We start from the raw sequence: 101,005 nt of genomic DNA, 5'->3' as shown, positions 1-101,005 counted from the left end.
GACGAGGTAGATAGGTTCGGGGTGGAAGCACAGTAATGTGTGGAGCTGACGAATACTAATCGGTCGAGGGCTTATCCTAATCATTCTAAGTAGAGCATGTACACTTCGCATTCAGTTTTCAAAGTGCAAGCTTTGATTTTCGGCTAAGAAGCACGTATAATACGGTGGACAAGCTTGAAGCGTTCGCCTAATGTTACGGGGAGATACCCAAGAGGCCGAAGGGGACGCTTTGCTAAAGCGTTAGGGTGTTACAGCCGCGAGGGTTCGAATCCCTCTCTCTCCGCCAGTGTTTTTCTTAACTGAAGAAGTTTTAATTTGATGTGGCGGTGTAGCTCAGCTGGCTAGAGCGTACGGTTCATACCCGTGAGGTCGGGGGTTCGATCCCCTTCGCCGCTACCATATCTTTTTTATCGCAACAAACCAGGACGCTTAGCTCAGCTGGGAGAGCATCTGCCTTACAAGCAGAGGGTCGGCGGTTCGATCCCGTCAGCGTCCACCATAATATGCCGGTGTAGCTCAGTTGGTAGAGCGGCTGACTTGTAATCAGTAGGTCGAGGGTTCGACTCCTTTCGCCGGCACCATTTTTACCAATGTGTGGAGCTGTGGTGTAGAGGCCTAACATGCCTGCCTGTCACGCAGGAGACCGCGGGTTCGAATCCCGTCAGCTCCGCCATTTTCTTTACAAAGAAGTTAAGGATGAATTTCCAATACTTATTTGTACTCATAACTGCATATAACATGGCTCGGTAGCTCAGTCGGTAGAGCAGAGGACTGAAAATCCTCGTGTCGGCGGTTCGATTCCGTCCCGAGCCACCATGTAAATTTGGAGGATTAGCGAAGTGGCCAAACGCATCAGACTGTAAATCTGCTCCCGTCCGGGTTCGGTGGTTCGAATCCATCATCCTCCACCATTTACGAGCCATTAGCTCAGTTGGTAGAGCACCTGACTTTTAATCAGGGTGTCGAAGGTTCGAGTCCTTCATGGCTCACCAGTTATGAACTTACAAGCTTCAAGGGAAACCTTGAGGCTTTTTTATTTTCTTCGACAACTTCTGAGATGGTACGCATATGGATTATGGATCATAGACAATTCAGATATGTATCTTATACACATTATTTATAGAATTAGATGTTCATATAAAACTGATTATGTTACGATACATATTGTATAGTTTACATTTTACACATAACATTCATCAAGATGCCTCTTTGCGATTACTCCTATCAAAATAACGATAAAGGAGAATTGACAATGACCACTTACTTCTCAAGCCGCTATGTAGCAATTACTACCTCAATATGTTTGCTTCTCACACTGTTATTTCCCCTCTTTAGTCTTGATGCTTACGCGGCATCAACAAGCAATTCTAGAAATGTGTTTGAATGGGTTCGAGACTTTTCATTTCAGGATTCCATAAAGTTTATTTCATCAGGTGACCTGAACCATCAGGGTGAACAGGACTATGCGGTTGTAACCAATAATTTTGCGATCATTCTGTATAAGAGTCAGGCCAATGGCACGCTTACTCGAGAACCTTTTACGGCCAAAGGTCCAGATCCTATGCTGGTGTCTGTACGGATAAAGGACCTGGATGGTGATGGTACCTCAGAGGTGATCGCGATAGGTAAGAAAGAGGTTCAGATATATCAGCTAACATCAGCAGGGACCTATACTTTTAAAAGTAAAATTTTGTTCCAGGATGTAACACACATAGAAGCAGGAGACTTTGACAACGATGGGATTCTAGATTTGGTTGTGGTAGCCCCAAAGCGTATAAACTATTATAAAGGCGCCTCTAACTTCACTTATACAGAAGTGGGTCATCAGGATTATAATGCGGCCGGTAATGCACCTATCACTAAATTGGTAAGTGGAGATTGGAACAAGGATGGCAAACGAGATATAGCTTATCAAGGATTGTCTGCTGGTGCAGTTGTATTACACGGTAACGCAAACCTCACCTTCACGCAAGTAAAGAGCTTTCCTGCTGCAGACAGCACTACATTTATGTTTGCTATTGGCGACGTTAATGCGGATGGTTACGCAGATGTTGTTGCTCCTAAGCCTAACAGCTCCTATCCCTATGAAAAGATGGCTATATATTATGGGGATGCAGCAGGGCAGTTTGGCCAATACATTGAACTTGATATTGGACAATTATTTAACTCGAGCTATTTACCCAAGCAAGTTGAGCTTGTGGACCTAAATGGCGATGCTTATCCCGAATTATTATATACTCCATTTGGCGGTGACTGGTATTATAGATGGAACCAAAAGGGAACTGGCTTGGATGTCAAGGGGTCCTTATATGTTTCCATTCCAACGGGCACACAACTTTTCGAAGATGTTAATCATGATGGAAAACCAGATATTATAGATTATAATTTGACTTCTAATAAGATCAGTATTTATGAGAATCAGTCCGCGGAAGGTAGTATTCATTTTATACAAGCGCAGCAGGACGTTTTTGAAAATGAAAAGTCGCTCTTGGTCAAAATATCGAGAAGTAACGGGAGTAATGGGTATGGCTATATAAATTATACAACTGTTGACGGTACAGCTAAAGCTGGGAAAGATTATACCCGATCGACCGGTATGCTTAAATTTGATCATGGTGAAACGGCGAAGTGGTTGACGGTCCCTATTCTTGATAATAACGCGGCAGACGTATCGCGGTCCTTTTCCATCAGACTCGGAAATCCAGACCGTGGTATTAAAATTGGCGACCCGGCAACGGCAACAATCCAGATTAAAGATGATGAATCTGTACCTGTGGGGGACATTCCTGTCTGGCCTCAAGATGCATTTCTTGGGATTGGGGATGTCAGTACAACTTCTATGACGTTGACCTGGCCTGCTATTAGCAATGGAAGCTCTGTACAAAGCTATGAAATTCATGAGCTCAATCAAAAACTTCTGCCTGTTACTGTGTCTGGTGACGTATACCAATATAAATGGAATACAGCACTTACCGTGGGGCAAACGTATCAGTTGGAGGTTACAGCGAACAGTGCTAACGGGAAGTCAAGCAAAGTGCTGAGGGGGAACGTAACCCTTTCAAATCCTTCTGAAATTCCGGCCAATGTTCCTCTTTATGAGAAAATGGACTATGTAGATCATATGATGGATACATACCTTTATAAAGGTGACTTTGACGGCAATCAGGTTGTGGATTTTCTGAGATCTGGAGACCAATACAACCCGATACGAATGTATAAGAACTTTGGCAAAGGTTTGTATACTCATCAAGATATTGATCTTCAAAATTTTGATCGTATCATCGATCTGGATAACGACCATAGGGACGAAATAATCAATAGTGGAACGAATAAACTCCTTGTAGGGGGCGAAGATAACGAAGGCAACTTTGTTATAGAAGCTAATATTTCAGTTCCTAACAAGCGCTCTTATGAGCTGGCCGATGTGACGAATGATGGAGTAGTCGATATCTTATATGTGGATAATACGAATCACATTATTCTGCTGCAGGGCAGTGCAAACTATGTCTACACAGAGGTAATGAGGGAGGCTCTAGTGTCTGATCCCATTGAGCATGCGTACGGTGGAGATTGGAATGGCGATGGAAAGATGGATTTAGCTCTCGTCACGCGTGATCCTCTAGGTAAACGATCGCTTGTTATCTTTAACAAACAAGCTGACGGTACATTCTCGTATGAAAAGCAAATCTTAGGTTGTGATGAAGCTTATGTTAATGACTACAACAAAGATGGATATGGTGATCTTCTCACGACCAGCAGTTCTCTTGGCTCAAGGCTTTATTATGGAAGCTCTGTAGGCATAAATGACATTTCGCCAGAACAGCTTTTTTTATTTGGATCTCTTTCTAACTTGGTTGATCTCAATCAGGATGGTTATTTAGATATAATAAATATTTCGGGTGATTATATAGTCGTAAAATACTTTATTCCTGGTGAAGGCTACGGTCCAGCAACGGCTATTATTGAAGACAATGCAGGCACAAAATTAAACTTATTGGCTGGGGACTTCACGGGAGACGGAAAGGTAGACATCAGTTTCTTTCCATTCTTCTTAGAGTCTAAACAAGCAATCTACGTTAATACGCAAACTAGTGGGATGTTCCAGTTCGCAGATTCAACAATAGTTTCCAATGAAGGTGCATATGTCGAGTTACGAGTTCAAAGGACTGGTGACCGTCAGGGGGTTACGAGCGTAGTCTATGGTACACAGGACGGAACTGCAGTTGCGGGGGTACACTATGCGGCTTCCTCAGGCGTGCTGAAGTTCGCCGACGGTGAAACGGAGAAGACGGTCAAGATTCCCATTATAACGCATTCACATAGCGGAGGAGATGGAGATCTACGATTCTCGGTCATATTAAGCGAGCCTACACGTGGTGCAAAGTTGGGTAGTGCAAGTGCGGCGGAGATCACACTGCGCACCAGTACGGTAAGGCTGCCGCAATGGCCGATGGCAGATTCGGTCTTGTCAGTAGAAGACCTGAATAGCAACAGATTGACGTTAACCCGGCTTTTGCAGACGGCCTCGATGGCATTGCCGCATCATACGAATTTAGCGAGGAAAGCGGTAGGTGTATCTTCCCATTAACGATGACAGGTATTGTATATATTTGTAGTAATGGTTTGGCCTAGAGTGGCCAGCTAAGTAACTGACTACAGGCAACCTATGCCTCCGATAAGGGGCTGGTTGCTTGTTTTAGTTGCAAGCTGACTTATGACTCCATGTAGGTGCACTGCCTTGCCTGAGATGATACACGATGGTCCGTATGTTACAATTAAGGCAGTATGACTAGAAAGTTGAGGAAATGGGCTGAGGAAGAAGATGGACAAGCAGAATCTGCGTGAGCAAATCGAACGGATCATCAATGTACCCTTAGATAAGACGACAATATCCACAGCAACCTGGAAAAATTGGGTGAAGTCTGCCCAAGCAACTGGTCAACCGACTCATGTAATGCCACCGACTCTAATCGAACACGAAGATCGGTGTTATATGCTATGGAAGCAAGGATCATCCCAGACCGACTTGCTGCATTGTGCAGCTAACTTGTTATCTGAGCGCGAGCGTCAATGGTTGGAGACATTGTTATGGCTTGATTTGAGCAGTCGGAAGAGCTCGTCATCAACTACTGGAGGAGACGAGCAGCAGGCTGTACAATTCGGGCAATGGATTGTGGAACGCCTTCAGGCAAAGGATGTGCAAGCGGAGGTGCCGGATTCATTTTCATGGAAAACAAAAATGTTTGCCCCGGTCATTCCCTTCCTGCTTGTTGCTGAGCATTCACATCGTGAAGGCCCAAGCTATGCGCACCTTTACAAACTGTTGAAGTCTTATTTTGGCGGAGATCTTGTTATTTTCCCGTTGTCAGATAAAGAATGGTGTATATTAGTGCCTGAAAGTCTTGCTGGCTCTGGGGAGCAAGAAGAGGACCCTGACAATAAAGAAACGATGGAAGAGATGCTGACCTCCTTCTGCTTGGGGTTATATGAGCTGTTGGCCGCGGAATGGGTTGGAGAGTCCAATCTTACTGTAGCTTACCCGTTTACTCCAGTGAAGGGAATACCAGGCATTGTATCGCGTATGCGGGAGACGATCTATCTCGGACGTACGTTCCACATCACGGAAAATATCCATTTGCCGTGGGAACTTCATCTAGAGCAGCTTGTATACAGTATACCGGATGACGTCCGTAAGCAGTTTATGAAAAGAGTTGTAACTAAGACGGAACAATTCGGCGATTCGGAGACGATGGGCACGTTACAGACGTTCTTTCAATACGATTGCAGTGTCAGTGAGACAGCTAAGCGTTTGTATATTCACCGCAATACGCTGCTGTATCGGCTTGATAAGATCAAGCAAGAGACGGGGCTTGATGTACGTTCTTTCTCGGATGCTGTATTGATTAAACTGATATTACTATTGTACAAAGTAACAAAATAGGTAAGCGCTTTTTTGTGAGGTTTGTGTATAGTCAATTGTACAGGGTTTAGGTAATATAAGAATATAGGAAGTAACCGATTTCAAGAAGACAACGTTAAGGGGGAAATACTCATGGCAGGCGTACGCTTAGAACATGTATATAAGAAATATCCAGGATCCGATAAGGCAACTGTTGTTGATATCAATCTTGACATTCAAGACAAGGAATTCCTCGTGCTTGTAGGTCCGTCCGGTTGTGGTAAGTCAACGACTTTGCGTATGATCGCAGGTCTTGAAGAAATTTCTGAAGGTAAATTGTTTATCGGCGACCGCATAGTGAACGATGTTGCTCCTAAAGACCGCGACATTGCGATGGTATTCCAATCTTACGCGTTGTATCCACATATGAACGTGTATCAAAATATGGCGTTTGGTCTTAAATTGCGTAAGTTCAAAAAAGAAGATATCGACAAACGTGTACGTGAAGCTGCGCGCATTCTCGATATCGAGCATTTGTTGGATCGTAAACCTAAGGCTCTGTCTGGTGGACAACGTCAGCGTGTTGCACTCGGCCGTGCGATCGTTCGTGAGCCACAAGTATTCTTGATGGATGAGCCGCTTTCCAACTTGGACGCGAAGCTTCGCGGACAGATGCGCTCGGAGATCACGAAGCTTGCTAAGCGTCTTCAAACAACTGTTATCTACGTAACGCATGACCAGATTGAAGCGATGACGATGGGTGACCGTATCGTCGTTATGAAAGACGGCTATATTCAACAAGCCGCTGCTCCAGACCAATTGTACAATCATCCAGTTAATATGTTCGTGGCAGGATTTATTGGTTCTCCTACGATGAACTTTATCACTGGAACATTAACAGAAGCAGGCGGCGATCTACATTTCAAAGGCAGCAATTTGGATGTTATCGTGCCAGCTGGCAAAGCCCAAGCATTGAAAGAAAAGGGCTATGTAGGCAAAGAAGTGATTCTCGGCGTGCGTCCAGAAGATATTCATGAGGAGCCTGTGTTCTTGGAAGCATCTCCTAACAGCATCTTCACAGCTTCTATTGAAGTTACGGAGAACATGGGTCATGAAATGTTCCTATACTTGGGTGGCATGGGCAATGCGAATGTTATCGCTCGTGTAGATGGCCGTTCTAACTCTAAAGATGGTCAAAACGTTAAACTAGCGATCGACATGAACAAAGTTCATGTATTCGATAAAGAGTCCGAATTAAACGTATTCGAACTGTAATCCTGATACGAAAAGGGCCTGGTGCATATGCACTAGGCCCTTTTTTTGTTTAATTAGTATGGATATAGGCTGATTTAATGTATTAAAAAACAACAGGGCATACATATTTACATGAGTTCACAGCAAATCGTCATTAATGCAGGGTGTAGCAGGTTATAACAGGTATAGGCCAGCTCGGGCTTCAAATCTCTGGGAAGGGTTGAATGGGAGCTGCTATTTTAAAGCATCGAGGGTCGAACGAACCGGGTTAGAAAAGCTAAGATTCGACTTTTTATCCCAGTTAATGGACCAGGTCATGACACCACGGAAGTTAAGATAACCGCCTGGTTTCAACAATTGATAAGTGCCTCCATATCCGATGCCTTTGCTTAAATATTTTACGGCCTTGTCGATATCTGCCGCTGCAGTAAAGCCCCCGCTTGCTGCATTTGGTGTGGAAGGAAGTCCAATCGCAACTTGGTCTTCACGGAGCGCAGGGAACTTATTGTTTGCATTGCCTGCAATAGGGAAGCCCTGCAGCAGCATCTCCGCCATAGCGACTTGGAAGTCAGCTGTGCCTTGGCTGTATGAACGACCGTCGAGGGCCGTCATGGCACCTGTGTTGTAATGTTGAACATGGATAAAGTTCATTCGGTCCTTAAAGGCATAAATAACGGGCAAGTACGCCCCCCATGGACCGCCATATCCAGTAATTCCACCCTGCACATAAGCGGTTTCTGGCGCCATGGTCAGCATAAAATTAGGGCCTTGTGCAGTAAGGATCGACTGTATAGCGGCGATCAGATTTACTATCTTAGGAGTGGTTGGATTCCTAAAGTCAGTATCGCCTCCGTTTAAGGACAAGGAGCTTCCTTCTAAGTCGATATCGATCCCGTTAAAACCGTATTCAGTAATAATATTGTTCATCGTAGTAATAAAGCTTTGTTTCGCAGCAGCAGTGGTGAGCTCGACAGTGCCGTTAGCCCCGCCCAGCGAGATATTTACCTTCTTACCTTTGCCCTGCAGCTCCAGGATGTCAGCTTTGAACTGTTCCTTAGTAGAGTTGTAGGGAGTGAAGGCCATCGTAGCATAGTCACCGACAGGCTCTGCAAAGGAAACGTTGATGACGTCATAGTTAGGCGATATGTCACGCAGTCGAATATTGGTTGAGCCATTGTCGAAATTATGCCAGTACCCAACCAATACTTTCGCTGCTGTGAGTGGCGGGTTTGTCGATAAAGTAGTAACGCTTAAACTCGTGCTGTCGGCTGAACGATTGCCAGCAGCATCAAGTGCGCGTACTACAAAGGTATAAGCGGTGTTGGCGGTTAAGCCTGCTGCTGTCCAAGCAGTTGCTGTGCTTGTGGAGGCAACTTGCCCGTTGACAACGATCTCGTACTGGGTGACACCTACGTTGTCAGTGCTTGCATTCCAAGCCAACGCAATTGTGTTGGCTGTTATTGATGTGCTCCGAACGTTAGTAGGAACGGTAGGAGCAACAGCATCCGGCGGAGCTGCATCAGTTCGAACATCAAGGCTGGCGCTTGGCGCGGATACATTACCAGCGGCATCAAATGCAGCTACTTTAAAGGTGTAAAGTGTATCGCCCGCCAACCCACTCACTTGATAGTTGAGGTTAGTGGTAGTGCCTACGACAGCGGAGCCGTTGTATACATTGTATCCAGCCACGGCAACATTATCGGTAGAAGCTTGCCAAGTAAGGGATACAGAGTTGGATGTGTGAGCAGGTGATAGCAGTGCAGCGGGAACAGAAGGTGCGATGGTGTCTGAGGGTTGTGTGCTTACTTTCCATAATGCCTGAACTGCAGGTGGTTCCCAGCCTGTAAGTGAGGTATGCGGCTGAATACACTCATAGTTAACAGCTTGATATGTGACAATGTCTCCTTTCTTGTAAAGGGTGTTTGGCGCCCATTGAGCTGCCCCAAATGCTGAAATGGGGATAAGCAGGAAGACCAGTACCCCAATAAGCAGCGCAGATAAAGAGCGAACTGAAGGGCGATATGCGGTTCTGTACATAAATTAATTACCTCCTTTGTCATATGAATATTGCTCCGATGGCTCCATCATGCATCTGATTGATGAAGCGGAGTCTGTTTTATATTGTTCTGGCAGCAGCTTAGAGCGCGGCCATTCTTGCTATCACCTCCTGTATGGATCAGCCATAGAAATCAATTCGGTAGAACAGGACTGGATTCCTGCTCTATTTGCAGACAATATCAATAAAATGTAAAAAATAATTTTAGTGCCTATAATAAGTAAAAAAATATTTGATGGATCGTGATTTGGGAAAAAGAGCACACATTGATTTCAATCTAAATTTCATTTACGATGGTTACATTGAGATAGAACTGCATGCTTACTGTCATTTACAACAAATATACATAGCAATCCGGTAATATGCAGATGAGAAGGAGTGAACGAAGATGGCCAAGAAGGTGAAGGTGTCCGAACTTGTCGAGCAATTTCATCTGGAAATACTCGCAGGGGAACAAGGCATGAAACGTGTCATTACTGTCGATGATTTGCATCGACCAGGCCTGGAGATGGCGGGATACTTCGACTATCATCCAACTGAGCGTGTACAGATGTTGGGCAAGACGGAATTAACGTTTTTTGAGACGTTACCTGTAGAAGAACGATTGGATCGGATGCGCCACTTTGTAGCTGATGAGATACCATGTATTGTCATAACACGTGGAATTGAAGTGCCTGAAGAACTGATTCAGATTTGCCAGGAGCATGAGGTTCCATTACTTCGCTCACCTCTTGCAACAACAACATTATCGAGCAGAATTACTAATTTTCTCGAAAAAAAGCTTGCGCCTACAGCCACAATTCATGGTGTACTCGTTGATGTATACGGTGTTGGCATGCTTATTACGGGCGGCAGCGGCATCGGGAAGAGTGAAACAGCACTGGAACTGGTCAAGCGCGGCCATCGTCTGGTAGCAGATGATGCGGTTGAGATTCGTCAGACATCGGACAATCAATTGCATGCATCGGCCCCTGAGCTGATTCGTCACTTGCTCGAAATTCGCGGAATAGGCATTATTAATGTCATGACCTTGTTTGGGGCAGGAGCAATCCGCAACAACAAGCGTATTAGCGTAGTTATTCGCTTGGAGAACTGGCAGCAGGATAAACAGTATGATCGATTGGGACTGGATGAGGAAACCACTCGAATTATTGATACCGACATCCCATTGGTTACGATCCCTGTTCGCCCTGGGCGGAACTTGGCTGTTATTATCGAGGTTGCGGCGATGAACTTCCGCTTGAAGCGTATGGGATATAATGCGGCGTTACAATTTACGAATAAGTTGACCGAACAAATCAATGAGGACACGGAAGATTTTGATTAAGGATATCCCTGTACATTCTAACTAGCCTTGCGCAGCCTGAGTATTTGCTTTTATTTAGTTTGCATTTCGTCGAAATTGATAAACACAGTAGGCATGTGTGAACCGTGCAGGATGTCCTATAATCGCGTATTTTCTACATTATATTGTCATCGCATTGTAGTTCGTTAAAAAGGAGAGAACAACTTCATGGCAACCCTGTTGCTTGATCCGATTGCTATTCAGCTGGGTCCAATAAGTGTGCATTGGTATGGTCTGATTTTAGGGACCGCGGCTCTTGTTGGATTGCTGTTCGCAATGCGGGAAGGAAAGCGTTTTGGTATTTCGCAAGATTTCTTTATGGATCTGCTCTTGATAGGCGTGCCGTCTGCACTTGTGGGTGCACGGGCGTATTATGTCGCATTTAAGTGGGATGAGTACAAGGATAATCCACTTGAGGTCTTTGCAATATGGCACGGTGGTATTGCGATATACGGTGCTTTAATAGCTGCTGTTATTTTTGCACTCATTTTTGTCAAATATAAAGGTTACACGTTCTGGCGGATCGCAGATATTTGTGGGCCTTCGCTATTAATCGGCCAAGCGATTGGACGCTGGGGCAATTTTGTCAATCAGGAAGCTTATGGCGGACCAGTCTCAGAAGCGTTTCTAAGAAACACGCTGCATCTGCCTGACTTTATCGTAAATCAGATGAATGTGAGTGGGACGTTCCATCATCCTACATTTTTATATGAATCATTATGGAATTTTGTTGGGATATTGCTGCTGTTCGGCATACGGCGATTGCGTCAGATACGTGCGGGTGAGATCTTTATCAGCTATTTGATCTGGTACTCACTTGGCCGCTTCTTTATCGAAGGCCTTCGTACGGATAGCTTGGCTTACCAAGGATCAAGTGCAGTCCAATCGTTTGTTGATGCGCTCTGGTCCCCTATGACAGTGCTCTTTGAACCTGGATTCTTAAGCCCTGAATACGGCAATGTTCGTATTTCACAATTGCTTGCTATCGTATTGGTCATTGCAGGTATCATCCTCATTGTGGTGCGCCGACTGACAGGCAAAGCAAACGTTCGTTACAGCGATCCGATCGTCTGTACGCGTGTGGCGAAAGCTACTGCGGCTCATGGAGGAGGAGTAGAAGCACCTCCACAATCAAGTGCTGCTACCCATACGACTGCAGCAGAAAGTGTACAAACAGAAGCGTCAACAGATACATCGGGTGTAATTGACAGCAAGGATAAGAAGGAGAATAAGCAATCATGATTCGAACGGTATTGTTTGACTTGGATGGCACCATTATTGATACGAACGAGTTAATCATCGAGACATTTCTCCATGTTCTGCAGGATATCGTGCCGTCCCCGTTCACACGCGAGCATATCATCCCCAGCATGGGCTTAACGCTGCAGGAGCAGTTCAGAATATTTACGAAGCGGGACAATGTGGACGATTTGGCAGCTGCTTATCGTGCTTACAACTTGACGCGACATGACGAGCTTGTACAGCCTTTTCCTTATGTAAAAGAGGTCGTCAATCGATTTGCGACAGCGGGTATTCAATTGGGAGTCGTAACCACCAAAGTGAGAAAGTCGACTGAACGTGCGCTGGGTATGTTCGAATTGTTCGAACAGATGGGTGTGATTGTCACGGTTGACGATGTGACACATGCGAAGCCCCATCCGGAGCCGGTGTTAATGGCAGTTAAAGCTTTAAATGCAGACCCTGCGACAACCTTAATGGTTGGAGATAGTCCAGCGGATATACAGTCTGCTAACGCAGCAGGCGTGATCTCCTGTGGTGTCGCTTGGTCGCTTAAGGGTGAACAGGTGCTGCGCCAGTACAACCCAAGCCATATTATCTATGACATGCGTGATCTATACGCGATTGTCGGATTGGAGTGCAACGAAGGTGCGTAATACGCAGCGGTACCCAGTTGAGGGACCGAATAGTTTATGGCACATCTATCGCACGGTTAGTCCCTGGAAAGGGATTCGAAACTTTATTTTTATCCAGCTTGCGCGGTACTGCCCTTATCTGCCGCTCAAAAATTGGATATACCGCCGAGTATTAAAAATGAAGGTTGGGAAACATACGGCCTTTGGGCTTATGGTTATGGTGGATGTCTTTTTCCCCGAGCGAATCCATGTGGGCAACAATTCGATTATTGGTTACAATACCACGATATTGGCACATGAGTACTTAATCAAGGAGTACAGACTGGGAGACGTTCGAATTGGAGACGAGGTCATGATTGGAGCTAATTGCACTATTCTCCCTGGGGTTACAATAGGGGATGGCGCTATCGTGGCTGCAGGTTCCGTTGTTCACAAGGACGTGTTCCCAGGGCAGATGGTAGGGGGGAATCCGCTGCAAGTCATTCGTGATGTGGACCAAGGAGCGAAGCTGAATTCCAGGCATTTGCATTAAGACATGTAAAAGGAGTTTGGTGTGTAAGATTTAAGCCTATTTTGTAGTTATATATGTAAGAGGACCGACATTTGAATGATCCTTTTGGCGATTTGTGATTGTATTGCCAGAAGGATTATTTTATTGTAAACAGAACATTATGGGAGTACCAAAAATTATGAATGACAACTATAGGAAATTATGCTAATTTCAATATGGGATGAACTTCATAAGTCAAAAGAGGGTTAAGGATGAAAAAGCGTCATGTATTATTAAGCTTGGTATTGGTCTTATTACTATCAACAATTGGCTTTACGCCTTCAGATGCCAAGGGAGTGGAATATGCGATCTCATGGGGTAAAGAACAGTGGCAGGATGGAAAGGCTGTAAAACGCAACAATGAGTGGTACATACCTGTTACAGCGTTGGGGCAAGCCTATGGAATTAAAGCTCAAACTTCGAATAAAGGAAAGGTGCTCGACCTCTCCAATACGGTGCAAATGAATCCAATGTTTCGTTTTCAACCGAAATATTATGAGAATGAAGTAATTACCATCATGTACCATAATATTGAACAAAATCCCAAAGATGTAACGTTTATCTCTCCTCAGCAACTGGAGGATCAGATTACTAGCCTGTTGGCGAATGGGTTTAATGTTATAAGCATGAATGATTATATGCAATATATGTTGAATGGGAAGCCAGTACCAGATAACGCGGTACTACTTACATTTGACGATGGATACGAGACGTTTTATTCGTATGTGTATCCCTTATTCAGAAAGTATAATTTGACAGCAACCAACTTTGTTATCGCCTCGACGATAGATAATCGGGCACATGTCGGAAGACGTAAGCTGACATGGGAACAGATGCGTGAGATGAAGCAAGCAGGTTTCAGCTTCTTCAGCCACACGTACAATTCGCATGCCTATGCACCGATTAATAGTCGTGGTGTCATGAAGCCGATGTTAACGCGTTATCTTTACAACAATAAGACGAAGCAGACAGAATCCCGAGATCAATATTTAACTCGTGTTCGTGGGGATCTGGCGATGGCTGAGCGACGGTTAAAGGAAGAACTGCAAAATTCCTATAGTGTACTCGCCTTTCCATATGGTGCGTTTAATAAAGACGTGCTTCGTATTTGCAAAGAACTTGGAATTAACGTTACTTTTACAGTCAAACGAGGCATCAATAATAAAAATACACGGAACGGTTTCCGGATTAACGGGGGCAATCAGAATATTAAGACTCAAGACTTGATGGAGCAGCTGCGCAATCGCGGCGTTAAATCAAAGCAACGATCATCTTATCAGGTGACATGGAATGGGGTTGGGGTTGCGTTTAAGCAAAATCCATTCCAACAAGCAGGGAGATGGTATTTGCCATTGAGGGATTTGCAACAAACATTTGGTGTGCGTTATCAGGTTGATAACGTAAAACGTACCATCCAACTGTTTCCCGGGAAATATGATACTGCCCATAAAATAGAACCACATTAAACACATAACCAATAATAGTGTATTCTAATCCTATAATCAGATTCCGAGTTTACAGCCTAGAATCGACATCCAGTAGTCCTCGGACCAGGGGGGCTTCACATTGAGTAAGAAAGAGACAATTTCATCGTTGTCTATCTATCGCGCACTAGCAATGCTAGCGGTATTGTTTATTCATAGTACATCAGAGGCTGCTGTCAAAGCGCAGCAGTCTGATTTGTATTATGTGTACATCTTCTTCAATATTTTTAGTAAATTTGCCGTCCCTGCCTTTATTGCTCTAACCAGCTTTGTATTGTTCTATAACTATGCTTCTGATCATATCAATTGGGCTAGAATAGGAACCTTCTATCGCAAGCGGCTCAAACTGATTTTGCTCCCTTATTTAGTTAGTTCCATTTGTTATTTTGCTGTTGTGCATATGATGGCTTACCGAGGAAGAGGGCTTTGGGATACATTGGAATCTTTTGTCCTGAAGTTAGCGACAGGCTCGGCATATACGCATTTATATTATGTATTCCTACTTCTTCAATTTTATTTGCTATTTCCGTTGTTGTTAATTGCATTTCGTTCCAAGTTGGTTGTGAAATATGCCATACTGATTGGTCTACTCCTCCAGTGGGGATTTGTCATTTGGAACAAATACGATTTGATGCTTCCTCAAAAGGGAAGTGTCATGTTCTCTTATATGAGTTATTGGATGCTTGGCGCATACTTAGGGTTAAAAGCGGAGGTACTTAAAGGATGGTTTAATTCTCTCGGTAATAAGGAGACTCCAGCCTCTCATCATTGGTGGAATCGCTTATTGTGGTTAAGCTGGTTCCTTATGGCCATGCTGCAAGTTCAGATTTGGTACTGGACCAATCTGGGCGAATGGAGGATGAACACACTGTGGTATGAGGCGATATGGAATGTGCATGCGCTCTTATCATGTTTGGTGCTGATTCAGGCCGCTTCTTATATTGAGCGGAAGTGGAAGTCAGGTGTCGTAACGGTTATTCATCGCTTTGGTGAAGTTACATTTGGTGTGTACCTGCTGCATCCTTTCATTCTATTGTTATATCGAAAGTGGCCCTGGCATCATGGGCAAGCTTGGGCATATCCTCTATATATAGGAGGAGGTTTTGTGCTGGCACTTGGGCTTTCATCGTACATTGTCGCATTTGCTTTTCGCAGGTTCGGTTGGTCATGGATCTTATTTGGATCACTACCGAAGCCATTGACTGCTCAGGTATCTCAGAATAAGAAGTCTTCTTCCCATCCTATACAAGGTTAACATTTTTAAAAGTGTTGGAAGAGAAGACACAGGTTTATAATGTGATGTTATTATTTTAATACTTATGTAGCTGAGGCTGTGCATCTTGTACATGCTGTTGACTTGCCTTGGTGTTAGGAGGCCCCATTGGATACCAAATGGATTGCTGCACTCCCAATTGTAAGGGCTATGGCTATATTAGGGGTTATTTTGGTTCATGCCACTTCCTTTGCATCTATTGAAATGACACAATCGCCTTTCTTTTACGGTTATACGTGGTTTAATATCTTCTTTAAGTTCGGTACTCCTGTTTTTATTATGTTGAGCAGCCTTGTTCTCTTCTATAACTATGGGAAGAAGGAGATGGGGGCAGGCAAGCTTATTGTCTTTTACCGCAATCGATTAAAATATATATTGTTACCCTATGCGGTTGCTTCTGTCTGTTATTTCTTGCTTGTGCAAGTAACGGTCAGACACGACCGTGATTGGACGGAGGCATGGGGGTCTTTTGGCAAAGAGCTGATAACCGGTTCTGCCTATACACATTTGTATTTTGTGTTTATCAGCTTGCAATTTTATGTGTTGTTTCCGCTGCTGCTGAAAATATGTCAAAGGCCAGCTGTAAGCCCTTGGATCATACCAGCAGGTTTCCTGATTCAATGGGTATTTGTACTAGGGAATAAATATGAATTCCATATTGTAGAAAAGGGGAGCATTTCTCTGTCCTACATGGGGATGTATGCGCTCGGGGCTTATATCGGCTTACATTATGGGCGGATCCAGCCGTGGCTAGATTCAGTATGCAACCCTGGTATTGATCGTTATAGCGTCTATCGTCGCTGGAATGCTCTGCTCTGGTCAGGCTGGGTGCTGGCTAGTTTATCCCACGTTCAGATCTGGTACATCACACGCTCAACAGGGTATGAATTTAATTCGCTCGGTTACGAAGCGTTGTGGTGTGTGCACACAGCCTTGTCGGCTGTCGTACTGTTGCAGACTGGACATTTGTTCGTTCGCAAGCTGCCTCAACGAAGTCTCAATGTCTTGAATCGATTAGGACAGTTGTCCTTTGGGATCTATTTGCTCCACCCGTTATGGCTTGCGGGCTATCGTAAGCTGGCATGGCATCAGGGGAATGAGCTTTTGTATGCACTATATATTGCAAGCGGTTACGTATTAGCATTAGCTCTGTCTTGGGTTGTCGTGTCCTGGTCCTTCAAGCACATTTCATGGGCTTGGATAGCACTTGGCTCGCCTCCAACTAATAGCAAGAAGACTGAGAAAGCACACCAGACAGGGTCAAGTAAGCAAACATTGGAACGGTAGAGGATATGGCGGTATACGTTTAACTATGATCGAGCTATAGTCCGTTCATCAAGGGAATAACTCTGTTCATGAGCTAAACATATATGACCCATCTTATAGTGAGGCACGGACAAGAGTATAGAAGCTGTAGACACCTGTGTAAACAGGTGTCTTTTTTACATTAGTTTGGATAGTTATAAGCATACACAGCATGGCAATAAGGGTACTTCATAGGTGAAGCGATAAAGAAAGAATGAGGATTGACGGCAATTGTTGGTCGTGGTAAGATAACTTCTAATTTCTTTCATTTGCTAATAAGGTAATTTGGTAGTACGTTAATATAATAAAGAATGATGGACGTATATAAGGAGAGAGCGGCATGTCTAAACCCAAAATGTTCGAGAAGCCCTCGGGTGTACGAGATTACTTGCCGGAGGCGGTCAGCAAATTGCGATATATCGAGCGGCAAGCGCTGAATTGTATGTCGCGATGGGGCTATGAGCAGATTGTGACACCAACTATGGAGTTTTATGATACCGTCGGAATGGCCAGCTCCACCTCCGATCATAAATTATTCAAGCTGTTGAACCAACGGGGCACCGCGATGGTGCTGCGTTCGGACATGACAGCTCCGATAGCTCGTGTCGTGTCATCACTGCTTTATGAAGAACCGCTTCCGATACGTTTGTCCTACCATGCAAATGTATTTCGTTCGATGGAAGAGGAAGCTGGTCGTGAGGCCGAATTTTATCAGACAGGCGCTGAGCTTGTCGGTGATGCTTCTCCAGAGGCTGATGCTGAAGTGATTGCTTTATCGATAGCTTGTTTACAATCAACGGGCATAGAGCGGTTCAAGGTAGCTGTAGGCCACCATGGCTTTTTGCAAGGCCTTTTTGGATACACGCTGCCGGATCGTGAAGCGGATCAGCAGCGTTTAATGCAGCTGCTCGTAGCACGGGATGTTGTGGGCTACCGTGAGATGATACGTACTCTGCCCATAGAGCAGGAGCAGATCGAACGCCTTGAGGCCGTCCTTCAGCTGCAAGGTGGACGACGTATCGTTGAAGAGGCAAGAGGGATTGTTGATGAGCCGCACGCTCGAATGTCATTGTTCCATTTGGAGCGGGTGTGGGAGGTACTTGAAGCTTACGGTGTATCCGAGCATTTGATGCTCGACTTGACATTGGTCGGTGATTTTTCTTATTACACAGGGACGATATTTGAAGGGTACTCGGCGGAACTTGGCTTCCCTGTCATGAGTGGCGGCCGATATGATAATCTCCTGCAGCAATTCGGCAGGCCAGCACCAGCGACAGGCTTTGCCTTAAAAACAACAAGGATGCTGGATGCGATTCGCGTGCACGAACAAGTGGGCGTGCAGCCATCCATTCTGATCCAGTATGATGCTGTACGGAGGCGAGAAGCTCTGGCAGAGGCTACAAGGCTCCGTGCTGCGGGTGAGCGGGTTATAACACGGCGGGTGGATGATGTGTCGCAGCTTGTTGAAGTCCATAGGTTGGAGGACGAAATGATGTTAAGGAGCGGTCAAGTGTTCAAAGATGTACTTACATTTGTACAGTTTGTAACGGAACATGGATGAGGAGAAGGTGACATCAATGCAGGATTGGCACAATTATCTGAAAGTAGCCATGCCTAAAGGGCGAATCTATAAGCAGGCGTCGGCGTTGTTCCGCGCCGCGGGTCTTTCTGTTCCTGAAGATGAGGATCAATCCCGAAAGCTGATTATCGATATTCCGGAGGCACGAATGCAGTTTATTATGGCTAAGCCAGTGGATGTACCTACCTATGTGGAGTATGGAGTAGCTGACATTGGCATTGTTGGTAAGGACGTACTAATGGAAGAGAATAAAGATGTATACGAGCTCCTGGATCTTGGCATCGCTCGCTGCCGAATGTCCGTTATTGGCTTGCCTGAATGGAAACCGGCAACGCACCCTCGGGTAGCGACCAAATATCCGAATGTGGCGTCACAATACTTTCGTGAACGTGGTCAGCAGGTAGAGGTAATCAAGCTGAATGGTTCTATTGAGCTTGCTCCACTAATCGGATTAGCTGATCGTATTGTAGATATGGTAGAGACCGGAACGACGCTAAGGGAGAACGGCTTGGTGGAGCTGCAAGAGATGTTTGGTATCACAAGCCGACTTATTGCGAACCGTGTCAGCTATCGGATGAAAAACGATACGATTCAGCAGCTCTGCGATCAACTGCAAACTTATATTGCAATCAAGCAATAAAATTGAAATCAGAGCGGTCCAACCATATATAGAGATAGCTCAAATGGCGAAGAGGAGGAGAGCATGATGCGAATCGTAAGGGCGGTGGACTTCAAGCTGCATCGTGAAGTGGATTACGGATCACCTGATCAAATTGCAACCGTGAAGCGTATTTTGAATGCTGTACGCAATGAAGGGGACGAAGCTCTGCTTCGTTATACATTGGAATTTGATCGAGTCTCGCTTGCTGCTAACGTTCTACGAGTAGAAGAGCGTGAAATGACGGCAGCATATGAAGAGGTGGAGCCTTCTTTTGTTACTGCGATCCGTGAAGCTGCTGCCAATATTCGCGCTTTCCACGAAAAGCAGAAACGTAGCTCGTGGATGGATGTGCAGCCTGACGGAACCCTGCTTGGTCAGCTTATTCGCCCGTTGAAGCGAGTTGGCGTGTATGTTCCGGGAGGCAAGGCAGCCTACCCTTCTTCGGTGTTAATGAATGTGATTCCGGCGCAGGTGGCGGGCGTGGACGAGATTGTGATGGTAACTCCTCCGGCCACTAGCGGTCGTGCGGGTATTAATCCTTACATACGGGTTGCGGCAGCGGAGGCTGGAGTAAAGGAAATGTACCGTGTCGGGGGAGCACAGGCGATTGCGGCGCTGGCCTACGGGACGGACAGTATAAAGCCGGTGGATAAAATATGCGGGCCGGGCAACATTTACGTGGCGCTAGCAAAACGTGAAGTGTACGGGGTGGTCGATATTGACAGTATAGCCGGACCTTCCGAGATCGTGGTGTTAGCTGATGAGACCGCCAACCCTGCATATGTGGCAGCCGATTTGCTCTCTCAAGCTGAACACGATGAGATGGCTTCAGCTGTACTAATCACCAATTCGAGCGAGCTTGCTTTTCAGGTGCAGGCGGAGGTAGAGCAGCAGCTTGCGAGTCTGCCGCGGCGGGAGATTGCTCAGCAATCTATCGAGCAATATGGAGCTATTATTATCGTAGAGCACATGGCAGAAGGTATTGCCTTAGTGAATCGTATGGCACCGGAGCATTTGGAGATTGTTACTACAGAGCCAATGAACGAGTTGGCAGGTATTGAAAACGCAGGGGCGATCTTCCTAGGAAGCTACAGTTCAGAACCTGTAGGCGATTATTTTGCGGGACCGAACCATATTATTCCTACAAACGGTACGGCTCGGTTTTCCTCGCCGGTGGATGTCGATATGTTTACGAAGAAATCAAGCCTGATTCGTTACAGCAAGGAGGCGCTGCTGAGACATGGCGATACGATTATTGCGCTTGCCCGGCATGAGGGGCTTGAGGCCCATGCCAGAGCCATCGAAATAAGATTGGATCAGGAGCGAATGTAGGGGATGAACAGCTTTCACAGCTGCAAGTACTGAGATTTGACATATGAGCACGAACGTAATTGGAATTCAACTGACTAGAACGAGAGGTGGCAGGACGATGGCAGCGACAACCGACGGTAAGATAGTACGCGAGGCAGCAATCACGCGCAAGACAAATGAAACAGATATTCAGCTTTCCTTTGTGGTAGATGGACAAGGAAAGAGCAGCTTGGATACAGGAGTTCCTTTCCTGAACCATATGCTGGATCTGTTTACGAAGCACGGTCATTTTAATCTAGCGGTGGAAGCGGATGGAGATATCGATATTGATGACCACCACACCGTTGAGGATATCGGCATTTGTCTTGGGCATGCTTTGCGCGAGGCGCTGGGTGACAAAGCCGGAATTAAGAGATACGCCTCCGTGTTTGTTCCAATGGATGAAGCGCTTGCTCAAGTCGTCATTGATATTAGCAATCGTCCGCATTTTGAGTATAAGGCGCAGTATCCGTCTACGCAGGTTGGTGCTTTTCAAACGGAGCTTGTGCATGAATTTCTATGGAAGCTGGCGTTAGAGGCTAGAATGACGCTGCATGTCATTGTCCATTATGGTCAAAATACGCACCACATGATTGAGGCAGTGTTTAAGGCACTTGGCCGAGCGTTAGATGAGGCCACTTCCATTGATCCACGTGTACAAGGGGTCCCTTCAACGAAGGGAGTGCTGTAACTTATGATAGCGATCGTTGATTACGGAATGGGAAATCTGCATAGCGTGTCCAAGGCGGTAGAACGACTCGGATCAACTGCTGTCATTACAGCCGATCGCGATGTACTGGGTGCGGCGGATGCTATCTTGTTACCAGGTGTCGGAGCTTTTGGCGATGCCATGGATGCGTTGCGTATGACAGGCCTTGATGTTGTATTAAAGGAATTAGTGTCGTCGGGCAAGCCTTTGCTGGGAATATGCTTAGGAATGCAGTTGTTATTTGACCGCAGTGAAGAGCACGGAGATCACGAGGGACTAGGGCTTCTAAAGGGAACGGTAGTACGTTTTGAAGAGGGAATTGCTAAAGTGCCTCATATGGGATGGAATGAGCTGAAATGGAAGCAGTCCCAGCATGCATTGGTTAATAGACTCACAGCAGGACATGTGTATTTTGTTCATTCTTATCATGTACTGCCAAGTGATCCTGCGGACCTCATAGCTGTATGTGACTATGCTGATCGTGAAGTGACAGCTATTGTAGCGCGCGAATCTATATATGGCATGCAGTTTCATCCTGAGAAAAGCGGGGAACTGGGACTTCAATTGCTGCAGCAATTTCTGAAAATGGTAACACTTCGTTTATCTAATAGTTAGACAAGAACGTCAATCACAATAGTTCCATATGGCTGCAAATCATTGAAACAGATCGCCAATATACGTTGCATGGAATAGCGGGTTTCACATATACAGAGTCAGGAATCGGGAACGTCGAATGAAAAAAGGACAAAATAGTAGCTGCAAACTCATCGCTCACAAGGGGGAAGGAAGCAATGACGGCATCATTTATCGTATATCCAGCCATCGATATACGCGGTGGAAAGTGTGTCCGCCTTATTCAAGGTGACTATGATCAGGAGACGGTATACCATGACAGCCCGGTTGAAGCCGCTCAACAATGGGAGGCAGGCGGTGCCGATTGGATCCATTTGGTTGACCTTGACGGAGCAAAAGAAGGTCGTCCTGTAAATGATCAGGTCATTGGTCAAATTGCTGCCAGCGTTAAGGTGCCAGTTCAAGTCGGAGGCGGCTTACGCTCGGAGGCTGATGTAGATAGATTGCTTGAGCTTGGCGTGGCCCGTGTTATTTTGGGGACGGCTGCGATTGAAGATCGTGCCTTCGTAGAGCGTGTGTTGGCTCGCTATGGGTCTAGGATTGCCATAGGCATTGATGCCCGTGATGGCTATGTGGCTACTCGCGGGTGGCTGGAGACGTCAACAATTCAGGCAGATGTAGTAGTCCGTGAACTGGCGGATAAAGGAGCAGAGACGTTTATATTTACCGATATTTCTCGTGATGGCATGATGAAAGGGCCTAATGTGGAAGCCATTGTACAGCTTGCTGCTGCATCGGGACGTACAGTCATTGCTTCGGGCGGTGTGAGTACTTTGGATGATTTGGCGGCATTGTCTGCTTACGCTAGCTCAGGTGTTGGCGGTGCAATTGTGGGTAAGGCACTTTATACGGGGGCTATTGACTTAGTGGAAGCGCTGCAGTTGGCTGAAAGCATTTAAGACCATACGGTACAACATATATGATTCTGAGACATTTATGCAGACGACAGAATAGTGTACGCGGCACGGACGGCAACTCATTTGCAGCGAGCAAGGATTGGGGAGTGACTTATGTTAGCCAAACGGATTATTCCTTGCCTTGATGTCAAGGACGGTCGGGTTGTAAAGGGTGTTAACTTTGTTCAATTGCGGGATGCGGGTGATCCTGTAGAACTCGCGGCGCTATATGATCGTGAAGGCGCAGATGAGCTTGTTTTCCTTGATATATCTGCTTCTATTGAAGGAAGAGCTACAATGGTGGAAGTTGTACGTGAAACAGCAGGAAATATTTCGATTCCCTTTACTGTGGGCGGAGGAATTAGTCATGTTGATGATATGCGTCATTTGCTTCGAGCAGGGGCTGACAAGATTGGTATCAATACAGCAGCTGTCAGACAGCCGGAGTTGATTGTAGAGGGAGCAAGACGATTCGGAAGCCAGTGTATCGTGGTAGCGATTGATGCCAGATACAATGCAGATTGGCAGACATGGGAAGTATACACCCATGGTGGGCGTACATCGACAGGCATAAAGGCAGTGGAGTGGGCTGAACGAGCTGCAGCTTTGGGTGCAGGCGAGATCCTGCTTACAAGTATGGATGCTGATGGAACAAAGGATGGGTTTGATGTAGCTTTAACACGTGCGGTTACAGATGCGGTGTCAATTCCGGTCATTGCATCCGGTGGAGCGGGTAAGGTAGAGCATTTCGCAGAAGCGTTTTTTGAAGGAAATGCAGATGCAGCGCTTGCAGCTTCGATATTCCATTACAAAGAAATATCCATAGATGAGGTGAAGCAAGACCTGCGTTTGAAAGGAGTTGCGATACGATGAGTGAAAGGGCAACACAGTCTGCTCCATGGGGGAATTGGCCAGATACAAAGGTGCAGCAAATAGCAGATTCATTAAATTGGAATAATCAAGGACTTATTCCGGCCATAGTGCAGGATGCGTCTAATCAAAAGGTATTGATGATGGCTTATATGAATCGTGAGTCACTGAAGCTCACTTGTGAGTTGGGCGAGACCGTATTCTGGAGCCGCTCTCGTCAGTCGATATGGCATAAAGGAGCGACCTCAGGGCATACGCAGCGTGTCGTTGCAATGACCACGGACTGTGACAAGGATACGCTGCTTGTTCAGGTGGTTCCGAACGGTCCAGCCTGCCATACAGGGAGCGAGACATGCTTCTTTGAAAACATCGCTGGGGAACAACCAGAGCATGGAGGGCGCTTTGATGTGTTGGCTGCGCTTGAGTTCACGATTGCCGAACGCGAACGGGAGCGACCTACTGATGCGTATACGACTTATCTATTTGATAAAGGAATAGATAAAATATTAAAAAAAATAGGCGAAGAATCAGCCGAAGTTATCATTGCGGCTAAGAACAATGATCTTCAAGAGCTTACAGGCGAGCTTGGTGATTTGCTGTTCCATATGCTTGTACTGATGCGGGCTAGCGGATTGCCATTTGATCAAGTGCTAGGAGAGCTGCAGCGTCGTCACCAATCAGCTCGTCGCGATAGGTATACAGAGGTTGGAAAAATAAAATAACAGCACAAAAAGAGGCAGGATGCTTTGAAGCTGTTGCGCAGGGTAGAGCAGCGCGCAGCAGCGAAGTACTGCTTTTTTTGCTATAAGTGCCAGCGATCAAGATTTATATGTCATATTTGTGCCTTAGGCAGCATTCTATCATTACTTCTGCATATGCTATTTAGGGGCTGGTCCTGCTGTAGTAGCTAATGGGAGGACTGCTTAACTCTTTAATTTTTATGCGAAATCGGGATTTAATAGATGAAAAGGTCTGGAGAATTGCCTGCAAGGATACGTAGTGGCATGCACCTATTCATCAAGATTGAAGGATTGCTAGAATTGAATGCACGAGTTATAATAATATAAGAATTATTATTATTTGAAAACATTTTTCATTGCGTTAAGCTTCACTATCGATTGTCTCATTGATAAGGGGGAACCGTAACGTATGCAGAGCAGTAGATTACGCATGTTCTCGGGTTCATCGAATCCAAGACTGGCTCTTCAGATTTGCCAGGAGTTAGGCGTGCCTCTCGGTCATGTCACACTGTCTAAATTCAAGAGCGGCGAAATTTATGTGCATTACGAGGAGACGCTTCGCAATTGCGACGTCTTTATCGTCCAATCGTTCTCACATCCGATCAACGAGCATTTTGTTGAACTGCTTGTGATGATTGACGCGGCCAAACGAGCCTCAGCCCGCACCGTTAATATCATTGTTCCATATTACGGATACGCCCGCCAAGAACGCAAAGCCGCGCCACGAGAGCCAATCTCGGCTAAAATGGTAGCGGATGTACTCACTACAGCTGGGGCCAGCCGTGTCATTACGATTGATTTGCATGCGCCTGCTATTCAAGGTTTCTTTAATATCCCGGTAGATCACTTGACTGCTTTAGACCTCATTAGCGAGTATTTGAGTGCAAAGCGAATCGTGAACCCTGTTATCGTATCCCCAGACGCTGGAAGGGCCTCAACGGCGGAGAAGCTGGCCAATCAATTGGACTCTCCATTTGCCATTATGATTAAGAAGCGTCCAGCGCACAATGAATCTGTCATTACACACGTTATCGGTGACGTTGAAGGGTGTACGCCAATCATTATTGAGGATTTGATCGATACAGGCACTACCATTGTGAATGTGGTGGACAGTTTAAAGGAACGTGGAACGAAGGATGTGTACGTCTGCGCGACGCATCCCTTGTTCAGTGCGGATGCCTTGATCAAGCTGGATCACGCTCATATCAAAGAAGTGGTCGTAACTGACTCCATTCTTCTTCCAGAGGATTGTCCGCAGCACCTCAGAGTGTTATCCGTTGCGCCAATGCTGGCAGAGGCTACCCGAATTATTACGAATGGCGGGTCTATCAGCACGTTGTTTAAGTATAAAGGTGTATAGGCGAGTGTTCTGAGTGGTCTGCTGCAGAGGGACATTGTCCCTTTAACAGCGCTTTGTGGAAAGGGTTGAGGGATTTGCACGTCATTATGTTATACTTGAGGGTATGTGTATAACGAAGATGTGTAAGGAGGTGCCTTGGCGATGGCAGAACAGAAGTCTGAATCAGCCGGACCTATACTGAATACTCAATCTGCAATCATTGCATTTCCGGTGGATGCTGCAGCCTATGCCGATCGCGCCATGAAGGCTTTGGAGCGGTTGCATTACGACAAGGCATTAAAATATTTCCGGAGAGCGGCAGACAGTGAGCCCGCAAACCCCGTACACCAATGTAATTTGGCCGGTGCGCTTGCCGAGACCGGGCAATTCGAACAATCGAATCGCATTCTGGAGCATGTGATCGAACAACTGGATCCTGACATGACCGAATGCTACTACTATATGGCGAACAACTGGGCCTATCTGGACAACTTTAACACCGCAGAGGTACTGCTGGAGCGATACTTGACGCTTGAGCCTTATGGAATGTATGCGGAAGAGGCAGAAGAGATGCTGGAAATGCTCCGTTTTGAAATGAGAAGTTCTCATTCATTCCCTCGAGGACGTACCGGCTCTGCGCACAAAGCGGGTATGAATCTTGGAGACAATGCGGAGAGCCCGACAGAGGACCTCAAGCAAGCTGACCCAAGTTCGATAACGCAGGTTGGCAATTGGAATTCACTTCAAGGGAACCAAGCAGAGGACCTGATGTCGGCATCAGCACATACGACTGAACAGGAACAGACGGACTTGAATGGGGAGTCCCCTTTGTCAGAAGAAGACAACGATATGGATGAACAAGAACGAGACCACTCTATGGCACGCGTGCTGTTGGAGGAAGGACGGTTTGCAGAGGCGGAGCAGTTGCTGCTTCATATTTTGCAAGGCGACCCGGAGTTCCTTGCGGCACGCAACAACTTGGCATTAGCGTATTATTATATGGGACGTTTTGATGAAGCACGCAGCGAACTTGAAGGAGTACTGGATCGCGACGGCGGCAACCTGCACGCCTTATGTAACTTGGCCATATTCGAACGCCATGCAGGGCATGAAGATAAAGTACAGCTGTTAATAGGCATGCTGACAAAGACCGAGCCTTTCCATCGTGAACATGCGTTTAAGCTGGCGACTACGATGGGAATACTCGGTGAACACGCAGAAGCATACCGTCACTTAAAGCGTATCGTGACGAAGAGCAGTATGCGTGAGCCGAGTGTATATCATTATGCGGCAGTTGCTGCGTGTCATGTGGAACGTTATGATGAGGCTGCGAGATGGTGGGCTTCATGCCGACGATTGGATCCTCAATCTGGAATTGCAACGTATTATCTGGAACAGCTCCAGCAAGCTCGTCCTGGGGAGGCTTGGCAGGTCATGCCAAGCTATCATTATCGACTACCTTACGATGAAGCGAGTCGGAGACACCGGCACGCTGCTCAAGTATCCGACACAACCTCAACATGGAATGAGGATACGGAAGGTGGTACAGAAGCAGGATGGGAACAGCAAGTGAAGACTGATCCGCTTGTTCGTTCTTCCTTGTTCTGGGCGCTGCGCTTTGGAGAACTGGAGATTAAGCTGCAAGCACTGGAAGCCATGAGCCTCCTTGGTGATGATGAGGCAAAGGGCGCACTGCGAGCGCTCTTGACCGATCGCGAACAGGAGACATACGTGAAGCAGTTATGCTTGTATGTATTGCGACGAATGGGTGTGCAGGAAAGTCTAGACGTGCTGATCGGTGATGAAACAATTCATGTGAGCTCAGCTTATCTGCTGCAAGGACCACCAGAATGGCAGCCAGAATGGCAATTAGTCATTAATATGCTGCGAGATCAGATGGGCGATCATTACGAATTATTTATCATACATGATGCTGAAGTGTTATGGGTCCAATTTATTGATGCAATGTATCCCGATACACCTCGAATGTTGAAGCCAGATGCTTGGGCTGCTGCAATTGAATATGTGACAGGCAAGCTTCATGACAAAAAGGTTTCGTTCCAGGATGTGGCGAATCGTTATGGAGTAACGGCCGCTACCGTAAGCAAGTATGTAAAGCGTATTGAAGAGCTGTGCCCTGCACATCATAATTGGAAAAAGATACATTCATTAAGTGGTCACAAGCCATTGCAATAAAGCAGATTAACAGGGGTCATTCTTGGTTATTTAACGCTTAGAATTGAATAGACGAAGCAGTGCATACATCACGGTTACAGGAACCGTCAAGGAGGCGTATATATGGAACATAAAGTTTATAAATCAGTTGTCATCGGAACTGGACCTGCCGGATATACAGCAGCTATTTACTTGGCACGTGCCAATCTGAATCCGCTCGTTATTGAAGGACCACAACCAGGCGGCCAACTGACAACTACAACGGACGTAGAGAACTTCCCAGGCTTCCCAGAGGGCATCACAGGTCCTGAATTGATGGATAGCATGCGTAAGCAAGCGGAACGTTTTGGCACCACATTTAAGACAGGAATGGTGCAAAGCGTGGACTTGTCGGAGCGTCCATTTAAGCTGCAAGTGGATGGTCTTGGTGAAGTGGTTACAGAGACGCTGATTATTGCAACGGGTGCATCTGCCAGATACTTGAACATTCCTGGCGAGCAAGACAACTTGGGCAAAGGAGTAAGTGCTTGCGCAACATGTGACGGCTTCTTCTTCCGCAATAAGAAGATCGTTGTTGTTGGTGGCGGGGATTCGGCCCTTGAAGAAGCTAACTTCTTAACACGCTTTGCTTCTGAGCTGACATTGGTTCACCGTCGCGACGAGCTGCGGGCTTCCAAGATTATGCAGGACCGTGCGAAGTCCAATGAGAAAATCAAGTGGGCGTTGAATCGTACGCCAATTAACGTAGAATCTACAGGTATGGGTGTTACAGGCCTGAAAGTGTTGAATAACGAGACGGGCGAAGAAGAAGTCATCACAACAGACGGCCTGTTTGTAGCTATCGGTCATACGCCTAACACAGGCTTCCTTGGTGGACAAGTGACCTTAACCGATAACGGTTATATTCAAGTGAAGCCAGGAACGACGGAAACGAACGTGCCAGGTGTATTTGCAGCAGGCGATGTACAAGACCAGAAGTACCGCCAAGCCATTACGGCAGCAGGTTCTGGTTGCCAAGCAGCGCTCGACGCGGAGAAATTCCTTGAGGGTAGCGCAGTACATGACTGGAGCGGTAATTAATTCATATGGAATTGCACTAGCCCCTGTTGGCGTTACCGAATTCATATAAGTTTCACAGTATATTAATAACGTTTAAGACACGTCGGAAACGGAGCCCTAGGGCTCCGTTTCTGCTTAAAGAGTAGGCAAAAACGCTGTATTTAGGCAGTGACCACTTCTCTTGACCTGACTAGTGGGTTCGCGTATAGTGGGTACTGAAGTACCATACGATTATGAATAAAGGTGGATGACGCATGTCTGAGCAAATCTACGTAGGTGTCGATTTGGGAGGTACGGCTATTAAAGTCGGTATAGTGGATGCAGCAGGGAATTTGGTGCAAACCTATGAAGGACCGACAGAAGTGCCCAAAGGTCCCGAAACGGTAATCGATAACATCGAGAAGTACGTTCGTCATATCGTAGAGGAATCTCCTTATGATTGGAGTCAGGTGGCTGGAGTCGGCACTGGTGTAGCTGGATTCACGAATGTAAAGGAAGGCGTTATCGTTCTTGCCCCTAACGTAGGGTTTAAGGATGTGCCGATTCGTTCCATATTAGAAGAACGACTAGGCAAGCCAATCAAAATAGACAATGACGCCAACGTTGCTGCACTAGGAGAAGCTTGGAGCGGAGCAGGTAAAGGAATAGATCATTGTGTATGTTATACGCTCGGTACGGGTGTCGGAGGCGGCATCATTATCGGAGGTAGAATTGTGCAAGGATTCTCGGGATTAGCAGGGGAACTTGGACATATGGCGGTCATTCCTGACCTCGAAGCTATTCAATGTGGCTGCGGCAAAATGGGATGCCTGGAGACGGTGTCTTCGGCAACCGGTATTATCCGCATGGCGAATGATGCGGTAGAACGTGGAGATCGTACATCTCTTTCTTTGCTGGAGAGCGGAATTACGGCAAAAGATGTTATCGATGCAGCCAAGTCTGGTGACGAGGTGGCTATTCGTATCGTCAGCCGTGCCGCTTTTTATTTGGGTAAGTCGATGGCAGCAGTTGCTGTGTCGCTTAATCCAGAACGCTTTATTATCGGAGGCGGCGTATCGAAGGCGGGCGAATTTTTATTTGAGCAAATTCGAGAGACGTTCTTGAAATTAACACCAGAACCGGTTACGCGCGGCGTATCAATTGTTGCGGCGGAACTTGGCAATGATGCCGGCATGATCGGAGCGGCAGGCTTGTTCTTGCGTTCGTAATCGGCTCGTATAAGGAGAGGACGAATCGATGATGGAATCGACGGAAACGGCAGCAGTCTCGAAGCTGGTTATTATTACGGGAATGTCTGGCGCTGGGAAGACGATTGCTGTACAGAGCTTGGAGGACCTTGGGTTTTTCTGTGTAGATAATCTGCCTCCTGTTCTTATCCCTAAGTTTGCGGAATTGATAGAGCAGTCCAAAGGGAAGATCGCTAAAGTTGCACTTGTGATTGACTTGCGCGGCCGTGAATTTTTCACGGCGCTGTCCGAGTCTCTTAATTATATTCGGGAACATTTTACTATTAGTTATGAAATCTTGTTTTTAGATGCAACGGACGGCGTGCTGGTGCAGCGCTATAAGGAAAGTAGACGCCGCCATCCCTTGGCTCCTGACGGAATGCCGCTGGACGGAATCGGAATGGAACGCAAACTGCTAGAGGACTTAAAGGGCTGGGCGACACAAGTGATCGACACGAGCAATTTGAAGCCTGCACAGTTAAAGGAACGTATTATTTCCCGGTTTATGCATGCCAATCAGCATCTGATGTCAGTCAACGTCACTTCCTTTGGTTTTAAATATGGTGTGCCAATTGATGCAGATTTAATCTTTGATGTACGCTTTTTGCCGAACCCACATTATGTGGAACAACTTCGTCCGCGGACGGGGCAGGATGCAGATGTGTACGATTATGTTATGAAGTGGCCGGAGACACAACAATTTCTGACCAAGCTGCTTGATATGCTGAACTTTCTCCTTCCTCAGTATTATAAGGAAGGCAAGAGTCAGGTTGTCATTGGTATCGGATGTACGGGCGGCAAGCATCGATCAGTAGCAGTAGCTGAATATATAGGTCGTATGATTGGCGCAAGCGATACGGAAAATGTGCGTGTCAGTCACCGCGATGCGGAGAGAGATCGACACTAGCGGGAGGTCGCTATGGGGCATAAGTTAAAAGAGCGGGAGCGTCCGCGTATCGTAGTTATGGGAGGCGGCACCGGGCTGTCTGTCATGCTGCGCGGGCTAAAAGAGAAACCGCTTGATATTACGGCTATTGTGACGGTTGCAGATGATGGCGGCAGCTCAGGTATTCTACGCAGCGAGCTGAATATGCCGCCGCCAGGAGACATCCGCAGTGTACTGACAGCTTTGGCAGATGTAGAACCTTCTCTGTCCGAGATGTTGAAGTATCGTTTTAACGCGGGCACCGGGCTTGCTGGCCATAGTTTAGGTAATCTAATTTTGGCAGCGATGACTGATATTACAGGTGACTTCGTGGCAGGTGTCCGAGAATTAAGTCGAGTACTTGCCGTACGAGGCAAGGTGCTCCCTGCCGCTGAGCAGGCGGTAGTGCTGAAGGCGGAGATGGTGGACGGCACGATTGTAGAGGGTGAGTCCAACATTCCGAAGTACGGTCAACGCATTAAGCGCGTGTTCCTGGAGCCTGAAGATGTAGAGGCCTTGCCAGAAGCGGTGGAAGCACTCCGTGAGGCTGATGCGATTCTGATCGGACCAGGCAGCTTATATACTAGTATTATCCCCAATCTGCTTGTGCCTGATTTAGCCAAGGCAGTTGTAGAGTCGAATGCGGTGAAGCTTTTCGTATGTAATGTAATGACCCAGCCAGGAGAAACAGACGATTATACAGTGGGTGATCACCTTCAGGCTGTTCAAGAGCACGTTGGACATCAGTTATTTGATTATGTCATCGTCAATGATGGTGAGATCCCTCCACAAGTACAGGATAAGTACGCTGAGATGGGGGCCAAAGCGGTCCAACTTGATTTGGACGAAGTAACACGACACGGTTACAAGGTCATTGCGGATTCATTGGTGTTGTTCCGTACTTATTTAAGACACGATGCGGACAAATTAAGCTATCATATTTATCAATTAGTTGAAGATTGGATGTTACGAAAGAGGTGAATGACCCATGTCTTTTGCGGCACAGACCAAGAAGGAATTAACGCTGATTGAATCGGATACGTGCTGTGAAAAGGCAGAATTGTCTGCGCTTATGCGTATGAACGGTTCGGTTCAGATCTCCTCTAATCGCAAAGTCATATTGGATATCTCGACGGAGAACGCGGCCATCGCCCGTCGTATTTATACACTCGTCAAGAAGCATTTTCAGGTGCATACGGAACTGCTTGTACGTAAGAAGATGCGCCTAAAGAAGAATAATGTATATATTGTACGGATTCCAACTCAGGTACAGGAGATGCTTTCGGAGCTTCATATCGTATCTGAGGGCTTTTTGTTCACTGAAGGAATAGATAAAGGCTCAGTAGCAAACAATTGCTGTAAGCGGGCTTATTTGCGTGGTGCTTTTATGGCCGGTGGTTCAGTGAACAACCCTGAGGGGTCCTCATATCATTTGGAGATTTCTTCGATGTATGAGGAGCATTGCAAGGCGTTAGCGGATCTTGCCAATGAATTTGCCTTAAACGCGCGCTGTATTGAACGCAAAAAAGGCTTTGTGTTCTACATTAAAGAGGGCGAGAAAATTATTGAGTTTCTCAATATTATCGGAGCCCATCAGGCATTATTTAAGTTCGAAGACGTACGAATTATGCGTGATATGCGGAACTCGGTCAACCGAATCGTGAACTGTGAGACGGCTAACTTAAATAAAACGATTGGTGCGGCTGTTCGCCAGATCGATAACATTAGGCTCATTCAGAAGGAGATAGGTCTGGATACACTTCCTGACAAATTAAAGGAGGTTGCCGAGGTCAGACTGGCACATCCAGATATCAATCTGAAAGAAGTTGGCGAGCTCTTGAAGGGTAAAGTGAGCAAGTCTGGTGTTAACCATCGCTTGCGCAAATTGGATGAGATGGCGGAACGAATTCGTAACAGCTAGTACTTTTTTGCTAGTTTAATATCGGTTATAATGCTATAATATGATGAGAAAAAGCTGGATCGAAGTCGTTCGTTGTAGATTAGGCCGGAAGTAGGAAGACAGTTGGGTCTTGTGAAATTTCGGTTAGGATGGTCAGATCTTATTTTTTCATTCATAAGCAGATGAATTTGTTATTCTCATATCGTAAATTGCACTGCACTCACGTAAAATGGATGTAAGCACAACTAATGAAACAAGGATTAAATATAGGGGGTATGATTCGCATGGCTCAACAACCAGTTGTCGTACGTTTGAAGACAGGACTGCATGCACGTCCAGCAGCGCTGTTCGTTCAAGAGGCAAATAAATATTCCTCGGATATCTTCGTGGAGAAGGAAGATAAGAAAGTAAACGCGAAGAGCATCATGGGAATCATGAGTCTCGCAATCAGCTCTGGAACTACAATTAGCATTACGGCTGAAGGCGCAGACGCAGAACAGGCTGTAAGCGCTTTAGTGACGCTTGTCAGCAAAGAAGAGTTAGAGAACTAAGACGCGGTTTATTACCGCGCTACATAGCACTGCATGATGTAAAAAGGAACCGTTCTCCGGTTCCTTTTTTCTATATAGGGGCGTTGGGTCTAGAGCAATGGTGATAATAATCGTGTGAGCGATTCGACGATTCGTTTACTTACTTTGCGATGGACGAATTCACGCGGATTAATCGGGGTTGAGCATTTGAAGTCTTCATAGAAGCTGTAAAGAATATCGTCTATGACAGGCATGTCGTATAGGATCGCGGTTACTTCATAGTTCAGACGGAAGCTGCGTATATCCATGTTCGCAGTGCCAACAGAGGCAATTTTGCCGTCTATAAGCATCATTTTTGCATGCGTAAAGTTCTCTTTGTATCGATAGATCTGCACACCATGCGCCAACAGCACAGCGAAGTAAGACTGGGATGCCTGATCGCTGAGCAGGCTGTCGCTCTTGCCTGGATACAAGATGCGGACATCAATGCCCGAGGAAGCTGCTAATTGTAGGAACGTTAGTGTTTCCTGATCGGGTACGAAGTAAGGCGTCGTGATCCAGATCGACTCTTTGGCACCAGCCATTAAGGACAGAAAGACGTCACGCATTTTGGCGTCTTTATAATTAGGTCCACCAGGAATGATCTGAATGCCTCCTTTGCTTCCCTTGTAATCTGCAAGGTGATTGGGGAAGTAATCTTCATTGTGCATAAACTGCTTCCACGTTTCCTTGTAGGTCCGACTTGCAGCATAGATCCAGTCCTGAAGAAATATGCGATGGAGATCATGCACAGCATAGCCTTCGATACGAAGGTGACTGTCTCTCCAAAAGCCCATTTTGGACTGGCCCATATATTCATCCCCAACGTTAAGACCACCCGTAAAGGCAACCTGTCCGTCCACAACGACGATTTTGCGGTGATTCCGATAATTGGCCGACTGGGTCAGTGAATACGCAAATATCGGATCAAATGCCGCTACTTTAATACCGGCTTCCCTCATTGGTGCTAAAAATCTGTCTCTTAAGGCGTGACTGCCAAGTCCGTCATACATAAAGCGAACTTGAACGCCTTGTTTTGCCTTCTCTATAAGCAAATCGCGTAGTTCTGTCCCGAGACGATCGGAACGATAGATATAATATTGAACATGGATGTGATGAGCAGCTTCAGCGATGGCTGTTCGAATCGCATTAAATGTCTCATCCCCGTTCGTCAGCAAGTCAGCCGAGCTGCCTCCTACACAGTTATCGCCGCCAATTAAACGTATCCGATCAGCTACAACTTCCGAATGCGAAACGAGTTCCGGTTTCTCAGGAGTCTGCGTTCCTATATGATCCATATGTATCAGAGAGGTGGCCTTCCTCACTTCAGTATCCACTCCAGCATCCAGTCTAGCCTGCTTGGCGATGTTGATATAGGTCTGAACATGCTTGCGCTTTCGGCTATTACGCCCGAACAGCAGGTACAGGATAATGCCTAAAGTGGGGTACGAGAATAAAACAAACAACCAAGACAGCGTTGTCTGGGGAGAACGATTCTCCATGAGAACAACAACAACAATTGTGGCCATTATCCCGTATACGCTCCATTTTAGTACGGTGTAGAGTGAGCCTACCGTTGAATTTAAAAGTAACGTGAGTGCTATGGCAATGGCAGTCCCTAGCAGGAATCGTGCAAATTTATTTTTCATATCGTCTCCTCATGCTGCTATTTAACAGCTAGCTGTTATCATGATTCCCACGATTCCAGCCAGCATCATCATTCATCCCACAACTGTAAATCGAGTCGTAGCTAACCTCGACTCAACAGGATGCCTTTGTACTTCATCATAACGAATGGAAGTGACAGTGAGAAGGCGTACAGCGAAAATTGTGCAAAAGTAATTTCCAAGAATGGCGGGCAGATGAGCCTTCTGCTTGTGGAGCCGGATCGTTGTGTTTCGTTTGATAATCTGTTCATTCCAGTTCTGAATACATACTGTAAATCAGTGTGTCGAATGGACAGGATGCTTCTTTGGTAATCTGCCCAACAAGTAGGGTGACCATTTAAAAAGAGAAATAAAAAAAGTGTCGAAAGTCACGTTCAATAGGCCTAATGGCATTCAAATCGTATGAACCTTGCTAGTGTAATGTATGAGTCTTAAGGAGGGATGCATGAACATTTCTAAAATGTATGCGGTTACATTTATGTGTTTTATACACCATTTCTTTAATTAGTACACTATGATGTTGATCATAATGGAGTTACGTTAAAGGTATAGACGCGTCTAGCATTAAATTTTTCCAAATTCACGATTATCATTATACGAACCCCACTAGAGAGGTGTTAACATGACCACACACACGTTACAGAAAAAATCCCTCGTTCGTAAAGCATCCAAAGCGGTATCTTTGTGTACAATAACCGCACTATTAGCCACCATGATGATCTGGCCAAGCCCTGCTTCAGCGCAGGAGACGCCGCGCGGGCCGCAGCAGCCTTTTTTGCATGGCTACAATGCTAAGCAGATGAAGGAGTGGACACCGGAAAGTGATCCATATGCAAAATATATGCGCTCCCGTGTTCCGTTGGCTCAACGGATTCAGCCATTCCAGCCCACACAAGCGCATCCGGAATTGACGACTACAGCACAAGTGATGAATTTGTCCGCTGATTATGATAAAGAAGAATGGTTCGAAGGCTATCGTTATAATGACAGCTTCAGCCGCAACGTATTAAAGAATTGGCAGTACCAGGATATATATGCTTCCTGGCATGGTCTTCCGATAGCGGGATCACCTACTGAGGAAGGCAGACGAGACTACGGCGTCGTTAACATCCCGAACCCGGCCTATACGGATGCAGCTCACCGTAACGGTGTCATTAGCCTCGGCGGCTGGTTCTGGCCCCGTAATATTAATTTTGCCGAGCTAGTGGAGAAGACGCCGGACGGCAAGTTCCCTGTCGCCGACAAGATGATCGAGATGGCGAAGTATTTTGGCTTTGACGGTTATTTTATTAACCAAGAGGCAACCATTAGCAAGGCCCATGCAGATTCACTGATGGAGATGCTTAAATATATGCGCGCACAGGGCATGTACTTAAGCTGGTACGACAGCTTGACGATTGACGGCAAAATTTCTTATGTCAATGGTTTTAACGAGAAGAATTCGCCGTGGTTAAAGGATGAACGCGATGGCAAGCGCGCCAATGACAGCATCTTTATGAACTATGCTTACACGCCGGAAGGTCTGGAAAGCAGCGCTGATCATGCCCGCAAGCTGGGCATTGACCCTTATGCGTCGGTATTTGCCGGCATTGAGAACGACAAGTTCCGTTTTGACCGCGGACTGGAGCTAGAGGCGATCTTCCGTAATGACGCAGCGCGTAGTGCGCGCACAAGTGTTGCGTTGTTTGGAACGGATATGGTGTGGAACAAAGGCCCGAATCCATTTGACCTGAATACACAGTCTTATGTAGAACAGCGGGAGCAGGCGTACTGGTCTGGGCCTCTTGGCAATCCAGCAGAGAGCGGCAGAGCAGTAGGTACGGAATATGAAAGCTGGCCAGGCATTGCACACTACATATCGGAACGGTCAGTTGTGGGATCGTATCCTTTTGTGACGCGATTTAATAACGGTCATGGTCTTGATTTCTTTATGAACGGTCAGAAGTCGAGTGATGCCGAGTGGAACAACATGGCTGCGCAGGATATACTGCCAACTTGGCAGTGGTGGACGAAATCTGCTGGTAAGGCACTTGCTGCAGGTTATGATTACACGACCGCATGGAACGGAGGATCTTCACTTAAAATTGAAGGTACGTTAAATAAAAATAATGCTACCGACATTCATTTATACAAGACGGATCTGCCTGTCACCAAAGACGTTCAGTTGTCTGTGACGTATAAAGCCAACGGCAATGTGCAGCAAGGTGCTGCTATTCAAGCGCTGTTATCCTTTAAAGATGATCCGAAACATCCAGTGGCAGTGAACCTGAACGGTGGGTTAAGCGAGCAATGGAGCACTGCAACAGCAGATCTGAAGTCGTTCGAAGGCAGAACAATCGCGGCAATCAGCCTTCGTGTATCGTCACAATCAAACGAAGATGCATTGTTTAAGGCTAATATTGGCGAGTTAAAGCTGACGAACAAGAAGACCGCGCAAGCTCCGGCGGCCCCAACAGGATTCCAGGTTGAAAAAGCGATGTTTGATGATCAGCAAGCGGCGATGTATGTGAAATGGGCCTTTAACGATAAGCAGCAGGATGTATGGTATTACGATCTTATGCGTGTTGTGAACGGCAAACGGGAATCGATTGGCCGTATCTATGACGAAGTGTACTACTTGAAATCATTGCCTCGCAGCAACGAAACCGATGTGAAGTTGGAGTTGTCTGCCGTTGGCAAGGATGGTACAGCAAGTGCACCACAAACTATTAGCTGGAAGTGGGGAAGTGGAGAGCGTGTTAACTTCACGCAGGGTCCGATTGCTGCTACTTCCATTGAAGCTATGCATTTGACTGGCGACAAGCTGAATATGGAGACAGGCTGGACGGATACCGTTAATATCCGTGTCATGCCTTCGACAGCGGCTAATGTGAATGTAACGTGGACATCAAGCAATGAAGCAGTAGCTAAAGTGGATGCTCGCGGCAAGGTTACTGCCGTTGGCGCGGGTGATGCGATCTTAACCGCACAGACGGGGGCAGTTAATGGCCAGCCGGGAATTAAGCGTAATATTACGGTCAAAGTCGTAGAGCCTGTTAAGGCGCAGGGCGGTGTTGTGCTAGAAGCTGAGAAGTACAATGATTCTAACGGGCTCTTTAAAAAGAGCGGTTATGTGAATGTTCGCGACTTAAACTTTGCGGATTGGATGTCATTTAAGGACGTTGACTTCGGTGACAAAGGCGCTACGAAATTAACAGTCCGTGCAGCTGTGTTAGCGAAGGACACTCGGATGGAAGTCCGCCTAGGTGGCGCAACGGGCCAACTAGTAGCAGATGTGGCTTTGCCTGTAAGTACACGCCAATTGGCACCGTTCTACAAAAATTATACGGTTGATCTGTCTGCGGCAGTAAGTGGCCAGCAGCAAGTGCATATTACGTTCAAGAACCCTAACTATCGCAGCTGGACTGTGCGTGATACAGGAATAGTAGATGTAGATTGGTTGCAGTTTCAATAATTAAAATTAAAGACCCTTTACAATTAGAAAGAGTGCCGATCAGTTCTGAGAACTTTTCGGTGCTCTTTTTTTGTTTTTATTTATCAAAGTGGCATTACAATCGCTACATTTTTTGGTAAATGACGTAATCAAGTAAAGGGGGTTAGGTGAATGAATCAAAAGGGATATCGAATTGCGCTGTTAGCATTTGTATTGCTGCTAACGGGTACAACTGTTAATGCATCAAATGCATGGCAACTCAAGCTATATTCAGGCAAAGTATTTTGGATGGGAAAAGAACTTGAACAAAATCCAAGTATGCCATTTCTGCAAAAAGAAGAGGTTACGTATATACCTGTGCGCTCGCTTGAAAAATCAGGTATCGGCTTCACGAGATATGATGCAAAAACTAAAAATATTTATATCGATCCTTATGATACGTTCAAGTCTACATCTGTTTCTAAGGCATACGCTCAAAAGGAAGATGATTTCTTTAAATTACGAATCAATAGTAGTAAAACAAGCTACAAGGAGGGAGAGAATCTTGACATTTGGTCATCATTGGATGTAAAAAGCACAGCAAGTATCACAATAAAGCATGGAAATCCTTTAGTTAGTTATTTTCTTATAGATGAGGATGGCTTGTTTGTTTCGGAAACTAGAGCCGCATCGCTCCATACAAGTACCTTGCATTTTGACGATCAAATGATTTCAGTCTGGCGAGGTATGCTGGCTCACCATTATATAGGGGATAAATATGGATATTTTGACAAGCCAAATGGAGAACAATTATTCCATCAGGAGGTTGCCAGACCTTTGCGCCTGCCAGCTGGTGATTATACGATTGGCGCTTTTGCTGAGTATAGTGTCTCTAATGAAATACAGAAACATATAGAGAACAACGAAGTTAAAAGAAAGCGTTTAGAAGCAACAATTAAAATTAAAATTGAGTAGGGATTCATATTGAAGCTTACAACGATTCATCTCATTTTGTTTACCCGATAATTATTTGCGGTTATCCTTATCCCGTTCTAAAGCTTCTTTTGCAAGATCACGGGGTGGAATCTTATAGTTAATATTCAATAACAATCCTATAATTATTAATAAAAGAATAATTATCAGTATTGTCACATTACATCAACTCCAGTTTTTAATATTGCCAAGAGACTCCAGTTTGAATAGCTTCATCTTTTGAGACACTTGCAGATATAGAGAAGCTATTGGATTTATTGAGGTATACTTATCAGTGCTAACTTTAAGATACTCACTATTTTGCACAGGTGTCAAGCTGGTATGATGAGCAACCCCCATAGCATCAGTATAAGTATAGTAAGGTTCTTTTAACCATTGGAAGCTTGATCGCGTCAGCAATGCCCCTTAAGCCATCTGAAATGAAAAAAATAGATCAATATAACAATATATAATTGTATTTTTTTGAATTAAATATAAGCATTATTCCCCGTAATTATTTTAGGAAGCATATCCTATTAACAGAGGTTGAAAGAAGAACAGCCACAATTGCAGAATTATCAAACAATTCTTTTGCTGTGATCAAGATAGTGTTAGTGATAGGTATTATCTTGACGCAATACAAATGGCTTCTGAGCTAAAAATAAAAAAGTTATCCCTACCTGCAACAATAATTGTCCAGCTACCGTTTAGAAGAGAAGATAATAACCAAACTATAACTTAAACGGAGGTATGGATGATGCATAATTGGTTAAAACGTACGGGAGTGGCGATGGTAGTTAGTGGCGCTTTAGTATTTGGAGTGTTAGGAGTTGGTAATGTGACACAATCATCTATCGCTTATGCAGCGAGTGAACAACAGCGTGATCTGATTTCGGTAACTGGTGTTGGCAAGCTGGAGGTGGAGCCTGATATTGCTTACGTAAACTTAGGTGTTGTGACGAAAGCGGTAGAAGCTAGCGCGGCACAAGAACTGAATGCAACTGCATTTGACAAGGTGAAGAAGGCTTTGGAGTCGTACGGTGTGCAGGCTAAAGATCTAAAGACAGTTGAATTTTCTGTTCAGCCGCAATATCAATATAAAGACAACGAAGAACCTAAGATCGTGAGCTATCAGGCTACACATAACGTATTAGTTAATTACCGCGATCTGACAAAGCTTGGAAAGATGGTGGACGCTGCTTCTAAGGCTGGTGCTAACCGAATCAATCAAATTAGCTTTGACGTGGAGAACAAAGATAGTGTTGAAACAACGGTGTTGGAGAAAGCTGTAGCACATGCGAAGAAGAAAGCCGAAGCGCTTGGCAAAGCTTCAGGCCGGACGCTGGATGTTGTCGTAAATATTACGGAGTCAGGTTACGATTATTCACCAATTCGCTATCAGGCAGAGATGATGAAGATGGATTCTGCACCATCATCGGCGCCGCAAGGTGGGCAAGTGAAGCTGCAAGCGACAGTACAAGTCGTATATGCTTTAAAATAAAACACTCGTATTGAATACTGAATATGGAAGTAACATAAGAGGTTCCCGGATGTCAAATTCGGGGACCTTTAATTTTGCTGATAATTGCGTTAAAATAGTGGATAGTGATCCTTTACATGGAACAAATGCGTTGATTCCGTGAATTAGCAGGTATGTATCTGTCGAAATTACGCAAAACTAGTTGTATCGCCTCGCAAAACAATGTATATTGAATATGCAAAATTAATCTACGAATGATCAGGCCATACCAATGGATATGGCTTTTTTTAATGACAATATCGGAGGTTCTCTCATATCACTCCGCTAGTCGTCAATAATATGCCTCTATACGCGGTCGCTCTCGTTGATTAACGGACCTCGATAGAGGTTTATCTCATTATAATGACGTTGTCCACGGATAACGGGAAGGGGTTGATGCTTATGATTCGTCTGGAGAATGTAGAAAAGCATTTCGCTGGACAACCCGTAGTGCATCCCTTGTCTCTGACAATCGATGAGGGGGAGTTTCTAACACTGCTCGGACCGAGTGGTTGCGGAAAGACTACCATACTGCGTATGATCGCAGGATTTGAACAACCGACGACCGGAATCATTCGTCTTGATGGCGAAGATGTTACACAATTGCCGCCAAACAAGCGGAATTTGAATCTTGTATTCCAACACTATGCTTTGTTCCCCCATATGACGGTGGAGCAGAACATTCAATTCGGCTTAAAAATGAAAAAAATACCGGCCAAGGAGCAGCGGGAACGCATTGATGAAGCGATCCGACTGACGCAGCTCACGGCACTCGCCAAGCGTTATCCGCATCAATTGTCAGGCGGACAACAGCAGCGTGTCGCAATCGCAAGGGCGATTGCAAATAAACCTAAGGTACTGCTGCTGGACGAGCCGCTTGGTGCATTGGATCTGCAGCTTCGCAAGAACTTGCAGGCTGAGCTGAAGCAGCTTCAACGCAGCCTAGGCATTACATTTGTATATGTTACTCATGATCAGGAAGAAGCTATGATGATGTCTGATCGGATTGTCATTATGAACACGGGTAAAGTCGAACAAATTGGATCTCCGCGGGATGTGTACGAACGCCCGGAGACGTTGTTTGCAGCGACGTTTATCGGCGAAAATAACATTTTCCACGATGAGCGATTGTTTACGGTACGTCCTGAGAAGGTTCGAGTAACACCAGAGCTGGCAGACACCCGCAAAACCGGAATTATACAGGATATCGTTTATCTCGGAAATGTGCATAAGCTGATCATTCATCTTGAAGATGAGCCGACGTCAGTTACCAGTGTGCTGGACTTTACAGACCAGAGGGACTGGAATATCGGGCAAAAGGTTGGTGTTCATTGGAACTTGCAGGATGAGGTGACGGTCGGACGATGAATAAACGTTTCTTCGGTGTCTTGACACCTGTCGTCTTGTGGCTGTCATTCTTTATGGTTATCCCGATGCTTGCGGTTATATTTGTATCCTTTATGCAGCGAGATAACTTGGGTAACATCGTGTGGGCGTTTAGCTTGGACAATTATGCGCGTTTTTTTGAGCCGTTATACTTGGGCATTTATTGGGATACGATCTGGCTATCTGTATTGACTACCGTGTTCTGTCTTTTGTTGAGCTATCCGCTCGCTTATTATATGACGACGTTGGGACCGAAAGCGCAGAAGTTCTGGTTAATCGGGATTACCGTCCCATTCTGGATTAATTTCTTAATTCGGACCTATGCTTGGATTATTTTACTGCGCACGCAAGGTGTAGTGAATTCTCTGCTGATGGATATCGGGCTAATCTCAGAGCCGCTTCAAATGCTGTATACGCAGGGAGCTGTATTGCTAGGAATGGTATATACGTTTATCCCGTATATGGTGCTGCCGATTTATGTATCGTTAGAGCAGATGGATAAGCGACTGCTGGAGGCTTCCAGCGATCTTGGCGCTTCTCGTTGGCGTTCATTCTGGCACATTACGCTGCCGCAGACCAAATCAGGCATGATGACGGGAAGCGTGCTTGTATTTGTGACAACGACGGGGATGTTTGTAGTTGCAGATATATTGGGTGGGGCCAAGTCACAGATGATTAGCAACATCATCCAGAATCAGTTTCTGGGAGCAAGGGATTGGCCGTTCGGTTCTGCATTGTCAGTTATTTTTGTCATCAGCTCGCTTGTGATTATCGGATTGTTCAACCGTGCGCTTCGCTCGAATTACGATTCATCTAAGGAGGCGAAAGCATGAAGACAGTACAAGCAAGCAAGAGACATCCATGGCTTTCCATACATTCCTTTTTGTTGATGGCGTTTATTTATATCCCGGTACTGCTTATTATCGTGTTCTCGTTTAACGACTCACGAATGAGTACCAGTTGGAGCGGGTTTACATGGAGATGGTATAGCTCCTTATTTGATAATCGTACGGTTATGGAGGCGCTCAGCAACAGCTTAACGATTGCCTTTACTTCTACGATTATTTCTACCGTGCTAGGAACAATGGCTGCACTTGCGATTCGTAAGATGCAGAATCGAGGCAAGCAGGGTGTGATTGGGCTGTTGTATATGCCAATTGTAGTGCCAGACATTATTATGGGCTTGTCCTTACTTATTTTGTTCAGTCAGTTGAAGATTGACTTGGGCAAAATGACGGTAATTATTGCACATATTACGTTTAGTATCTCGTATGTTTACGTTATCGTATCGTCTAGGCTTGCCAACATGGGCAAGCAGTTGGAAGAAGCGGCTAACGATCTGGGAGCGAATCCGTGGCAAACCTTCCGTTTTGTCACGCTGCCATCGATCTGGCCGGGCGTAATCGCAGGTGCCTTGATTGCGTTTACGTTATCGATAGACGACTTTATGATTAGCTTCTTTGTATCGGGTCCGAGCTCGACAACGTTGCCTATCTACATTTACGGGTCTGTCAAACGTGGCATCTCGCCAGAAATTAATGCACTTTGTACCATTATGATCGTGGTCAGCGTTATGCTTATTATCTTGGCACAGTGGCTGCTCGGACGTGGTAAGTCAGATAAGGAAAAGGGCGGCTCGCTGCTGCCATTCTAATATTTTATTGAAGAAGGATCAGAGAGGGGTAGGAAATTGAAAAAAATGAAATGGTACGCGGTCGTATTGGCCGGTTTGTTGGCAGTAACAGCACTTGCAGGTTGTTCTTCTAAGTCACAGGAGACGCTTAACTTATATAGCTGGGCGGATAACTTTGACATGGATGTCATCAAGAAGTTTGAAGATGAGAACAATGTAAAAGTGAACTATGCCATATTTGCCAACAACGAGGAGTTGCTGGCCAAGATTAAAGCTGGCGGTTCGGAATATGATTTGATTCAGCCATCCGACTATATGATTGCAAGTATGATTAAGCAAGACTTATTGGCGGAGTTGGATCTGAAAAATATACCGAATTTCAAAAACGTAGCGGACCGTTTCAAGAACCCTGAGTTTGATCCAGGCAATAAGCATTCTATTATTTATACGTCGGGAGTTACCGGCATTGCTTACAACACGAAGTATGTCAAAGAGCCAATTACAAGCTGGGCAGACTTGTGGAGTGAGAAATATAAAGGCAAGGTCCTATTGCTTGAAGATAACCGTGAAGTAATTGGGATGGCTTTAAAGAAAGCTGGCAAATCCAACAGTACAACCAGTGAAGCAGATATTAAAGCGGCTGTAGATGATTTGCGAAAGCTTGTACCTAATGTGCTCGCATTTGACACGGACAGCATCAAACAGAAAATGATGCAAGAAGAAGGTTGGATTGGTGCATTATGGTCTGGGGATGCAGCTTATGTCAAAGCTGAAAATCCTGACGTGGAGTACGTTGTACCTAAAGAAGGTGGTACGATTTGGTCTGATAACTACGCCATTCCTAAAGATGCGAAGAACAAGGCGCTGGCTGAGAAATTTATTAACTTTATGCTGGACCCTGAGAACAGCGCAAAGAACTATGAATCGATCGGTTACAGCGATCCAAATACGGCTGCTAAATCATTCCACAGTAAAGAGTATAACGATAACAAGATGATTAACTTGTCTGAAGATGAATTAAGCCGCACGGAATGGCTGCTTGACGTAGGTGACAAGATTCAATTATACGACCGTCTCTGGACCGAGTTGAAGAGCGGCCGATAAGCCAATAGATAACATGCACGCATAAGATCCCTTACCAAAGGTCCTCATGTTCATGGAGGATGGGTAAGGGATTTTTGTATAGTTGTAGCATGATGTATTCAGTGCAGGCTGATTAACCACGTATTTCGCCATATTAATGATGTTGAACTGATACCGCATACTTTTTGATAGCGGAAGGGCAAGATTGTAGATAAGGTGTGAGAATGGTGTAGGTGCAGCACGTGGAGGCGGGCTGAGTTGTGTAAGCTTTTGTACAGACGCATAGCTGGCAAACGCGTAAACTGGCAAATAAATATGAGAGCGTGGAATTTTGCGCAATAATTTTACAGGATTGTCTGGAGAGGAAGTGACTTCAAGAGGATGTATACGTATAAAGGAGACAATCGACTAATATTAGGTATTTGCTTGGCGGTATCAACATTCTGGCTCTTTACAATGTCCATGATGGTCGTGACTCCGGTAATGAATCAGACGTTAGCACTGCCGATGGCGACATTAAATATGGCGGTAAGCATGGCGGCCTTAATTGCAGGTGTATCCATCGTTGTAGCTGGAGGAATAGCCGATAAGATCGGACGCGTAAAAATGACAAAAATCGGTATCATACTGAGCATTGTTGGATGTGTGTGTTGTGCGTTGACTACAACAGATACTTCGTCGCTGCTTATGTTCGGTCGTGTGCTGCAAGGACTGTCGGCAGCTTTTATCATGCCTTCGTCGTTGGCACTTATCAACGAGTACTATGAAGGGGCTGAGCGCCAGCGCGCACTTAGCTTCTGGTCAATTTCCTCATGGGGCGGCGGTGGAATTGCCAGCTTTTTCGGAGGTGCTGTTGCTTCTCTGTTAGGCTGGCAGTGGATTTTCTGGTTGAGCATCCCAGTGGCGATCGCAGCCATATTCCTCATTCAAGGCACACCTGAGAGCAAGGTGGCGGTTAGTGATGGGAAGCAGCGGGTGGATTATGTCGGGCTTGTCATCTTTATAGCAGGCCTGCTGATGTTAAATTTGTTTATTACAAGAGGTGCGGAATGGGGTTGGACAAGCCTGTTAACGTTAGGAATGGCAGCGGGATTTGTTATTCTCTTCATCCTATTTTTATTGGTTGAAAAAAGAGTCAGTCAGCCGCTTATTGATTTGAGCCTTTTTAAAAATTCAGCCTATAACGGTGCGGCAATATCCAATTTTATGTTAAATTTTTGTGCAGTGGGTGCTATTTTTGTCATGTCGTCCTTTGTGCAGGAGTCAAAAGGGATCTCATCTTTTCATGCGGGTCTGCTTACAATGGGGTACTTGGTCACAACGTTGATCATGATTCGTGTAGGTGAGCTTATTCTTAAGAAAAAAGGACCGCGACCACCGATGGCGTTAGGCTGCTTCCTAACGACGATAGGCATTGCGCTGCCGATGTTAACCTTTTTACCGGATGTACTTTATCTTGTGCTGACGGTGGTTGGGTTTGCTATTATGGGCTTGGGGCTTGGTGTTTCAGCCACTCCATCCACAGATACGGCCGTATCCGGTGCACCAAAAGATAAGGTAGGTGTGGCATCAGGCTTGTATAAGATGGCCAGTTCCTTAGGGGGCAGCTTCGGAACAGCAGTGTCGGGTGCTATCTACTCCGCTATATTGTTGGCCGATCCATCAGCATACACGCAAGCTGGGTTCTGGGGCATATTTGCCAATGTGTTAATTGCGTTCTTGGCGCTAATCATCGTGTTGATCTGTGTGCCTCAACAAGCCGCAAGAGCTTCATGAGCAGGCGTGCTCGATCAGAAGTGTGAAGGTACGGCAGGCGCTAGATACAGTACGATAGAGATGGCTGCATCTGAAGTAGATTAGTGTCTGCTGAGGGTGCAGTCTTTTTTATGATCGTTTCAAATTCGTGGTATAATCATCCAAAGCGGGAATGATCCATTTTATATGCTTGCTGTTCATACGAAGCAAATTAAGGAGTGAATTATGATGAATAATATCTTATTAATTTCGGGAAGCCCCCGTGCTAACTCTAATTCCAAACGTGTCATTGCATATTTGAAGCAGCAGTTAGAAGCATCAGGAGCGGATTGTCACGTATTTGATTTGCGAGAAGACTTGCTCCCTCTTTATCTGAATGAAGGCAGTCAATATGAGGATGTAAACGTGAGCAAGCTTGTTCAGCTAGTAGAGCAAGCCGACGGTTACATGGTCTGTACGCCCGAATATCATGGTGCAATGAGCGGTGCTTTGAAAAATGCACTTGATTTCTTGAACAGCAAAAACTTCAATGGCAAACCGTGCGGCATAGCGGCGACTGCTGGAGGCGGGAAAGGAGGCATTAATGCGCTCAACAACTTGCGGACGGTAATGCGCTCCTTGTATGTCAATGTGGTACCTATGCAAGTAATTGCCGATCCGCATATCTTTAACGACGAAGGACAAATTATCGATGAACGTGTGAAGACGAATCTATCCTTGTTAAGTGATAGTTTGCTAGATTCGGTCAAACGACTGAAGAGCTAAACTAAATAACTAGGACATTTTATGTTATTTTAAGGTTGTGCTCAGTTTCGCTTAATGTAGGGGCCTTATTCTGATTATGGACCGAATGACAGATGACTATTTCGAGGAGGGTTGCCACACAACTTCATGACCTTGGACAGCCGGAATCATCCGAATGCACAAGGGATCCGTTTCATCTTTCTCATGGTTTACAGTTTACCCCTAGAACATATATAGACCACATCGTCTCGTGAAACGATGTGGTCCTTTTTTTGTGCTTAGCTCTATGTGCGCTTAGTTGGATTCTAACATACCAACAGGATTGATTACCCCGAATGGTTGTCAGTTCGATCACGTCAGCATCTTCCTAAGGATTATACCAGCTACATTCTGATATAGTGTCAAAATAAAAAAGGCTCTTGATGAGATCAAGAAAGCCTTCTTCTTAGCTAATTACTTTGCGCTGCTTAAGGGATAAGCGGCGATTTTTCCAATACTTTATCGACAAGTCCGTAAGCTTGTGCTTCATGCGCTGTCATAAAGTTGTCGCGGTCTGTATCTTTCTCGATCTGTTCGAGCGGTTGACCTGTACGCTCTGATAAGATTAGATTCAGCTTGTCGCGCATTTTCAAAATACGACGAGCACGAATCTCGATGTCGCTTGCTTGACCTTCAGCGCCGCCTAGCGGCTGGTGAATCATTACTTCGCTGTTAGGCAGAGCAAATCGTTTTCCCTTTGCTCCTGCGTTCAAGAGGAACGCACCCATCGAAGCTGCCATACCAACACAGATAGTGGATACGTCAGGCTTAATGTGCTGCATCGTATCAAATATAGCCATACCCGCCGTAATCGATCCGCCTGGGCTGTTAATGTATAAATGGATATCTTTGTCCGGGTCATCCGCAGCCAAGAACAGCAGCTGAGCGATAATGGAATTTGCTACAATGTCATTAACTCCTGAACCTAAGAAAATAATTCGATCCTTTAACAGACGAGAATAAATATCATAAGCACGTTCGCCGCGATTCGTCTGCTCGACAACCATAGGTACATAACTCACGTATAACCCCTCCTAATCCTCAATAGCTAAAATATAAACCAAATGATGTATCCTTAAACGTGTAAACGTCATAAGGCGCTTGAAGTTGTAGCCATATCATATCTAATTTTTCGCCAAAAGTCAAAGATGGTCAAACAAGCTGATCAACGCATAATAATGTGCTTGTTTACAGTTGTATATGCGGCATAAATAGTAAAAGGAGTCAAATGTCATATTGAAAATAAATGATCAATTCTTGGAATAGCGGGCTGATCGATATCGAGTATATTAGGTACTGAAGTATTGCTGCGCAGGACAGGCAGGGTGGAGATGGGGTGATATAGAAAAAACACCCGTCTTCAACTCCCTATGCGAGAAGGAGAGAACTCGGATGTCTTTGAATTCAAGTAGCCTATTCATATGTACGTAAACTTCATTATCAGGCATCATCAAGGTATTTATGGCGCGCCCGCAAGGAATCGAACCTTGATCTCAGGCTCCGGAGGCCTACGTCATATCCATTGGACCACGGGCGCATTAAAAAAATGATGCAAGATGTATTATAAAGTATTTTGACACAAAGTGCAACAAAAAGTGGGATTTCATTAATGGATTAGAAACGCTAGGCTTGAGACACCACATTGTTAAGATGTTGGTGTCTTTGTTCTATCAATGATGCAAGTTGTTTATGAAGAGGAAAGAAAGGGTAAGTGGTTAGGACTAGTTAGTACTTATTTGTACACCTAATGGGATAACAAAAAATAGGCACACAAACCTTTATGCAGGAGTTTATATGCTGCAAAACAAGTCCTTAACGAATTTTTCAAAAATTTAATATCTTTTATTTGTTCTAAATAAGAACAATTATATGTACAGAATACGCTTTCATTGTTGATATAGAGCCAAATGAATAAGATATGCGACAATTGCCCATTATAGATGCGGGATACTTGCAACTTTACGGAAATTTCGGTAGAATGATGGTGGGACGTAAAATGTGTCATTGGGACACATTGAGTCCAGCGTTATATTCGAATACAGTTTCTGAGGAGTGCAGGAGTGGAGAGAAATGCGTGAATGGCTAGAGATAAATAAGCGTCTTCTGCCCGACCTCTTGGAACTGTTAAAGAAGCGCTATACGATCCTGCATGAGATTATGATGTCCGATATTATCGGCCGGAGAACGCTAGCGTCATCGTTACAGATGACAGAGCGTGTACTGAGAGCCGAGACCGATCTGCTGAAAGCACAAGGTCTTATCGAGACAGAGACAGCAGGCATGCGGATCAGTGAAGAGGGACGAAAGCTTGTCACGCAGTTGGAACCGCTGATGCGGGAACTGCTCGGCATGCGTCACCTCGAGGATGCAATTCGCGAAGAGTTCGGCTTGAAGCAAGTGATCGTCGTACCTGGCGATTCGGAGCTCTCAAGTGCCGTGAAGCAGGAGTTGGGCAAGGCAGCATGCGAAGTGCTGGATCGCGTGATGGGCAAGGATGACGTCATTGCGGTTACCGGCGGATCTACGTTGGCTGCGGTTGCCGATCAATTAACAAGCTCCGTATCACGCAAGGGCAACTGGTTCGTTCCCGCAAGGGGAGGACTGGGTGAGAGTCTCGAATATCAGGCCAATACGATAGCCTCGATGATGGCGAAGCGCGTTGGCGCCCAGTATCGATTGCTCCATGTGCCTGATCTTATTAGTGAAGATGCGTACCAGTCACTGAAGCAAGAGCCGAACATCAAGGATATTCTGCGAGTGATTCGGCAGGCACGTATTGTCGTGCATGGCATCGGAGATGCACTTGTGATGGCAAGACGTCGTCATGTGGATCAGGCGACCGTGCAGCAGCTTCGGGACGTTGAGGCAATAGCCGAAGCTTACAGTTATTACTTTGACCGCCAGGGTCAAGTCGTACATACGATGCTTACTTTAGGTTTACGTATGGAAGACATCTCCCAAGCGGAGGCTGTCATCGCCGTTGCTGGTGGTAAGGGCAAGGGTGAAGCGATTACGGCAGTACTTCGATTCGGTCATGAGGATATTCTTGTGACGGATGAAGTAGCAGCGAATGAGATCGTACAAATCTGTGGTCTAGATGTGCCTATGGGCCGTCTTGAGCAATAAATTAAAAAAAATTCTCTATTTAGGAAATGGGAGGAATCATCAATGGTTAAAGTTGGTATTAACGGTTTTGGACGTATTGGACGTAACGTATTCCGTGCAGCTTTGAGCAACTCTGAGGTTGAAATCGTAGCAATCAACGACTTGACTGACGTTAAAACGCTCGCTCACCTGTTGAAATATGACACAACACACGGCGTTTTGGACGCTACTGTAGAAGCTAAAGAAGGCGCGCTTATCGTTAACGGCAAAGAAGTTAAAGTATTTGCAGAGCGTAACCCTGAGAACTTGCCATGGGGCGCTAACGGCGTAGAAATCGTTGTTGAGTCCACTGGTATCTTCACAGCTAAAGACAAAGCTGAGATGCACTTGAAAGGCGGCGCGAAGAAAGTTATTATCTCCGCACCAGCTACTAACGAAGACATCACAATCGTTATGGGCGTTAACGAAGATAAGTATGATGCAGCTAGCCATACAATCATCTCCAACGCTTCTTGCACAACGAACTGCTTGGCGCCATTCGCTAAAGTATTGAACGACAAATTCGGTATCGTTAAAGGTATGATGAACACAATTCACTCCTACACTAACGACCAAAACGTTCTTGACTTGCCGCACAAAGACCTTCGTCGTGCTCGTGCAGCAGCTCAAAACATCATTCCTACAACGACTGGTGCTGCTAAAGCAGTATCTCTTGTATTGCCTGAATTGAATGGCAAATTGAATGGTATGTCCATGCGTGTTCCTACTCCTAACGTGTCTGTTACAGACTTGGTAGTAGAACTTGAGAAAAACGTTACTGTTGAAGAAGTTAACGCAGCTTTGAAAGAAGCAGCTGAAGGTCCTTTGAAAGGCATCTTGAACTACTCCGAAGAGCCATTGGTATCCAGTGACTACAACGGCGACCCAGCTTCCTCTACAATCGACGCTTTGACGACGATGGTAATCGGTGGCAACATGGTTAAAGTTGTTTCCTGGTACGATAACGAGTGGGGCTACTCCAACCGTGTTGTTGACTTGGCAGCTTTCATCGCTAAAAAAGGTCTGTAATTATATAGCATGACAATCAAAGAGGAGAAACCGCAAGGGTCTCCTCTTTGCCTGATTGCAGACGATAAATGGACGGATGAGTTATAGATATAGAGAACCATACAACCAATAGAGAACAAGACAATGTTGATTCCATCACCATTTCATATATAGAATATCTATAGAACCTAGAGCGTTATTTTTTGCTATATGAGTCTTATTCAGATTCATATATACAGAGATATAAATAAAGCGGCGCAACAGCGCTGTAGAACCCGACAGAACATCGAACAGACACAGAATGACACAGAATGTTAACCGATTACATCAGAATTCAACGGAACTGAATGGTTTCCATATTCGATAGGAGGAACATGGGGATGAACAAGAAGAGTGTACGAGACATTGAGGTTAACGGAAAACGCGTATTTGTGCGTGTAGATTTTAACGTGCCATTGGAAAATGGTCAAATTACAGATGACACGCGTATTCAAGAAACGCTGCCAACTATCAAGTTTTTGATGGAAAAGGGCGCTAAAGTGATTTTGGCGAGCCATATGGGACGTCCTAAAGGTGAAGTGGTTGATTCCATGCGCCTTACACCAGCTGCGGCACGCCTTGGTGAATTGCTTGGCAAGCCAGTTAAGAAGCTTGACGAGTCCATCGGTGAAAGCGTGCAAGCGGAAATTGCCAACATGAACAACGGTGACGTTGTCGTTTTGGAAAATGTACGTTTCCACAAAGGCGAAGAGAAAAACGATGCAGAACTCGCGAAGCAATTTGCAGCGCTTGCTGACGTATTTGTTAACGACGCATTCGGTGCAGCTCACCGTGCACATGCTTCTACAGAAGGCATCGCTCATCACTTGCCAGCAGTTGCAGGCTTATTGATGGAGAAAGAGCTGGATGTATTGGGCAGAGCCCTTTCCAACCCAGAGCGTCCATTCACTGCCATCGTTGGTGGCTCCAAAGTTAAGGACAAGATCGATGTTATTAACAAAATGCTTGAGATCGCAGACAACGTAATTATTGGCGGCGGCTTGGCATACACGTTCTTCAAGGCACAAGGCCACGAGATTGGTCAATCTTTGTTGGACGAGAGCAAATTGCAAGAATCCCTTGGCTTTATTGAGAAAGCGAAGGAACTTGGCAAAAATCTTTATCTTCCAGTGGACATCGTAGTATCTGATGATTTCAGCGCTACAGCTAACACACAGAATGTGGATATTGACGGCATTCCTGCTGACTGGGAAGGTATCGACATCGGACCGAAAACACGTGAGATTTATGCTGATGTTATTAAGAACTCGAAGCTTGTTGTATGGAACGGACCTATGGGCGTATTCGAGATCGAGCCTTTCTCCCACGGAACTCGTGCGGTAGCTAATGCTTGTGCGGAAACAGCAGCTTACACGATCATCGGCGGCGGCGACTCTGCAGCAGCAGTTGAGAAGTTTAACTTGAAAGACAAAATGGACCACATCTCTACAGGCGGCGGCGCTTCCCTTGAGTTCATGGAAGGCAAAGTATTGCCAGGCGTAGTGGCATTAAACGATAAGTAAGGTCGACAGCATGAAGCTGTCCCCATGCTAAGGAGTGAATCAGGTGAGAAAACCGATCATCGCAGGTAACTGGAAAATGTTCAAAACTGTGCCGGAAGCACTTGAGTTCGCAGCAGCAATCAAAGGTAATGCGGAAGTGGAAGGCGTAGAAAGTGTAATCTGCGCACCTTTCACGAACCTGCCTGCACTTGTTGAAGCGTTCAAAGGCACATCCATTAAAGTTGGCGCACAAAACTTGCACTTTGAAGATAACGGTGCCTTCACTGGTGAGATTAGCGGCGTTATGTTAAAAGACTTGGGCGTTCATTACGTGATCATTGGTCACTCAGAGCGCCGCGCTTACTTCGCGGAGTCGGATGAGATTGTGAACAAGAAAGTTCACGCTGCATTCCGTCACGGCATTACGCCGATCGTCTGCGTAGGCGAATCGCTCGAAGAGCGTGAGTCCGGCAAGACAAACGATGTATGCAAAGTTCAGACAGAAGGCGCATTCCAAGGCGTTTCCGCTGAGCAAGCACGCGAAGTTGTTATTGCTTATGAGCCAATCTGGGCTATCGGAACAGGCAAATCTTCTACAGCTAAGGATGCAAATGAGACCATCAGCTACATCCGCAGCGTAGTAGCTGGCCTTTACAACGAAGAAGTTGCACAAGCTGTTCGCATTCAATACGGCGGCAGCGTTAAACCTGAAAATGTGCGTGAATATATGTCAGAAAGTGATATTGACGGCGCATTGGTAGGCGGCGCAAGCTTGCAACCGGCTTCCTACATCTCCTTGGTGGAAGGAGCGAAGTAAGATGTCCGCACCTAGACCTGTAGCACTTATCATCATGGACGGATTCGGACTTCGCGATACTGTGGTCGGCAATGCTGTTGCACAGGCGAATAAGCCGAACTACGACCGTTATATGAGCACGTTTCCTCATACAACTTTGACTGCTTGCGGTGAAGCAGTAGGTTTGCCGCAAGGGCAAATGGGGAACTCTGAGGTTGGACACTTAAATATTGGTGCTGGCCGCATTGTATACCAAGACTTGACTCGGATTACCAAGTCGATTCGCGAAGGGGATTTCTTCTCCAACGAAACGCTTCTTGGTGCAGTTAAGTATGCAAAAGAAAACAACAAGGCGCTGCACATTTACGGCTTGTTGTCTGATGGCGGGGTTCACAGCCATATTGATCATGCGCTCGCAATGTTGGATCTGTGTGCGCGCGAAGAGCTGAAAGAAGTATACATTCACGCCTTCCTAGATGGCCGTGACGTTGCACCTGATAGCTCCCGCGGTTACATCGAGAAATTGCAAGCGAAGATCGCTGAAGTTGGCGTGGGTCAGATTGCAACGGTTCAAGGCCGTTATTATGCAATGGACCGCGACAAACGATGGGAACGCGTCGAGAAATCTTATCGTGCCATGGTGTACGGTGATGGACCTAAATACCGCGATCCAATCGCAGCGGTAGAAGAATCCTATCAACGCTCGGTATACGATGAATTCGTAATGCCGACTGTTATTGTTGGTGAGGATGATCAACCGGTTGGTTTGGTGCAAGACGGCGACTCCGTCGTGTTCTTGAACTTCCGCCCGGACCGCGCAATTCAATTGGGGCAAGTATTTACGAACGAAGACTTCCGCGGATTCGACCGTGGACCTAAGTTCCCTAGAAACTTGCACTTTGTAGCCTTGACCCTCTTCTCGGAGACAGTTGGCGGATATGTAGCATATTCTCCGAAAGAACTCGATAATACGCTTGGCGAAGTCCTTGTCCAACATGGCAAGAAACAACTGCGTATTGCTGAGACTGAGAAGTACCCGCACGTTACATTCTTCTTCAGCGGCGGTCGTGATGTGGAGCTTCCAGGTGAGAAACGTGTCTTGATTAACTCGCCTAAAGTGGCTACTTATGATCTGCAGCCCGAAATGAGTGCATATGAAGTTGCGGAAGCAGCAGTGAACGAGATCAACTCTGACCAGTTCGATACGATTATCCTGAACTTTGCGAACCCTGATATGGTGGGTCATTCCGGCATGCTGGAACCAACCATTAAGGCGGTTGAAGCGACGGATGAATGTATGGGCAAAGTTGTTGAAGCGGTATTGGCGAAAGGTGGCGTCTGCTTGATTACGGCGGACCACGGCAACGCTGATATGGTATTCGACGAGCAAGGTCGCCCGTTCACGGCACATACAACGAACCCTGTACCATTTATCGTAACCTCGAATGACTTCGAGTTGCGTGAAGAAGGCATTCTGGCTGACATTGCACCAACGATTCTAGATCTGATGCAATTGCCGCAGCCAACTGAGATGACAGGTAAGTCGATGTTGAAAAAGTAACAGACATGTCCACCCGACATGTGGGATAATAGATTACATTAGCATAAAAGGAGATGTATCGATCATGACAATGATTATGGACGTATACGCTCGCGAAGTCCTGGACTCCCGCGGCAACCCTACAGTAGAAGTTGAAGTTAAATTGGAATCCGGCGGCTTTGGCCGTGCAATCGTACCTTCTGGCGCATCCACTGGCGCTCATGAAGCTGTAGAGCTTCGTGATGGCGACAAAGGCCGTTACGTGGGTAAAGGTGTTGAGAACGCAGTTAAAAACGTTAACGACATCATTGCACCAGAAGTAATCGGTATGGACGCTTTGGATCAAGTAGCAATTGACCGTCTGATGATCGAATTGGATGGCACACATAACAAAGGCAAATTGGGTGCTAACGCAATTCTTGCGGTATCCATGGCTGTAGCTCGTGCTGCTGCACACGCATTGGATGTACCATTGTACACTTACCTGGGTGGATTCAACGCAAAACAATTGCCAGTTCCAATGATGAACATCATCAACGGTGGCGAACATGCCGACAACAACATCGACGTACAAGAGTTCATGGTACTTCCTGTAGGTGCTCCTAACTTCAAAGAAGCACTGCGTATGGGCGCTGAAATCTTCCATAACTTGAAATCTGTATTGCAATCCAAAGGCTTGAACACAGCTGTAGGTGACGAAGGCGGCTTCGCTCCGAACTTGAACTCTAACGAAGAAGCGATCACTACGATCATCGAAGCGATCGAAAAAGCTGGTTACAAACCAGGTGTAGACGTATTCTTGGGTATGGACGTTGCGTCCACTGAGTTCTACAAAGACGGTAAATACACACTTGCTGGTGAAGGCAAATCCTACACTTCCGCTGAGTATGTTGACCTTCTTGCTTCTTGGGTTGAAAAATATCCAATCATCACAATCGAAGACGGTATGTCCGAAGATGACTGGGATGGTTGGAAATTGCTCACTGAGAAATTGGGCGACAAAGTTCAATTGGTTGGTGACGACTTGTTCGTTACAAACACAGAACGTCTTGCTACAGGTATCGAAAAAGGAATCGGTAACTCCATCTTGGTTAAAGTTAACCAAATCGGTACACTTACTGAAACATTCGATGCTATCGAAATGGCTAAGCGCGCTGGTTACACAGCAGTTATCTCCCACCGTTCTGGTGAGTCCGAAGATAGCACAATTGCTGACATCGCAGTTGCAACAAATGCAGGTCAAATCAAAACAGGTGCTCCGTCCCGTACGGACCGTGTTGCGAAATACAACCAATTGCTTCGTATCGAAGACGAGTTGGGTAAAGTTGCTCGCTATGACGGCTTGAAATCTTTCTACAACTTGAGAAAGTAATTCGCTGAATAAGCGAGTGTTATACGCAGCAAGGGATATCCTTAAGTAGTTATTTACTTAGGGGTATCCCTTTTTTTATTTTAAAGGATAAGGATACAGCTAATTGACCAATTATATTATCTTATAATATTTCAAAATACAAATGCCTGATCCGCAAAGTACCCCGCTAGAATATTGAATCCCTGTAGGGATAATGCATCTATAGTCTACCTTTAGCTTAATTCGAGCGGCTTGCTTAGATAACTATGTATATTAAACAGTTAGAAGCTAAAACTGCCTTGCGCTAATCCTTCATCGTATTGTGGTGGTTGATAAGCAAGCTATACCATAATAGGTGATCAGCGAGAGTAAAGCCAAGTGGTGTAGCATCCTTTATTGAGATTTCATTTAAGTCAATAATTGATATCAATGGCAGTCTCCCGAAGCAGATTATGTTCAAGAATTGAATTGTTCAAGTGTTTTAGATTGGTTCTGAATTGTTTATTTTGATGTACTACTTTCCAAAGCTTAATAATGAGGATGTTTGCTATCATTTCTATCGGATTGCATGTTATGAGGGGAATGATATGTAAGAGCAAGACTGTAAAATAAGGTTGTTTGCTTGAAGAATAATACTTTTAAAGGATCTTTTTAATTAGGAACAAAATATTAAGGAGCTGCAACTTAGCAGCTCCTTAATATTTTACTTAGCTGTATACTCGCTTACTTCAAACGTCAAAATCTTATCAAAAATTACATAGTCCTTACGGCTGGTAAATGGACCTTTATTATTGCTATGTTTATTGATGGCATAAGATGCTGTACCTTTACCACCGTTTTTATTTTCATACCATGAGATAAAGGAATTAACTTCGTCCATCGACAAATCAAATTCTTTTTCCAAACCAGTTGTCAATGTAATGGTAAGGATGGCACGATTACCTTTAGATTGTTCTGGATCAGTAGGATCGGTCGGGTTAGTAGGATCAGTAGATTCATCACTTACTCCAGGATAATATACTTCAACTTTATTACTAGCAGTAGTCGTTTCGCCTGCTATGGAATAAACCGCATTATTAAAAGATACAACACCTGATCTCCTTGTTGTAGGCATATCTAATTTTTTGGACCACTCATTTTTCGCCGGGTCAAACTCATAGACTGAATTTATTTTGATATTGCCTGTAGGTTTGCCTCCCCCGACTCCATATATTTTACCATTTAGTTCTGTTGCGCCAATATATATAGCAGATTCAGGATAAGGTGTTCCACTCTCCCAAGTATCTGTTTCAGGATTATAGATTTCAACTTTACTTGTTTGAGAATTCGAGCTACCTGCTTCTTCTCCACCAATGGCGTAGATTTTTCCATTTAAGATAGCTAGTCCAATACCAGATCTAGCGGAAGGCATATTTGATTTTGCAATCCAACTGTCAGTATCTGTATTATACTCGTAAATGGTGTTGGAATTTGAGCCTGAAGGATTGTACCCTCCTATAACATAAATTTTATTGTTAAATGCAATTCCGGAAGTGTAAGTTCTTGTAGCAGGTAGTTTTGCTTTGCTTGACCATGTATCAGTTTTAGGATTGTAAACTTCAACGATAGCAGTATAGCCGTTTCGATCCTTACCTCCAATTACGTAAATTAAATCATTTACAACAGCTATTGCTGCTCCATATCTTGCTGTTGGCATAGGAGCTTTCTCTATCCATGAGTCAGTACTAGAATTATATGCATATACATTATTAGAAAAGCCAGTATACCCAGAAGAGGAGCCTCCAATTACGTATATGGTTTGGTTAGCGACTGCAACATGAGGATAAAGTCTGGAAACAGGAAAATCATTTTTTTGTTCCCATCTTTCTATAGTATTGGATGCAAATACACTTGGGGCAAAACAAACTAGCAATAATAGTGATAATAATACAGGTAAAAATGTTTTCTTCATGTCAGTTCTCCTAAGTTAGTATTTATTAGTATGTATTCGGATTATACAAATAAAATGATCTCATGTCTATATATTCAGATATATATAATTGTATATATATAAATTTAAATTTAGCAGTGATGAGGTTCAAGGAAATTTTCAATCATATTTTTTCATAATTAGATTGACCAAGAGTAAATACAGCCGCTTAATCAAGAGGAATTGCTGGCAACAAAGGACGACGTTAACAAGAACGGGGTAATTATTGTGTAATACGGATAGTTCAAAATAATAAGAAATTATACTATATGTAGGAGGTACACAGCTCATCTGTGATAAATTTTAAAAATTATTTACCCATACATTACAGAAGAAACCCAAATTTTAGCGCTTTATTCATTTAGTTATCTACCAATTATAAGTTGCAGGTGCTACACTATTTCTGCTTGGCATTTGTATACATATAGGAGGTCAATTCACACATGAAAAAAACACGCAAGCAAATGCTGACTGCTTTTCTGCTCAGTACCTCTTTGGTGGTTGGGGCCTTGTCTTTCCCCCTTACATCGGTAAAAGCCGAGGACAGTTCGATCCTGAAGCTCCGTCTGCTTGAAACGACAGATCTTCACACCAACATCGTTAACTATGACTACTACCAGGACAAAGTGACCGACGAATTCGGCCTGGCGAAAACCGCTACATTAATTAAGAAAGCAAGAGATGAAGCAACAAACAGCATCCTTATTGATAACGGAGACTTGCTACAAGGCAACCCACTTGGTGATTATGTTGCCAAGATCGATCCGTTAAAAGATGGTGAGACTCACCCTGTTTATAAAGCGATGAACCTGCTGAACTATGATGTGGGGAATATCGGTAACCACGAATTTAACTTTGGTCTGGACCATCTGAACCGCAGCCTGAAAGGTGCTAAGTTCCCTTATATTAACGCAAACGTCTATGCAGACGATAAGGATAAAAATCCGGACAATGACAAAAACCTGTTTACACCTTATCAAATCCTTGAACGCAAATTTAAAGATGAGAGTGGTAAAGAGGTTACTTTGAAAGTAGGCGTCATCGGCTTTGTTCCTCCGCAAATTATGATGTGGGACAAGTCTAATCTGGAAGGCAAGGTTATAGCTAAAGACATTCTAGAAACCGCTAACAAATTCATTCCTGAAATGAAACAAAAGGGTGCTGATATTATCGTTGCGGTTCCTCACTCCGGTCTAGGCCCTGTAGAGACGGCTGCAAACTTGGAAAATGCTAGTTACCAGTTGAGTAAGATTGATGGCATCGATGCTATCCTGTTTGGACATTCCCATCTTGTGTTCCCGGGACCTGGTTTTGATAGTATCCCAGGTGTTGATGCAAGCAAGGGAACCATTAACGGTAAACCTGCGGTTATGCCTGGTTACTGGGGCAACAATCTGGGCGTAATTGACCTGACATTAACACAAGTGAATGGAAAATGGAAAGTGGCTGAGTCCGCTACCAAAGCAGTTCCTATTTATGATAAAGCGAAGAAAGCGTCGCTTGCTGATGCAGACCCATCTATTTTGGATGCGGTAAAAGATGAACACGATCATACTGTAAAATGGGTGCGTTCTGCGGTAGGGAAAACAACTTCTCCTATTTACAGCTACTTTGCACTTGTTCAAGATGACCCATCTATTCAAATCGTAACCAATGCACAAACATGGTTTGTAGAGAAAAATATTAAAGGTACGGAATATGACGGAATTCCTGTGCTGTCTGCAGGCGCGCCATTCAAAGCAGGCGGTCGTAATGGTGTAAGCTACTACTCCAACATCCCTGCAGGAACGATTGCTATCAAGAACGTGTCTGATCTTTACATTTATCCGAACACGCTCAAAGCGGTGCTGATCAACGGGTCCCAGGTAAAAGAGTGGCTGGAGCGTTCTGCTGGCCAGTTCAACCAGATCGATGTGAAGAAAAAAGAAGAACAGCCGCTTGTAAACGAAATGTTCCCTACTTATAACTTTGACGTGATCGATGGTGTTACTTATCAAATCGATGTTACACAACCGAATAAATATGCCATTGATGGTACAGTAGCCAACAAAAATGCCAACCGTATTAAAAACTTGGCGTATAAAGGCAAGCCTGTTAAAGCGACAGACAAGTATATTGTCGTAACAAATAACTATCGTGCAAGCGGTGGCGGTGCTTTCCCTGGTCTGGATGGCAAAAACATTATCATCGATTCCCCAGATGAAAACCGTCAAGTAGTGATTGATTACATTCTAAGCCAAAAAAATATCAATCCAGCAGCAGATAACAACTGGACGTTTGCACCTATAAATGGAAAAGCTAATGTGACCTTTACTTCTGCTCCAGAAGCTAAGCAGTTTGTTAAGAACACATCAAAAATCAAATTTATTAACGTGCTTGAAAGTGGCTTTGCTAAATATTCCATAGATTTGTCCAAGCCAGTACAAGCTGAGAAGCCAGTTAAGCCAACAACGCCTGCTAAACCAGCAATACCAGCTAAGCCAACAACACCAGGTAAATCAGATAAACCAGGCAAACCAGCAACACCAGCTAAGCCAGCAGCGCCAGGTAAATCAGATAAATCGGGTAAACCAGCAACACCAGCTAAGCCAGCAGCGCCAGGTAAATCAGATAAATCGGGTAAACCAGCAACACCAGCTAAGCCAGCAGCACCAGGCAAATCAGATAAATCAGATAAATCAGGTAAACCAGCAACACCGGCTAAGCCTGTGAAGCCAGCTACGAAATAAGCTGCTTTAGCATAAGAAGCCATTCTCTATGTCATCGAAGACTAGGGAATGGCTTCTTTTTGCTATACAAAAAAGCTGTCCACTAAGCTATATTTCTGCTTAGTGGACAGCCATTTATGTGCACATAGAGAATGCTCTAAGATCAAGGTTAAGCAATTCTCCTATTATGCTGCCTATCCTTCCAGCAGCAATGACTCAGGATCTTCAAGCAATTCTTTAACTTTGACTAGGAAGCTGACCGCTTCCGCACCATCTACGATGCGGTGATCGTAAGAGAGTGCAATGTACATCATCGGACGGTTCTCCATACGCTCTTGATCAATAGCAACTGGACGCAATTGGATTTTGTGCATACCCAGAATACCAACTTGAGGAGCGTTTAGGATTGGTGTCGACAGCAGGGAGCCGAATACGCCTCCGTTGGTGATGGTGAATGTGCCGCCTTGCAGATCAGAGATCGCTAGCGTGTTGGCGCGTGCTTTGCCGGCCAGATCGATAATCTGCTTCTCGATATCAGCGAAGCCTAGGCGATCTGCATCACGAACGACAGGGACAACCAAGCCTTCCTTCGCGGATACAGCAATGCCGATATCATAATATTTCTTCACGAGCAGTTCGTCGCCAGCAATCTCGGCATTAAGGAGCGGATATGCCTTTAACGCACCAATTACCGCTTTGGTGAAGAAGGACATAAAGCCTAAGTTCACATCATGTTTTTCTTTGAACTTATCTTTGCGGCGCTTGCGCACATCCATAATTGCTGTCATATCGACTTCGTTAAATGTTGTCAGCATCGCAGCGGACTGCTGCGCTTCTACGAGCCGCTTGGCAATTGTTTGGCGGCGACGCGACATTTTGCGAACTTCGACCGGTTTGCCCGCTTGTGCAGCCGCTTCCGATGCGGAGCTAGCTGCTTGTGGAACTGCAGCCGGACGAGGTGCTGCCACTGCACTTGCAGGTACGCTGTTCAAGCGAGCTTGTGCCTGAACATCCTCCTGCTTGATCCGTCCGAGCGGATCGCGTGTTTGCACTTCTCGCAAGTCAATGCCCTGTTCACGAGCGAGCTTGCGTGCATGCGGAGTCGCGTAAGTGTCACTATTGTCAGCAGCAGGTACCACCGGTGTCGGTACTGCAGCAGGGACAGCAGCACTTGGTGCAGAGGCTTCGGTTGGTTGTGGAGCCACAGCTGCAGCCGCCTCAACTGGTGCGCTTGCACTACCTCCAGCACGGATAACCCCAATGACTTCACCAACTTGAACATTTTCGCCGTCTGGACGAAGAATTTGCTCTAGAACGCCGTCTTCCTCTGCGCTAATCTCCAAATTGACCTTATCGGTTTCAAGTTCGGCAAGTACATCGCCTTGTTTCACGGCCTCACCTTGCTTCACGTGCCATTTATGCAAAGTTCCTTCTGTTATGGACTCGCCTAGTTCAGGTACTTTAATTTCTGCCACGATGGCTACCCCCTTGAGTTCAATGCGCGTATGATTAAGCTTGCTGCAGCTTTAATGCTTTATGGACGATCTGACGTTGTTCGTGGCTGTGCACATCCGCGTAGCCGCTAGCAGGGCTAGAACGTTCGCCTCGTCCGATATAATCAAGTGATGCTGCTTTAGGCAGCAGTGCACGCAGTCTAGATTCCATAAACGTCCAAGCGCCCATGTTTTGAGGCTCCTCTTGTACCCACATCACTTCTTTTAAAGACTTGAGACGGCCAATAACTTCCGTGATTTCTTCTTCTGGGAACGGATAGAGCTGCTCTACACGAATGATATGAAGCCAGCTCCAGTCTTGGTCTGGGTAATTCTCCAATTCAGCTTCAAGATCGAGCGCCACTTTACCTGAGCATAGGAGCAGACGCTGCACCTTAGCAGGCTTGCTGCCGAGCAGCGGTTCTTCCAGAATCGGACGGAAGGTTCCTTCCGTCAAAGCGGCAACAGGTGTCGCGCTGCGAGCGTTACGCAGCAGGCTCTTCGGTGACATGACAACAAGCGGACGTGCTTGCAGGGTTCCACCGATCGCAGCTTGGCGACGAAGCAGGTGGAAGTACTGCGCTGCACTCGTCAAGTTGGCAACCATCCAGTTGCCATTAGCGGACAACTGCAAGTAACGTTCCAGTCTTGCGCTGGAGTGTTCTGGTCCCTGACCCTCATAGCCGTGCGGGAGCAGCATGACCAGATTGGAATACTGGTGCCACTTCGCTTGGCCAGCGGCAATGAATTGATCGAATATGACCTGCGCTACGTTGGCAAAGTCCCCATATTGAGCTTCCCAGATCACAAGTGTCTCAGGTGCAAAGACGTTATAACCATATTCAAAGCCGAGTACTGCCGCTTCAGTCAGCGGGCTGTTGTGTATAGCAAATGAAGCTTTTGTCTGCGGAATGGAGTGCAGCGGGCAATACTTGCTGCCATTCGTTGGATCGTGCAGCATCAGGTGGCGCTGCGCGAATGTTCCGCGTTCCACATCTTGGCCGCTCAGGCGAATTGGCTGGCCTTCTGCAAGGATGGAAGCGAAGGCGAGTGTTTCCGCCAAAGCCCAGTCTACCTTGTCTTCTTCCACAAAGGCTGCCGCGCGGCGCTTCAAGATACGGTCAAGCTTTGGATAAGGCGTAAATGACTCGGGATGCTGAATCAAAGCCTCATTTAGCTCACGTAATTGCTCTACGGCTATGCCCGTATCTGTCGGAATTGGAGCATTTGCACGTGGAAGCTTATCGCTCTGATTGCGATATTCTGTTGCTGTCCGTTCCCGCATCTTCTCATATGCTTGCTGAAATGTAGCTTCAACGTCGTCCTTCATCTGTTGAACGTCTGCTTCTGTTAGAACGCCCGATTGCTTCAGCTTCTCCGCATATATTTGATGAGCGATCAGGTGCTTGTTGACTTTCTCATATACAAGCGGCTGCGTTGAGCTTGGGTCATCCATCTCATTATGACCATGACGGCGATAGCCGATCAGGTCTATCAAGAAGTCTTTCTTAAACGTATCACGATATTCAAATGCCATTCTCACGGCTGCAATACAAGCTTCAGGATCATCTGCGTTCACATGCAGAATCGGAATTTCATATCCTTTGGCTAGGTCGCTTGCATATAGGGTGGAACGTGAATCCGAGCTTTCCGTCGTAAAGCCAATCCGGTTGTTGACGATAAAATGGAGGGTGCCTCCATTCTGAAATCCACGCAACTTATCAAAGTTCAGTGTCTCGGCAACGATACCTTCGCCAGGGAATGCTGCATCGCCGTGCATAAGGACAGCTAATGCTCGATCGGTATCTTGAACCGGATATCCTTGGCTGCTGCGTTCTTCCTGTGCAGCACGGGCAAAGCCTTCAACTACCGAGTTTACATATTCGAGATGGCTCGGGTTATTCGCAAGTGTTATGGTAGTTCGCAATTGATCTTGCTCGAAATCGTGATCTGCACCGAGATGATACTTAACGTCGCCCGTCCAGCCGAAGTTAATGCCTGTGGAACCCTCAGATGGGTACAAGTCTTTGTTCGGTGAATGGTGGAATTCCGAGAAGATGGCGCCGTAAGGCTTGCCAAGCACGTGAGCCAGTACGTTCAAGCGTCCGCGGTGCGCCATTCCCATCAAGATGTGCTTTCCGCCGTCTTTAGCGAAGGACAGTACAATCTCGTCAAGCATTGGCACAAGCGCATCGTTTCCTTCAATGGAAAAGCGCTTCTGGCCAACAAAGGTCTTGTGCATATACTTTTCAAACAGATCGACTTGAATCATACGTTTGAGCAGCTTCTTCTTCTCATCAATTGTCAGCTCAATCGAATCGGTTTCCGCTTGTGCACGCAGCCAGCGTTTCTCATTAACGTCATGAACATGGCCAAAATCGTAAGCAATTGTACGAGTGTAGCACTTCTTTAACTGCTCGATGGCGTCCCATGCGGTACGGACGTTTGCCGGAGGCTCATTCCAGACCAATGATGCCGGGAGCGACTGCAGCTGTTCGCGTGTCAGACCGTAGGACTCGGGCTCGAAACGCTGCAGCAACGGCATTGAATCAGCACCGAGTGGATCAATGTCTGCAGCCAAATGGCCAAAATGACGGATATGATCAGCAAGCTTTGAGACGGCTACAGCTTGCTGAAGCTGGGCCTCCCCGATAGGAGACGTGCTGCTATTTACAGCTGCAGTCGATGCAGCTGAATGAGCTGGCTCACTATACGAATCCATTGGAGGCGGACCGTACTGTTCAAACAGCTCCCGATATTGTGCGTCTACCGCCTCAGGATTGATTACATACTCTTCGTATTGTTCTTGCACGTATCCAAGGTTCGGGCCATAATACTGCTCCCAAGCCGACCCCCGGTTAGACGTTCCAACCGACATGGATCATGACCTCCTCATGTTATCTATCCTGTTGTTAGGGATAAAATTGTAGTTCCCTATATGTTCATCCATCCAATTATTGCGCTTTCAAGTGTTTGTTAGTGAATACTGGAAACGGCTCTATTATACTAAACATTTGAACGAATTTATCAAAAAGTTCGATTTATTTAAGATAGCTTTTTCAGATGATAACCATATCAAAAGGAGATAGGTATCGAAAGAGACTAGCGCAATATGAGAAGGAATAGGATTATATGGAGTAAAGTGTTCAATTACACTGCGGTAATATGATGTCAGGAACAATAACAAATGACGAGACTGGAGTCGCAAATACACTAGACCTGAGGCTAGTTTTGTGGAAAACCACTTGTTGGAAAAGTGAAGTCTCGATATAATCAATATTAGCTACTGTACAATAAACAATACTGAATGATAAATACAACGTTCGATAACTTTTTTGGACGCATATCTTGTTACAACGACAGCTTAACAGGTGCGAAATGTCATTGTCATTGTGCTGAAAGTAAAGGAGGGGAAGCTAATTGAAGGAGATCATTCAATTTAAGAAAGGCGTGCTTGGTCTGTGTGTAATGGTACTAATTAACCAACGAGATCGTTACGGCTTTGAACTAGCCCAACAAATATCCAAACATGTGGAGGTAGCAGAAGGTGCGCTGTATCCGGTTCTGCGGCGGATGGTCGCAGATGGCCATTGTACGACCTATCTGCAAGAATCTACGGAAGGCCCGCCGCGTAAATATTATACATTGACTCCTGAGGGCAAGGCCTATATGAATGAGCTTGTGACGGAGTGGCAGAGCTTTGTCAGTGGAGTGACAACTTTGTTAGAGAAATCAGGCAGCGAGAATGAACAAGAACGAAGTGAAGAATCAAGTGGAATAGGATAAGGATTAGATTATGGAAGTACACGAGAATATCGAGCACATATCTGTTCTGAACGTAATGATGTTCAATTTAATAGATTTAGGGGTGAAGTCAGGTGCATAAAGAATACTTTATGTTAAAGCTCAAGCTTGGACTGATATCCATGCCGGAGAAGGATAGAAATGAAATATTGGATGAATACGATGCACACTTTGAATTTGGCAAACAACAAGGCAGAACAGATGAGGAGATTGCCAAGGAACTAGGTGACCCCGAGGAATTGGCCGTTGAGCTTATGGGAGAATCAGATATAAAGCCGTTCAACCAGCAAGCACACAATCAGGCACCACCGTTTTATGGGGATTCTAATTATGGCCCGCCGCATGCTGCGCCTCCGATGCATGAAATGCCTCCTTACTACCCACAGAAAGAACGATCAGGCGTGGTTTCACGTCGAGTGTTTGGCGTAATCGGAGCATTTTTTGTGAGTATTATTGTTATTCCGTTGTTAATCAGCGGTTGGGGTGTATGTATTGGATTGATCGGAGCTTCGTTAGGGTTTTTGCTAGCGCCGTTTGCCTATATATTAAAGCTTAGCTTTGGTGCTACTTTCTTTGGAGCGGAATTAAGCATGTATATAGTTGGATTTGGTATCGGTATTCTATTAGCTCAGGCAATAGCCGCGATATGCCGCTTATATGGAAAGCTGAATCTCGCTTATTTACATTGGATCGCAAACGTGGGAAGGGAGAGAAGATAAGTGAAGAGAGTACTGCTTAATATTTTTGCAATAGGCTGCATCGTGGTTGGCATGGGCGGCATGTTATTTTTCGGCATGGATAAGATATTTAAGTCTCAGCTACCAAGCTATCAGCACAGTATAGAGATCGGAGCTGACCTTAAGCGAATAGAGATTATGGCGAACGAGGGAGCAGTTGACGTCACTTGGAAGCTGGACGGTCAGAACAAGATTGAGTTGTCAGGTCAGGCTCCTGAAGAGACGATCAAGAAGATCACTCATACGTCGGTACAGAATCAGACACTTGAACTTAATTATAAGCATAATGATGACTTGCAATGGATACGATTGATGAATCTGGGGACGTATGATCGCAAGCATAGTATTGTGATACATGCTTCTAAGGAGTTTATATTGGAACAAATGAACGGCAAAGTATCGGCTGGAACGTTTACCATGCAGGGCGGGAAAATTAATGACCTTACGGTGAAAAGCGAACTGGGAAGTGTGATCGTTAAAGAAGTGCAGGGTCAACAAGCTACATTAAGCTCAGATGCAGGAAAAGTAGTTGCAGATAACGTAGATGCCAAGCTGGATGCCAGCTCTGCATTTGGGACTATCGATCTGATTGATACGACGCAGCCGGTTACGGTAAAGGCCGATGCGGGCAGCATTTTTATGGAGCAGAAACTGCCACATTCCGCTAAAGTGAGCAGCAATTTCGGAAGTATCGAGATTATAGTTTCACCACAGTATGAAGGTTCTTATATTGCAAGCTCTAATTTTGGCAGCGTGGAAGTCCCCCTTTCGAAAGGGAAAAGCGATCAAGTGATTCAGGTGCGTGCAGATGCGGGAAGCATCAACATTGTAGAAAAATAATTGGTTACTGCAGGAATTGGCATTATAATCGGTTATAATGGGAAGATATGATGCAATAAAGGGGTATCGATCAAATGAAACCGATTAATAAAGTACTCACACTTGCAGGCTCGGATTCCAGCGGCGGCGCAGGTATTCAAGCCGATCTGAAGACTTTTCAGGAGCGCGGCGTATACGGGATGACTGCGCTTACGACCATTGTTGCGATGGATCCAGACGATCAGTGGGCACATCGCGTGTTCCCGATCGCGTTGTCTACTGTGGAAGAGCAATTAAAGACGATCTTGTCTGTTGGCATTCAAGGGATGAAGACGGGGATGCTGGGTTCGATTGGCATTATTGAACTGGCAGCACGTACAATTGAGAAGCATAAGATAACAAACGTTGTCGTAGATCCGGTGATGATCTGTAAAGGCGCCGATGAAGCTTTGCACCCAGAGACAAATGAGGCGCTTCGTGACGTGCTTGTGCCAAAGGCAACGGTAGTGACACCGAATCTGTTTGAGGCAGCGCAATTGGCTGGTACTGCTCCGATTCATACGTTAGAGGATATGAAGCAGGCAGCTGTTCGCATTCATGAACAAGGCGCTAAGTATGTGCTTGTGAAAGGCGGTTCCAAGATCGGCCTCCCGACTTCAATTGACGTACTGTACGACGGTCGTGTATTTGAGATTCTGGAAGCGGACCTTATTGATACAACGTATACACATGGGGCAGGCTGCACGTATTCCGCAGCGATTGCGGCAGAACTGGCTAAGGGCTATGATGTGGTAGCAAGCATCCGCACAGCTAAGCGCTTTATTACAGAGGCGATTCGTTATTCGTTCCCTCTGAATCAATACGTAGGCCCATTGCGCCACAATGGACTTCGTCTCGTGGAATCAGGTTCCGAAGAGTAAGCTTCAATCTGAGGATAAAATATAGGGTTACTGCACATAGGTGAAGTTTCATGTTGTGGCTTGGATAAGGACTTGAACAAGCACAGCAATAGGCTGTGGATCATCTAAGTTGTGTTCGTTTGCTATCATGTTCAATACTTGTGTGACAGGCGTTCCTATGTTACAATAATAATGCTGTTTTTAAGCTTATAGCTTTTCGTGAACGTTCTTATGAGGCAACCATTAGGAGGTGGAATCGTGGTAATTTTCTTCAAAATATTGCTCATTATTTTTTCGGTCGGCTTGATTAGCGTGGTACTTCTGCAAAAGGGTAAAAGTGCTGGTCTTTCAGGCGCCATCTCCGGCGGTGCGGAACATTTATTTGGAAAGCAAAAAGCACGCGGTATGGATTTGGTATTACAACGATTAACAGTTGGATTGGCATCTGGATTCTTTATCGTAGCTTTGATCGTGGCTTATTTCGTTAAAGCATAGTTGCGAATGGAATAATTATGGATAACAAGAAGCGGGAACCACAGGTTTCCGTTTTTTTTGTGTTTTTAAGATGTGAAAAAGCGGCTGTTTTTATTTACGTCATTGTGGGGAAATAGACTAAGGGGAATGTGGTATGAGCCCTTTTACGGTAAGCTGTTCATTCGCACGGATGTCAGCAAATAATTTCGTGTATACTAAGATATATATTGGTATACTGTGCAGGTGGGTGAAGAGGCAGGGTGCGAGGTGAAGGAATGATAACAGAACAGCAGATATTGGACTTTATGCGTGAATTGGCTTACAAGCCGATGACTTATCGGGAATTAGAGCAGCATTTTGACATATCGGATGCGGCGGCGTTTAAAGAACTGCTGAAAACATTAACAGGACTTGAAGAGTCCGGTCATATTATTAGAAACCGTTCAGACCGCTACGGGGTACCTGAACGGATGAATTTATTGCGCGGCAGGCTGCAGGCGCATGCGAAGGGATTTGCCTTCCTAATCCCGGATGAGGAAGGGCATCCTGATGTATATATTCACGCGAATGATTTGAAGACGGGAATGCACGGGGATATCGTGCTGGTGCGAGTTACAAGCAAGGCAGCCGACAGTAACCGCATGGAGGGCGAAGTGATTCGTGTCGTCAAGCGGGCCATTGAGCAGGTTGTTGGCGTATTTCAAAATCTAGACTCTTATGGATTCGTTATTCCTGATGATCGTCGAATTAATCGGGACGTGTTTATTCCGAAGGATAAATTTCTAGGTGCGGTTACGGGGCAGAAAGTTGTTGTTCGAATCGTCAATTATCCGGAAGGACGTGCAGCGGCAGAAGGGGAAGTAACCGAGATTCTTGGGCATAAGGATGACCCAGGCGTTGATATATTGTCTATTATCCGCAAGCACCAACTCCCGGAAGCGTTTCCCGGTGAAGTGATGGAGGCAGCGGAGTCGGTGCCGAATGCCATTAGTGAAGAAGAAATTATTAGCCAGGGAAGGCGTGACCTGCGGGGATTAACAATCGTAACGATTGATGGCGAGGATGCAAAAGATTTAGATGATGCCGTAAACGTTGAGAAGCTGCCTAACGGTAACTACAAGTTAGGGGTTCATATCGCAGATGTCGGCTATTATGTTCCGGATGGTTCGGTACTGGATCGAGAGGCTTATGCACGCGGATGCAGTGTTTATTTGGTTGACAGAGTTATCCCAATGCTGCCGCATCGTCTATCTAATGGGATATGTTCCTTAAATCCGCGAGTGGACCGGTTGACGCTGTCTTGTGAGATGGAATTTGATGAAAAGGCCAAGCTGGTAAAGCACGATATTTTCCCAAGTGTGATTCGTACGGTAGAGCGGATGACATATACCAATGTCCGCAAGATCGTGGAGGACGAAGACCCGGATGTTCGCGCGCAGTACGCTTATTTGGTCGACAACTTTATGTTGATGAAAGAGCTTGCCATAAAGCTGCGTGATAAGCGGATGCACCGCGGTGCAATTGACTTTGACTTCGAAGAATCGAAAGTTATTGTAGATGAAGAGGGCAAAGCTGTTGATATCGTGAAGCGTGAACGTTCAATTGCAGAGAAGATGATTGAGGAATTCATGCTGGCCGCCAATGAAACGGTGGCAGAGCACTTCCATTGGCTGCGCGTACCTTTCATTTATCGTATTCATGAAGAGCCGGACAGCGAGAAGTTGTTTAGCTTTATGACCTTTACTGCCAATTTTGGTTATGTTGTAAAGGGCAAAGGGAATTCGGTTCATCCGCGGGCTCTGCAATCTCTATTGGAAGAGATTGAGGGAACACGGGAGCAGACTGTCATTAGCACGATGATGCTGCGTTCGATGCGACAAGCGAAATATGATGCAGAGAGCACAGGTCATTTCGGATTGGCCGCGGAGTATTATACGCACTTCACATCGCCGATCCGCCGTTACCCTGACTTAGTCATTCACCGAGTCATGCGTGAGGTAATCGACAACGGTGGTGCACTGCCTGAGAAGCGGCATGAGCAGCTGCAGGCACGTATGGCAGATATAGCCAAGCAATCATCGGAGCGTGAACGTGTCGCGGTAGACGCCGAACGTGATGTGGAGCAGATGAAGAAAGCAGAATACATGCTGGATAAAGTCGGAGAAGAATTTGACGGCATTATTAGCAGTGTGACCAGCTTTGGAATGTTTATTGAGCTTGAGAATACGGTAGAGGGTCTAATCCGGTTGAGCGAAATGTCGGATGACTACTATCATTTCCATGAGCAGCATATGATGCTCCTTGGCGAGCGTACGTCCAATATGTTCAGGATTGGCGACGCTGTTCGGATTCGTGTGGCACGTGTAAGCATGGATGACCATACGATTGACTTTGAGCTTGCTGACAGTTCGCCGCGCAATCGGGGCGCAGGACGCGAATTCGGCTTTGAGCGCCGTAAGCGTGGCCGGAGTGAGTCCCGTGACGGTGGTCGAGATGGACGCAATCAAAGCGGCGCAGGTCGTGGACGTGATGGCCACAACAGCGGCGGCCAGTCCGGTCGTGTAGGTCGAGGTGGCGGAAATGGCGGGCCGGGCGGACGACCAGCCCGAGGCGGCAGTGCAGCTGGCCAAGGGGGCCGCGGTGCTCGTGACGGCCAAGGCAGTGCAGGCGGTCGCGGACGTGATAGCCGCGGTCAAGGCAGCGGAGGCCAGTTTGGCCAAGGTAACCGTGGGACCGGCAATGGTGGGCCAGGCGGACGTTCAGGCCGAGGCGGGCAAAGCGATGCTGGATTCCGTCGCGACCACAGCGGACAAGGGCGACAAGCCGAAGGTATACGCGCTGATCGCAGAGGTCGAGATGGCCGTGAGCTTCAGGGTGAGGACGCAAGCCTACCGTCCCAGTTTCCTGCAGATGCATATCCAGAGCGACACCAGGACAATGCAGGCGAGGAATGGTTGAATAGATCCGGTCACCGTGAACGTCAGGGCAGCGGCCGTACAGGCGGCAGACACCGGGATCATCAAGGATCCGTTAATCCTTATGAGAAGCGTTCCGGAGGCCATAAACCTGCTAAGGGCAAGAACGGCATTCAATTTGGCCAAGGTGGAGGTCAACGGGATGAATCATCCCGTTCAGCTTCCCCATCTGATGATGCCAATTGGGTGGATAACTTGATCGACAACGCGGAGCGAGAAGCTAAACGTGCGCAGGGCGCTTTTGATTTTGGTTCCGGTCGCGGAGGTTATGGCCGAAGAGGCGGACCAGGCGGCTTTGGCGGTGCGTCAGATAACAGTCGAGGCGGCGATTATCGCTCAGGTCGTGGTAAGATGACGGGCGGCAAGAAGGGACGCAAGACCACTTCGGAGAGCGGCATCTTTATCGGCGAGCCGAACGCGCAAGCGCGTAAGCAGGCTAAATCCGCAGATAAAGCGGCGCGGAAGAAGGGCAAGTCCAACAGCGGAACGGCTAAATTTGTACGTAAAAATCGCTAAATGCAAGAGACTGTTTCATGAATAAGTGAGTGCCAAAGCTTACTTAGGGGTGTCTTACATTGGTGGATTTACTATAATTCAATTGTTTGTGAGCCTTCAGAGCCGCGTTTTACAGCGGCTTTGGAGGCTCTTTTGCATACGAGAAGACACTGTCTACTTGATTAGCCCAATAGCAAGAAGAACTTTGTCGTGCGTTATACTTTTTTATGAATTAGATGTGATGAAGAGATGAGATACTGGGAAATGTATATTCTTTAAAAAAGGACGAGAGATGGAAAGATGAATCAAGTCACATCACGATCAGTACGAATTGAAATGAAGGTGATGGCAGACAGTATGACATCTTTATAGGCTTGCTGCCTAGTCACTGTTGAAAATGGAAGGTGTACGCGATGTGCATATTGTGGCCTAGATAAGCTGGTTGTTTAAATAACTATGTCCAACTGCGGGAATAGCTTGAGTGAGTAGTGCTTTATTTGGTACAATATAAGTCTAGTCGTTGTTCTGAGGTGTGTAATGTTTAGATGCACTATATGATTCATTTTCATCATATGAAAGAACAATGGTTAGAACGAATTACTTTTTTTAAAAGTATGGATAGGTCGTAACGTTGGAGGGTACAATCATGGGTAAGAAAAGTGAAAATAAAGTGCTGGCCCAGAATAAAAAAGCGTCCCATGATTATTTTATCGAGGACACATATGAAGCGGGTATGGTGCTGACAGGTACGGAGATCAAGTCTTTGCGTCTGGGTAAAGCCAACATTGGAGACTCATTTGCGACGATCCGTAAAGGTGAAGTGTTCATTCACAACATGCATATCAGTCCGTTTGAGCAGGGGAATCGATTTAATCCGACGGACCCGACACGTGCACGCAAGCTGCTGCTTCACAAATCGCAGATTAGCAAGCTGATAGGTCAGACCAAGCAAGAGGGGTACACGCTTGTACCGCTTAAGATATATGTTCGCAATGGCTTTGCTAAGCTGTTGATCGGACTTGGTCGAGGTAAGAAAAATTACGACAAGCGCGAGACGGCTGCGAAACGTGACGCGGATCGCCAGATTCAGCGAGCGCTGCGGGAGAAGCAGAAGTATTAATGTTAGTTCATGGAGCATAAGGCGAGCCAAGTGCGAGCAGTGCAGCTAATAGCTAATACACGGTCTAAGTCATACTTTTAGGGACAGAGAGGCCTCGTGGCATGCTAGAGCATGATGTGGCAGCACTCTCAAATGGTTCCAAGGAAAAGGAATGTAGCGCTGGCAACAAGTTGGCTAACACCATTACCGGATCTGTGTTATAATAAGTTTGTCGGTAACGATAACAAGCTTTACTGTTGAACGCTGCTGACATTCATGATATACACTTTGACAATTGCATAGTGTGGAAGGAAATACACTATCGTGTCTTACTTTTCTCTTTAATTCAAGACCCAACTCCCCAGATGGGCGAGATGTGTCGCTTATCATTATGGGGGCGTTCTTGGATTCGACGGGGATAGTTCGGGCGCGGGTAGCGGGTAGTGGGGCTGCGTCCACTTCAACAACGCGAACGCCTATTTAAACGGCAAACAACAAACAAACTACGCTTTAGCAGCTTAATAACCTGTTAGCGTGCTTCTACTCTCCATCGCCCATGTGGCGGGATAGGGGCTCAACTTTAGTGGGATACGCTGTCACATCTCCGCCTGGGGTGTGCTGAAGAAGACAATCAGGCTGACCCAAAGCATAGCCGGTTACGGGGCGCTGCTCGGGTGACATCAAAACTGTAGCTACACCCGTAGAAGCCTGTGTTGCGTTATCTTCGGACAGGGGTTCGACTCCCCTCGCCTCCACCATGTAAAACCACATCCGCATGAGGATGTGGTTTTTGCTGTTTTCTCTTAATAAAAACGTAGAGAACTCTAGATTATTACATATAGATTTTTGAAAAACAAATAATATCTTATGTGGTGTTTTTATTTTATGACAGACTAACTGTCAGATTTTTTTATTTGTTATGTTACTTAATAACTGTTAATATTAAATTAAGTAACATTATTCGGAGGGATTTTCTGTGGAATTTGTTAATCCGATTCGGGACGTCAAAACTATACAAGCGATGAAAGAGGAGTTGAGAAAACACTCTGTAAGGGATCTGCTGCTTTTTGTATTAGGAATTAACACCGGGATTAGTCTTCTGGATTTGCTCAATCTAACTGTACAGGACGTTTGGGATGGCGAGCATGCTAAACAGTTTCTTTATATTAAGGATGAAAAGACAGGAGAAGAAAAGGATTATTACTTAAACAACAAGGTCGGGGAGATACTAAGCGAGTATTTATCGAACGCCGATTGGAAATTTGAGGATTATTTGTTTAAATCCAAGAAGGATAGTCGCCCGATTACCCGTCAGCAGGCGTACCGAATTATTAACCACTCAGCAAGGGAGGTAGGAATATCTGAGAAAATCGGGACGCATACGCTTAGAAAGACTTTTGGTTACCATGCGTACTATAGGGGAGTTTCCATCTCCATCTTAAAGTCGATCCTGCATCATCATTCCACCGCAGAAACGTTAAAGTATCTGGGAATCGACAGGACTGAGAAGCGTACAATTAAAGTGGATGTTAATTTATAAATGACCTGTGTTTTGAAAAAAAATCTCCGCATGGAACATGCGGAGAAGGTTAGTTAAACTTTTATTTAACAGAGTCGTCCAGACCCAATGCTGTATTAATATCTACGTTTGTTAGTTCATTGACAATCCCGTCAGTTACGAGGACATGTAAAGTTGAAGCATCTTTCATAAAACGGAAAATTCCGTTATCGAAATCGGTATCCACTTCTTTAAAGAAAATGCCTTCATATACTGTTTCTTTTCCGTGACTGAAGCTTAGCTGGTATCGTTCCCCATCTTTGATCAAATAAGCACGAATTCCCTTTTGATAATTGCCTTCTTCATCCCGAATGTAACGGGCAACGGAAACGATATGCAGGTCGACAAAGGGGATCTCGCGTACCAAAGAATTAATGATAGATCCCTTCGTAATTTGTTCCCACCGGCTGTGCGCTGTCTGACCAAGAATGATCTGTGTAATGTTGTTATCTCTGGCTACTTCTGCAATGACCTTGTAGACAGGACGGCTTTCATTATCCTTCATGATAAATTGGGCCGTAGCGTGAGCGTGGGCATATTCTTTCCATTGTTCGATATAGAGTAATTTTTCGGCATCCAATTCGTCGAATGGCTTCGGATCAATGGTCAATATATACAGTGGAGCTTTCATTATATTAGCGATTGCACAGCCACGTTTGATTAGTCTTTCGCTATTGGGACCATAATAAACGCAAACAAGAATGCTCTCATTATATACGCTAATCATTTTTAGTATTTCACCTCAATGCTAGTATTAGGACTCGATAAACTATGTAAGACTATAGTTGATGTTGCGACAAGAGTCAACATGTAGATACGGAAGCAGAAGTCATGAATAAGGAGGAGTACGCTTGGCTATGTTCTATACCTGTATTTTTCTCCCGTTTATCAGTGCAATGCTTGTTCCCTTGCTATATAAGTATTTCAATCGCTTAGTGCATACGGGATGGTTCGTTTTACTTGTACCTATGTCTATTTTTGTCTATTTGCTACAGTATATACCTGGTGTAGCGGCGGGTGACACCTATAAATACACATTATCTTGGATTCCGTCCCTTGATGTGAATTTGATCTCCTATGTGGATGGGCTTAGTCTGTTATTTGGTTTGCTTATCAGTGGTGTTGGTAGCTTGGTCATTATTTATTCTATATTTTATATGTCTAAGGCCAGAGAGGCTCTTCATAATTTCTATATTTATTTGCTCATGTTCATGGGTGCTATGCTGGGGGTAGTATTCTCTGATAACCTCTTAGTCCTGTATGGATTTTGGGAGTTAACCAGCGTGTCTTCCTTCTTATTGATCTCCTATTGGTACGAGCGCAAGAGCTCCCGCCAGGGTGCCTTAAAGGCGCTATTGATTACGGTTCTTGGAGGATTCGGCATGTTAGCCGGGTTCATTATGCTGATCATGATGGGAGATACGTACAGCATTCGGGAATTGTTCGCTAACCTGGAAGTCATACAAAGCCATGTATTGTTTATTCCTGCGATGCTATGCATTTTGCTCGGGGCATTTACGAAATCCGCGCAATTTCCGTTCGGTATTTGGTTACCGGATGCGATGGAGGCACCAACTCCCGTGAGTAGTTACCTCCACTCGGCAACAATGGTCAAGGCTGGCATTTATTTAGTGGCGCGTATGACTCCGCTTTTTGGGGGTAGCTCCGTGTGGTTCTGGCTTGTGGCCGGCATTGGTATCATTACGCTGCTGTATGGTTCTTTGACAGCGCTGAGACAGACCGATCTTAAGGCGATGTTAGCGTATTCTACGATTAGCCAATTGGGGTTGATCATGTGTCTGCTTGGGGTCGGTTCTTTAGCCGTCTATTTTGGACCTAGCGAGAGCGGCACGATCTTTACAGTAGCTACATTTGCTGCCCTATTCCATTTGTTTAATCATTCGACCTTTAAAGGCAGCTTGTTTATGGTTGTTGGTATTATTGACCATGAGACTGGCCGGCGGGATATTCGCTATTTAGGCGGTTTGATGCAAGTCATGCCGGTTACGTTCACAATCGCTTTGATTGGCGGCTTATCCATGGCGGGATTACCGCCGTTTAACGGCTTTTTGAGTAAGGAGATGTTTTTTGCAGCGGTGAATGATGTATCCGGGGCCGGTATTTTCGGTTTGGGCAACATAGGTCTCCTGTTTCCGGTCATTGCTTGGATAGCCAGCATATTTACTTTTGTTTATTGCATGATATTTGTATTCAAGACCTTTGGCGGACAATATCGTCCTGAAAAACTGACACGAAAAGTGCATGAAGCGCCTTGGGGGATGCTGTTTTCACCGGCCATTTTGGCATTACTCGTGATATTCATTTTCTTCTTCCCCAATGTATTGGGTAAGTATATTCTCACCCCGGCGTTAACCGCGATTTTGCCGATGATGCCGCTATCTCCATACGACCTGAAAATCAGTGCATGGCATGGGCTCAATATGGAGCTCGCGATGACAATCGGTGTCATTGTTGTCGGTCTCCTTCTCTTCAGAACAAAGAAGCGGTGGATCCAGGTCATGCGAAATTATCCTCAGGGATTAACATTGAATCATTGGTACAATCAGGGCTTATCCGGTACGGAGAGGCTCTCGGCATCCCTGACCAACCGGTATATGACAGGCTCGCTGAGACAGTATCTGATCTATGTTTTTTCTTTCTTTGTCATTGTATTGATAAGTTCGCTTCTGCTGCTCCATGGTCTCCAGTTCGATTTCACAAGTAATGCAGCTATCAGCATTTTTGATGTGGGACTTGTGCTTGGCATGATCATCTCCGCATGTACTGTCTTATTTGCCGGCAATCGGATCCTGGCTATTGTTGCATTAGGCGCTTTAGGTTATATGGTATCTATGTTCTTTGTTATCTTTAGGGCTCCTGACCTGGCATTGACGCAGATGGTGGTGGAGACGGTGACAACGGTTCTGTTCTTGCTGTGCTTCTATCATTTACCGAAGCTTACGAAAAGCATCGAGCGGATTCCTTTCAAACTGACGAATTTGGTCATATCCATCGCGATGGGTCTAACGGTGGCACTGCTCGCCTTGTCCGCGAATGGGCATAAATTATTTGAACCCATATCCTCATTTTTTGAAAATGCCTTTGAACTGGCGGGCGCCAAAAATATTGTCAATGCTATATTAGTGGACTTCCGCGGATTTGATACGATGCTGGAAATATCCGTGCTGGTCATTGCCGGGCTAGGTGTATATATATTCGTTCATCAGCGTTCCAAAAGGAGGGAACAGAATGAAATCGAATGATGTGATATTGCAAAGTGTAACCCGAGTGGCTGCCGTGATCATATTGACCTTTTCGATCTATTTATTTATGAACGGTCACCATGATCCGGGAGGAGGATTCATTGGGGGGCTGAGTATGGCATCCTCTATTGTCCTGCTGTATCTTTCTTTTGGAGTCGAGAAGGTAAGGGAAAATATTCGGGTCGATTTCAAAAAGCTTTCAGCGGTAGGTGTGTTGATTGCCGTTGCGACCGGAATGGCGAGCACGGTATTTGGTAAACCTTTTTTAACCCAGACCTTCGGTCATGTGGACTTACCGATCTTTGGAGATACTGAGCTCGCGTCCGCTTTGATTTTTGATACCGGAGTTGCTTTGGCTGTCATAGGTACCGCAGTCAATATTATTCTAAGCATAAGTGAGGATCGTTAATATGGAGACACTAATGGTCATACTGGTCGGTATTTTAATATCCATTGGAACCTATTTGATTCTATCTAAGCAACTACTGCGAATTGTGCTCGGGTCATCGATTGTGGGCCATGCGGTTAATTTGTTGCTTATCACTTCTGGTGGGCTGAAGACGGGGAGTGCTCCTCTGCTGGAAGAGAAAGCTGCGGGTTTTACGGACTCTATTCCTCAAGCATTAATTCTAACTGCGATCGTCATTAATTTTGCCGTGACAGCGCTAGTATTAGTTTTGTGTTACCGCGCCTATCAAAGCTTCGGGACGGATGACATGGAGCAATTAAGGGGAAATGAGTAATGAATAATTTGTTGATCGCGCCGGTTATCATTCCTCTATTGACGGGGATGCTCCTCATTATATTCCAGAAAAATATTAAGCTTCAGCGGATTCTTAGTCTGGCTGCATTGTTAGCCACCAGTGTCATTTCAGTTCTATTGATGAACCAGATCAGAGATGGCGGGATTCAAAGCTTACAGTTGGGTGGCTGGCAAGCGCCTTACGGCATTAGTTTCGTGGGTGATATGTTCAGTGCTTTGCTGCTATTGGCTACCTCTATTGTCTCGGCGTGCTGCTTGATTTATGCTTTTTCATCGATTGGCCGCAAGCAAGAAAAACTTTATTTTTATCCTCTATTTTTGTTTTTGATTACAGGTGTCAATGGTTCGTTCTTGACAGGGGATTTATTCAATTTATATGTCTTTTTTGAACTGTTTCTGGTGGCTTCCTATGTACTGATCACATTGGGGGGAGCCCAGAGGCAGCTTCGCGAATCGCTCAAATATATTTTTACGAACATAATTGCATCGGCGTTCTTTTTGATCGGAGTTGCCTATTTATATTCTATAACCGGCACATTGAACCTCGCCCATTTATCGATCCGGATTGCAGAGGTTGGCCAGGATGGGCTAATTACCACCGTCGCCTTATTATTCCTGATCGTATTTGCTATGAAGGCGGGACTATTGCTCTTTTTCTGGCTACCCGGGTCCTATAGTGTACCTCCAACGGCCATCGCTGCCATATTCGCAGCGTTGCTTACTAAGGTAGGGATATACGCCATTTTCAGAATGTTTACGCTCATCTTTTATCATGAACCGCAAATTACCCATCTGTTTATCGGAATATTAGCCGCTATTACAATGGTGCTAGGCGGACTTGGAGCGATCGGCTTTTGGGATTTGAGAAAAATATTAACCTACAATGTGGTCATCAGCGTTGGATTTATTATGGCTGGACTTGTCTCTTTAACATCCACCGGCATAGCAGGCTCTATTTATTATTTGATTCACGACATGCTGATTAAGGGGCTTATATTTATGATTGGGGGAACGATTGTTCATCTCACGGGGACAAGTGACTTGAAGAAAATTAGCGGCTTGATTCGTCTTCACTCCGGGTTAGGCTGGATGTTCTTCATCGCTGCTTTGTCTATGGTTGGAATTCCTCCGCTCAGCGGATTTCTTGGTAAAGTATTTACGACGCAAGGTGTCTTTGAAGCTGGTTACTATTGGCTTGGAGGAATCGGGCTGCTGGCCAGCTTGTTCATTCTGTTTTCTATGATCAAATTGTTTATGAACGCTTTTTGGGGTGAGACGATTCTGAGTGTTGAGGAAGAGAAAGGGACAACGAAAGGCTTATTGCTTCCGATCGCTCTTTTGACGCTGGCTAGTGTTGCTATGGGAATCGGTGCTGAGGCGATTACGGGTTATGTTGCCCAAGCTGCCGAGGAATTGCTCAATCCAAGTCTATATATTCAGGCGGTGTTTGATTAAAGGGGGGAACAGCCATGCCCGTTCAGGTGCTACTCAACATATTCATTGCCTACTTGTGGATGTTTCTGCAAGAGGATATGAGCATATTAAACTTTATCAGCGGTTACTTTGTGGGTCTGTTTATTTTAATGTGCATCCACCGATTCTTTAAAAAGCCGTTTTATCTATACACGCTAGCCGCAATCGGTAAGCTGTTCGTTCTCTTTATCCATGAGCTGAATACTTCTGCGATGATGGTCATGAAGCATGTGCTCCGTCCTAAAATTGATGTTAAGCCAGGGATTTTCAAGGTGGAAACAGATTTGGAGGGGGATTTGGAAATTACGCTCCTATCCTTATTAATTTGCTTGACGCCAGGCTCAGTCATCATGGAGGTAACCCCTGATTCGAAGGAGCTGTACATCCACGGTCTGAACATGCCAGAATCCCGGGATTCTGTATTAAAATCAAAATCTGTTTTTGAAAAAGCGATAAAGGATGTGACGAGAAAATGATATTTGAGACGGTGTTGATCACTGCATTATGTATATTAATGCTGGCCATACTAGCCAATTTATATCGGATTGTAAAAGGACCGTCCAGTGCAGACCGTGTTCAGGCGCTAGATTCCGTCGGTATTAATCTGATCGCCAGTACTGCCGTATTCTCCGTGCTGCTGCACACGCATGCCTTTTTTGATCTCATACTATTGATCGGAATCCTTTCATTTATCGGAACGGTTGCCTTTGCCAGATTTATTGAAAGAGGTGTTGTTATTGAACGCAAGCGGTGAAGTGATCGGGGCCATCCTCATTCTCATCGGAGCCATTTTTAGCTTGATCAGCGCGATTGGAAATGTGCGTTTGCCCGATGTGTACACAAGGTCCCATGCTGCATCTAAAAGTTCTACGCTTGGCGTGCTGTGCGCGCTCGTTGGAACATTACTGTATTTCTTGATTTCCGACGGTTTCTTCAGCATCCGCCTCATCTTAGGCATCTTCTTTGTATTTTTAACAGCCCCAGTGGCCGCCCATGTCATCTGCCGGGCTGCATACCGCAGCCAGGTGCCGTTAGCCGAGCAGAGCGTCCAAGATGAATTGAAGGACTACTACATGGAGAATGAGATCTTCGAGGTAGAAGATAAGGTCGAATTAGTTAATGATCAGGTGAAATGAAAAAGCAGTTCACCCTCAACGGTGCAGTTTTTTGTCTAGGTTCAGTTAAGAATCGGTTGCATAAAATATCTGTCTAACTTTAAGGGGCACTTCACAACTGAGGATGAACTGCTTTTTAAGTCATAACTTCAACATGCGCTTGTCGGACATACGTAGTATCAGTGAAGACACCTTAGATGGTGTCTTTTTTCGTGGATTCAACAGTTCGTAATCATGAGCGGAAGCTGCAGCAATTATTTACCGTTTGCGTAAAGCATCGAATTTGATTTAGAGCGTACATTGATCGTAAATGGTTTTGCAGGAAGTAATTGTGGTTTTGCAAAGCCACGGCTCGCCTCCACCAAACCTGAAAGAGCCGACCGCGCGCAGGAAGCGGAAGAGAAGATGCGAAGGAAAGCCCCAGCGAACGAGCACGGAGGGCGATGGAAAACGCAATATTCTGGGCGGCCCCGCCGCAAAAATCACGGGAAAAGCAAGAGCGCTTATGAACAGCCAGAAAAATATCTTCTACGATGAACCTAACAGATCCGATCAACTCCAATTCGGTATAGGAAATTATGGGCATTCTTTCCGAAATCAAAGTGGTGGGTATTGCGATTATGATCGTCACCTATGACGCCAAGGTTCGAAGCTTTCGGTATCCGCCTTGGTTATAGAAAAAACTAAACAGCCTTAACCCGATGGAAATACGAGCTAAGGCTGCTTAATCATTTTATTTTACTGTCTACTTGATGGGTTCAGTTCAGATCTAGTGGCTCTTTTGTTACTTAACTACTTAGCTGTTTTAAATGAACTACGTATGTCTTGGAACGAATCCTCAGCGTTCCCGGATGGAGCTAAACCCATGTAAACTTTATTATCGTTAATCATCACGATTATTTCTTTATCGTTTGCCGATTGAATGAGTACTAATGTTCCTTTTAAGTCTTCGTCTTCATATGGCACAGATTCTGCAACCTTCGGATCCTTCAGCTTCTGATCTTCCAAAGCCCCTGACTTAGCCCAAACGCGTAATCTTCCTTGCACATCGGGATGCACATTCTCATCAACAAACTTCAATCTGTCCTCTTTCTTTGTTCCATTGTAGTAGTCTGTGACATAGGATAATGCCAGCTTCTCATCCGCAGATCGATCCTGCGAATCTGCAGCATTATTACTTGAGCATCCAGATAAAATAATTACTGCGGCGAATAAAATAGATAGGAATTTTGTGAAGTTCTTCATGTTGTCCCCCTTGGAAAATAATATCATTTGTCAGTTTATCAGGTATAGAGGGGATTTGGTAGTAAAATTAAGGAATTATTAATTTATTATGTATTAAGAAGTAAAATATGATAGATTATTTTGCGAATACACTAATGAGGAGGCAAGCTTTTATCGATGTGAAAAAGTCACTTACACTATACAGGATACTGATGAGGGGATAAACTTCAATGAAGATGATTTTGAGTGATATTAAGGTATCTCATGGGGTGAAGCTCAAATCATCTAATCAGTGACTACACCTGCAGAAGCCTGTGTTACGTTATCTTCGGACAGGGATTCGACTCCCCTCACCTCCACCATGTAAAACCCCATACCTCATAACGGTGGGGGTTTCTTTTAAATTGTAGACATCAGGTATGTTTTATAAATTAAACGGCTATCTTGAAGATAATTTGTCGGAAATTTAATAGAAAATAAATGATTTCTGCTACATATTCGATACACGTTGAGACAGTAATGTTGATAAAACAGATACGTTTTAATAGAGTACATCGGGGCAAAAGCTCTTTTTTATTGGTGTGTTTTAGGTGACCATTTTTTGACGTAATTTAGAATGCCCTTGACATCACAAAATAGCATGCTACTATTTAACCGACAGGCAGTCGGTCGGTAACGAAGGAGGTATTAAAATGAGAGTTGTCAAAGAAGCCGAGGAACGCAGGAACGAAATACTTGACGCGGCGGATAAGCTTTTTGGGCAGAAAGGCTTTGACGGCACGAGTACAAACGATATTCTCGAAAAGGTCGGAATTGCGCGAGGAACGCTGTATCATCACTTCAAGTCGAAGGAGGATATTATGAACGCTCTTATTGAGCGGTATAGTGTTCGTCTCTTAAGTGCGGCACAGAAAATTGGCGTAGACAAGAGTATTCCCTTAAACGAGCGCATTATTGGAGTTGTAATGGCCCTGAACATAAGTGACGGAAGTAGTAAAGAAATTTTGGAGCACATGCACAAGCCGCAGAACGCGCTTATGCATCAGAAAATACAAAAGGTCATCATAAACGGCGTTCCCCCGATACTGACGGGAGTAATCCGCGAGGGCATTGAGCAAGGCTTGTTCAGCACGCCGTTCCCGTATGAATGCATGGAAATGGTTGTGGTATATATGAATACCGTTTTTGATGATGATATGGTTGAAATGACGAACGAGGAGCGCGCTTCACGCATGCATGCGTTTGTTTTCAACGTAGAAAGGCTGCTTGGTGCCGAAAGTGGAAGTCTAATGTCCGTCGTTATGCAGATGTTTGGCAGCAATGAATAATTCGCGAAAATTTCTTCTTCTGTGGTCAGTACAGCTTACTTCAGCGATAGGAAGCGGGCTTACAGCGTTCGGGCTCGGGGTTTATGTTTTGAGCAGACGGAAAGGCATTGGCATTGGCAGAGGTATGGGATTGCTCATTATTATCGCTGGGATTTTGTTATGTGTTACTTCAGTAATTCTGTACAACTTGAAATCGGTTAAAAAGCTTGAATACAGAGGTGAATTATGTATAACAGAATAATCCGTAATGACATTTTAAAGAGCAAGGCAATTACGCTGACAACAATCATATTTGTCGCTGCCTCGGCTATGCTTGTTTCGCTCGCGGCTATACTCGTCGTCAATCTTTCGGGTGCGCTAGATACGCTTATGAAACAAGCTAAAACTCCGCATTTTATGCAGATGCATTCGGGTGAAATTGATATTGCGCGGCTTACATCTTTTGCGAAGCAAAATAACAATGTCGATGATTTTCAGGTGATTGAATTTCTCAACATGGACGGTGCTCAGATTATTTTTGGCGATAGTTCGCTTGCAAATAGTGCTCAGGATAACGGTTTCAGCATACAGAGCGAAAAATTCGATTATCTTCTTGATCTTGACGGAAACATCATAAACGTAACCGACGGCGAACTTTATGTTCCAATAAGCTATATGAGGGACAAGACCACAAAGGTCGGTGATAGGGCAGTAATAAGCGGAAAGGAATTTACCGTTGCGGGATTTCTCCGAGATTCGCAGATGAATTCCACGCTCTCCGCCTCAAAAAGATTTCTTGTCAGTAAAAATGATTACACGAAAATAAAAAACCTTGGAAGTACGGAGCATCTGATTGAGTTCAGATTAAAGGATTTGTCGGCGCTTGGCGCATTTGAGACTGCTTATGCTTCCGCAGGACTTGAGGCGAACGGACCAACGGTTACATATCGACTTTTCAAAATGATGAACGCACTTTCAGACGGGATGATGATTGCGGTTATACTTCTTGTAAGCGCACTTGTCGTTGCAATCGCATTTATGTGCATACGCTTTACGCTTCTTGCGAAGATTGAAGAAGACTACTGCCAAATTGGCGTTATGAAGGCAATAGGGTTGCGTGTTTCCGACATAAAGAAGATTTATCTTGCGAAGTATGCAGCGATTGCGGCGGTAGGCAGTATTCTCGGTTTTGCACTTTCGATTATGTTCAAAGGTATGCTTCTTGAAAATATACGGCTTTACATGGGCGAAAGCGAAAACTCTTCTTTTGCCTTGCTTTTCGGAATAATCGGCATACTGCTTGTGTTCCTTGCAATTACTGCCTATGTAAGTGGAGTGCTAAGACGCTTTCGGAAAATATCCGCTGCGGAAGCAATACGTTTTGGGACTTCACAGGAGAAAAACGCGGGAGCAAAGCGTTTTTGCCTGAGCGGAAACAGGCTGCTGCACACAAATATTTTTCTCGGTATCAAAGATGTTCTCGCAAGGAAAAGACTTTACTCCACAATGCTTGCGGTGTTGGTGATTTCGGCATTTATCATTATTGTTCCGCAGAACCTGTACAACACGATTTCCTCAAAAAGCTTTATCAAATATATGGGGATTGGGAACTACGATATGCGCATGGATATTCAGCAGACCGACAATATCTCTGAAAAAGCCGCTGAAATTATTAAAAAGTTGAACAGTGACAGTGCCATTTCAAAGTATGCCATCCTTACAACAAAAGCATTCAAAGCAAAAACGGAAAACGGATCGGAGGAAAATATAAAAGTTGAACTCGGCGACCATTCGATATTTCCTATAGCATATTCCGGGGGTAGAGCACCCTCTGAAGAAAATGAAATTGCACTTTCGGCTTTAAACGCTAATGAGCTGAGCAAAAAGGTCGGTGATATCATTACGCTAGTGATTGAGGGGAAAGAGAATAATCTCAAGATAAGCGGAATTTATTCTGACATTACCAACGGCGGCAAAACCGCAAAGGCGGTTTTTACCGATAATTCGGCAGACATTATGTGGAGTATTATCTGCGCAGAGCTTTCGGATAAATCTCTTGTCAAAGAAAGAACTTCGGAATATGCGGGCAGGTTTGTTTTTGCAAAGATTTCAGATATTGATGAATTTGTTACACAGACATTCGATTCGATAATAAATTCCGTCAGAGAGGCCTCCAGTGCCGCAATTGCCGTTGCCCTCATTATCACGGTACTGGTTACACTGTTGTTTATGAAGATGCTTGTCACAAAAGACAGATATTCCATTGTCGTCATGAAAGCGTTTGGTTTTACAAACTCGGATATTAAGGCACAGTATGTTTCGCGTTCGGTATTCGTTCTGATTGTCGGAATTATTCTCGGCACGCTTCTGGCTAACACTCTCGGAGAGATACTTGCGGGCACGGTGATCTCCTCCTTTGGAGCGTCTACGTTTAAGTTTGCGATCAATCCGCTTTCGGCGTATCTGTTTAGTCCATTAATGATGATATGCTCGGTACTTATCGCAACAATGATCGGCACATCAGGCGCGGGACAAATAAAAATTCCTGAAAATATAAAGGAGTAGGCATATGAAGAAGATTATTATCGGTGATCAAATTGTAAAATCTTTCGGCCAGGGCGATGAAAAGCGCAATATTCTCGATGGAGTGTCTGCCTACATAAACGAGGGCGAATTCGTTGCGGTTATGGGCCCTTCGGGGTCGGGAAAATCAACACTAATGTTTGCACTAAGCGGAATGGATGGCGTTAATGACGGAAAGGTCGTTTTTGACGGCAGGGATTTATCGGCGGTCGGGGAGAATGAGCTTTCAGATATACGCAGACTAAAAATGGGATTTGTATTTCAACAGCCGACTATGCTGAAAAATCTGAATATCCTCGATAACATCATTCTTCCGTCAATGCGCGACAACAGAAAAAACGCTGCAAAAATTTCGGAGAAGGCAAGAGTGCTTATGAAAAAGGTAGGCATTACGGAGCTTGAAAAGCGCGACATTACACAGGTCTCTGGAGGTCAGCTTCAGCGCGCGGGAATATGCCGAGCGCTTATGAATAGCCCAAAAATAATCTTCGGTGACGAGCCGACGGGTTCGCTCAACTCAAAATCTGCGCAGGACATTATGGACATATTTTCCGAAATCAATGCGGAAGGTACTGCGGTTATGCTTGTAACTCATGACGCCAAGGTTGCGGCGCGGACGGAGCGTATTATGTTTATGCGCGACGGATCAATCGTAAGTGAACTAAAGCTTCCGAAGTTTGATGGAGCGGATATGGATGGCAGGATCGAGAAAGTAATGGTGAAAATGAGGGAAATAGGAATATAATATCAATTGAAGATTTTGCCTCAAAAAGTAAAGGGGAAAGAAGATGGAAGTGCCTGTTTACCTTGCGGCTAGTTTAGGAAACTCAATAATACGAAATCACAAGTGACCGAACTCTGCTCTGAATCCTGTCCACTTCTTGTAGTCATCCGCGGACTGAAGTGCACCCCTTAGAATAGACATTGGAAAAAGCCCCTGGGTAGTTCAATGGGACTGCCCCCCGTTCATGAGGTCTGGGTGTTCTTTAATGTGGAGTAGAAAATGGGAGTAGCCCCTGTCAGGGGTTCAGTCCCGCACGCAAAGAAATAGTGGGATACGTCAGAAGATTGCATCTGTGAACGAGCACGGCATGGATATCCAACCGCTAAGAACGTTATCGAGGAATAAGCATCCTCTAATACAAAGTGTCTTTGTTATAATTATTAATATGAAATTATTCATTGGTAACTCTGAGTCTTCGCTCACGGGATAGGATGAAATATATAAACTGTAGATTGGCTGGTAAATCTGAATGAGTGAAAAATTCTGGTTAGTGGTACAATATCCACTTAAAAGTGCCAAGGGTAGTCAACGTGACCACTGGTTAAGAGATAAAGTAATGGAATACTTGGAGATATCTCTAGCAGATGCTAACCTAGGCTATGTTGATGGCTCAGATATGGGGAAATGCATTTCCGACCCGAAAAAGTATGCTCTTAATGTATTTTGTGTTGTTACGGAAGAAGAACGGAGTATTACCTTGGTGAAAAGAGTTTTAAGAGATAGCAGGCTTGATTATACTCGTATAAAAATCGCTACAATGCCTTATGGCAATGAAGAAATATATACTCTGAAATATGCATATAAGAAGGGCGTTACCGATTTTTCACTATAGTATGGTATTGTGTTTAGCTCCGCATGAAATGATACGGTTAATTGTCCCCCAATATGCAATAAAAGTAGTCAACTCGCTTTTTTATTATACAAATAACCCAGCACCGAAAAGGTACTGGGTTACTATTTCCTTCTCTATAGACATGTAAATGACACAATGCTTCTTAGATCGACCCCAGTAAACATCCATCTTCGACCGGTCCATCTAAAGCCCGCAACGGATGTACGTCCTACAAAGGTTGGGAAGAACCAGAACGCGTTCCCATTTCTCAACCACACAAATGTGTTGCGGAATAAACAACCGGAAATTGCTCCAGGGTCGATGGCGAACGCAGCAGCAGCGGGTTGCTGTGGTGTGAATTGTGGAGGAGGGGAGGATGGTGGCTGCTGTGTTCCTTGTGGTCCTTGAGGCGGTGTAAATGCCATAAGATTTCACTCCTTAATTAGAGGATTAAGCTTGATCATGCTTATATTAATGAAATGGCGAGTAAATTGAACAGCACTAGGGGCAAAATGAAATCATTGTGGAAATTTGGGACTAATCCGCGACTAGGCCCATGGCTAGGGAGTCTTAAGTATAAAATTCCTCTTTCGCAGTGGATAAGTAACCCTTCAAAAACATCGCCATCCACTGTCTCTACTCGGACAAGTTTATTAACATGGTTATTGCAAATATCCCCTATGTGATCTTGTATGGATTTTAAGTTGTGCATAGTAGTTGGATCCATTTGATACAGTGCTTGTTCTTGATGCCCCTGTTGTTGCAAACTCATGGTCATGACCTCCATTTTAGATTCGTTCATTTTCTCCATCATATGCAGAAGCCTATAAGGGGGTGAAGATCTGAGTGCTCGATGAAGAACGCGGGTCCGGTAAAAGGGAGAAGCAACTGTTTATGATGGCTAGTCGTTCGAATTTAAGGTGGCCTCATAACTGTAACTATATTGTAGAAGCCTGTGCTGCGTTATCTTCGGACAGCGGTTCGCCCGCGTGCAGGAAGTGTGAGATGAGCTATGAAGTGATCTTATAGGGTCGCTTTTTTTCTTATTTGGACGCGAACAGGTTAGGTAAACCGCTCGGGCTCTAGTCAGAGATCAGACAGCTTATCCCATTAAGTAAGTCATGCTTTGATAGGGCTTAATATTACAAAATAATGGGAGAAGTATCATTGCGAAAATATATTTTTGTGGCAGAGTGAAGTTGTTTTCATAGGTTGAGGCTATTTATATTTTGCTCGAAAGGAGCAAGTTTGCATGGATTTTTATTGGGGGTTTTCTTGGAAAGGCTTTTTGGTTGTCTTGTTACCCATGATCCCTAACATACTTTATTTTACTATTCCAAATTTAATATCAATAGGAGGGGCCAAAGGAAGTCATAAAGTATTAGATTTTATAGAGCATGGAAGCCAATTTGTTTACATGGCTCTTCTTGTGATGGTTGTATCAACACAAACGATACCTTTCAAAAGTAATGACCTAATTGGTATGGCAATATTTTTGATTGCTTATTATGTGTTATGGATTCTATTATTTACTGGACATAAAAATATACTTGTACTTTTATGTATGGCGATATTCCCAGTTATTTATTTCATATTAGCGGAAATATGGCTCTATAAATATTTTGCCATAGTACCAACTGTTATTTTTGGTATAGTTCATATGATAATTACATATAAAGATTTTATTTCTACAAGATAAGATCAGGAGTAACACCTGTATGAGATTTAAAATGGAGCTGCAATTTGTAGTCGGGTGACCAAAGGGATGGCATAGAGGCCGAGTACGGCATCGACATCCGGCCACTATAAACGTCATCGCCTATTAAACATCGTAAAACCCAGTCCGCATGGGGCTGGGTTTTACGATGTTTAATAAGATATATAGCGTAAAGTCTATTTTGCGTCCTCATCTGGTTGATGAATACCAAAAATATTGCCTTCAGTGTCTAGATAATAACCTTGCCACGCCATACCAGGAAGAGCATATTTAGGCAATGCGACCTTGCCTCCATGATTAAGAATTTTGGCTTCAGAAGAATCATAGTCCGCTACCCCCATTGTACATGCATAGCCATTTACAGGCTGGCATGGTTCCGGGGAAGGACCTTGGCGCTGCATCAAAGCTCCGTTGATTCCAAGTTCATTTTCATTGCCCGTCACAGCTCCGAAATAAGGCATGCCAGCATAACTGCTCCAATCCTGGAATGTCCATCCGAATACCTCTCCATAAAACTTCTTGGCACGCTCCATGTCATCGACATGAATCTCAAAATGAACTAATCTGCTCATAATTACCTCCTAGATTTGAACTATCGTTTCTCTTAATTATGTTTTTCCATTGGATTCTCCTGCTTTAGTATTAAAAATTTGTGATAAATTATACATTTTCAAAATAAAGCCTATAGTTGCGGTTTAAGTTAGGAGGATAGTAACGAAAAATGCTGCTGATTGGGTATCATCAACATATGGTACGTGCTGCGCAGCGTATCCTTCGGGCCGGGATTCGACTCCCCTTGCCTCCACCATGTAATACCCCAATCACAAGAGGTCGGGGTATTTGCTGTATGTCTATAGAAAGATTTGCTAGAATGTACGTATGCTATAGAGAATCTTCATCCCGAAGTTTTAGATGCTTTCTTTGCGGTGTACAAGACCGTGGCAAAAATCATATATGACGATGCGAGCGAGTGAGTTCATGAAAGTTTCAATCCAAGAGATCGGCAAAGACCTAGAAGAGGAAATTCTTATCCGATGTCATGAGGTAAATGATAAAGTCCACGAAATCGTAGACAAGTTAAAAATGGAAAGTTTGACCCTGCTGGGATATCATGACGATAGAGTTCACCGTATTAAACTGACCGATATCTATTATTTTGAGGCCGTCGACGGAAAGGTTTTTATTTACTGCAAGGATAACGTTTTTGAAGTCAAACAAAAGCTTTACGAGTTAGAGGAATTGTGTAAAGAAAAGAAATGTTTCCGTGCATCCAAATCTACAATTTTGAATATCATCCATATTTCATACATTCGTCCATCATTAAGCGGCAGATTTGAAGCCGTACTCAATAATGGGGAACGTATTGTTATCTCTAGGCAGTATGTCCCTGTTCTTAAACATATGCTTGGAATATGAGTGGAGGGACAAATGTGAAACTGCAGGAATTTATTAAAAAGGGGATCCAGAATTTCTTAATCATCTTTGCATCCATCATCATTATGATTACGATGTTGCGACAGTTGTATTACCCGGACATGTCCTTTGATTTGGGGTCAATCTATATCATCATGTTTTTTTCACTTTTAAGTGTATTGGTTGGATTTATTTTGTCTCCACTTCACAATATAAGCGAGATGAACATGTACATAAGAGTGGTCATTCATTTCGTGGCTTTAGAGACGATATTGATCTCTCTTGCAGCTATTTTGGGTATTATCCACCGCGCATCTGAAGCCCTCATTTTAGCATTACAAATCGTCGTAATCTATGTCATTCTTCGTCTGCTCTCATGGAGCAATGATAAAAAGATAGCCAAAGAAATAAACGAAGGATTAAAGTTTTTGAAGAAAGAAAACTAGGTGGTGAGTCTAGGGCTTTTCGCCGTTTTTGCAACTTAGTGGCCTGTAGATACAGCTTACTTCGATTCAATATACATCCTTTCGGCAGTTTTGTATGCTGGGTTTACTAAAAACTAGCTAGAACCCGAAAGGAGCAACACGATGGGCAACTTATTATTTTTTATCATTTTGATTTTCGAGATTGCTTTCGCCATGTACTGTATTGTATCGAAGAAAAGCCACCAGAAGCTAAGGAGTGGGGTCAGAATTGCCGCATTCTTCGTATTCGTAATTCTTATACTTTCATCAGTGATCGTTTGGAGCTTCCGCTGGGTATTGCTTGCCATATTCCTGTTCATACTAGCAGGAATCGGAACGATTTCCCTGATTCGCAATAACCTTAACAACCGGGAGTATAAGACTTCCCGCATAATTGGAAAAGGCGTCTTTATGACACTAATGCTAGTATTTACGCTTATTCCTATACTTGTGTTTCCGCAGTATAAATCACCGCAAGTTACTGGCTCTTATGATGTGGCGACGGCAACCTACACCTATACAGATAAGAGCCGCATGGAAGAATTCAAGGATACCGGTAAAAACAGATTTTTAAATGTTAAATTCTGGCATCCTAAAAATGCTGATGAATCCTATCCGCTCTTAGTATTTTCCCATGGTGCCAACGGTATTAAGGAAAGCAACACCTCTACCTATATGGAGCTTGCGAGCCACGGTTATGTCGTATGCTCGATCGATCATTCCTATCATTCTTTTTATACAGTCGCGGACAACGGGTCAATTGCTCTTATTAGTTCAGAATATATGAAGGAATTCCGGGATTCCAATAAAGAAGGCATTTACACGAAGGCTGAACTCTATCAACTCATTCAAAAGTGGATGAAATTGCGAACGGACGACATGAATTTTGTCATTAATACTATTATTGAAAAATCCAAGAATGACAAAGACCCTGTGTATCAGCAAATCAATCAAGATAAAATAGGGGTGTTCGGACACTCCATGGGTGGAGCGGCAAGTGTCTGGGTAGGTAGAGAGCGTAAAGATGTAAGAGCGGTTGTCAATATTGACGCCCCGTTTTTTAGCGAGCTTGCTTACAATCAAAAGAGGGATGATTTTGAGGCAAAAGATGAAGCGTATACGATTCCGTTGCTAAACATTTATTCCGATGATGTATGGAAACAACTCGATACTAACTCTGTGTATGCGGCAAACCGATTGACAAATAATTATTTCAAAGAGGCCTATACTGTTCACTTTCAAGGCGCAAAGCATTTAAGTTTGACGGATTTACCGCTTGTCTCCCCTCTACTTGCTAATATGCTGCAAGGAGGTAAAGCAGATATCGATTCATATTACTGTATCGAAACAGAGAATGAGCTTATTCTTCAATTCTTTGATGCTACCCTGAAAGGTATAGGCCGCTTCACATCCGAGGGAACCTATGGGCCAAGCCCGAGTTAAAGGTAGATAGTAAGGAATCACTGGATGAGAAATGGTAGTTTTGAACGTATTGAAATGGTGTTTTTACTAAAATATTGACTAATTAGAAATTATTATGCTTTTAAAAAACAAGGGTAACATTATACATCATAATTTCGGCAGTTTTCACAAAGAAAGTTTTAGAGTAGTCCAGTGTAAGAACCAACGGTGGACTAATACAAGAAGAATATAGTCTTAGACTGCCGTTGGTTTATTAAATTAACAATACAACCTTTATTCCATATTTTTTTCCCGTTAAGCGGACAACCTGCTATCAACAAGAGTCTTTTTGTCTAAGTTATAGCTGACAAAGGTCAGTATTGAGGCAGCTATAGCAATTATCCCTCCGATCCAGGAAACATCGATTAGTTCCATGCTTGTTGTGACTACTCCACCAAGGGAGGACCCAATCGCAATTCCGACATTGACTGATACAGGCGTTAATGATGAAGCCAGGTCTTTTGCTGATGGAAAATGCTGATCTGCCAAATCTAAAAAATACAATTGCATAGTGGAATTCATTGTATAAACGACCAGGGCAATCAATGATATGCTAATTAATCCCCCTACAATCGAATTGGATGAAAAGTAAAGCGAAATGAGAATGGCCGCTTGAACAAGGAACACATACCGGAGCTTAGCTATCCCATTGCGAGCTGCTAATTTACCACCAATTAATGTACTAAAGACTGATACAACTCCGTAAAGTAAAAATACAAGACTAATATATTGATCTGGAACAGAGATCACTTTTTGCAGCAGAGGAGTTAGATACGTATATACAGTGTAGGTCGCTCCGATGCTCAATGCTGGTATTAAGAATGCGATTATGATTCGAGAATGAGTCAATAGGCCAATCTGTTTTTTAAAGGAGCTTTTTGATCCTTTCAGTCCTTTGGGGATGGACGCTGAACTTGCGATTAGTGAAGCGATTCCTAATAGGCTAGTAAACCAAAAGGCCATATGCCAACCGCGCCATTGGCCGATATAGGTGCCAAGAGGCACCCCGATTACACTTGCAATTGTAAAGCCCGCAAAGATGATTGAAATCACCGTGCCCCTCCTTTCAGAAGACACGGCTTCACTTGCAACTGCCATTGCCAGTGAAATTAACACTCCAGTTACAATAGCTGTGATAATTCTAGAAAAAAGAAGAAGCTCATATGAACTAGATACTGCGGTTATCAGATTACCTACAATAAATACCCCTATTAAAGCAAGCATTAGTGGGTACTTTGAGAGTCGGCTAAATATGGCCGTAAAAATAGGTGTACCTATTGCAAATGAAATGGCAAACACCGAAACTAAAGCTCCTGCTGTTGAAATCGTGATATTTAAATCGGATGAAACTTCAGTTAGGAGACCAACAATGACAAATTCACTCGTTCCCAGAACAAAGGTCAATAAAAATAAATTCATAGTCAAAAGCATTTGTTGTCTAGTCAAATTCTTATCTCCTTCTCATGATCTTCAGTCAAGCTCGCTCGACGACAATTTGAACCTCTGCAACGTAAGCTTCTGGATCACTTAAGTTCTCATGAGGAATACAAATCTCGCGTCGCGGCTCGTTCTCCTTCATTCGATAACCGTTTCGCTCAATCCATAACGCCAACTCCGTACTTGCGGTGCAACGCCTTGTTGTCCAGCAATGATGGATCAGCGTGGCCATCATTGGAACTTCAGGCAATTGTTTGACTATAAAAGGAGAATTACTAGGAATTGGATGTGTGATCAGACGTGCTACTTCAATATCAATCTCGTCATCATCTTCCTCACAATCATGCCAAAGAACCATTTTGGATCGAGCTGACGGTTGATAACATTCTAAATGACTATCTAACTCTTGGAAAATATCAGGAATTTGGCAAAGTGCGGCCTTTTTTCGGTAAGATATCACAAGTTGCGATTTCACTTCTTTTAGCACAACTTCGTGCGGAGTTTGGCTATTCTCCTCCTTTTCAATGGAACAAATACGATCTTTTATTCGATCGAGCCTGGCTTGTTCTTTATCCAGATTTGTTTGGATCTCACTCTGCTTGATTCTAAACATCCCTCTGATTTGTTCGAGCGAAATATCCTCACCCAGCAGCTGTCGAATTTGATCCAGTGAGAAGCCCAATTCCTTAAATGCCATAATACGATGGAGCTGAAACATTTGGTCAGCCGAGTAATATCTATACCCTGTAAATTTGTCAGTGTGAGCGGGTTTGAGCAAATTCAATTGATCATAATAACGAAGAGTTTTGACGGAAACTTGGCTAATTTTCGAAAATTCACTTATTTTAAACATGGACACTTCCCCTTGTTACATTTAATATGGCTATTCTCTCTTCCCTTTAGCGAGTATAACGTTCCAGTCAAGGGGAGAGTCAAGTGGCTGGATCTAATCGCTTAACGTATGGGTATGGAGGTTAATCCCTCCTTATTTTTTTCTACCTTGAGTATGTCGTTACCCTGTTGTTTGAATATTAGCCGAGTTCGGCATTTTTATTGCCCGTATAACTTGACAACGATAATCATTATCAATAATGTGAAAATTAAGGAGTATCATCATGCTCACCCTCTCGCACACAGGCGGCAACCTTTAATTGATTCCGAGTTTATACAGCCCAGGTGAAGGAAGTGATCCGGAATATTGCGGCTATTAGATGGGATATGTGGGGAGGGGAACCGACCTGAAAGCGGTTTTCAACAGCAGCTTGTTGAATCGTATGTACTGCTTGTAATCAAGAGCTTCACAGGAGTACACAATCGATTTCAGGGTTGCCCAACAAACGACTATTAAAATGAGGTATGCAATGTGAAAATCGACGTTAATCAATTAGCAGCGCATTTTGCGCACATTCCTTTTCAAGTAGAAGGAATATATCGATATGCTAGAAATCCAGGTGTGCCTCACGCTGATTATACAGACTCTCTGCCTGGATTTGTGTTTCCACTTACGGGGAAGACACAATTTCAATTTAATGGAAAACCATACATCTTTTCGCCAGGAAAAGTGGTGCATGGGGGTCCAAAAATGAAACTAGCCCACAAAATGTTTGGCAACACGGACTGGGAGTACATTCTTGTTTTATACCGGATATGCAGCTCAGAACTAGAAGAGTCAAGCTTTTCTCATCAGCATTTTGAGTTATTAACGGGACAATCTCCTCGTCTTATCGAGTTAATTATGCGTCTTTGGCATGTGTATAATCAGCGCGGAGGTATTTCGATGTTTCAGACCGAAATGCTGTTTCGCGATGTACTGAATGAAGCCTTATTATGTGTCGATAATAGGCAAAATAGCTATGAATCACATATTTTATTCGAACGAGTGTCTAATTATATTCATGAATACTATGATCAAAGCCTTACAATAGCATCGCTTGCTGAACAAAATAACGTAAATCGAAATCGACTTTCTTATGTATTTAGGAGACATGCAGGTATGGGACCAGCAGAATATTTATTAAAATATCGTATAAACATGGCGCAAGAAATGCTATTTGCAAGTGATGCACCTGTACAACAAATTGCACAAACTGTTGGAATTGCTGATCCTTTTTATTTTAGTAGAGTGTTCAAGAAACAACTTGGTATTTCTCCTACTCAATATCGTGAGAAATTCATTAATAATCCATGCCAATTTCAACAGGCATCCATTCTAATCTAAAAACGACTTTACTATACTTATGGCAAACGGAATAAACATCATGTTGGAGGAATCCTGTATGCAAAAGGTTAAAGGCCTGCTAATCCCAATGTTATTATTAGCAGGCATATTAGCAGGTTGTAATGAAGCACCTGTTGAAAACAAAGGATCAACAACAGAAGGTGCATCTGCATCATCAGTCAATGCAGCTGCAACTGATTGGCCAAGAACGTTTAAGGATGCCTTAGGTAAAGAATTTGTGATCAAGAAAAAACCAGAAAAAATAGCATCTTTATGGTATTTTTATCCTGAAATTTTAGTTGCATTAGGTGAGCCGCCTGCTGCTTCTACTGATAAAGAGTTTCTGTCCTCTTTATCTTACTTAAAGGGAAAGCTGGATTCAGCTGAGGAATTAGGAGATAAATTGTCTCCCAGTATTGAAAAAATTTTATCTATTGAGCCTGATTATATTTTAGCCACAGAACATCATGAAAAAAATTATGACTCATTAGAAAAAGTTGCGCCAGTCATTACGTTGAACTCTAAAGACATCTATGACAACTGGCAATATGGGCTCCGTACAGTAGCTAAGATTATTGGAAAAGAAGCCGAAGCGGAAAAAGTAATTGATAAAATGATGAACGAAATCACAACTGGACGTGAAGCCTTAAAGTCGATTCAAGGAGAGTCAGTAGCCCTTATATTGTCTTGGGATGGAAAAACTTATAATGTTCTAGGTGAAGGTAATCCTGTCTATATACTTGCGTTTGATAAAGAAAAGGGACTGGGGCTTACACCAGATGATACCTTTAAAGGTACTAATAATGAATTTACTGCGTTTGAAGGAATGTCAACTGTTCAAGCAGACCATATTTTCCTGATAGGTGACATTACAAAAAAGGAAACATTAATGAATGAATTAAAACAAAGTAAAGTATGGAACAATCTGGATGCCGTAAAGAAAGGCAATATCTATTTAATGGATACTTCCGCTATAACTGGCGGCCCATTAGCTATCGAATATGCTTTACAAAATATAAAGAATGCTTTGCTTAAACTTTAAAAGGCTGAGGGGGAATTGTTATGGATTATCAAGCTATTAATCTGAATGAGAAGCTATCTAAAATCAACGATCTTTGGTCTCCAAAAGTCATTGGTGAAATGAATGACTATCAATGTAAACTCGTTAAGATTGCTGGGGATTTTGAATGGCATGTTCATGAAGATACAGATAAGATATTTATCGCGCTCGAAGGGGAGATGATCCTTGATTTTCGTGATGGTCAGGTGAAAATTTCCAAGGGTGAGATGTTTATTGTTCCGAAGGGAATTGAGATGAAGCCTTCCGCCGAAAAGGAATGCCATATCATGTTGGTGGAGCAAAAAGGCGTGTGAACACTGGAGGTACAGAATCCGACTAAACAGCAGCCAATGAAAATTAGATCTAGTCCACGATTTATTACTTGATATTACACTAAGTTCTTTTTAGTGACATCAAAACTGTAACTAGACCCGCAGTATCTTGGTGAAGTTTTCTTCAGAGAGGACTATTGCTCCTCTCCTTTATTATGCAAATCCGCAGCCATATCAGGTTGTGGATTTTTGCTGTACTCGGTTATCGAGGCATCAAGAAATTCATATCTCAATCAGCAGCATATGATCAACTTTCTAATCCTTTGGGCACTCACGCATACAGTACCTATCAAAGCAGCCAGCTTGCAAAATAGGAGCATGTTCATTACAACAAATACTTACTAATCCAAGCACGTTGCAGAGCATGGACTCCCTTTACGATATCCTCAATGCTCAACCCGCCAAAGCCGATTTGAACCATCGATGTATCGGCTTGCTGTGGACAAATCCAAAAAGGGGACACAGCATAAACCTTAACGCCTACCTTTGCTGCGGCATGGATTAGCTCTGACTCGTTCATGCCGTTATGTACACGCAATAAAATATGCAGGCCAGCATCTTGTCCGATCACTGTAGTGTGTTGACCCATCACCTCATGAATAGTCGCAATCAACGTGGAATGCTTCTTATGGTATACAGTACGCATCTTTCGAATATGGGCTTCCCAATGACCACGCCTCATAAACAACTCCAGCGTTTTTTGGTGAAACCTGGACACGGTCTGGTCATACAATTGGTAGTCTTGTTTATGATAAAGCTCCAGCAAAGTTGGAGGCAGCACCATGTACGCTATGCGCAGAGAGGGAAGAAGACATTTTGAGAAGGTTCCCAAATAAACGGTGCGCTGATGAGGATCCAAACTCTGTAAAGAAGGAATTGGTTTGCCAACGTAACGAAATTCGCTGTCATAATCATCCTCAATAATAATACCGTTCTGCTCTTTTGCCCACTTCAACAATTGCATTCGCTTGGCGAATGGCATGACCATTCCATATGGGAACTGGTGGGATGGGGTAATGTAGACGGATTTAGATTTACTCTCATATAACTTGCAAATGTTAAGCCCGTCTTGATCCAGTGGAATGGGGTGTACGTTGAATCCATAATGTTGAAAAATGGCTCTAACCCCATTATAGCCGGGTTCTTCCATTCCAATGCTGCGCCCATTAGCTCCAACTAACTGGGATAACATGCCCAGTAGATACTGAGTGCCTGCTCCAATTATAATTTGATCAGGCGAGCAGTTTACCCCCCTTGAATGGTATAGG

At 44.7% G+C, this 101,005-nt stretch carries 81 protein-coding genes, 9 tRNA genes, 1 other RNA gene and 1 pseudogene (1 of these 92 only partly in view); 77 read left to right on the top strand and 15 right to left on the bottom strand.

From position 1 onward, the window contains the following. The first annotated feature begins 197 nt into the window (after window positions 1-197). The 11 genes from MH117_RS15625 (at window position 198) to MH117_RS15575 (ending at window position 7,174) form a co-directional block, all read left to right on the top strand. Window positions 198-286 (top strand) — tRNA-Ser (locus MH117_RS15625). Window positions 287-322: 36 nt separating this feature from the next. Then, window positions 323-399: transfer RNA gene (locus tag MH117_RS15620), tRNA-Met, on the top strand. A gap of 24 nt (window positions 400-423) precedes the next feature. Beyond that, window positions 424-499 (top strand) — tRNA-Val (locus MH117_RS15615). 6 nt (window positions 500-505) lie between these two features. Next, a tRNA-Thr gene (locus MH117_RS15610) sits at window positions 506-581 on the top strand. A gap of 15 nt (window positions 582-596) precedes the next feature. Then, window positions 597-673 (top strand) — tRNA-Asp (locus tag MH117_RS15605). Window positions 674-740: 67 nt separating this feature from the next. Further along, window positions 741-816: transfer RNA gene (locus MH117_RS15600), tRNA-Phe, on the top strand. 9 nt (window positions 817-825) lie between these two features. Beyond that, window positions 826-911, top strand: a tRNA-Tyr gene (locus MH117_RS15595). Between the two features lie 5 nt (window positions 912-916). Then, a tRNA-Lys gene (locus tag MH117_RS15590) sits at window positions 917-992 on the top strand. A 260-nt stretch (window positions 993-1,252) separates the two neighbouring features. Beyond that, window positions 1,253-4,588: an FG-GAP-like repeat-containing protein gene (locus MH117_RS15585; RefSeq protein WP_239329824.1), complete on the top strand. Its 3,336-nt coding sequence runs from the start codon at window positions 1,253-1,255 to the stop codon at window positions 4,586-4,588. 234 nt (window positions 4,589-4,822) lie between these two features. Continuing rightward, a complete protein-coding gene (locus MH117_RS15580) occupies window positions 4,823-5,941 on the top strand; it encodes a PucR family transcriptional regulator (RefSeq protein WP_239329822.1) in 1,119 nt (372 codons plus the stop codon). Between the two features lie 111 nt (window positions 5,942-6,052). After that, a complete protein-coding gene (locus MH117_RS15575; RefSeq protein WP_239329819.1) occupies window positions 6,053-7,174 on the top strand; it encodes an ABC transporter ATP-binding protein in 1,122 nt (373 codons plus the stop codon). A 213-nt stretch (window positions 7,175-7,387) separates the two neighbouring features. Here the strand turns inward: MH117_RS15575 and MH117_RS15570 are convergent, their stop codons facing one another. After that, window positions 7,388-9,190: a fibronectin type III domain-containing protein gene (locus MH117_RS15570; RefSeq protein ID WP_239329816.1), complete on the bottom strand. Its 1,803-nt coding sequence runs from the start codon at window positions 9,188-9,190 to the stop codon at window positions 7,388-7,390. A gap of 407 nt (window positions 9,191-9,597) precedes the next feature. Between MH117_RS15570 and hprK the strand changes: the two genes are divergently transcribed. From hprK to MH117_RS15455, 23 genes are all read left to right on the top strand, one after another. Continuing rightward, window positions 9,598-10,536, top strand: a complete 939-nt coding sequence (gene hprK, locus MH117_RS15565) for an HPr(Ser) kinase/phosphatase (RefSeq protein WP_028547070.1) — start codon at window positions 9,598-9,600, stop codon at window positions 10,534-10,536. 186 nt (window positions 10,537-10,722) lie between these two features. Then, window positions 10,723-11,796, top strand: coding sequence for a prolipoprotein diacylglyceryl transferase (gene lgt / locus MH117_RS15560; RefSeq protein WP_239329814.1), 1,074 nt, complete (start codon window positions 10,723-10,725; stop codon window positions 11,794-11,796). Beyond that, on the top strand, window positions 11,793-12,449 hold the full coding sequence (ppaX, locus tag MH117_RS15555) for a pyrophosphatase PpaX (protein WP_239329813.1): 657 nt from the start codon (window positions 11,793-11,795) through the stop codon (window positions 12,447-12,449). Before lgt ends, ppaX begins: the two co-directional genes overlap by 4 nt. Continuing rightward, entirely contained in the window at window positions 12,442-12,960 is a 519-nt protein-coding gene (locus MH117_RS15550; protein WP_239329811.1) for an acyltransferase, read from the top strand. Before ppaX ends, MH117_RS15550 begins: the two co-directional genes overlap by 8 nt. Before the next feature lie 230 nt (window positions 12,961-13,190). After that, window positions 13,191-14,444 carry a polysaccharide deacetylase family protein gene (locus tag MH117_RS15545; protein ID WP_239329809.1) on the top strand — a complete coding sequence of 418 codons (1,254 nt, stop codon included), beginning with the start codon at window positions 13,191-13,193 and terminating at the stop codon, window positions 14,442-14,444. 100 nt (window positions 14,445-14,544) lie between these two features. Then, window positions 14,545-15,717, top strand: coding sequence for an acyltransferase (locus MH117_RS15540; protein ID WP_239329807.1), 1,173 nt, complete (start codon window positions 14,545-14,547; stop codon window positions 15,715-15,717). Window positions 15,718-15,843: 126 nt separating this feature from the next. Continuing rightward, window positions 15,844-17,022, top strand: coding sequence for an acyltransferase (locus MH117_RS15535; protein WP_239329805.1), 1,179 nt, complete (start codon window positions 15,844-15,846; stop codon window positions 17,020-17,022). Window positions 17,023-17,380: 358 nt separating this feature from the next. Continuing rightward, window positions 17,381-18,601 carry an ATP phosphoribosyltransferase regulatory subunit gene (locus MH117_RS15530; protein WP_239329803.1) on the top strand — a complete coding sequence of 407 codons (1,221 nt, stop codon included), beginning with the start codon at window positions 17,381-17,383 and terminating at the stop codon, window positions 18,599-18,601. A 16-nt stretch (window positions 18,602-18,617) separates the two neighbouring features. Next, entirely contained in the window at window positions 18,618-19,259 is a 642-nt protein-coding gene (gene hisG / locus MH117_RS15525; RefSeq protein WP_239329860.1) for an ATP phosphoribosyltransferase, read from the top strand. 66 nt (window positions 19,260-19,325) lie between these two features. Further along, window positions 19,326-20,612 carry a histidinol dehydrogenase gene (gene hisD / locus MH117_RS15520; protein ID WP_239329799.1) on the top strand — a complete coding sequence of 429 codons (1,287 nt, stop codon included), beginning with the start codon at window positions 19,326-19,328 and terminating at the stop codon, window positions 20,610-20,612. 97 nt (window positions 20,613-20,709) lie between these two features. Continuing rightward, the gene (gene hisB, locus MH117_RS15515; RefSeq protein WP_239329797.1) at window positions 20,710-21,321 is read left to right on the top strand and encodes an imidazoleglycerol-phosphate dehydratase HisB; all 612 of its coding nucleotides are present in this window, start codon (window positions 20,710-20,712) and stop codon (window positions 21,319-21,321) included. A 3-nt stretch (window positions 21,322-21,324) separates the two neighbouring features. Further along, window positions 21,325-21,954, top strand: coding sequence for an imidazole glycerol phosphate synthase subunit HisH (gene hisH / locus MH117_RS15510; RefSeq protein ID WP_239329795.1), 630 nt, complete (start codon window positions 21,325-21,327; stop codon window positions 21,952-21,954). A 176-nt stretch (window positions 21,955-22,130) separates the two neighbouring features. Next, on the top strand, window positions 22,131-22,871 hold the full coding sequence (hisA, locus tag MH117_RS15505) for a 1-(5-phosphoribosyl)-5-[(5-phosphoribosylamino)methylideneamino]imidazole-4-carboxamide isomerase (protein ID WP_239329793.1): 741 nt from the start codon (window positions 22,131-22,133) through the stop codon (window positions 22,869-22,871). A 111-nt stretch (window positions 22,872-22,982) separates the two neighbouring features. Further along, window positions 22,983-23,741, top strand: a complete 759-nt coding sequence (gene hisF / locus MH117_RS15500) for an imidazole glycerol phosphate synthase subunit HisF (RefSeq protein WP_239329791.1) — start codon at window positions 22,983-22,985, stop codon at window positions 23,739-23,741. After that, window positions 23,738-24,460, top strand: coding sequence for a bifunctional phosphoribosyl-AMP cyclohydrolase/phosphoribosyl-ATP diphosphatase HisIE (gene hisIE / locus MH117_RS15495; RefSeq protein WP_239329789.1), 723 nt, complete (start codon window positions 23,738-23,740; stop codon window positions 24,458-24,460). Before hisF ends, hisIE begins: the two co-directional genes overlap by 4 nt. A gap of 427 nt (window positions 24,461-24,887) precedes the next feature. Next, window positions 24,888-25,838 (top strand): ribose-phosphate diphosphokinase, encoded by a 951-nt coding sequence (locus tag MH117_RS15490; RefSeq protein WP_239329787.1) that lies wholly within the window; start codon window positions 24,888-24,890, stop codon window positions 25,836-25,838. 141 nt (window positions 25,839-25,979) lie between these two features. Continuing rightward, window positions 25,980-28,013 carry a tetratricopeptide repeat protein gene (locus MH117_RS15485; protein ID WP_239329785.1) on the top strand — a complete coding sequence of 678 codons (2,034 nt, stop codon included), beginning with the start codon at window positions 25,980-25,982 and terminating at the stop codon, window positions 28,011-28,013. A 102-nt stretch (window positions 28,014-28,115) separates the two neighbouring features. Further along, window positions 28,116-29,072, top strand: coding sequence for a thioredoxin-disulfide reductase (gene trxB / locus MH117_RS15480; protein ID WP_239329783.1), 957 nt, complete (start codon window positions 28,116-28,118; stop codon window positions 29,070-29,072). Between the two features lie 233 nt (window positions 29,073-29,305). Continuing rightward, entirely contained in the window at window positions 29,306-30,259 is a 954-nt protein-coding gene (locus tag MH117_RS15475) for an ROK family glucokinase (RefSeq protein ID WP_239329781.1), read from the top strand. Between the two features lie 28 nt (window positions 30,260-30,287). Beyond that, a complete protein-coding gene (gene rapZ / locus MH117_RS15470; protein WP_239329779.1) occupies window positions 30,288-31,184 on the top strand; it encodes an RNase adapter RapZ in 897 nt (298 codons plus the stop codon). A gap of 12 nt (window positions 31,185-31,196) precedes the next feature. Further along, entirely contained in the window at window positions 31,197-32,183 is a 987-nt protein-coding gene (locus MH117_RS15465) for a gluconeogenesis factor YvcK family protein (protein WP_239329777.1), read from the top strand. Between the two features lie 7 nt (window positions 32,184-32,190). Then, window positions 32,191-33,123 carry a DNA-binding protein WhiA gene (gene whiA, locus MH117_RS15460; RefSeq protein ID WP_239329775.1) on the top strand — a complete coding sequence of 311 codons (933 nt, stop codon included), beginning with the start codon at window positions 32,191-32,193 and terminating at the stop codon, window positions 33,121-33,123. A 263-nt stretch (window positions 33,124-33,386) separates the two neighbouring features. Beyond that, window positions 33,387-33,653 (top strand): HPr family phosphocarrier protein, encoded by a 267-nt coding sequence (locus tag MH117_RS15455; RefSeq protein ID WP_239329773.1) that lies wholly within the window; start codon window positions 33,387-33,389, stop codon window positions 33,651-33,653. An 89-nt stretch (window positions 33,654-33,742) separates the two neighbouring features. Here MH117_RS15455 and cls read toward each other — a convergent pair whose 3' ends face one another. After that, on the bottom strand, window positions 33,743-35,320 hold the full coding sequence (cls, locus tag MH117_RS15450) for a cardiolipin synthase (protein ID WP_239329771.1): 1,578 nt from the start codon (window positions 35,318-35,320) through the stop codon (window positions 33,743-33,745). A 640-nt stretch (window positions 35,321-35,960) separates the two neighbouring features. On the opposite strand from cls, the gene MH117_RS15445 reads away from it, so the two are divergent. The 9 genes from MH117_RS15445 (at window position 35,961) to MH117_RS15405 (ending at window position 47,863) form a co-directional block, all read left to right on the top strand. Continuing rightward, entirely contained in the window at window positions 35,961-38,792 is a 2,832-nt protein-coding gene (locus tag MH117_RS15445) for an endo-beta-N-acetylglucosaminidase (RefSeq protein ID WP_239329769.1), read from the top strand. Window positions 38,793-38,942: 150 nt separating this feature from the next. Then, window positions 38,943-39,725 (top strand): hypothetical protein, encoded by a 783-nt coding sequence (locus MH117_RS15440; protein WP_239329766.1) that lies wholly within the window; start codon window positions 38,943-38,945, stop codon window positions 39,723-39,725. Between the two features lie 754 nt (window positions 39,726-40,479). Then, entirely contained in the window at window positions 40,480-41,223 is a 744-nt protein-coding gene (locus tag MH117_RS15435) for an SIMPL domain-containing protein (RefSeq protein WP_239329764.1), read from the top strand. A gap of 414 nt (window positions 41,224-41,637) precedes the next feature. Then, window positions 41,638-42,609: an ABC transporter ATP-binding protein gene (locus MH117_RS15430; RefSeq protein WP_275444678.1), complete on the top strand. Its 972-nt coding sequence runs from the start codon at window positions 41,638-41,640 to the stop codon at window positions 42,607-42,609. After that, the gene (locus tag MH117_RS15425; RefSeq protein WP_239329762.1) at window positions 42,606-43,460 is read left to right on the top strand and encodes an ABC transporter permease; all 855 of its coding nucleotides are present in this window, start codon (window positions 42,606-42,608) and stop codon (window positions 43,458-43,460) included. The genes MH117_RS15430 and MH117_RS15425 overlap by 4 nt, the downstream gene beginning before the upstream one ends. After that, window positions 43,457-44,281, top strand: coding sequence for an ABC transporter permease (locus MH117_RS15420; protein ID WP_239329760.1), 825 nt, complete (start codon window positions 43,457-43,459; stop codon window positions 44,279-44,281). Before MH117_RS15425 ends, MH117_RS15420 begins: the two co-directional genes overlap by 4 nt. A gap of 36 nt (window positions 44,282-44,317) precedes the next feature. Next, the gene (locus tag MH117_RS15415; protein ID WP_275444652.1) at window positions 44,318-45,364 is read left to right on the top strand and encodes an ABC transporter substrate-binding protein; all 1,047 of its coding nucleotides are present in this window, start codon (window positions 44,318-44,320) and stop codon (window positions 45,362-45,364) included. A 360-nt stretch (window positions 45,365-45,724) separates the two neighbouring features. After that, window positions 45,725-47,119 carry an MFS transporter gene (locus tag MH117_RS15410; protein ID WP_239329758.1) on the top strand — a complete coding sequence of 465 codons (1,395 nt, stop codon included), beginning with the start codon at window positions 45,725-45,727 and terminating at the stop codon, window positions 47,117-47,119. A 207-nt stretch (window positions 47,120-47,326) separates the two neighbouring features. Next, the gene (locus MH117_RS15405; protein WP_239329756.1) at window positions 47,327-47,863 is read left to right on the top strand and encodes an NADPH-dependent FMN reductase; all 537 of its coding nucleotides are present in this window, start codon (window positions 47,327-47,329) and stop codon (window positions 47,861-47,863) included. A gap of 446 nt (window positions 47,864-48,309) precedes the next feature. Here the strand turns inward: MH117_RS15405 and clpP are convergent, their stop codons facing one another. After that, the gene (gene clpP / locus MH117_RS15400) at window positions 48,310-48,903 is read right to left on the bottom strand and encodes an ATP-dependent Clp endopeptidase proteolytic subunit ClpP (RefSeq protein ID WP_285109011.1); all 594 of its coding nucleotides are present in this window, start codon (window positions 48,901-48,903) and stop codon (window positions 48,310-48,312) included. Window positions 48,904-49,343: 440 nt separating this feature from the next. Next, a tRNA-Arg gene (locus tag MH117_RS15395) sits at window positions 49,344-49,418 on the bottom strand. Between the two features lie 533 nt (window positions 49,419-49,951). On the opposite strand from MH117_RS15395, the gene MH117_RS15390 reads away from it, so the two are divergent. The 6 genes from MH117_RS15390 (at window position 49,952) to eno (ending at window position 57,282) form a co-directional block, all read left to right on the top strand. Next, the gene (locus MH117_RS15390; RefSeq protein ID WP_239329754.1) at window positions 49,952-51,007 is read left to right on the top strand and encodes a sugar-binding transcriptional regulator; all 1,056 of its coding nucleotides are present in this window, start codon (window positions 49,952-49,954) and stop codon (window positions 51,005-51,007) included. A 42-nt stretch (window positions 51,008-51,049) separates the two neighbouring features. After that, complete coding sequence (gap, locus tag MH117_RS15385) at window positions 51,050-52,054, top strand: type I glyceraldehyde-3-phosphate dehydrogenase (RefSeq protein WP_239329752.1); 1,005 nt, start codon at window positions 51,050-51,052, stop codon at window positions 52,052-52,054. A gap of 359 nt (window positions 52,055-52,413) precedes the next feature. Next, complete coding sequence (locus tag MH117_RS15380) at window positions 52,414-53,595, top strand: phosphoglycerate kinase (protein ID WP_239329750.1); 1,182 nt, start codon at window positions 52,414-52,416, stop codon at window positions 53,593-53,595. A 43-nt stretch (window positions 53,596-53,638) separates the two neighbouring features. Next, window positions 53,639-54,391, top strand: a complete 753-nt coding sequence (gene tpiA / locus MH117_RS15375) for a triose-phosphate isomerase (protein WP_239329748.1) — start codon at window positions 53,639-53,641, stop codon at window positions 54,389-54,391. 1 nt (window position 54,392) lies between these two features. Continuing rightward, complete coding sequence (gene gpmI, locus MH117_RS15370) at window positions 54,393-55,931, top strand: 2,3-bisphosphoglycerate-independent phosphoglycerate mutase (protein WP_239329746.1); 1,539 nt, start codon at window positions 54,393-54,395, stop codon at window positions 55,929-55,931. 64 nt (window positions 55,932-55,995) lie between these two features. Beyond that, window positions 55,996-57,282: a phosphopyruvate hydratase gene (gene eno, locus MH117_RS15365; RefSeq protein ID WP_239329744.1), complete on the top strand. Its 1,287-nt coding sequence runs from the start codon at window positions 55,996-55,998 to the stop codon at window positions 57,280-57,282. 682 nt (window positions 57,283-57,964) lie between these two features. Here eno and MH117_RS15360 read toward each other — a convergent pair. Further along, window positions 57,965-59,212: a Kelch repeat-containing protein gene (locus MH117_RS15360; protein WP_239329742.1), complete on the bottom strand. Its 1,248-nt coding sequence runs from the start codon at window positions 59,210-59,212 to the stop codon at window positions 57,965-57,967. A gap of 461 nt (window positions 59,213-59,673) precedes the next feature. Here MH117_RS15360 and MH117_RS15355 point away from each other — a divergent pair, with 461 nt between their 5' ends. Continuing rightward, complete coding sequence (locus MH117_RS15355; protein WP_239329740.1) at window positions 59,674-61,959, top strand: bifunctional 2',3'-cyclic-nucleotide 2'-phosphodiesterase/3'-nucleotidase; 2,286 nt, start codon at window positions 59,674-59,676, stop codon at window positions 61,957-61,959. A 173-nt stretch (window positions 61,960-62,132) separates the two neighbouring features. On the opposite strand, the gene odhB is transcribed toward MH117_RS15355, so the two are convergent. Next, entirely contained in the window at window positions 62,133-63,413 is a 1,281-nt protein-coding gene (odhB, locus tag MH117_RS15350; protein ID WP_239329738.1) for a 2-oxoglutarate dehydrogenase complex dihydrolipoyllysine-residue succinyltransferase, read from the bottom strand. 34 nt (window positions 63,414-63,447) lie between these two features. Then, complete coding sequence (locus tag MH117_RS15345) at window positions 63,448-66,309, bottom strand: 2-oxoglutarate dehydrogenase E1 component (RefSeq protein ID WP_239329736.1); 2,862 nt, start codon at window positions 66,307-66,309, stop codon at window positions 63,448-63,450. Window positions 66,310-66,851: 542 nt separating this feature from the next. Here MH117_RS15345 and MH117_RS15340 point away from each other — a divergent pair. The 9 genes from MH117_RS15340 (at window position 66,852) to MH117_RS15300 (ending at window position 76,273) form a co-directional block, all read left to right on the top strand. Next, window positions 66,852-67,217 carry a PadR family transcriptional regulator gene (locus tag MH117_RS15340; RefSeq protein WP_239329734.1) on the top strand — a complete coding sequence of 122 codons (366 nt, stop codon included), beginning with the start codon at window positions 66,852-66,854 and terminating at the stop codon, window positions 67,215-67,217. 92 nt (window positions 67,218-67,309) lie between these two features. Next, window positions 67,310-67,954, top strand: a complete 645-nt coding sequence (locus tag MH117_RS15335; protein ID WP_239329733.1) for a DUF1700 domain-containing protein — start codon at window positions 67,310-67,312, stop codon at window positions 67,952-67,954. After that, window positions 67,955-68,812: a DUF4097 family beta strand repeat-containing protein gene (locus MH117_RS15330; protein ID WP_239329732.1), complete on the top strand. Its 858-nt coding sequence runs from the start codon at window positions 67,955-67,957 to the stop codon at window positions 68,810-68,812. It abuts the gene before it with no gap. 74 nt (window positions 68,813-68,886) lie between these two features. Continuing rightward, on the top strand, window positions 68,887-69,711 hold the full coding sequence (gene pdxK / locus MH117_RS15325) for a pyridoxine/pyridoxal/pyridoxamine kinase (protein WP_239329731.1): 825 nt from the start codon (window positions 68,887-68,889) through the stop codon (window positions 69,709-69,711). Window positions 69,712-69,948: 237 nt separating this feature from the next. Continuing rightward, window positions 69,949-70,185 (top strand): preprotein translocase subunit SecG, encoded by a 237-nt coding sequence (secG, locus tag MH117_RS15320; protein WP_239329730.1) that lies wholly within the window; start codon window positions 69,949-69,951, stop codon window positions 70,183-70,185. 254 nt (window positions 70,186-70,439) lie between these two features. Next, a complete protein-coding gene (gene rnr, locus MH117_RS15315; protein WP_239329729.1) occupies window positions 70,440-73,655 on the top strand; it encodes a ribonuclease R in 3,216 nt (1,071 codons plus the stop codon). A gap of 625 nt (window positions 73,656-74,280) precedes the next feature. Continuing rightward, window positions 74,281-74,754: an SsrA-binding protein SmpB gene (smpB, locus tag MH117_RS15310; RefSeq protein ID WP_028547116.1), complete on the top strand. Its 474-nt coding sequence runs from the start codon at window positions 74,281-74,283 to the stop codon at window positions 74,752-74,754. 372 nt (window positions 74,755-75,126) lie between these two features. Then, window positions 75,127-75,491: a transfer-messenger RNA gene (gene ssrA, locus MH117_RS15305) on the top strand. A 218-nt stretch (window positions 75,492-75,709) separates the two neighbouring features. Continuing rightward, the gene (locus tag MH117_RS15300) at window positions 75,710-76,273 is read left to right on the top strand and encodes a tyrosine-type recombinase/integrase (RefSeq protein ID WP_239329728.1); all 564 of its coding nucleotides are present in this window, start codon (window positions 75,710-75,712) and stop codon (window positions 76,271-76,273) included. A 61-nt stretch (window positions 76,274-76,334) separates the two neighbouring features. Here MH117_RS15300 and MH117_RS15295 read toward each other — a convergent pair whose 3' ends face one another. Beyond that, a complete protein-coding gene (locus MH117_RS15295) occupies window positions 76,335-77,018 on the bottom strand; it encodes a universal stress protein (protein WP_239329727.1) in 684 nt (227 codons plus the stop codon). Window positions 77,019-77,148: 130 nt separating this feature from the next. On the opposite strand from MH117_RS15295, the gene MH117_RS15290 reads away from it, so the two are divergent. Genes MH117_RS15290 through MH117_RS15260 form a run of 7 tightly spaced genes read left to right on the top strand, consistent with a single transcriptional unit; the run spans window position 77,149 to window position 82,926 of the window. Further along, window positions 77,149-79,554, top strand: a complete 2,406-nt coding sequence (locus tag MH117_RS15290) for a Na+/H+ antiporter subunit A (RefSeq protein WP_239329852.1) — start codon at window positions 77,149-77,151, stop codon at window positions 79,552-79,554. Then, window positions 79,541-79,963, top strand: coding sequence for a Na(+)/H(+) antiporter subunit B (locus tag MH117_RS15285; RefSeq protein WP_239329726.1), 423 nt, complete (start codon window positions 79,541-79,543; stop codon window positions 79,961-79,963). The genes MH117_RS15290 and MH117_RS15285 overlap by 14 nt, the downstream gene beginning before the upstream one ends. Before the next feature lies 1 nt (window position 79,964). Then, window positions 79,965-80,297, top strand: coding sequence for a Na(+)/H(+) antiporter subunit C (locus MH117_RS15280; protein WP_239329724.1), 333 nt, complete (start codon window positions 79,965-79,967; stop codon window positions 80,295-80,297). Further along, on the top strand, window positions 80,297-81,772 hold the full coding sequence (locus tag MH117_RS15275) for a Na+/H+ antiporter subunit D (protein WP_239329722.1): 1,476 nt from the start codon (window positions 80,297-80,299) through the stop codon (window positions 81,770-81,772). Before MH117_RS15280 ends, MH117_RS15275 begins: the two co-directional genes overlap by 1 nt. Window positions 81,773-81,786: 14 nt before the next feature. Then, the gene (locus tag MH117_RS15270) at window positions 81,787-82,266 is read left to right on the top strand and encodes a Na+/H+ antiporter subunit E (RefSeq protein WP_239329719.1); all 480 of its coding nucleotides are present in this window, start codon (window positions 81,787-81,789) and stop codon (window positions 82,264-82,266) included. Beyond that, window positions 82,263-82,544: a Na(+)/H(+) antiporter subunit F1 gene (locus MH117_RS15265; protein ID WP_239329717.1), complete on the top strand. Its 282-nt coding sequence runs from the start codon at window positions 82,263-82,265 to the stop codon at window positions 82,542-82,544. Before MH117_RS15270 ends, MH117_RS15265 begins: the two co-directional genes overlap by 4 nt. Next, a complete protein-coding gene (locus MH117_RS15260) occupies window positions 82,528-82,926 on the top strand; it encodes a Na+/H+ antiporter subunit G (protein ID WP_239329715.1) in 399 nt (132 codons plus the stop codon). The genes MH117_RS15265 and MH117_RS15260 overlap by 17 nt, the downstream gene beginning before the upstream one ends. Window positions 82,927-83,697: 771 nt before the next feature. On the opposite strand, the gene MH117_RS15255 is transcribed toward MH117_RS15260, so the two are convergent. Then, on the bottom strand, window positions 83,698-84,150 hold the full coding sequence (locus MH117_RS15255) for a hypothetical protein (RefSeq protein ID WP_239329713.1): 453 nt from the start codon (window positions 84,148-84,150) through the stop codon (window positions 83,698-83,700). A 671-nt stretch (window positions 84,151-84,821) separates the two neighbouring features. Between MH117_RS15255 and MH117_RS15250 the strand changes: the two genes are divergently transcribed. The 4 genes from MH117_RS15250 (at window position 84,822) to MH117_RS15235 (ending at window position 89,635) form a co-directional block, all read left to right on the top strand. After that, entirely contained in the window at window positions 84,822-85,457 is a 636-nt protein-coding gene (locus tag MH117_RS15250; RefSeq protein WP_239329711.1) for a TetR/AcrR family transcriptional regulator, read from the top strand. Between the two features lie 225 nt (window positions 85,458-85,682). Then, a complete protein-coding gene (locus MH117_RS15245) occupies window positions 85,683-88,001 on the top strand; it encodes an ABC transporter permease (protein WP_239329709.1) in 2,319 nt (772 codons plus the stop codon). A gap of 4 nt (window positions 88,002-88,005) precedes the next feature. Then, a complete protein-coding gene (locus tag MH117_RS15240; protein ID WP_239329708.1) occupies window positions 88,006-88,764 on the top strand; it encodes an ABC transporter ATP-binding protein in 759 nt (252 codons plus the stop codon). 508 nt (window positions 88,765-89,272) lie between these two features. Further along, entirely contained in the window at window positions 89,273-89,635 is a 363-nt protein-coding gene (locus MH117_RS15235; RefSeq protein ID WP_239329706.1) for a hypothetical protein, read from the top strand. Between the two features lie 134 nt (window positions 89,636-89,769). Here the strand turns inward: MH117_RS15235 and MH117_RS15230 are convergent, their stop codons facing one another. Further along, complete coding sequence (locus tag MH117_RS15230) at window positions 89,770-90,060, bottom strand: transporter (protein ID WP_239329703.1); 291 nt, start codon at window positions 90,058-90,060, stop codon at window positions 89,770-89,772. A gap of 41 nt (window positions 90,061-90,101) precedes the next feature. Further along, window positions 90,102-90,407 (bottom strand): hypothetical protein, encoded by a 306-nt coding sequence (locus tag MH117_RS15225; protein ID WP_239329701.1) that lies wholly within the window; start codon window positions 90,405-90,407, stop codon window positions 90,102-90,104. A gap of 480 nt (window positions 90,408-90,887) precedes the next feature. On the opposite strand from MH117_RS15225, the gene MH117_RS15220 reads away from it, so the two are divergent. Continuing rightward, window positions 90,888-91,334, top strand: coding sequence for a hypothetical protein (locus tag MH117_RS15220; protein WP_239329698.1), 447 nt, complete (start codon window positions 90,888-90,890; stop codon window positions 91,332-91,334). A gap of 194 nt (window positions 91,335-91,528) precedes the next feature. Here the strand turns inward: MH117_RS15220 and MH117_RS15215 are convergent, their stop codons facing one another. After that, window positions 91,529-91,924 carry a VOC family protein gene (locus MH117_RS15215; protein WP_239329696.1) on the bottom strand — a complete coding sequence of 132 codons (396 nt, stop codon included), beginning with the start codon at window positions 91,922-91,924 and terminating at the stop codon, window positions 91,529-91,531. A gap of 406 nt (window positions 91,925-92,330) precedes the next feature. Here MH117_RS15215 and MH117_RS15210 point away from each other — a divergent pair, with 406 nt between their 5' ends. From MH117_RS15210 to MH117_RS15200, 3 genes are all read left to right on the top strand, one after another. Continuing rightward, window positions 92,331-92,768, top strand: coding sequence for a LytTR family DNA-binding domain-containing protein (locus MH117_RS15210; protein WP_239329694.1), 438 nt, complete (start codon window positions 92,331-92,333; stop codon window positions 92,766-92,768). Between the two features lie 14 nt (window positions 92,769-92,782). Further along, the gene (locus MH117_RS15205; protein ID WP_239329692.1) at window positions 92,783-93,211 is read left to right on the top strand and encodes a DUF3021 family protein; all 429 of its coding nucleotides are present in this window, start codon (window positions 92,783-92,785) and stop codon (window positions 93,209-93,211) included. Window positions 93,212-93,352: 141 nt separating this feature from the next. Further along, window positions 93,353-94,672 carry an alpha/beta hydrolase family protein gene (locus tag MH117_RS15200; protein ID WP_239329690.1) on the top strand — a complete coding sequence of 440 codons (1,320 nt, stop codon included), beginning with the start codon at window positions 93,353-93,355 and terminating at the stop codon, window positions 94,670-94,672. A gap of 273 nt (window positions 94,673-94,945) precedes the next feature. Here the strand turns inward: MH117_RS15200 and MH117_RS15195 are convergent, their stop codons facing one another. Continuing rightward, window positions 94,946-96,136 carry an MFS transporter gene (locus tag MH117_RS15195; protein WP_239329688.1) on the bottom strand — a complete coding sequence of 397 codons (1,191 nt, stop codon included), beginning with the start codon at window positions 96,134-96,136 and terminating at the stop codon, window positions 94,946-94,948. 28 nt (window positions 96,137-96,164) lie between these two features. Beyond that, window positions 96,165-96,980: a MerR family transcriptional regulator gene (locus tag MH117_RS15190; RefSeq protein ID WP_239329686.1), complete on the bottom strand. Its 816-nt coding sequence runs from the start codon at window positions 96,978-96,980 to the stop codon at window positions 96,165-96,167. A 510-nt stretch (window positions 96,981-97,490) separates the two neighbouring features. Between MH117_RS15190 and MH117_RS15185 the strand changes: the two genes are divergently transcribed. The 3 genes and pseudogenes from MH117_RS15185 (at window position 97,491) to MH117_RS15175 (ending at window position 99,745) form a co-directional block, all read left to right on the top strand. After that, on the top strand, window positions 97,491-98,345 hold the full coding sequence (locus MH117_RS15185) for a helix-turn-helix transcriptional regulator (RefSeq protein WP_239329684.1): 855 nt from the start codon (window positions 97,491-97,493) through the stop codon (window positions 98,343-98,345). 58 nt (window positions 98,346-98,403) lie between these two features. Next, a complete protein-coding gene (locus MH117_RS15180) occupies window positions 98,404-99,387 on the top strand; it encodes an ABC transporter substrate-binding protein (RefSeq protein ID WP_239329681.1) in 984 nt (327 codons plus the stop codon). Between the two features lie 20 nt (window positions 99,388-99,407). Beyond that, a pseudogene (locus MH117_RS15175) lies at window positions 99,408-99,745 on the top strand (cupin domain-containing protein). A 317-nt stretch (window positions 99,746-100,062) separates the two neighbouring features. On the opposite strand, the gene pdxR reads toward MH117_RS15175, so the two are convergent. Beyond that, window positions 100,063-101,005 carry the 3' portion of a MocR-like pyridoxine biosynthesis transcription factor PdxR gene (pdxR, locus tag MH117_RS15170; RefSeq protein WP_239329679.1) on the bottom strand. It continues 482 nt past the right edge of the window, so 943 of the gene's 1,425 nt are visible here — the last part of the coding sequence; its start codon lies beyond the right edge, outside the window; it ends in the stop codon at window positions 100,063-100,065.

The sequence above is a fragment of the Paenibacillus sp. ACRRX genome (assembly GCF_022346885.1).
GTDB lineage: Bacteria > Bacillota > Bacilli > Paenibacillales > Paenibacillaceae > Paenibacillus_B.
This window is presented reverse-complemented; position numbering and strand designations above follow the sequence as displayed.

Excerpts from the sequence above, each read along its gene's own strand:
- MH117_RS15585 (WP_239329824.1), top strand. The coding sequence starts at position 1,253 with ATGACCACTTACTTCTCAAGCCGCTATGTAGCAATTACTACCTCAATA.
- MH117_RS15580 (WP_239329822.1), top strand. The coding sequence starts at position 4,823 with ATGGACAAGCAGAATCTGCGTGAGCAAATCGAACGGATCATCAATGTA.
- MH117_RS15575 (WP_239329819.1), top strand. The coding sequence starts at position 6,053 with ATGGCAGGCGTACGCTTAGAACATGTATATAAGAAATATCCAGGATCC.
- MH117_RS15570 (WP_239329816.1), bottom strand. The coding sequence starts at position 9,190 with ATGTACAGAACCGCATATCGCCCTTCAGTTCGCTCTTTATCTGCGCTG.
- hprK (WP_028547070.1), top strand. The coding sequence starts at position 9,598 with ATGGCCAAGAAGGTGAAGGTGTCCGAACTTGTCGAGCAATTTCATCTG.
- lgt (WP_239329814.1), top strand. The coding sequence starts at position 10,723 with ATGGCAACCCTGTTGCTTGATCCGATTGCTATTCAGCTGGGTCCAATA.
- ppaX (WP_239329813.1), top strand. The coding sequence starts at position 11,793 with ATGATTCGAACGGTATTGTTTGACTTGGATGGCACCATTATTGATACG.
- MH117_RS15545 (WP_239329809.1), top strand. The coding sequence starts at position 13,191 with ATGAAAAAGCGTCATGTATTATTAAGCTTGGTATTGGTCTTATTACTA.
- MH117_RS15530 (WP_239329803.1), top strand. The coding sequence starts at position 17,381 with ATGTCTAAACCCAAAATGTTCGAGAAGCCCTCGGGTGTACGAGATTAC.
- hisG (WP_239329860.1), top strand. The coding sequence starts at position 18,618 with ATGCAGGATTGGCACAATTATCTGAAAGTAGCCATGCCTAAAGGGCGA.
- hisD (WP_239329799.1), top strand. The coding sequence starts at position 19,326 with ATGCGAATCGTAAGGGCGGTGGACTTCAAGCTGCATCGTGAAGTGGAT.
- hisB (WP_239329797.1), top strand. The coding sequence starts at position 20,710 with ATGGCAGCGACAACCGACGGTAAGATAGTACGCGAGGCAGCAATCACG.
- hisH (WP_239329795.1), top strand. The coding sequence starts at position 21,325 with ATGATAGCGATCGTTGATTACGGAATGGGAAATCTGCATAGCGTGTCC.
- hisA (WP_239329793.1), top strand. The coding sequence starts at position 22,131 with ATGACGGCATCATTTATCGTATATCCAGCCATCGATATACGCGGTGGA.
- hisF (WP_239329791.1), top strand. The coding sequence starts at position 22,983 with ATGTTAGCCAAACGGATTATTCCTTGCCTTGATGTCAAGGACGGTCGG.
- hisIE (WP_239329789.1), top strand. The coding sequence starts at position 23,738 with ATGAGTGAAAGGGCAACACAGTCTGCTCCATGGGGGAATTGGCCAGAT.
- MH117_RS15490 (WP_239329787.1), top strand. The coding sequence starts at position 24,888 with ATGCAGAGCAGTAGATTACGCATGTTCTCGGGTTCATCGAATCCAAGA.
- MH117_RS15485 (WP_239329785.1), top strand. The coding sequence starts at position 25,980 with ATGGCAGAACAGAAGTCTGAATCAGCCGGACCTATACTGAATACTCAA.
- trxB (WP_239329783.1), top strand. The coding sequence starts at position 28,116 with ATGGAACATAAAGTTTATAAATCAGTTGTCATCGGAACTGGACCTGCC.
- MH117_RS15475 (WP_239329781.1), top strand. The coding sequence starts at position 29,306 with ATGTCTGAGCAAATCTACGTAGGTGTCGATTTGGGAGGTACGGCTATT.
- rapZ (WP_239329779.1), top strand. The coding sequence starts at position 30,288 with ATGATGGAATCGACGGAAACGGCAGCAGTCTCGAAGCTGGTTATTATT.
- MH117_RS15465 (WP_239329777.1), top strand. The coding sequence starts at position 31,197 with ATGGGGCATAAGTTAAAAGAGCGGGAGCGTCCGCGTATCGTAGTTATG.
- whiA (WP_239329775.1), top strand. The coding sequence starts at position 32,191 with ATGTCTTTTGCGGCACAGACCAAGAAGGAATTAACGCTGATTGAATCG.
- MH117_RS15455 (WP_239329773.1), top strand. The coding sequence starts at position 33,387 with ATGGCTCAACAACCAGTTGTCGTACGTTTGAAGACAGGACTGCATGCA.
- cls (WP_239329771.1), bottom strand. The coding sequence starts at position 35,320 with ATGAAAAATAAATTTGCACGATTCCTGCTAGGGACTGCCATTGCCATA.
- MH117_RS15445 (WP_239329769.1), top strand. The coding sequence starts at position 35,961 with ATGACCACACACACGTTACAGAAAAAATCCCTCGTTCGTAAAGCATCC.
- MH117_RS15440 (WP_239329766.1), top strand. The coding sequence starts at position 38,943 with ATGAATCAAAAGGGATATCGAATTGCGCTGTTAGCATTTGTATTGCTG.
- MH117_RS15435 (WP_239329764.1), top strand. The coding sequence starts at position 40,480 with ATGCATAATTGGTTAAAACGTACGGGAGTGGCGATGGTAGTTAGTGGC.
- MH117_RS15430 (WP_275444678.1), top strand. The coding sequence starts at position 41,638 with ATGCTTATGATTCGTCTGGAGAATGTAGAAAAGCATTTCGCTGGACAA.
- MH117_RS15425 (WP_239329762.1), top strand. The coding sequence starts at position 42,606 with ATGAATAAACGTTTCTTCGGTGTCTTGACACCTGTCGTCTTGTGGCTG.
- MH117_RS15420 (WP_239329760.1), top strand. The coding sequence starts at position 43,457 with ATGAAGACAGTACAAGCAAGCAAGAGACATCCATGGCTTTCCATACAT.
- MH117_RS15410 (WP_239329758.1), top strand. The coding sequence starts at position 45,725 with ATGTATACGTATAAAGGAGACAATCGACTAATATTAGGTATTTGCTTG.
- MH117_RS15405 (WP_239329756.1), top strand. The coding sequence starts at position 47,327 with ATGAATAATATCTTATTAATTTCGGGAAGCCCCCGTGCTAACTCTAAT.
- MH117_RS15390 (WP_239329754.1), top strand. The coding sequence starts at position 49,952 with ATGCGTGAATGGCTAGAGATAAATAAGCGTCTTCTGCCCGACCTCTTG.
- gap (WP_239329752.1), top strand. The coding sequence starts at position 51,050 with ATGGTTAAAGTTGGTATTAACGGTTTTGGACGTATTGGACGTAACGTA.
- MH117_RS15380 (WP_239329750.1), top strand. The coding sequence starts at position 52,414 with ATGAACAAGAAGAGTGTACGAGACATTGAGGTTAACGGAAAACGCGTA.
- gpmI (WP_239329746.1), top strand. The coding sequence starts at position 54,393 with ATGTCCGCACCTAGACCTGTAGCACTTATCATCATGGACGGATTCGGA.
- eno (WP_239329744.1), top strand. The coding sequence starts at position 55,996 with ATGACAATGATTATGGACGTATACGCTCGCGAAGTCCTGGACTCCCGC.
- MH117_RS15360 (WP_239329742.1), bottom strand. The coding sequence starts at position 59,212 with ATGAAGAAAACATTTTTACCTGTATTATTATCACTATTATTGCTAGTT.
- MH117_RS15355 (WP_239329740.1), top strand. The coding sequence starts at position 59,674 with ATGAAAAAAACACGCAAGCAAATGCTGACTGCTTTTCTGCTCAGTACC.
- MH117_RS15345 (WP_239329736.1), bottom strand. The coding sequence starts at position 66,309 with ATGTCGGTTGGAACGTCTAACCGGGGGTCGGCTTGGGAGCAGTATTAT.
- pdxK (WP_239329731.1), top strand. The coding sequence starts at position 68,887 with ATGAAACCGATTAATAAAGTACTCACACTTGCAGGCTCGGATTCCAGC.
- rnr (WP_239329729.1), top strand. The coding sequence starts at position 70,440 with ATGATAACAGAACAGCAGATATTGGACTTTATGCGTGAATTGGCTTAC.
- smpB (WP_028547116.1), top strand. The coding sequence starts at position 74,281 with ATGGGTAAGAAAAGTGAAAATAAAGTGCTGGCCCAGAATAAAAAAGCG.
- MH117_RS15295 (WP_239329727.1), bottom strand. The coding sequence starts at position 77,018 with ATGATTAGCGTATATAATGAGAGCATTCTTGTTTGCGTTTATTATGGT.
- MH117_RS15290 (WP_239329852.1), top strand. The coding sequence starts at position 77,149 with ATGTTCTATACCTGTATTTTTCTCCCGTTTATCAGTGCAATGCTTGTT.
- MH117_RS15285 (WP_239329726.1), top strand. The coding sequence starts at position 79,541 with ATGAAATCGAATGATGTGATATTGCAAAGTGTAACCCGAGTGGCTGCC.
- MH117_RS15280 (WP_239329724.1), top strand. The coding sequence starts at position 79,965 with ATGGAGACACTAATGGTCATACTGGTCGGTATTTTAATATCCATTGGA.
- MH117_RS15275 (WP_239329722.1), top strand. The coding sequence starts at position 80,297 with ATGAATAATTTGTTGATCGCGCCGGTTATCATTCCTCTATTGACGGGG.
- MH117_RS15270 (WP_239329719.1), top strand. The coding sequence starts at position 81,787 with ATGCCCGTTCAGGTGCTACTCAACATATTCATTGCCTACTTGTGGATG.
- MH117_RS15265 (WP_239329717.1), top strand. The coding sequence starts at position 82,263 with ATGATATTTGAGACGGTGTTGATCACTGCATTATGTATATTAATGCTG.
- MH117_RS15255 (WP_239329713.1), bottom strand. The coding sequence starts at position 84,150 with ATGAAGAACTTCACAAAATTCCTATCTATTTTATTCGCCGCAGTAATT.
- MH117_RS15250 (WP_239329711.1), top strand. The coding sequence starts at position 84,822 with ATGAGAGTTGTCAAAGAAGCCGAGGAACGCAGGAACGAAATACTTGAC.
- MH117_RS15245 (WP_239329709.1), top strand. The coding sequence starts at position 85,683 with ATGTATAACAGAATAATCCGTAATGACATTTTAAAGAGCAAGGCAATT.
- MH117_RS15240 (WP_239329708.1), top strand. The coding sequence starts at position 88,006 with ATGAAGAAGATTATTATCGGTGATCAAATTGTAAAATCTTTCGGCCAG.
- MH117_RS15235 (WP_239329706.1), top strand. The coding sequence starts at position 89,273 with ATGAGTGAAAAATTCTGGTTAGTGGTACAATATCCACTTAAAAGTGCC.
- MH117_RS15230 (WP_239329703.1), bottom strand. The coding sequence starts at position 90,060 with ATGGCATTTACACCGCCTCAAGGACCACAAGGAACACAGCAGCCACCA.
- MH117_RS15225 (WP_239329701.1), bottom strand. The coding sequence starts at position 90,407 with ATGAGTTTGCAACAACAGGGGCATCAAGAACAAGCACTGTATCAAATG.
- MH117_RS15220 (WP_239329698.1), top strand. The coding sequence starts at position 90,888 with ATGGATTTTTATTGGGGGTTTTCTTGGAAAGGCTTTTTGGTTGTCTTG.
- MH117_RS15215 (WP_239329696.1), bottom strand. The coding sequence starts at position 91,924 with ATGAGCAGATTAGTTCATTTTGAGATTCATGTCGATGACATGGAGCGT.
- MH117_RS15210 (WP_239329694.1), top strand. The coding sequence starts at position 92,331 with ATGAAAGTTTCAATCCAAGAGATCGGCAAAGACCTAGAAGAGGAAATT.
- MH117_RS15200 (WP_239329690.1), top strand. The coding sequence starts at position 93,353 with ATGGGCAACTTATTATTTTTTATCATTTTGATTTTCGAGATTGCTTTC.
- MH117_RS15190 (WP_239329686.1), bottom strand. The coding sequence starts at position 96,980 with ATGTTTAAAATAAGTGAATTTTCGAAAATTAGCCAAGTTTCCGTCAAA.
- MH117_RS15180 (WP_239329681.1), top strand. The coding sequence starts at position 98,404 with ATGCAAAAGGTTAAAGGCCTGCTAATCCCAATGTTATTATTAGCAGGC.